We start from the raw sequence: 86,933 nt of genomic DNA, 5'->3' as shown, positions 1-86,933 counted from the left end.
AGGTGTCCGCCGCCGACAGGACTGAGATAGGCGCCCCGCCGTTCACTTGCCAATCACGAAATTGAGAAAATGCATGCTGCAAAACATTTCAGCGCAATCATAAATGCATAAGCGCACATACACAAGAAGGCGGCGATCCGTCACAAGGTGGTTTCGCGATGCCCAACCAGCGCAAAACATAGCGATGCCGTGAGCCGTCAGGCCTTGCTCACGCGACCTCGGTGATGGCCTCCCAGGCGGGTGGCGCAAAAATGAAAGTGACGCGTACGCGCTAGCGCGCGAGAGGGCCGTCCTGGTCGCCCGGATGATCCTGGGCGCAGAGCGCGTGGTTGCCGAGGACTTCGATAACCTGGCATGCGGCGACATTGCCGTGGCGACAGCTTCGGATCATTCGCTCCAGTTCGGTCTCAAGCGCCTGGAGCCGCAGGATCCTGCTGCGCACGCCGGCGAGCTGTTCGCTGGCGAGCCGGTCGGCGTCCTCGCAGGATCGGTCGGGCCGGTCCGACAAGGCCAGCAAGGAGCGTATCGCGTCGACCGGAAAGCCGAGTTCGCGCGCGTGGCGAATGAACATTAGCCGGTCTGCCTGGCCGGGATCGTAGAGCCGTTGATTGCCGTCCGACCGGAACGGCGCCGGCATCAAACCGATCGTCTCGTAATAACGGATCGTCGGCACCTTCGTCGCGGCGCGACGGGCCAAGCTGCCGATCGTCAGGCCGGCTCTTCGCTTTTTTTCGATCATGCTCAAAAAAACCACTTGAAGCTCTAGTCGCTAGAGCTTGCATAAAGCATGTCGGGCCGCCTTTCCACGGTGCGCGCGACCACGGCCGAGCTCTTCGCTTCAGCCCATCGCGCTCCGGCGATCGATCCGGTCCACCCGAAGTGACCCGGAACGGAGACAACCGATGAGCTTTTTCAAGGATCTGCTGGGCAACGGCCATCGCGGCCGGCAAGGTCATGGCCAGGGCGGCCATCATGGCGACGGCGCGCCCAACGGCCATCAATCTCGACCGTCGGCGCCGCCACCTTCCTGCCCGTCCTGCGCCGCGGCCAACCCAGCCGGCAGCCGCTTTTGCGGCCAATGCGGCACCGGGCTCGGCGCGCGCCTCTGCGTCTCCTGCTCGGCCGAGCGGCCTGCTTCCGCGAAATTCTGCCCGAATTGCGGAGCGGCGGGCTGAAGGCCCCCTGGCGACAATTTCCAACACGCGGCAATGTCACGTCGGTGCAGCCGCGTCTCGGTCATTCCCGATCGTTCGAGACTCGAGGAGACATTCCATGGGAACCGGCCACGACCACGGCGCCCGCACGCAGAACCAGACAAGGCTGACGGCCGCGCTGGCCCTCACCTCGACCTTTCTGGTCGCCGAGGTGGTCGGCGGCCTCCTGACCAACAGCCTGGCGCTGCTGTCGGATGCCGCGCACATGTTCACCGATGCCGTGGGGCTGACGATCGCACTGGTGGCGGTGCACATCGCCCGCCGGCCGCCGGACCTGCAGCGGACCTATGGCTATTACCGGTTCGAGATCCTGGCGGCGGCGTTCAACGCCATGCTGCTGTTCCTGGTCGCTCTCTATATTCTCTATGAAGCCTGGAAGCGCTTTGCCACCCCGCCCGAAGTCCAGTCCCTGCCCATGCTGGTCATCGCGGTGCTCGGCCTGATCGTCAACGTCATCAGCATGCGCCTGCTCGCCGGAGGCAAGGACGCGAGCCTGAACATCAAGGGCGCCTATCTGGAGGTGTGGAGCGACTTTCTCGGCTCGGTCGGTGTCATCCTGGGCGGATTGATCATCTGGCTGACCAACTGGACCTGGGTCGATACCGTCGTCGCGGTCCTGATCGGCCTGTGGGTGCTGCCGCGCACATGGATCCTGCTGCGCGAAAGCATCGACGTGCTGCTGCAGGCGGCTCCGGCCGGCATCGACGTGGCGGCGGTCGAGCAGGACCTCCTGGCGATCGAGGGCGTCGCCGGCGTCCATGACCTGCATGTCTGGTCGCTGACCAGCGACCGCAACGTCGTCACCGCCCATATCGTCACGCGAACGTCCCCGGACGGGATGGTGGCCTTGCGCAAGCGCGTCGAGGCGCTGCTCGAACAGCGCTACGACCTGCATCTTTCGACCATCCAGATCGAAGACGAGACCGGCCATGCCGATTGAGCTTCGAGCCGATCCGGCAAACCCGGCGGTTCCGGGTCGGGCGCGGCTTTCCGCCACGCCGGCCCTTGTCGCGGGGTGCCGTTTGCGCCACAACGCTCCTCCAGCAACTCCTGGATGTGCCGATATGACCAAGTCCTTCGTCGCTTTCGCCCTGACCGTTGCGACTGTTCTCGGCGCCGCTGCGCTCAATCCCCTCCCCGTCCTGGCACAGGCGGCGGCACCCGCGCCGGCGGCAACTCCCGCCCCGCCGGCCTCGACCTTGCCGGGCGGCGCTTCGTCGCTGCAGGAAACCTATCAGGACTGGCAGGTCGCCTGCCTGCAGCAGGGCGCCGGCAAGCGCTGCGCCCTGACCCAGCAGCAGGCCGACCCGCAAAGCCGGCAGCGCGTGATGGCGATCGAGCTGACGACGGTCGGCGACAAGGCGGAAGGCGTGCTCGTGCTGCCGTTCGGGCTGGCGCTGGACAAGGGCGTGACGCTGCAGGTCGACGACGGCCCGGTCGGCCAGCCGCTCAGGTTCCGCACCTGCCTGCCCGCCGGCTGCCTGGTGCCCTTGTCCTTCGACGCGCGGATGCTGGCGACACTTCGCCGCGGCACCGCCATCAAGGCGAAGGTCACCACCGATGACGGCCGTGAAACCGTCTTGTCGATCTCGCTGAAGGGCCTGGCCCCCGCCCTCGACAGGACCGCCGCCCTGCTGCGCTGACCGGCTGCACGGCGCCCCGCCCCCACCTCAGGACGCCTCATGTCGCATGGTCTGCACCACGTCACGCTGGTCACCGGCCAGGCCCAGGCCAACGTCGATTTTTATGCCGGCTTTCTCGGCCTCCGGCTGGTCAAGCGCACCGGCGGCTTCGAGGACGCCACCCAGCTGCACCTGCTCTACGGCGATCAGGCAGGCTCGCCCGGCTCGCTCGTCACCTTCCTGGTCTGGGAAGACGGCCAACGGGGCCGTGTCGGTCTCGGCCAGTTCACCGATCTCGCCCTGGCGATCCCATCGGCCAGCATCGGCTTCTGGCTGACGCGGGCCATGAGCCAGGGTGTCAAGGTCACCGGGCCCGCTCGCGAATTCGGCGAACCGGTCCTGCGCCTGACCGATCCGGACGGCGCCACGATCAAGCTCGTCGGGATCGACACGCTCGCCGCGGCAGCACCGCTGGCGGACGGGCCGGTGCCGGCGGAACATGCGATCCGCCGCCTGCGCGGCGCCACCGTGCTGTCGGACCAGGCAAGGGAAACCCAGGCCGCCCTGGCCGAGCATCTCGGCTATGTCGAAACCGCGCGCCAGGACGGCCTCATTCGCCTGACCTCGCCGGCCGGCGATACCATCGACCTGCGTGACGCGACCGGCTTCTGGCCCGGTGTCGGTGGCCCCGGCACGATCGACCACCTGGCGTTTCGCACGCCCGACCTGGACGGCTTGCGCCAGGCGCTTCGGCTGCTGCAGGACCAGGGCCGCGAGACGAGCCCGATCAAGGACCGGCGCTATTTCACCTCGATCTACTGGCGCGAGCCGGCCGGCGCCTTGTGCGAGCGGGCGACCGACGGGCCGGGCATGACCGTCGACGAAAGCCCGGACCATCTCGGCGAAATGCTGTTCGTGCCACCGGAGACGGCTGAAGCGGTCAAGCTGCAACTGCCGGATATCGCGCTGCCCGGCGAGCCGCGCGAACGGCGGCTCGAACTGGCCTTCGTGCACCGGCTGAAGCGGCCGGCCGATCCGGACGGCAGCACCATCGTCCTGCTACACGGCACCGGCGGCAACGAAACCGACCTCATGCCGCTCGCCCACCGGATCGCGCCGCGGGCAACGCTTCTCGGCTTTCGGGGCCGCAGCGCCGAGGAAGGCGTGCTCCGCTGGTTCCAGCGGTTCAGCCCGACGGCCTTCGACCAGGCCGACATCATCGCCGAGGCCGCAGCCTTCGCCGCCACCTTGCCCGAGGCCCTGGCGGGGCATGGTCTCGATCCCGAGCGGACGACCGTGCTCGGCTATTCCAACGGGGCCAATTTCGCGGTCGCCGTCATGCTGCTGCACCCGGGCGTCATCCGCGCCGCCGCCTTGCTGCGGCCGGTCCGCGTGCTGGAACAGCCACCGGAGGCGGACCTCTCGGGAACGCACGTCCTGACGGTCAGCGGCGCCAGCGATCCCTTCGCCGCTGAGGCCGATGGCCTGGACGACCTCCTGCGCGATGCCGGCGCGAGCCTCTCGCAACGCCGCCTGGCCGCCGGCCATCAACTGACCGATGATGACGAACGGACGGTCAGGGACTGGCTCACCGGTGAGCGATACGCGTCGCGGCAGGCCTGACCCGGCACCCTGCCCCGCCCTGCCCGCTGCCCCTGCCCTGCCCGCTGCCCCTGCCCGATCCTCTTTCCGCAATGTATCGGCACACGGGTAGTTGATGTCGTCACGGCGCCACGCTTCCCCCGTTCGGGGGAGGCAGATCCATCGCCGCCATGAAAGCCTTCGGCCCGTCTCTGACCAGAGAATCGCCGGAGCCTCTCATTGCGCCAGACCGTGCCGCCCGCCTCCCAGAATGAATTCCCCTCCAGGCCGGGTCCCGGCCGGTGGCACCGTCGGCAGCGGAGGGCGTCATGACCATCACGCTGGCCCTTCCGGAATGTCGCCATTCTGCCGCGGCCCTCGCCGTTTTCGACGAACTCGACAGCCGGGTAGTCGATGTCTTCGCCGATATCCATGGCTGGCGCGGCTGGAAGTTCATTTCCAACCGGCGCGCGCCGAAGCCACAGAGCCTGGCGCTGGCGCGCGAGATCATGCGCGCGATCGAATGGTATCAGGCCCATCGGGTCGAGACCGGTCTCAGGCTTGCCAACCGCCTGCCCGCCGACGAGGCGCAACTCCTCAGGTCGCTGTGGGACGGCGACGCGGATCGTCACCCCGATGCCGACAGCCACTACGCCCCCCTGACGCCGGCCTGTTTCGCGGTCGCGGCGGTGCGCAGCCGACTGGCCGAGACGGATAACGGCCTCGGCCTCATCGGCGCCGACTATCTGTTCGAGCAGCTGACCGCCCTGATCGCCCAGGCGGCGCTGCCGATGAGCGAGGAACGCGATGTCCAACATGACGGCATGCGTCTCGCGGTCATGCGGGCGGCCGCCAACACGTCACGCGTCGGCCACATCAAGCAACTGATCCTCGACATGGCGACACGCCAGCCGGAAAGCGCCAAAATCATGCTGCGCGGCTTCGACTGCTTCCGCGTGGTCTATCCGCTGCCGGTCTGGGACGAGGCCTATGAGCGCGCGCTGAAAAGCGACATGCCCGTCTGGGTTGGGGGCAATTCCAAGCGCTCCTAGACCGGCAAGCCAGCGGATCATTGGAGAATTCATCCCTGAAGGGGCCGGAGGTCTGCGCCACAAGACGGGTTGGCACGGAAAGCCGGCGATCGGTCATTCCAGCGCGTGACGCAAGGGAATAGTTGCCCTATCTAGGCCGAGCCTCGATGTGGGGAGGCTCGGGAAGGTGACCATGAATCGCATCGCTCCGTCGATGGCTTTGGCCTCGGCACTCATCGCTGGCTTGCTCGCCGTCAATGAAACCGCTTATGGGCAGGATCATGCGATCGACGCGAACGTCTATTACAAGTTGACGACGCAATTTCGTGGTCGAAACATGCCGCTGGACGTATTCAACGGCGGCCCCAGCAACAACAAGGTTCAATTGCGCCGCGCCGACAATGTCAGCGGACAATTCTGGCGTTTCGTGCGCGATGATGGCGGGTTTTACCGGCTCACGACCCAGTTTCGCGGACCGAATATGTGCCTTGATATCGATCCAGGACCAAACCAGCCGGAATTGCGCCCCTGTGGCAATTTCTCCGGACAGCTTTGGCGGCTCACCCGCGCTCAGGGTGGTTTTCGCTTGACCACACAGTTTCGCGGAACCGCGATGTGTCTGGATGTCGAGCCATCGACCAACCAGCCCGAGCTTCGTGCATGCGGCAATTTTACCGGCCAGTTCTGGAGCCTCGTTCCGACCGACAGCCCAGTGCGATGAGCACTGCGATCTTGGCGGCCTGACGGGCCTGAAGCCTCTCTCTCCACGTCAAAGGCCCCGTTCATGGCGGGGCCTTTATGTTGAGCCGGCCGGAGCGGCAAGGACAGTCCGACGCCTCCGTTGTCCCGCGATGTCTGCGGCCGAATGAGCCCGCGGCTCGGCCAAGCAGATCCTCAGCCGGTCACCGCGCGTGCCGTCGCCATGTAGATCTGGGCATAACCCTCCTTGATCGCCGAGGTGATCTGATCCAGCCGGCGGTCGATATGCTTTTCCAGGACCGAGACGCAGGCCGCCTCGTCGCGCGCCTTGACCGCGACCAGCACGGCGCGATGCTCGGCCTGGGTGTTCGAGCGGTTGATGCGGTCCATGTCGATCCAGCGAACGAAGCGGATGCGGGCATTGACGTTGCGCAGCACCCGCAACATCTCGGCATTGTTCGACATGGCCATCAGCCGCTCGTGAAAGGCCTCGTCGAGCTCGACCAGCTCGATCGCCGTGCGCTCGCCCGGATCCGGGCCGGTCGCATCGAGAAAGGCCAGCAGCGCATCGATATCGCTGTCCTTGGCCCGCCGGATCGCCAGCCGGGCCGACGCAAGCTCGATCGATTTGCGCAATTCGTAGAGATCGAAGATCTCATGGGCATCCAGTTCGCGGCAGAAAAAGCCCTTGCCCGGCGTGAAGCGCAGGAAACCCTCGGTGTTCAGCCGGTTCAGCGCCTCGCGCAGCGGCGTCCGGCTGACCCCGAGCCGCTTGGCGATATCGCCCTCGTTGAGCCGCTCGCCGGGCTTGAACTCATAGCTCACCGCCATGGCCTTGAGCTGCTCATAGACCCGATCGACAACGCTGTCGGAGATGATCTCCACGTGGCTTTCCTTAGCTGAATGCATTGCCGAACACACTTCAATATACGGGCCCCGACTGAACGCTGGCAATCGCGAAACCGGCTATTCCCGGCCTATTCGCGCGCCTGAAGCGGCCAATCGGCGACCATCAGGGGATCTCGAAAACCTTACCGGGATTCATCAGGCCGGCGGGATCGATCGCCGCCTTGATCCGTTGCATCAGCTCGAACTCAGGACCAGCGCGCCAATCGGCCAGCATGTCGGGTTTCAGCCGGCCGATGCCGTGTTCGGCCGAGAAGCTGCCGTCGAGCGAGCGCACCACTTCGTTGACGGCGTCCATCAGGTCATGGCTGCGCGCGAGGAATGCGGCGCCCGCCATCGCCTCGGGCTGGACGAAGTTCATGTGAATATTGCCGTCGCCCATATGGCCGAAGGGCACAGCGCGAATGCCGGGCATGAGCCGCTCGCCGGCCTCGGTCGCAAGCCTGATCAGCTCCGGCACGCGCGAGACCGGCACGGAGACGTCGTTCTTGACGCTGGCGCCGGCAAGCTTCTGCGATTCCGAATGTTCTTCGCGCAGCCGCCAGAGCGCCTGGGCCTGGGCCGCGCTTTCGGCGATCGCCGCATCGCTGACCTCGCCCGCTTCGAAGGCTTCGCCAAGGACCGCCTCGATGAGCGCGCGCAGGCCCGCATCCGGACGCGGCGAGGCAAGCTCGACCAGCACGTAATGATCGGCGGCTTCGGCCAAAGGCAAAGTCGCGCCGGGAATATGTTTCAGCACGAGGCCGACGCCCGTGCCCGACATATATTCGAAGGCCTGCAGGCTCGCCTCGTCGCGGTCGCGGAAACGACGGAACAGGGCGAGCGCCGCGGCGAGGTCGGGCACCGCGCAGAGAGCGACCTCCTGCGCCTTCGGCCGGGCGAACAGGCGCAGCACCGCGGCGGTAACGATGCCGAGCGTGCCCTCGGCGCCGACGAAAAGCTGACGCAGCGCGTAGCCGGTATTGTCCTTGCGCAACCGCCGGAGGCCGTTCCAGATCTGGCCGTCCGGCAGCACCACTTCGAGACCCAGCATCAGCTCGCGGGCATTGCCGTAGCGCACCGTGGTATTGCCGCCGGCATTGGTCGAGAGCACCCCGCCAATGGTGGCCGAGCCCTCGGCGCCGAGCGACAGCGGAAACAGGCAGCCGGCCTCGGCCGCCGCATCCTGCGCGGTCTTCAGGATGACGCCGGCCTCGGCGACCATGGTCATGTCGACCGGATCGATGTCGCGAATGCGGTTCATCCGGGCAAGCGACAGCACGACCTGACGGCCGCTCTCATCCGGCATGGCGCCACCGACCATCGAGGTGTTGCCGCCCTGAGGCACGACCGCGACGCCCCTGGACGACAGCAGCTTCATCGCATCGGCGAGCTGCCGCGTATCGGCCGGGCGCAGCACGCAAGGCGAACGGCCGTGATAGAGACCGCGCCAGTCGGACAGGTAGGGCTCGATATCCGGCGGGGCGGTGAGGACGCCGCGCTCGCCGAGCAGCGCGCGAAGATCGGCGATGAGGTTTTCTTGGGTCAGGTGATCTTGGGTCAGGGTGTCGCCAGTCACGTCGTCACCATGGGAGGCGGTCCCATGGTCCCGTTGCGGCCGAATGAGAGGATCAGGCAAACACGCGGGGGCGCAGGCCCGCGTGGAACCAGGTGATCATCGAATAGATGTCATAGACGGGAATGCCAACAGCCGCCTGAAGCGCCGCGGCATAAGGCGGCATATTGGTGCATTCCAGCACGATGGCACCGATATCCGGGTTTTGGGCGACCAGCGCCTTGCCGGCCTCGACGACGTCCTGTTCCGCCAGGGCCACGTCCATGTCCTCCTTCTCGGCCTTGATCAGCACGCGGAAGAATTCCTTGCCGTTTTCGGTGCCGACCATGGGCGTGTCGAGCGGCACGCCGGCGCCCTCAAGATGGGCAGGCGTCAGGGTCGAACCCGACACCGTGACCAGGCCGACGCGTTTCCCGGGCGGAAGCGTGGCCTGCACCCAAGGCACCTGCATCAACGACGAGGTCGCGACCGGCACCCCGACCGCCGCCGCGATTTCCTTCTGGAACAGCGACAGGAAACCGCAATTGGTGGTGATCGCCTCGGCGCCGAGCCGGACCAGGTCCTTGGCGGCGTCGATGAAGTCCGGCAACAGGCCGGCCGCGCCCTTCAGCACGACCTTTTCCGGGCTCGCGCCGGAAACCACCCGGTAGAGCACCGGGAAGGGCCAGGTCGTGCCATTGCCCATGTCGCCGGGAATGCGCGGAAACTTCGCCTCCAGCATCAGGATGCCGAGCGGCGCGCCATAGATGGCCTTGCCGCCGCGAGCGATGCGGGGCGCCGGAGCGGTCACGGAATGAACGGTCATGAGCCTGGTCCTTTCGAAGGCGGCAGGAGATCTTGAAGACGGCGGTCAGAGATAGCGGGCGGGATCGAAGGGGCCGACCGGGATCTCCGGTTCGCGGCCGCCGATGAGCTGGGCGACCACCCGCCCGGTCCGGGCCGAACCGACCAGGCCGACATGGCCGTGGCCGAAGGCGTAAACGACGTCGCGGCTGGCGCGCGAATAGCCGAGGCAAGGACGCCCGTCGGGCATGCTCGGGCGATGGCCGAGCCATGCCTTGACACGCGCGCCGGCCACGCTGGTGGCGAGTTCCCGAGGCAGTTTCGGAAACATGCCGATCAGGTGATCGCGCAGGATTTCGGCACGCCGCCAATTGGGTGCGGCATCGAGTCCGGCGATCTCCACCTGGCCGGCGGCGCGCAATCCCTTGTCGGTCCAGTTGATCACCATCTTGGCGTCGGAGGCCATGAAGGACGAGCGCGGGCCGGCCTCGGGGTTCTCGATCATGACGTGATAGCCGCGCTCGGTTTCGAGCGGCAGGCTGTCGCCGATCGAGGCGGCCAGCGGTTTGGAGCGGGCGCCGGCCGCGATCACCGCGGTATCGCAGGCGATCTCGCCGCCATCGGTGACGACGGCGACCAGCTTGCCGTCGGCGAGCCTGAGCCTCCTGGCCTTGGCCTGGACGAATTCGGCGCCGAGCGAACGGGCGTGCTCGGCGAGACCGGCGACATAGGCGCCGGGGTCGCGGCAGCGGCCGGCCTCCTCGACCAGCACGCCGAACTGATAGCGTGGATGCAGTTCCGGCTCGCGCTGGCGCAACTCGTCGGCCGAGAGCTCGAGCCATTCGATGCCGACACGCTTGCGAATGGACCAGGCGAGCTTGTCGGCGTCGAAGGGCGCACGCGAGGGGTAGACATGCATGACACCCTGGCGCTCGATCAGATGACCGAGGCCGGCCTCGTCGGCGAGCTTCTTGTGCAGGGCCGGTGCGTCCTTCAGGAGCGCACGCAGTGCTATCGCGGTTTCCTCGACCTTGGCCTCGGTCCAGCCCGACCAGAGATATTTGACCAGCCAGGGCAAGGCCCGGGGCAAATAGCTCCAGCGGATGGCCAGCGGGCCCAGCGGGTCCATCAGGAATTTCGGCACCTTCTTCCAGACGCCCGGCTCGGCCGGCGGGATCACCGAATGGGACGACAGCCAGCCGGCATTGCCATAACTCGCCGCCTGCACATCGCCCGGGGTCGCCGGCTCGATGATCGTGACGCGATGGCCGTCACGCAGCGCCTCGATGGCGCTGATGACGCCAATGGCGCCGGCTCCGATGATGGCGACGTGCCGGCCGGTCTGTTCGCTCATGCGGAAACCTTCTCGCTCGGGACGAAATCCTTGCCGTGCGACTGGGCGCGCGGATCAAGCAGGCAATGCAGGATGGCGGGCTTGCCGGAGGCGAGCGCCCGCTCGAAAGCCGGCGCGAAATCCTCGGTCCGTTCGACCCTTTCGCCATGGCCGCCGAAGGCCTTGGCATAAAGCGCGAAGTCAGGGTTCTGCAACTGGGTCGCCACCACCCGGCCGGGATAGTCGCGTTCCTGGTGCATGCGGATCGTGCCGTACTGGCCGTTGTCGATGACGATGGCGATGATGGCGGCGCCATATTGCACGGCGGTGGCGAATTCCTGGCCGTTCATCAGGAAGCAGCCGTCGCCGGCGAAGGCGACGACAGTGCGCTCGGGATGCTGGCGCTTGGCCAGCACCGCCGCCGGCACGCCATAACCCATCGAGCCGGAGGTCGGCGCGAGCTGGGTGGCGAAGGCATGGAAGCGAAGATGGCGGTGCAGCCAGCCGGCATAATTGCCGGCGCCGTTGCAGAGGATCGCATCCTTGGGCAGGCGGTCGCGCAGCCAGGCGACCACCTGGCCATATTGGAAGGCACCGGGCAGTTCGCGCGGCGTCTCGGTCCAGGCGAGATAGTCGGCATGGGCCTTGGCCGCCTCGCCCGCCCAGGCCGGCGCGGCCGCCGGCGTCAGTCCCTCGAGCGCCGCGGCGAAGCTTGCCGGTGCCGTCTGGATCGCGAGTTCCGGCTGGTAGACGCGGCCGAGCTCTTCCGCGCCCGGATGGACGTGGACGAGCTTTTGCTGCGGCACCGGCACGTCGATGAGCGTGTAGGACGATGACGGCATTTCCGACATGCGGCCGCCGATCAGCAGGATCAGGTCGGCACCGGTGACCCGCTGCTTCAGGCGGGCATCGGGCCCGATGCCGAGATCGCCGGCATAATTCGGGTGATCGGCCGGGAACAAGGCCGCGCGGCGGAACGAGGTCGCCACCGGCAGATCGAAGCGCTCGGCGAAGCGGGCGATCGCACCACAAGCCTCGGCGTCCCAGGCCGAGCCGCCCAGGATGACGATGGGGCGCTTGGCCTCGCCCAGCATGGCACCGAGGCGCGCGATATCGGTGGGTGCCGGCCAGCTCTTCGCCGGCTCGACGCGCGGCGCGTCGGCAACGGCCGCCACCTCGACCAGCATGTCTTCGGGCAGTGAAATCACCACCGGCCCGGGACGCCCCTGCATGGCGATCCGGAAGGCGCGCGCCACCAGTTCGGGGACCCGCTCTGGCCGGTCGATCTCGACCACCCACTTGGCCATGGTGCCGAACACCGCCTTGTAGTCGACCTCCTGAAAGGCCTCGCGCTCGCGCATGCCGGTGTCGACCTGGCCGATGAACAGGATCATCGGCGTCGAATCCTGCATGGCGATATGCACGCCGTGGCTGGCATTGGTGGCGCCGGGCCCACGGGTGACGAAGCAGATGCCGGGCCGGCCAGTCAGCTTGCCATAGGCTTCGGCCATCATGGCGGCGCCGCCTTCGGCACGGCAGACCACCACGTCGATGGCACTGTCATGCAGCGCGTCGAGCGCGGCGAGATAGCTTTCGCCCGGCACGCAGGTCACCCGCTCGACGCCCTGGGCGACCAGCTGGTCGACAAGGATCTGGCCGCCGGTGCGGGCGTTGGTCTGGATCTTGGTCATGACAGTTCCTTGCAGGCCTTGGCGATCCGGCCGGTGGCTTCCTGGAGGCTCGCCTCGGAAGCCGCGTAGGAGATGCGGAAATAGGGAGCGAGGCCGAAGCAACTGCCCGGCACCACGGCGACATCGTGCTGTTCCAGGAGATAGCGGCAGAAGGCGCTGTCGCTGTCGATCAGGGTGCCGTCAGGGGCGCGCCGGCCGATCAGACCGGCGCAGCTGGCAAAGGTATAAAAGGCGCCCTCCGGCCGGCGACAGGTGACGCCGTCGATCGCGTTCAGCGCATCGACCACCAGGTCGCGGCGGCGCTGGAAGGCGGCGCAGCGCTCGGCCAGCAGGTCCTGCGGTCCGGTCAGGGCTTCGACGGCGGCCGCCTGGCTCACCGAGGACGGATTGGTCGTGCTCTGGCTCTGCACCACCGCCATCGCGGCGATCAGTTCCTTCGGCCCGCCAGCGTAACCGACGCGCCAGCCGGTCATGGCATAGGCCTTGGACACACCGTTGACGGTGAGCGTGCGGCGCTTCAGGTCGGGCTCGATCTGGGCCGCGGTGACGAAGGGCAAGCCGTCATAGATCAGGTGCTCGTAGATATCGTCGGCGATCAGCCAGACATGGGGATGGCGCTTCAGCACCGCGAGGATCGGCCGGAGCTGCGCTTCCGAATAGGCCGAACCGGTCGGATTGGACGGCGAGTTCAGCAGCAGCCAGCGGGTGCGCGGCGTGATCGCCCGCTCGAGATCGGCGGCGTCGAGCCGGAAACCGTTCTCCTCGCGGCAGACGACATTGACCGGCCGGCCTTCGGCGATCTGCACCATGTCGGCATAGCTCGTCCAATAGGGTGCGGCCAGGATCACCTCATCGCCCGGGTTGAGCGTCGCCATGAAGGCATTGTGGATCACCTGCTTGGCGCCGGCCCCCACCGTGATCTCGTCGGCGGCATAGGTCAGGCCGTTCTCGCGGCGGAACTTGTCCGCGATCGCCGCCTTCAGCTCGGCGGTGCCGTCGAGCGTGGTATATTTGGTCTGCCCGGCACGGATCGCCTTTTCCGCCGCCGCCTTGACATGGTCGGGCGTATCGAAATCGGGCTCGCCGGCGCCCAGCACGATGACCGGACGGCCCTCGCGCTTCAGACGGGCGGCGGTGGCGCCGATCTTCAGGATCTCGGAGACGCCGATGGCGCTGATGCGCCCGGCGGAGCGAAAGCCGATCTCCGGCGAAGCCATTGACGTCATCATGTCCTCTTCAGCACCAAGGGGTCCTTGCGCGCGATCGGCTCAGCGGGCCGCGATCGCGATGATTTCGACGAGATAGCCGGGATCGGCGAGCTCGACCCGGCCGCAGGCGCGCGTCGGCGCATCGCCCGGGACGACCCAGGCATCATAGACGGCGTTCATCGCGTCGAAATCGGCCATCGACTTGAGCCAGATCTGCACGCTGAGCAGGCGTGATTTGTCGGTGCCGGCACGCGACAGCATGTCGTCGACCTTGGCCAGAGCCTGGCGGGTCTGGCTGGCGATATCGCCCGTCTTGTCATCGGCCACCTGGCCGGCAAGGAAGACCAGGTCGCCGAACACGGAAGCGCGGCTGCGCCGGGCATTCTGGTCGATGCGGGTAATCGCGGACATGAAGATTTCCTCCTGGAACGGATGATGGTGTCAGTGGCCGGTCGCGACGATGCGCCGGCAATGGTCGAGCGCGGCGCCGATCAGGTTGTCGCTCGCCTCGGGCGTGCGGAAGGCTGAATGGGCCGAAAGCGTGACATTGGGCAGCGTGGTCAGCACGTGGCCCGCCGGCAGCGGCTCGACGGTAAAGACGTCGAGGCCGGCATGGCCGATCTGGCCGGAACGCAGCGCCTCGACCATGGCATCCTCGTCGACGACCGCGCCGCGCGCCGTATTGATCAGGATGGCGCCCGGGCGAAGCTGCGCGATGCGCTCGCGCGACAGGAAGTTCTTGGTATCGTCGTTGAGCAGGAGATGCAGCGACACGACATGGCTTTCGGCCAGCACCCGCTCGAGCGGGACGAATTCGACGCCCGGATGCGATTTCGGCGAGCGGTTCCAGGCGATGACCTTCATGCCGGCGCCGGAAGCGAGCCTTGCCACTTCCGCGGCAATGCCGCCGAAACCGATCAGGCCGAGGGTCTTGCCGGTCAGCTGCACGCCATCGGTGCGCAGCCAGTTGCCGGCACGCATCGCGCCGTCCATGCGGGCAAAGCCTTTGGCGGAAGCCCACATCAGCGCGATGGCGCATTCGGCCACCGCGGTATCGCCATAACCCTTGATAATGTGCACGGAGATGCCGCGCTCCGCCAGTTCCTCCGGGTTCATGTAGCTGCGCGCGCCGGTGCCGAGGAACACGACGTGCTTCAGGCCCCGGCACTGCCCGGCGAGAGCGGTCGGCAGGTGGGTGTGGTCGACGATGGCGATCTCGGCGCCGCCGAGCACGCCGGGCAGCTCTTCCGACTTCACCTGAGGATTGCGGTTGATCGTCACTTCGAGGTCGCCGGGCCGGACCAGCCTCTCGGTCACGGCTGCCAAAGTGTCATTCGCATCGACGAAAACAGCACGCACCTGAAGTCTCCTCACATCTGAACGCGGCGCCGGGCCGAAGCCGGCACCAGACCTCGGCCTCAAGGCCGAGGCCGGCGGCTCTTGACCCGCCCAAAAACTGCGCCCAGAGTTGTATTCAGATTTGAATTCTGTTGGCAACCCCTTGTTTCGGGTCGCGCCACCGGCCCACCGCCTGGGGCCGCCAAGCGCTTGCCCAGGAAAGAGGCAAGCGGGCCAAATGATACCCAATCAGCCATTCTCGTAAAATACCATATTGCATTTCGATCTGAATACAGAAACAGTATCGCAAGCCTCGAGGAGCCGGGCGCCCCGGAGGCAGGGATCAGCAACAGAGGGTTTCGAGATGAATCGCAGGGACGCTTTCACCGCGGTCGCGCTTGCCGGCGCCGCCATCGCCGCCACTGCCGCGCCGGAACCGGCCACGGCGCAGAACGCCACCTCCACGCTCGACCGGATCAAGCGCACGGGCATTCTCAGGGTCGCGGTCATCGTCGGCCAGGAGCCCTATTTCCATAAGGATCTGCCGACCGGCGCGTGGTCGGGTGCCTGCATCGACATGGCCAATGACATCGCGTCCAAGCTCAGCGCCAAGGTGCAGACGGTCGAGTCGACCTGGGGCAACCAGATCCTCGACCTGCAGGGCGACAAGGTCGACCTCGCCTTCGCGGTCAACCCGACGCCGGAGCGCGCGCTGGTCATCGACTTCTCCACGCCGATCCTGGTCCACGCCTTCTCGATCATCACCAAAAAGGGCATGGCCAAGCCGCAGGCCTGGGAAGAGATCAACAAGCCGGAGGTCAAGATCGCGGTCGATATCGGCTCGACCCACGAGATGATCGCCCGGCGCTACTGCCCGAAGGCGACCATTCTCGGGTTCAAGAACCGCGACGAAGCGGTGCTGGCGGTCGCCACCGGGCGCGCCGACTGCACCTGCGTGCTGGCGGTGCTGGCGATCTCGACGCTCAAGAAGAACCCCAATCTCGGCGAATTCGTCATTCCCCGCCCGCTGCTCAGCCTGCCGACCAATATGGGCATCCGCGCCGAGACCGACCGGCGCTACAAGGACTTCCTCTCCGCCTGGGCCGACTATAACCGTTCGATGGGCCAGACCCGCGACTGGATGATCAAGGGCTTCGGCGCGGTTGGATTGACCATCGACGACATTCCCTCCGAAGTGCAGTTCTGAGGGAGCCCGCGCGATGCAATATGCGTGGGATTTCGGAGCGCTCAGACCCTATTGGGGCCTGATCGGCCAAGGCCTTCTCGTCACCATTCTCTATACCGTGACGACGGTCGCGGCCGGCGTCGTCATCGGCCTCGTCACCGGCATCCTGCGCACCAATGCCCCGCGATGGCTGTCAATTCCCTTGCGGGGCTATATCGAGGTGTTCCGCTGCACGCCGCTGCTGGTGCAGCTGGTCTGGGTCTATTACGCCCTGCCCGTGCTGATCGGCGTCGACATGTCGGCGGCCATGGCCTGTTTTCTCACGCTGTCGCTTTACGCCGGCTCGTTCTACGCGGAAATCTTCCGCGGCGGCATCGAGGCGATCGATCGCGGCCAGTGGGAAGCCGGCCGCGCGATCGGCATGCGCCGGGGCCGGATCTTCCGGCGCATCGTGCTGCCCCAGGCGATCCAGGTGATGATCCCCTCCTTCATCAACCAGACCATCCTGCAACTCAAGAACACCTCGCTGGTCTCGACCGTGGCGGTGGCCGACCTGCTCTATCAAGGCTCGGTCATCACCGCGGCGAGCTATCGGCCGCTGGAGGTCTATTCGCTGATCGCGCTGCTTTATTTCGTCGTGCTGTTTCCGCTCACCCTCGTCGCCGACCGGGTCGAACAACGCTTGGGAGCCCACCGGTGATCGAGGCCAGCCCCACCCTTTCCGCCCAAGGCATCCACAAGGCCTTCGGCAGCCACCAGGTGCTGAAGGGCGTATCGCTCGACGTCGCCCGCGGCGAGGTCGTCACACTGATCGGCGCCAGCGGCTCCGGCAAGTCGACCTTCCTGCGCTGCCTCAACCTCCTGGAGCTGCCGCAGGCCGGCAAGCTCGCCGCCGGTGACCACCGCTTCGAATTCGGCAAGGGGCGCAAGATGCCCGACGACGCGCAGCTGGCGCTGCTGCGCCGCGACGTCGGCATGGTGTTCCAGCACTTCAATCTGTTCCCGCATATGAGCGTGCTGGCCAATGTGACCGAGGGTCCGGTGCAGGTGAAGGGCATGGCCAAGGCCGAGGCCGACGAACTCGGCCGCGACCTGCTGGCCAAGGTCGGGCTCGCCGACAAGGCCGACGCCTTCCCGAGCCGGCTCTCGGGCGGCCAGAAGCAGCGTGTCGCCATTGCCCGGGCGCTCGCCATGAAACCCGACGTCATGCTGTTCGACGAGGTCACCTCGGCGCTCGACCCGGAACTGGTGTCCGAGGTGCTGGCGGTCATCCGCAACCTTGCCGCCGAAGGCATGACCATGATCCTGGTCACCCATGAAATGGCCTTCGCCGCCGACGTCTCCAACCGCGTCGGCTTCATGAACGAAGGGGTGATGGCCGAGATCGGCTCGCCCGACGCGGTCATCCGCAAGCCACAAAATCCGCGGCTCGCGAGCTTCCTGGAACGCTTCCACCAGGGGCACGGCTGAGAAGCCAAGGCCGCGCGGGCCGACGGTCGGATTCACACATCTCGCGAAGCCGTATTTTTCGGCGCGGCGCCCCAGTTTTGTTCCCTTTCGAAATCTCGCACCTGAACCGCCGCCCTCACCTCTCCCCGGCGGGGAGAGGTCGGCCGCGAGCGCAGCGAGCGGTCGGGAGAGGGGGCGAGGCGCGAGACGAGATTCACCATACGAAGCGCGCAAAGCGTTGTTCTGAAGCTACAATTCCCCCTCTCCCGGCGCCATAGCATCGAGCGAACGCGAGATGCGTTCGCACTCGCTACGGCGCCGACCTCTCCCCGCCGGGGAGAGGTGAGCGTGGAGGTTCCGACGCGAGATTTCGAAGGGCGACGCGTTCAGGCTCGTCTGAAAGATGCGTGCGAACGCCAGCGCTCCGGGCAGCGGTGAGGATGGTGGTTCTCGCGCGAAGCCTCAAAGGGCGACCGCCTTTCGCGCAAGCGACTGAACACTCGGGCATTTCGAATTCTTCCAAATCCGGTAGCCCTTGCAGGCGGGGCTGGCGCGACTAACGACGGCGACACCGGCGGTCCGCCACGCACCATCATCGGGCATCGAAGAGATCGACGACCGCCGCCATGTCGAGATGCCCGTCGCCCCTGCCCTCCATGGCCGACAGCGTCTGCCGGACGATCGCCGTCATCGGCATGAAGGCGCCGGAGGCCCGGCCGAGATCGAGCGCCAGGTCGGCGTCCTTGGCGATCAGGCTGATCGGCGCCGCGGCCGTCCAGTCGCGCTGCTTCAGCTTGTCGACCTTCGAGGCGATATAAGGCGAGGCCACGACGCTGTCGGCAATCGTGTCGATCATGGTCGCCCAGTCGAGGCCATTGCGCTGGCCGAAGTTCAACGCTTCCGCCAGCGCGCCATTGATCGAACCGACGATCAGGTTGATCATCAATTTGGTCACCCGCGCCTCCTCGCCTGCGCCGAGATAGGTGACCTTGCGGCCGAGCGCATCGAGGATCGGCCGGTGCCGGTCGAATGCCTCGCGGTCGCCGGACGCGAAGATCGCCAGCGTGCCGGCCGCGGCAAGCGCCGTCGAGCCGGACACCGGCGCACGCAGATAGGACAGGCCGTGGGCCGCGAGCCTCTCGGCGACCTGCTTCGACATGCCGGGCGAGACCGTGCTCATGTCGATGAAACAGGCCCCCGGCCGCAGCCCATGCTGCAATCCATCCGCTCCCGCGACGATGTCGAACAGCACCTTGTCGTTCGGAATCATCGAGACGACGACATCGCGGCCGGCGCCGAGTTCGCCCGGCGAGGCCGCCGTCTTGGCACCCGCTTCAACCAGCTCCGCCGTCCTGGCGGGATCGACGTCGAAGACCGTCACGTCATAGCCGGCCTTGATCAGATTGGGCGCCATCCGGCTGCCCATATTGCCGAGCCCGATCCAGCCGATCCGCGGACGCTCCGCCATGGCCTGCTCCTCTTCTGCCCGGGACTCAGGCACGGTTGTCGACACGCTTTTCGCAGCGATGGATATCGACCCTTTCCCAGACCCCGGCCTGGTAGAACGGATCGGCGCGGTTGAAAGCGACGACCTGATCCCGGCTCTCCGCTTCCATCAGGATGAAACTGCCGATCATGCGCGCGCCGTCGTCGGAGACCAGCGGGCCGGAGACGATGATCTTGACCGGGGCTGCCGCGAGATAGGTGCGATGGGCGTCGTAATGCGCCAGCCGCACCGGCAACGCGTCCGGCTTGTCGAGCCCGTGAAGCATGAAATGCATGGCGAAATTCCCCAGGATGGTCACAAGCCCAGATAGAACTGGCGGATCAGATGGTTGTCGTTGAGTTCGGCCGGGGAGTCGCCCTGAAAGGCGATCTCGCCGTGCACCATCACGTAGCCCCGGTCGGCGATGCGGATCGCCTGGGTGAAATTCTGCTCCGCCATCAGCACCGTCAGGCCGAGGCGGGTCTTCAGGGCGCCGATCTGGTCGATGGTCTGCTTGACCATGATCGGCGCGAGCCCGACCGAGGGTTCGTCGACCAGCAGGATGCGCGGGGCGGACATGATGGCGCGGGCGATCGCCACCATCTGCTGCTCGCCGCCGCTCATGCTGCCGACCCGCTGATGGCGACGCTCCAAGAGCCGCGGAAAGCTGTCGTAGCAGAAGGCCAGGTTCGCCTTGAGCGCGGCGCGCGCCTTCGGCCGATAGGCGCCGAGCACGAGATTGTCCTCGACCGAGAGCTGCGGAAACAGCCGCCGGCCCTCCGGCACCAGGACGATGCCGAGATCGACGATCTCTTCGGGAGAGCGGCCGGCAAGGTCGAAACGCTGGCCGTCGATCTCGGCGACGATGGAGCCCTGCGAGGGCTTGAGCAAACCGAGGATGCAGCGCATCAGGGTCGTCTTGCCATTGCCGTTGGTGCCGAGCAGCGCGACGATCTCACCTGGACGGACCTCGAGCGAAACATGCTCCAGCACGCGCACCGCGCCGTAGCCGGCCTGGAGATCCGCGACGACAAGGGAACTAGTTGCCAAGGTAGGCCGCCTCCACTTCCGGGGTCGCGAGCACGGCGCGCGGCTCGCCGTCGGCGATCTTGCGTCCCGCCACGAAGACGATCAGCCGCTCCGAAAAGGCCGTCACGGCGCGCATGATATGCTCGATCATGATGATCGCGGTGCCCGTCGCGTTGACCCGCATCAGGAGCTCGAGGATCTGATCGACCTCGGAGTTCGACAGGCCGGCCATGGCCTCGTCGGCGACCAGCAGTCGCGGACCGGGCGCCAGCGCGCGGGCCAGTTCCAGCTTGCGCAGGTCGACCTGGGTCAGGTCGCGCGGCGACGTCCGGGCTTTGCCGGCGAGACCGACGAGCTCGAGGCATTCCATAGCGCGCGCGCCGACCGCGCCCTGCCCCGCCGCGTTCCTGCCGGCGAAACGCAGGGGTACCGTGACGTTTTCAAAGACGCTGAGGCTGGCGAAGGGCCGTGGCAGCTGAAACGTGCGCGACAGGCCGCTCCAGGTCCGTCGATGCGGCGCCAGTCCCGCGAAGGCCTTGCCGGCGAAGGTCACGCTGCCGGAATGCCCGGTGATATCGCCAGCGAGACAATTGACGAAGGTGCTCTTGCCCGAGCCGTTCGGGCCGATCAAGCCGAGCCGTTCGCCGGCGCCCAGATCGATATCGATGCCGTCGAGCGCGGTGAAGCCGCCGAAACGCTTGCCGAGGCCTCTGACCGTCAGAAGGGGCTGGTGCGGCGTGGTCATGCCCCGACCCTCCGCCTGGCCGTCTTGAGCAGGCCGAGAATGCCGTTGGGCGCCATGGTGACGAAGCCGACCAGCACGAAACCGACGATCAGCAGGTTGATCGACGACGAGATGGTCACGGTGACGGCCTGCTGCAGCGTCCCCAGCAGCACGGCACCGATGACCGGCCCGATCCAGCTCTGCGTGCCGCCGATCAGCGGCATGGCCATCGCGTTGACGGTATAGCCGAGCGCGAAGGCCGATTCCGGATTGAGGTAGGAGGTGTAATAGGGCAGCGGCGCTCCGGCCATGCCCATCAGCGCGCCGCTGATGGTGGTCGCCACCAGCTTCAGCCGGAGGGTGGGTACGCCGGCCGCCTCCGCCGCCCGCTCGTCGTCGCGGATTGCCGCCAGGCCGAGGCCCAGCCGCGACCTTTCGATCGAACGGGCGACGACGACCGCGAAGGCCGCAATCAGCAGCATGAGCAGGAAGAGATATTCGCCATAGCTGGCGAACGGGGCGATGGTCCTGGGCTTGACCATATAGGCGCCGCGCGAGCCGCCGACATAGGGCCAGTTGACGATCAGCGTCTGCAGCACGACGGCGAGGCTGAGCGTGGCGATGGAGAAATAGACCCCGCGCAGCCGCAAGGTCAGGTAGCCCATCGCCAGGCCGAGAAGCCCGCTGACGACACCGCCGGCGACAATGCAGGAGATGAGATCCAGTCCCACCGCCTTGCGCAGCGCAACCGTCGTATAGGCGCCCGCCGCGAAAAAGGCGGCGGCACCGAAATTGACGTAGCCGGCATAACCGCCGAGGACATTCCAGCCGATGGCCAGGACGACGTATTGCAGCACGACATAACCGGCGAAATAGGCGTAATCGTTGCCGACCAGACGCAGCGCGATCATGACCATCACAAGCGTCGTGCAGGTGGCGAGCGCGAAGCGGCCAAGAGCGCGCGGCGCCGCGGCGTCGAGGACGAGGACCGTCATGACGCGCTCCCGAACAGGCCCTGGGGGCGGAAAGCCAGGACCAGAAGCAGCAGGCCGAAGGCCACCGCCGGCGACCAGGACGGGCCGTAGAGAGTCGCGGTGACATTCTCGATGACGCCGAACAGCAGGGCCGCGATCACGCAACCCGTCAGGCTGCCCATGCCGCCCATGATGACGATGGCGAAGACACGCCCGATGAAGACGTGGCCGGAGATGGCATCGACCGGCTGGACGACGACCAGCGCACCGCCGGCGACACCGGCAAAGACCGTCGAGAGGCCGAAAGCGATCCGCTTGATCCTGACCGGGTCGATCGCCAGGAAGCGCAGGGCTTCCTTGTCCTGCGCGACGGCGGCGATGGCGTGCCCGGTGAACGTCCGCTTCAGGAATATGATCAGGGCGCCGATCGCGGCGAGCGATACGAGCCCCGGGACCAGCATGCGCAAGGGCAGATCGACGATGCCGAGCCGCAACGTCTCGGAGGCATAGGGCACATCGACCCAATGCTGGTCCGGCCCGAAGGTCATGACCAGCCCGACTTCGATGATGAACATGATGCCGAAGAAGAAGGCGAGACCCTGGATCGCCTCGTCGCCGCGGCTCTCGAAGAAGCGGTGATAGCCGGCATAGAGCAGCGCCCCGCCGGCCCAGAACAGCGGCGCCATCAGCACAGAGAGAAGCAAGGGGTCCAGCCCGGTCAGGCGGGTCAGCACGACCACCGCGAAGGCGCCGAGGACCATGATGGCCGGCTGGGCGATATTGACCACATCCAGCATGCCGAACGAGATCGCAACGCCGACGGCGGCGATCGCGTAGAGGCAGCCGAGCAGCAGGCCGGATGTGACCCCGTTCAGGAGCAAGGCGAAGTCGAAGTCCATGAGGCTCCCCTCGATGCGCGGGCGCCGCGGTTCAAGTGAGTTCGAAACGTCCGGTGGCAAAGCCGAGGCGGATCGTCAGGCCGCCCTCGTTGACCAGCCAGGGCCGGACCCGGTAGCTGCGCGCGCCGCTCCGATGCATGGGGTCGGCGGCCGCGATCTCATTGGCCTCGGCGAGCGAGGCCGCCCTGACGACGACCATGCCCTCGCCTTCCCAGGACTGCTCGTCGTCGGTCCAGTGCGGCCCGGCGGCGAACATGATGCCGCGCTTTTCCAGGCTTTCCTGGTAGTCGAGATGAACGGGAAGATTGGCCATGACCGGCCCCATGCCGTCGGTCGGCCTGGTGAAGATCACGTAGAGCTGCTTGGCCAGGAAGCCCCGGGACTTGCTGACCTCGACGATATCCTGCGCGGAGACCTTGCCGGTGCTCATGGTCGATCCTTGACGTTTCGGTTGGCGGCCACGGTCGCCGGGGGAGCCGACGACCGTGCTGCTGGATTGACATCGTCGCGTCCGATGCCTCGGTCGACGCGGGACGCGGCTATGCGGGTGGCCGTCAGCCCGCCGGATAGGGCGTTCTCAGCGTGCCCGACCGGTACCGTTCGGGATGCAGGATGACCTGGGTGCCCGCCCGCTTGAACTGCTCGAGGTCGTTGCCCTGGATGCCCTGGTACTGGACATAGAGATTGCGCTCCTCAGTCCATTCGCCGAGCTTGTCGAAGCGGGTGTTGCCGATGATGGTCTGGAACTCGTTGGCGTGGAAATCCGCGCCGATCGCCGCCTGGTCGAGCTTGCCGACACGCCGGACAGCCTGTTCCAGCACCTGCATCTGGGCATAGGCGAGCGGCGGCGCATAGAGCCCGAGCGGATCGACCTTCTCGCGCTCGGCAACCTCGCGGTAACGCCGCAGGAAAGCCTTCACGCCGGGGAAGTCCATTGTCGGCTCAGGCGCATAGACATCCCAGCAGACCAGGTTGTTCAGCAACGGGCCGAGCTGCGCCTTGATGCCGGTGACCTGCGGCCCGATCATGCCGCCACCGAGCAAGGTGGCGCGCAACTTCAGTTCGGTCGCCGCGCGCAACAGCCCGGACGAATCGGGCGGATAGGACGCAAAGAAGACGAGGTCGGCTCGCGCCGACTGGATCGACCGGATGATCGGCGAGAAATCCACCGTGCTCGGCGGGTAAGCCCGGTCATAGACAATGCGAATGCCTGATTTCTTGGCCTGGCGGCGGGCGCTTTCCATCGCCCGCTGGGGGAAATCGGAATCGAGCCCGGCAATGGCGATGGTCTGCGGTTTCGGCTCGGCCTTGGCGGCGATCGCGAAGAAGCCCTTGGCGAAGTCTTCCTGCATGTCGCCGCCGGTCGGGCTGATATTGACGCAGCGGTCATATTGGAAGGCTTCGTTGGTCGCCGATCCCAGCAGCGTCACGAAAGCCATTTCCCGCTGCATGATGACCGGCATGGCGGGCGCAATGTTCGCCGTCGCATAGCTCGAGACGACCAGGTCGACCTTGTCGACCTCCAGGAGCTTGGTATAGATCGCCGGCACCTGCGAGGCGCTGCTCTGGTCGTCGTAATAGACCAGCTGGACCGGCCGCCCGAGCAGGCCGCCTGTCTCATTGACGCTCTGCGCCCAGATCTGATGCGCCAGTTGCGCCGGGCGGCCATTGCCGGCGAGGCCGCCGGTCATCGCCATGGAATAGCCGATGCGGATCGGATTGCCCGAAGGCGCCGCTGTCTGGCCACGCGCGCCCGGCGTGAAACCCGCGGCCGCCGCCGTCGCGGCAACCGCCATCGTGCCGATGGCTCTCCTGGTGACACCTGTCATGCCACGTCCTCCCGGTTTTTATGACGTTCAGCTTTTTGCTGCTTCGTAGTTGAAGGCGAAATCATCGGGCGGCGTCGGCCCCCAGACGTAGAAGGCGTCGTGGCCGGGGTGATCGCCGGCCTCCCAGTCGAAATTCGAGGGGATGTAGTCGATGTCGGAGGAATATTCGGAATAGCTGCCCCAGGGATCGCGCACATAGTGGAAGAAGTTCGATCCGAGCACGTGGCGGCCGAGCCCCCAGCCAGCCGAAAAGCCCTTGTCGGCCATCTGCATGGCGCCCAGCCCGATCTCGTGGATCGAGCCGACATCCCAGCTCAGGTGATGCAGTCCCGGCCCCTCGGATTTGGCGAGCGCGATCAAATGATGGTCGCTGCCGTGGATGCCGTGCATGAAGGCGATGCCGTCACCCGAGCGATCGGACAGCCGAAGACCCAGCACGCGCGAATAGAAGGCGATGGCGCGGGCGACATCGGCGGTGAAAATCAGGATATGGGCCAGCCGGCGCGGCCGTACCGCCGGCGCGGCGCTTCGATTGGGCGAAGTCTGCGTGCCCGGCGGTCCGGAAGCGTTGTTCGAGCCGGATTTTTCGTTCGGAGAGCTTTTCTCCGCCACCCGGATCTCGACCAGCGAACCATCGGGATCGCGGAACCACAGGCCGTTCGATTCAAAGCCGGGCGGCGGATCGAGCTGCGCGATGCCGAGTTCCTGCAGACGGTCGCGGAAGCGCGGCAGGTCGTCGTCGAAACAGCCGAAGGACAGATGCGAAAGCTGCTTGCGATCGCCTTCCGTCACGGTTCCCCAGCGATGCGCATGACCATCGGTATGAAAGCCGAGGCTGTTGCCGAAGGCGCGCATGTCGAGGCCGAAGGAGGTGTAGAAGGTTTCGGCGACCTTCAGGTCGGGCACCACCAGGTTGAAGTGATCGAGCGAATGGATGCCGAGTTCGCCCGGACGGCGCGTCGGGCCGACGTAACCTCTGATCTGCGTCATGGCAGTGTCCTCCATCGATGGATTTTTTTGAGCCCGGCTTATGCCGCCGGTGTCCGCCCCGTCATCCGTCGGCCGCCGGGAGGCGGCCGATCACCCCATCGGCTATGTCAGCAACTTCAGCTCCGCGACCAAGGGGCGGACCTTGCCGACCTGCTCGCTGACGACCTTGTCGAGATCGTCGGCGGACGATCCGACGGCCTCTGCACCGACCTCGCTCAGCCGGCGCTTGAGTTCCGGATCCGCGGCGGCGGCCTGGATCACGCTTTGCAGGCGCTGGATGATGGCGGCCGGCGTCGCCTTCGGGGCGAAGAAGCCGTTCCAGCCGCGCAGCTCCATATTGGGAAAGCCGAGCTCGCTGACCGTCGGCACATCCGGGAAGACCTGCATGCGGTCGGCCGCGAGCGTCGCCAGCGGCTTGACCGACCCGGCGCGAATGAATTCGAGCGAGGTCGACAACTGGTCGCCGCCGAACTGCACGCGGCCGGCGATCATCTCCTGCATCAAGGGCGCGGCGCCACGGAACGGCACATGCTCCATGCGGATGCCGGCATCGCGTTTCAGCACTTCCGAAACCAGATGCATCACGCTGCCCGGGCCGGTCGAACCATAGAACAGCGGCGCCGACGCGGCCTTGGCATAAGCGACGAATTCCCGCAGGTCCTTGGCCGGCACGACCGTGCCCGCCATGATCACCATCGGGACATTGGCGGCGAGCGATACGGCGGCGAAGTCCTTCTCGATATCATGCGGCGACCGCCCGGCGGCTTGCAGGGCCGAGGTGGTCGCCGAGAATGTCAGGTTGTGGAACAGCAGCGTATGACCGTCTGCCGGCGACCGGGCGACGCGCTCGGCGCCGATCGAGCCACCCGCACCGCCGATATTCTCGATGACGACAGGCTGGCCAAGGGCCTCCTGCATCCTTTGCCCGAATTGCCGCGCCAGCATGTCGGTCGTCCCGCCGGCCGCAAACGGCACGATGATGCGCAGTGGCTGGTTCGGAAAAGCAGGCTGGGCCCGGGCCCCGGGCAAATTGGAGAGAGCGCCGATGGCGGCCGCTCCCACGACAAATCGGCGGCGCGAAAAAAACATCCGGATCTTCCTTCAGGGTGGTGAGGAAGCGCCGGCCCGAGGTCCCCATGCCCGTCGGGCCGGCTACGCAAGTCGACAGCCGTTCAGCGCAGTTCGTTCGCCACCGGATTGCTCAGGATGCCGATGCCCTCGATCTCGACCTCGCAGATATCGCCATGTTTCATCCAGAGCGGCGGCTTGCGGGCAAGGCCGACGCCGGACGGCGTGCCGGTGACCAGAATGTCGCCTGGCGACAATGTGATCGCCTCGCTGATGATGGCGATCTGGGTCGCGACATCGAAGACCATGGCGTCGATCGAGGCACTCTGGACCGTCTGGCCGTTGAGCCGGGTCTCGAGCTTCAGGCCCTTGCAGCCGGGCGGCAATTCATCGGCCGTGACGAAGATCGGGCCGAAGGCGCCGGTATCGTCGAAATTCTTGCCGACCGTCCATTGCGGCGCCTTGAACTGATAGTCGCGGATCGAGGCATCGTTGAAGATCGAATAGCCGATGACGTGATCGAGCGCCTCGGCTTGCGGGATATGGCGACCGCCACGGCCGATCACCGCCACGAGCTCACCTTCGTAATCGAGTTGCTCGGAGACGGTGGGACGGATGATCGGCGCGCCCGACCCGATCAGGCTCGAGGCGAAACGCGAAAACAGCGTCGGATAGTCGGGCTGCTTGAAGCCGCTCTCGGCGGAATGGTCGACGTAGTTGAGCCCGACGCAGATGATCTTGCCGGGATTGGACAGCGGCGGCAGCAGCGCCACTGTGCCGAGGTCGATCGGCCGACCGGCCGACAGCGTCCGATGGGCACTGGCAAGTGCGCCCTCGCCCTTGACGATCAGTTCGTCGAGATCACCGGGATAGGCCGCGTCATTGCTTGTCAGGCCGACATAGCCGGCTGCGCCAGCCGCTACCGCGAGACCGCGCAAACCATCCTGGCGAAAAGCCGCAAACCGCATTTTCAGACGCTCCTCGATTGTTGTTGCGATAGATCAGACATCAGAAAATAGATATGTCAACGAAAATATATATTCTTGCGATCCGACGCATTTCGCCCTATTCGTTGGGGCTGAATCGTCGACAGGGGCCCGACCCGCCCGCACGGCACGCTCTGAGGAGAATTGTCTTGATCGGACATCGGGCGAGCACCAAAAGCCTGACGGAAGCGGCCTATCTGGCCTTGCGCGCCGATATCCTGGCCTGCCGTCTCGCGCCCGGCGAGAAGATCAAGATCAACGACATCTGCGCCTCCCGGGGCGTCAGTCTCGGTGCCATCAGGGAGGCCTTGTCGCGGCTCACCGCCGAAGGACTGGTGGTTGCCGAGGCCCAGCGGGGCTTCAACGTCGCGCCGGTGTCTCAGGACGATCTGATCGATCTCACCAGCACGCGCATCGAGCTCGAACTGGTTTGCCTGAAGCGGGCCATCGAGCAGGGCGACGTCGAATGGGAGACCGCCATCGTCGCCGCCTATCACCGCCTGTCGCGAACGCCGGAGCGGGTCGAAGGCGATCCGATGGCGGTCAGCGAAGACTGGGCCTCCGCGCACAAGGCATTTCATGCTGCGCTTGTCGCAGCCTGCGGCAGCCCGTGGCGCCTCAGGCTCAGGGCCATTCTCTACGACCAGAGCGAACGCTACCGGCGGCTCTCGGTGCCGGCGGTTCCCCAAGAGCGCGACCTGGACACGGAACACCGGGGCCTGATGGAGGCAGCGCTTGCGCGGGATGTGGCCGGCCTCGGCGCGCGCATGCGCGATCATCTGACCACGACGACCGACAGAGTCCTGCCGCTCGCCATGCCGGTCGCGCCCGCCAAGGCGTCACGCGGGCAGGCGCAGCGCGCCCGGCCGGACGTCGACGAGCCGATCGCCTCGTAGACCGCCGGACGAGACCGTGATCGCCGGCGCGACGCTCCGCCGCGATGACCTTGCAGGTAATTGGATCGGTTTGCCGAGCCGCCATGATCGCTCCGTCAAACACGCACGGAGACTGACATGACCAACCCGACCGAACTCGCCGACCGCTACATCGCCATGTGGAACGAAACCGATGCGGCCGCGCGCCGCAAGCTCGTCGGCGAGATCTGGGCCGCCGACGCCCATTTCGCCGATCCGGTGGCCGAGGGCCGCGGCCACGACCAGATCGACGCTGTCCTCGGCGGCGTCCAGAAGCAATTCGCCGGCCTCCGCTTCAGCCTCGTCGGCAAGCCCGACGGCTTCGGCAACCATGTCCGGCTGTCCTGGCAGCTCGCCGCGGGCGACGGCCCCGCGGTGGTCAAGGGCACCGATATCGGCCGCGTTTCGGCGGATGGCCGGCTTGCCTCGGTGGTCGGCTTCTTCGACCTCGTCCCGGGCTGAGATCGGATCGGCCGATACGTCGCCGCGACGTTCGCAGCGTCCCGGCGCTGCCCGTTGGCCCCCCGGGAGTTCGGCATTGCAGGCCCCCGCATCACAGAATTGACTCAATTCAGATCGGCCTCTAGTGAGGTCGGGACGGTTCCCTTCGGGGACGAACAGGGAATGCAGTGAGGGGCCTCCGCCCCGATGCTGCGGCTGCCCCCGCAACTGTAAGCGGATGGCACCCATCACATGCCACTGGGGGAAACCCTCGGGAAGGCGATGGGTGCCGATATCCGCGAGCCAGGAGACCTGCCGTCAGTCGTGGTCACACGCGAGTGCGTCGGGCGGGGTGTCCTGATCGTAGCCGAACAGCCGGGCCTTCCGTGAAGGTCGCTGGGAAGCCTCGTTCGCGGTGACGTGTCGCCACGCACCGAGGTCCAAGGTGAACCAGCCGTCGTCCCAACCGCGCCCGCCCAAGGCGCTGTCATTGTCCGTCATCGCCCTCGCGACCGCCCTGCCCGGCCTGGCACTGGCGCAGTCCGCGCCGCCGCCAGCCGCCGGCCAGCCCTTGCCGACGATCGAGGTGGCCACCGGCCAAGACGGTGGCCTCGGTCTTTCGACGCCGAGTTCGACCGCCAGCCGTCTCGGGCTTACGCCATTGCAGACGCCGGCAAGCGTCGAGATCATCCGCGGCGAGACCGCGCGGGAGCGCGGGCAGCAGAGCATCACGGAAGCCGTGACCCAGAACGCCACGGGCTTCTCGTCGGTCGCCCCGCCGGTCCTCGGCTCCGCTTTCGCGGTGCGCGGCTTCCAGGGCAATAATTCGGTCATGCAGCTCTATGACGGCTCGCGGCTGTTTCCGGGTCGCGGCAACGTCACCTTTCCTTTCGACACTTGGTCGGTCGAACGCATCGAGGTGCTGCGCGGACCGGCCTCTGTCCTCTATGGCGAAGGCGCCATCGGCGGCGTCATCAATGTCGTGCCGAAAAAGCCGATCACCACGGGCTTCCGCAACGAGGCCGAACTGTTCTTCGATTCCAATTTGACCCGGCGCATCGCGCTCGACAGCGGCGGGCCGATCTCACAGGCCCTGTCCTATCGCTTCAACATCGTCACCGATGCGTCGAACGGCTGGGTGGATCGCGGCAACTCGTCCAACTTCGCCGCATCCGGTGCCCTGCGACTGCAGGCCACCCCCGATCTCGCCTTCACGATTTCTACCGACTACGGCCACCAGAACCCCATGCGCTACTACGGCACGCCCTATCGGGACGGCGTGCTGGACACCAGCATCCGCCGGCGCAACTACAATGTCTCCGACAGCCTGGCGCGCTTCGAGGACAGCTGGAGCCAGTTCAAGACCGAGTGGACGCCGTCCGACGCATTGTCGTTGCGCAACGTCTTCTATTACCTCACAAGCCGGCGCGAATGGCGCAATGCCGAGACCTACTTCTGGAACACCGGCACCAATCAGGTCGAGCGCAGCAATTACAGCCACATCCTGCAACAGCAGAACCAAGTCGGTAACCGCGCCGACCTGACCTTCCGCACCCAGGTGTTCGGGCTGCGCAACGAGACCGTCGTGGGCTTCGACATCAACCGCGCCAATTTCGGTTATTCGAGTTATTTCCCGGCCGGCGCCTTGCCCTTCCTGCCCTATATGAGTTCGGTCAACCCCAACGTCTTCGATCCCGGCAGCTTCCCGGATCCGAACCGGCTCGACCCGAAATTCCGATCGACGATCAGCCAGCAATCGCTGTTCGCCGAAAACCGTCTGTCATTGCGTGACAATCTCACCATTGTCGGCGGCCTCCGCCTGGACCGGCCCACCATCAACCGCCAGGACCTGAGCACGCCGTCGGGCAGCTTCGAGCGAACCTTCTCCTCGGTCGGCTGGCGGGTCGGCGCCGTCTATAATCCCGTGCCGGATTTCGCCATCTACGGCCAATACGCGGTCGCCAGCGACCCGATCAACGTGCCGCTGCTCGACTACACCAAGAGCTTCCAGAATTTCGATCTGACCCGCGGCCGGCAGATCGAAGTCGGCGTCAAGCAGTCGTTCTGGGGCGGGCGCGGCCAATGGACCCTCGCGGCCTTCCAGATCGTCAAGAACAACCTCCTGGTCGTGAACCCCGCGGATTTCTCGCTGCAGCAGATCGGCCAGCAATCATCGCGCGGCATCGAAGCGGCGGTCTCACTGACATTGGATGGCGGCTGGCGAATCGATGCCAACGCAGCCGTGCTGAAGGCCCGCTATGACGACTTCCGCTATATCGATTTCGTCTCGTTCTCGGTGGTCGACTACACCAACAAGGTCCCGATCCTGGTGCCCCAGGCGACCGCCAATCTCTGGCTGTCCTGGGCGTTCCGGGAGAACTGGGAGGCCAGCGCCGGCCTGCAATTCGTCGGCCAGTCCTATGAGGACTTCGCCAACACCATTGTTCGCCCGGCCTATACCCTGGTCAATGTCGGGCTGAAATGGCAGCCGACCCCGAACACCACCTTCAACTTCCGGATCAAGAACCTGTTCGACAAGGTCTATTCGTCCTACCTGCGCTATGACCCGGACAATGGCTATCTGCAGGGGTTCCTCGGCCAGCCGAGAACCTTCCAGGCCTCGATGAACGTGAAGTTCTGAGAACCGGCGCGGACGCCCTCGCGGCGCCCGCGCCCGCCCTCTGCCCGGCGTGGAGACTGCCGCCCCATGGAGACCTTCGACTGGCTGGCCACGCAGATCGATACCGCCGCGGTCGAATGGAGCATGGGCGCCTTCGGAGCGATCGAAGGTTTTCGCAGGCGCCCGGACGAGGTCGTGACCGTCACGCGGGCCCCCGATGGCGTGACGGCCGTGACGCAGCGCGGCGGCATCCGATTGAACGCCGCCGGCGAAATGGTTCCGGTCGCCTTCGAGGTGCTCAGTTCGGACCCGCGCCTGTGGAACCACGCGGTCGCGCTGTGCCTGCCGCGCGAGGCCGGCCGCATGAACCGTCGCACAACCATCACCGAGCTCGGCCCCGATACCGGCGCCCTGCGCGTCCAAGACCGGGGCGGCATCCTCTTCGATATCGGCCTGGCCGTCGACCAGGCGGATATCTGCCTGCGCACCACCGACAGGTCCCTGATCGAGCGCCTGCGCGCGGCCGGCACCACGTCGCTGCTCACGGCGGAAAGCCCGGTCCTGGACATGCTGAGGCGCTCCACCCATCACCGGGTCGTGCTGACCCGGCTCGGGCGACTGGAAGTCTTTCCAGCCAGCGCCGCCTCGCCCGCCGCCGATCTGAGCGAGGTCCTGCCCGGCCTCATGCGGCAACTTCTCGGCCGGGGCATGACGCAGCCGAGGACCAGCCCGATCCCCGCCGGCCTGGTACCCTGCGCCTATCTGTTTCCGCCACACCCGGCCCGCCAGGCCCCGGGTGCGGCGAAAGCCTTCGACCTCGAACAGCACCTGGCGTTCCAGGCGACCCTTCATCGCTACGGCTTGCCCGCACTGAACGCGCTGAAGGCCGAGGTCAATGCCGCGCTCGATCGCGGCGACCCGCCGGACCGCTTCCTGCCGCCGCCCGGACGTTTCGCCAGAGCCTGTCTGCGCGTCGCCCTGCGCCAGCGGCGCATGATCGAGGGCTCCCGCAGTCTCGACGTCTGGCGCGCGGTCTTCGACCCGGTCGAACGCAACAACGATAGCACCGGTTGAGCGGCCGGCGGACATGATCACGCTCTCCAACCATGACGTGCGGCCGGGACGCCTGATGCTGCTCCTCGCCACTGCGGCGGGTCTTGCCGGAGCCATTATGGGCGTCGCGTGGCTCACGGGCCGGGCCGCGCCGTCGCCCGCCGTCTTCGCTCTCAGCCTCGCCGCGGCGGCGATCGCCTGGCGCGCCCGCGCAGCATCCAACCTGATCCGCGCCATCATCGGCTTCCTGATCGTCTGGCACCTGGCTTCGGTCGCGGTCCTGGTGGCCGCCGGGACGACCGCCTTCCCCGCGCAGTGGCGGCCGCATCTTGCGACGACCGCGACCGCCGCATGGCCGGTCATCTTCGCCGGACTGGTGTTCGCCGCCTCGTTCGTCCCGGTCATCGGCCAGATCACCCGGCTCGCCGACCCCTTCTTCGCGGCAACCGACAAGAGCCCTATCGCCTGGCCGGCCGGTCTTCGGCTGGCCGTTCAAGAGCGCGTCTTCGCCCACGCCCTGCTTTTCGGGCTCATGGCGATCAATATCGCCCAGGTCTTCCTGACGGTCCTGCTCAATCAATGGAACGGCCGCTTCTTCACCGCGCTCCAGCAGCGCGACGGCGCGGTCTTCTGGGTCGAGTTGCAGACCTGGGCGATCATCGCCGGCCTCATCGTGATCGGCCGCGTCTATGAGATCTATCTCACCCAATATGCGCAAATGCGCTGGCGGCGCTGGTCGACCGCGCATCTGGCGCAACAATGGTTCGAGGCCGGCATCCACTCCCTGCGCGTCCGGGGCGTCGCGCCCGACAATCCCGACCAGCGCATTGCCGAGGACATCCGGCTGTTCACCACGGCGACGCTCGAATTCTGGTCGCGGCTGTTCACGGCCGGCGTGTCGCTGCAGGCCTTCGTGATCATTCTGTGGACCCTCTCGGCCCAGGCAAGGCTGCCGGCCGGCGGGCTCCGGATCGATGCCGTCCCCGGCTATCTCGTCTGGGCCGCGCTCGCCTTCGCGATCGCCGGCACGCTGCTCGCCCATCTCACCGGGCGCCCGCTCATTCGCATCGGTTTCGACAAGCGGCGCTACGAGGCCGATTTTCGCTTCAGCCTGATGCGCGTTCGTGAAAACGACGAGCAGATCGCCTCGCTCAAGGGGGCCGCCGCGGAGCGGGCCCATCTGAGCCGCGGCTTCCTGCCCGTGCTGGCGAACTGGGCCGCCTATATGCGGCACACCAGGCGGCTCACCTTCGCCACCTCCACCCTTGGCCAGGCCGCGCTCGTCTTTCCGATCATCGTGCTGGCGCCGGCCTATTTTTCGGGCGCGGTCCAGCTGGGCGGCCTGACCCAGACCATGGGCGCCTTCTTCCGCGTCCAGGACGCCCTGTCGCTGTTCACCGAATTCTATCGGCCGCTGGCCGAATACAAGGCGGTGATCGACCGGCTGACCGGCTTTGGACAGGCGATGGCCCTCGCCCCGCGACGGTCGGCGCCCGAGATCGCACGTTCGTCCGCGGGGGATGACGTCGTCATCGCCAATGTCGTTCTGGCCCGCCCGGACGGGACGCCGATCACGGCCGTGCCGTCCCTGACGATCCGGCCGGGCGACAAAGTCCTCGTCACCGGCCTCTCGGGTGCGGGCAAGTCGACCCTCATGCGCGCCATGGCCGGCGTCTGGCCACACGGATCCGGGACGATCACGGTGCCCGCGAAGGCCCGCATGATGCTGCTCACGGCACAGCCCTACCTGCCGATCGGTCCCTTGCGCGACGCGATCGCCTATCCGGCCCCGGGCCATGCCTATGGCGACGAGGCACTTGCCGCGGCCCTGCTTGATGCCGGCCTGCCGACATTCGCCGCTCGCCTCGACGAACAGGACAGCTGGCACAAGATCCTTTCGGCCGGTCAGCAGCAGCGGCTTGCCGTGGCAAGGGCGCTGCTCGGCCGCCCCGACTGGCTTCTGCTCGACGAGGCAATGGCTGGCCTGGAGGAAGAGGCCGTTTGCACGCTCCACGCGGTCATCGACAGGCGATTGCCTGGCGCCACCGTGCTGTCGGCCGGTCACCAGTCCCAGCTCGCCCGCTTTCACGACCGAAGCCTTCATCTGGCGGCGCAGGCCAGGCCTCCTGGCTGAGGGCAAGGCCTCAAGGCCGGGAGCCTGACGACTGCCGCCGCAAGCGAGGGACGCGGCGGCGACGGGCCACCGCGTCCGACACCGGCCCGGCTCAGCGCGCCAGCAAGCGGATCTCCCTGGCCGCCTCGACCATGTTGATCAGCGCCGGACGCACCTCCTCCCACTTGCGCGTCTTCAGGCCGCAGTCGGGATTGATCCAGATCTGCTCCGGCGCAAGGTGCCGACGAGCCTTGCCCAGAAGCTCGATCATTTCGGCAACCGCCGGGATGCGCGGCGAATGAATGTCATAGACGCCGGGACCGATCTCGTTCGGGTAGCGATAGCCGACAAAGGCGTCGAGCAACTCCATCTTCGACCGCGACGTCTCGATCGAGATGACGTCGGCATCCATGGCGCCGATCGCGTCGATGATGTCGTTGAACTCGGCGTAACACATATGGGTGTGGATCTGCGTCCGGTCGGCGACGCCGGCCGCCGACAGCCTGAAGCACTCGACCGCCCAGGCGAGATAGGCCTTCCAGTCGCCCCGGCGCAGCGGCAGGCCTTCGCGGATCGCCGGCTCGTCGATCTGGATGATGCCGATGCCGGCCTGTTCGAGGTCGACGACCTCGTCGCGGATCGCCAGCGCGATCTGGCGGCAGACCTGGTCGCGGGCCAGATCGTCGCGGACAAACGACCATTGCAGCATGGTGACCGGCCCGGTCAGCATGCCCTTCATCGGCCGCGTCGTCAGCGACTGGGCGTAGGACGACCAGCCGACCGTCATCGGCCGCGGCCGTGACACGTCGCCGAAAATGATCGGTGGCCGCACATAACGCGAGCCGTAGCTCTGCACCCAGCCATGCCGGGTGAAAGCATAACCGGACAATTGCTCGCCGAAATATTGCACCATGTCATTGCGTTCGAACTCGCCGTGAACCAGCACGTCGATGCCGATATCCTCCTGCCAGCGGATGGCCGCCTGCGTCTCCTGGCGCAGGAACGCCTCATAGGCGGCGTCGCTGAGCGTGCCCTTGGCATGGGCCGAGCGCGCCTTGCGCACCGCCTCGGTCTGCGGAAACGAACCGATCGTGGTGGTCGGAAACGAGGGCAGCGCAAAATGCGCGTGCTGCAGCCTCTGCCGATCGGCGAAGGAATGCGCGCGGCTCGCCATGGCAGGCGTCACCACGGCAAGCCTTGCCGCGACCGCCGGGTCGTGGATCTTGGTGGAGCTGCGCCGCCGGGCGGATGCCTCGGCCGACGCCGCCAGCACTTCGGCCACGGTGCCACGACCACCGGCCAGCGCGCGGCCGAGCGTCGCGAGCTCGGCCATTTTCTGGGCCGCGAAGGCGAGCCAGTCCTTCAGGTCGGGATCGAGCCCGGTTTCCAGCGCAAGATCGACGGGCACGTGCAACAGGGAACAGGAGGTCGCGATCTCGATGTGATCGGTGCCCCGCCTGGCCACCACCGGCTCGAGCCGGTCGAGCAGACGCGGCAGGTCGGCGCGCCAGACATTGCGGCCGTCGATGATACCGAGCGACAGCACCAGCCCGCGCGGCGCCTTGGCCAGCACCCGGTCGAGTTGGTCGGGCGCGCGGACGAGATCGACATGGAGGCCGGCGACCGGCATGCCGAAGGCCGTATCGAGATTGTTGCCGAGAGCACCGAAATAGCTCGCCAGCATGATCTTCAGGTCGGGCAGCGCGCGTGCGAGAGTCTGGTAGCAGTTGCGCAACGCGAGGCGCGCGGCATCGTCGAGATCAAGCGCCAGGCAGGGTTCGTCGAGCTGTACCCATTCGGCGCCGTTGGCGGCGAGCCGGCGCAGGATGTCGATATAAACAGGCACCAGGTCGGGCAGCAGGGACAAGGGATCGAAGGCACCGTCCTTGGCCTTGCCAAGCTTCAGATAGGTCACCGGCCCGAGCAGCACCGGACGGGTCTGGATGCCCAGTGCCTGGGCCTCCAGGAATTCATCGAGCGGCTTGGTCGAGGCCAGCGAGAATTCCTGCCCGCGTTCGAATTCGGGCACCATGTAATGATAGTTGGTGTCGAACCATTTGGTCATTTCGAGCGCCGGAACACCTGTCGCCGCAGGGCCGCAGCCGCAGGCCGCCGCGTGGTCCGCGTGCCCGGCCGGTGCCTCGCTGCCGCGCGCCATGGCGAAATAGGTCGCGAGCGCCACCTTGCCGCCGCGCCAGCCGTAGATCTCAGGGATGGCGCCGACCATGACGCTGGTGTCGAGGACGTGGTCGTAAAGCGAGAAATCGTTCGACGGAATGACGGTGACACCTTGCGCCTGCTGCAGCGCCCAGTGGCGCGCGCGGAGATTGGCCGCCGCCGCCAGCAGTTGCGGCCCGTCGATCTTGCCGGACCAATAACCTTCCAGAGCTGATTTCAATTCGCGCCGGGCGCCGATGCGCGGCACGCCGAGAGTGGCAACAGGCAGAGACAGAGACGACATTGGCAAACCCCGTTTGCTGGGGCGAAGGCCAAGCGGCCGCAAGCAGGCTGTCGGGACGCATGGCGTCCCGCTTTGCAAGCGACACACCGGACACCCCGCCCGTGGACGTTATCAGGTCGAGGCAGGTCTCCTGGCTCGCGGGTCAATGCTGCTGTTCGGCCTTCCCGAGACCTTCAGGCCCCAGTGACGCGAGATGAACAGCGGCTCACCGCTTACAGTTGCGGGGGCAGCTCCGGCCTGGCCCTGGGGCGTACCGGATTCCCTCTTAGCTCCGGACCCGGACGGATCCGCAGAACCACGACACCTCCATTTGGCGGCAGCAGGCGAAAAAAGTCAAGAATACATAAGGATATCTTTATGTCGTTAAATGCCTGTGATACCCAGGTCATCGTGTCGGCAAGAACCGCCCGCCGCCAAAACACAATCCATTGACATTGAACGCGAGTCGGCCGCTATATGTAGCGGTCGAGGTTCTCCTGAGTCGCACCGGGAGCTAAGAGGGAATCCGGTGAGATGCCGTTCGCATCGAAGCCGGAGCTGCCCCCGCAACTGTAAACGGCGAGACGCTGTCGAGACGTGTCACTGAGGTCCAGGAGGGCTTCGGGAAGGCCAGACAGCCCGACGACCCGTGAGCCAGGAGACCTGCCCCGACATCTTGAACGTCCACGGGCGGGGTGTCCTGGTGGGTCGCTTGCATCAGCGGGAGGGCGATCGCGCCGTCCTGTTTCCGGCGGCGTCCTTTTGGCCCAAGCCCCCACACTCTCTGGGGTCTGCCGATGTCTCTGTTGATTGAATCCGAAGCCGCGCCGAGCGCTCTTCCGCACACGTCCCTCGCCGCCGCCAGGCCGGCGAGCGAACCGGGCTATCAGGTGATCCGCCGCAATGGCGGCGTCACCCCCTTCGACCCCGCCAAGATCGCGGTGGCGCTGACCAAGGCCTTCCTGGCCGTCGAGGGCACGGGCGCGGCCGCCTCTCGCCGCATCCACGACGTCGTCGGGACGCTGACCGATCAGATCGTCTCCGGCCTGACGCGGCGGGCGGATGCCGGCCGCACGTTCCATATCGAGGATGTCCAGGATCAGGTCGAGCTCGCCCTGATGCGCGGCGAGCATCACAAGGTGGCGCGCGCCTATGTTCTCTATCGCGACGAGCGCGCCCGGGAGCGTGCGCTGGCCGGTGCGCAGGTCGCGTCCGCGCCGGCCAGCGCGCTCAGCATGACCAATGCCGCGGGCGAGCGGGTGCCGCTCGATGCCGACAGGCTCGCCCGCATCGTCCGGGAGGCCGTTTCGGGCCTCGACGGCGTCGATGCCGACGCGGTGATCACGGAGGCCCATCGCAATCTCTATGACGGCATCTCGCTCGACGAGCTGGCGCAAGCGCCCATCCTGGCGGCGCGTACGCTGGTCGAGACCGAGCCGAATTATTCCAAGGTCAGCGCCCGCCTCCTGCTCGACAAATTGCGCCGCGAAGCCCTGAGCTTCGTGTTCAATCGACCGGGGCAGGCGACGCAGGCCGAAATGGCCGAGCGTTACGGCGAATACATGCAAGGTTATGTTCGCGTCGGCATCGCCAATGAACTGGTCGATGCCGAACTCACGCGCTTCGATCTCCCCCGGCTTGCCGCCGCCATCAAGCCCGAGCGCGACCTGCAGTTCGACTATCTCGGCCTGCAGACGCTCTATGATCGCTATTTTCTGCACGTGCGGGGCCATCGGTTCGAATTGCCCCAGGCCTTCTTCATGCGGGTCGCCATGGGGCTGGCGGTGCGCGAGATCGATCGCGAGGCCAAGGCGATCGAATTCTACAACCTCCTGTCGTCTTTCGACTTCATGGCCTCGACGCCGACCCTGTTCAATGCGGGCACGCCCCGGCCGCAGCTCTCATCCTGTTTCCTGACCACCGTATCCGACGATCTCGACGGCATCTTCAAGGCTGTGAAGGACAATGCCCTGCTCGCCAAATATTCCGGCGGCCTCGGCAATGACTGGACGCCGGTGCGTGGCCTGGGAGCCCATATCAAGGGCACCAATGGTGAAAGCCAGGGCGTGGTCCCCTTCCTGAAGGTTGCCAACGACACCGCGATCGCCGTCAACCAGGGCGGCAAGCGCAAGGGCGCGGTCTGCGCCTATCTCGAAACCTGGCACGTCGACATCGAGGAATTCCTCGATCTGCGCAAGAATACCGGTGACGATCGCCGCCGCACCCACGACATGAACACGGCCAACTGGATCCCGGACCTGTTCATGCAGCGCGTCCTGGCCGGCGGACGGTGGACGCTGTTTTCGCCGGACGAGGTTCCCGACCTGCACGATCTCTACGGCAAGCCCTTCAAGCTGGCCTACGAGACCTATGAGGCCAAGGCCGACCGAGGCGAGATCAAGGTGTTCAGGCGTGTCGCCGCCGTCGACCTTTGGCGCAAGATGCTGACCATGCTGTTTGAAACAGGCCATCCCTGGATCACCTTCAAGGATGCCTGCAATCTGCGCTCGCCGCAGCAGCATGCCGGTGTCGTCCACTCCTCGAACCTGTGCACCGAGATCACCCTCAACACCTCGGCGGACGAAGTCGCCGTCTGCAATCTCGGCTCGATCAACCTGGCGGCCCATGTCACCGCCAAGGGCCTCGACCTCGACCGGCTCGGCCGGACGGTGGCGACCGCGATGCGCATGCTCGACAATGTCGTCGACATCAATTTCTACACGATCCCGGAAGCCCGCCGATCGAACCTGCGCCATCGGCCCGTCGGCCTGGGGATCATGGGTTTCCAGGACGCCCTGCAACTGCTGCGGCTGCCCGCGGCGTCCGAAGGCGCCATTGCATTCGCCGACACGTCGATGGAGGCCATCAGCTGGCTTGCCATCTCGGCTTCGGTCGACCTTGCCGCCGAGCGCGGCCGCTATCCGAGCTTCGAGGGCTCGCTCTGGTCGAAAGGCATCCTGCCGATCGACTCTCTCGAACTGCTCAGCGAGGCGCGCGACGGCGACATCGAGCTCGATCGCTCATCGACCATGGACTGGGACGCGCTGCGCGCCCGCGTCGTCACCACCGGAATGCGCAATTCCAACTGCATGGCCATCGCGCCGACCGCCACCATCTCCAACATTGTCGGAGTGTCGCAGTCGATCGAGCCGTCCTACAGCCAGCTCTACGTCAAGGCGAACATGTCGGGCGACTTCACGGTGGTGAACGCCGACCTCGTCCATGACCTGAAAGCCCGCGGCCTGTGGGATGAGGTGATGGTTTCGGACCTCAAATATTATGACGGCAAGCTGACCCGGATCGATCGCATTCCCGACGATCTCAAGGCGCTCTATGCGACATCCTTCGAAATCGAACCCAGCTGGCTGATCCGGGCCGCCGCGCGCCGGCAGAAATGGATCGACCAGGGGCAGTCGCTCAACCTCTACATGGCCCAGCCATCGGGCAGGAAGCTCGATGAGGCCTATCGCCTGGCCTGGCGGCTCGGCCTGAAGACGACCTATTACCTGCGATCGCTGAGCGCGACCCATGTGGAGAAATCCACGCTCAAGGGCACCGACGGCAAACTCAATGCCGTGTCGTCGACCATCCCGACGGCCGCCGCCGCGATCATCGTGAGCGGCGCCGCAGGGGCAGCCTGGGGCCAGGCTTGCGCCATCGACGACCCGACCTGCGAAGCCTGCCAATAGGCCGGCAGCCACAGCATTCGCCCGGGTCTCGGCCCGGGCTCCCCCCTTTCCAGCCTCCGTCGCGCCACACCGGCGCGGAGGCCCCCTCGTCTCAAGGCCTCGCCATGCTCGACTGGTCCGAACCCAAAGCCACCCCTGCCCTCCATCCCAGCCTGCCAGCGACGGCATTGCCGGCGGCGGCCGACGCCACCGGCCTCGGCGTCATCGACCGCGGCGGCCAGCGCGTCTCGGTCGACGACAAGGCGATGATCAATGCCCGCGCCGACGTGAACCAGCTCCTGCCGCTGAAATATCGCTGGGCCTGGGAAAAATATCTCTCCGGCTGCAACAATCACTGGATGCCCACCGAAGTGTCGATGCAGGCCGATATCGCGCTGTGGAAGTCGAAAGACGGGCTGACCGAGGACGAGCGGCGCGCCATCAAGCGCAATCTCGGCTTCTTCGCGGCCTCCGAAAGCCTGGTCGCCAACAATATCGTGCTGGCGATCTATCGTCACCTGACCAACCCGGAATGCCGGCAATATCTCCTGCGCCAGGCCTTCGAGGAGGCGGTCCACACCCATACCTTCCAATATATCGTCGAGAGCCTCGGACTCGACGAGGGCGAATTGTTCAACATGTACCGGGAGGTGCCGTCGATCACCGACAAGGCCGCCTGGGCCTTGAAACATACCCAGAGCCTCGACGATCCCGACTTCAAGACGGGGACGCCGGCGGCCGACCAGGCCTTCCTGCGCGACCTCGTCGCCTTCTACGTCGTGTTCGAGGGCATGTGGTTCTACACCGGCTTCGCGCAGATCCTGTCGCTCGGCCGGCGCAACAAGATGGTCGGGATCGCCGAGCAATATCAATACATCCTGCGCGACGAGAGCATTCACCTGAATTTCGGCATCGACGTCATCAACCAGATCAAGGCGGAGAACCCGCATCTCTGGACCAAGGCATTCCAGGACGAGCTGCGGCAAATGCTGAAGGACGGCGCCGAGATCGAGGCCGCCTATGGCCGGGACACCATGCCGCGCGGCTTCCTCGGGCTGAATGCCGGACTGTGCGAGCAATATATGCATTTCATCGCCAACCGGCGCTGCGCCCAGCTCGGCCTCGCCCCGGTCTTCGCCGAGACCGACAATCCCTTCCCCTGGATGTCGGAAGCCATGGACCTGAAGAAGGAGAAGAACTTCTTCGAGACGCGGGTCATCGAATACCAGAACGGCGGTGCGCTGAGCTGGGAGTGAGGGGGTAAGGGGTGAGGCCCGCCAACGGGAAAAGCCCCGCTGAATCAACCCTCTCCCAAAGGGAGAGGGTGGCGCCGTCAGGCGCCGGGTGAGGGCCGTAAGCGTTCAGAACTGAGGTCGATGCTCGTTGCGCATGCCGCGTTATCCGGAGATGGACGGCCCCTCACCCGGCAGCTGACGTCAGGCAGAAGCAATTGCTTCTGCCGATGCCCCCCTCTCCCTTTGGGAGAGGCTTGATTTGGTTGCGCTTTTTCGCCCATTCACCCGCCACGCGCTCAAAGACTCGCGACCGAGCACCCTGCCCGAAAGCACGGCATCTTCCGACTTAAAAACAAACTTGCATGTTTGTTTGTGATGTGGCTTTCTCCGCCTCCATCATCATCCAGGTCGCGGGGGGCGGTCGGTTTTGGCGGAACGTCGCGAGAGACGATCACAGCAGGAGCGCAGCGCCGAGACCTCGGCGCGTCTGCTCGAAGCGGCCATCGACCTGTTGCACGACCGCGGCATCTCGCGCATGCCGACCCCTGAGATCGCGGCCTATGCGGGCGTGTCGCGCGGCGCGCTGACCCACCATTTTTCCAGCCGCGAAGATCTCGTCACCTCGGCCATCGCGCGCATGCTCGGCCTGGTCACCGAAGATCTCCACCGCTTCGCCGAGGACATCAATGCGCGCGGCGGGTCGAGCGACGAGATCGTCGACTATCTCTGGAAGATCATGTCGGACCGGCTGTTCTACGTGACCATGGAATATCTGCCGGAAGCCCGCCACAATGACGACTTCAGGGCACGCCTCGTACCCGTGGTGAAGGACTTCCATTCCGGCCTCGACGCCATCTGGATGGCCCTGGCGGCCAGCCGCGGCACCGACCCGGAGCGCACCCGCACCGTGATGAACGCCAGCATGTGCATGATCCGTGGCATGATCGCCCAGACGGTCTTGCGCGACGACCCCGCCTATTTCGCCGAGCTCCTGAATTTCTGGAAGGAGCAGGCCAGACAGCATTTCCCCGACAGGCCGGTCAAGGCCGTCACCCGTCGGCCAAAAGGAAAAGCCGCATGAGCGAACTTCTGTCGGTGCGCGGCCTCAAGCGCGGCTTTTATGGCGTCAGCGTGCTGCAGGGTGTCGATCTCGCCATCAAGGCCGGCAGTTTCACTGGATTGATCGGGCCGAACGGCGCCGGCAAGTCGACCCTGTTCAACGTCGTTTCGGGCCTCTATCGGCCGGATCAAGGCGAAATCAGGCTGAACGGCCAGGAGATCGGCGGTCTCGCCCCGGATCGGCTGGTCGAGCGCGGCCTGGTGCGCACCTTTCAGCTGGCCCGCGGCTTTCCCAAGCTCAGCGTGTTCCAGCACCTGATGCTTTATGGGCCGCGCCAGCAGGGCGAAGGCCTGATCGCCGCCATGCTCGGCGGCAAGGCGGCGCGCGACCGTGAGGCCGAGCTCGCCGAGAAGGCCTTCGGTATCGCCCGCCGGCTGCGCCTCGATCACGTCATCGACAATCCGGTCACCGCGCTCTCCGGCGGCCAGAAGAAGCTGGTCGAGATCGGCCGGGCGCTGATGGCCGATCCGAAGCTCATCCTGCTCGACGAGCCGATGGCCGGCGTCAATCCGAGCCTGACGGAAGAGATCGCCAGCCATCTGGTGGCGCTCAACCGCGACGGCATCACGATTTGCCTGATCGAGCACGACATGGGGCTGATCAGGAGGCTGTGCGACCCGATCATCGTGATGGCCGAAGGCCGCACGCTGGTCGAAGGCTCGTTCGAGACGGTCGCCGCCGACGCGCGGGTCCAGGAAGCCTATCTCGGGAGGCGGCATTGAGCATTCTGTCAGTCGACGGGATCGTCGCCGGCTATGGCGCGTCGGAAGAGATCCTCAAGGGCACCTCGATGCGTGTCGAGGCCAACGAGATCGTCACCATTATCGGGCCGAACGGCGCGGGCAAATCGACCTTCCTGAAGGCGGTCGCCGGCCTCGTCGCGACCAAGGCCGGCGCGATCCGGCTCGCCGAGGAAGACGTTACGGCACGGGATGCCCAGGGACGCGCGCGCGCCGGCATTTCCTTCGTGCCGCAGGAGCGCAATGTCTTCGGCAGCCTGACGGTCGCCGAGAATCTGGAAATCTCCGGCTATCTCGACCCGAAGGGCGCCGCCCGGCGGATCGAGGCGCTCTATGAGCGCTATCCCATGCTGGCCACCAAGCGCCGGGCGCTTGCCCGCACCCTGTCGGGCGGCCAGCGCCAGATCCTCGCCATGGCCATGGGCCTGATGACCGATCCGAAACTGATGCTGCTGGACGAGCCGACCGCCGGCCTGTCGCCCAAGGCGGCGGATGAATTGTTCGACGCCGTGGTGGAACTGAACCGCGGCGGATTGCCGATCCTGATGGTCGAGCAGCATGCCGTCGAGGCGCTGGCGATCTCGACGCGCGGTTACGTGCTCGTCTCCGGCCGCAACAGTGCCGAGGGCGCGGGCCCAAGCCTTGCCGCCGACCCCGAAATCCGCCGCCTGTTTCTCGGCGGCTGACCGACAAAGAAACCATCCAGAGGAGTATCACCGATGTCACAGCACGACACGACACGCCGCGACCTCATGGCGGGCGCCGCCGCGCTTGCCGGCCTCATGGCCGTGCCGAGCCTCGCACGCGCCCAGGGCGCGCCGATCAAGATCGGCTCGCTGACGCCGCTGACCGGCGCCGGCGGCCCCTATGGCCCGGTCATGGTCAAGGCCATTAAGGCCGTCGTCGACGAGGTCAATGCCGCCGGCGGCGTGCTCGGCCGGAAGGTCGAGCTGATCTCGGAAGACGACCAGACCAGCCCCGAGGCCGGTGTGCGCGCCGCCCGCAAGCTGATCGACGTCGACAAGGTCTCGGCCATTCTCGGCACCTGGGCCTCGTCGGTGACGACCGCGGTCGCGCCGCTCTGCTGGGAATCCAAGACCTTCCTCGCCACCGTCTCCGGCGCCGACCCGATCACCGCCCTGCCGCATCAGGGCTATCTCGTCCGCACCCAGCCCAACACCACCCTGCAGGGCCGGAAATTCGGCGAATTCGCCCTCGAACAGGGCGCCAAGCGGGTGTTCTTCGTCTCGCCCCAGACGCCGTTCCAGAAGAGCCAGTTCGACAATATCACGCTCGCCGTGAAGGCGGCCGGCGGCGAGACCGGCGCGCTGATCTATGACGACAAGAAGCCGTCCTATCGCTCCGAGGTCGACGAGATCGTCCGCTTCCGGCCGGACGCCCTGGTGCTCGGCGGCTATGCCCCGGACACGACCGTGCTGCTGCGCGATCTCTACCGCGCCAGCTTCACGGCCAAGAAGATCGCCTTCGGTTATTCGGTCAACCAGAAGCTGGTCGAAAGCCTGCCGGCCGACGTGGTCGAGGGCGTCTTCACCATCTCGCCGTCATCGGCCGAGGGTTCGAAAGCCTATGAGCGGCTCGTCAAGCTGATCGGCGTCACCAACCCGGATCCCTACACCACCCAGGTCTATGACCAGATCAACCTGGTCCTGATGGCGATCGCGCTCGCGGGCGAGGCCTCGGGCACGGCGATCAAGGACAATATCCGCAAGGTCAGCCAGGCTCCCGGTGGACTCAAGGTCGACAATGCGCTGGACGGCCTGAAGGCGATCGCCGCCAAGCAGGCGGTCGATTATGACGGCGCCAGCGGCCCCTGCGACTTCCTGGATACCGGCGACATCGCCGATTGCCGCTTCCGCTACGAGCAGGTGAAGGCCGGCAAGATCAACCTCCTGAAGATCGCCTGAGGCCCGCCATGTCGATCGTAGCGCAGGCCATTCTCAACGGGCTGATGACCGGCACGCTCATCGCGGTGCCGGCCATCGGTTTCACCGCCATCTTCGCCGTCCTGCGCTATCCGAGCTTCGGGGTCGCCGCCTATGTCACCATTGGCGGCTTCGCCGGCTGGTTCGCCAACACCATGTGGGGCGCCGGCGTGCTGCCGGCGCTGGTCATCGCCTTTCTGGTCGCCGGCGCGGTCGGCGTCGCCGGCGAGGAAGGCGCGCTGCGCAGGCTCCGGCCGGCCGGGGCGCTGACGGTGGCGATCGCCACCATCGCGCTCAACCTGATCCTGGAAAACGTCGTCCGCTTCCTGTTCGGCAACGACCTGCGCGGCTACGACCTGCCGCTCAAGCCCGACCTGCGCTTTCTCGACCTCAGGGTCGGCCCGCAGCAGATCGAGAATGTCGTGCTCGCCGGCCTGGTCATGCTCGCGGTCTTCGCCTTCCTGCGCTTCACCCGCTTCGGCAAGGCGATGCGGGCCGTCGCCGACAATGTCGACCTGGCGCGCCTGAAGGGTATCGACCCGCAGGTGGTGGCGGTCACCACCTTGTTTCTCGGCGCGGGGCTCGCCGGCGTCGGCGGCGTGCTGCTGGCGGTCGACACCTCGATCGACCCGTTGACCGGCGCGCGCATCCTCCTGTCGGTCTTCGCCGCCGCCGTGCTCGGCGGGCTCGGCTCGATCCCGGGCGCGGTGGTCGGCGCCTTCGCGGTCGGCATCGCCGAGGAGTTGTCGCTGCTGGTCGTGCCGGCGACCTATCGCACGGCGATCGGCTTTGCCGCGATCCTGATCATGCTCACCTTCCGCCCGCGTGGCATCTTCGGCGAAAGGGCAGCCTGATGCTCTCCTATCTCCTGTTCACCCTGACCATGGGCGGCATCTACGCGCTGCTGGCGCTCAGCCTCAACCTGATCTGGGGTGGCGCCGGCATGGTCAATCTCGGCCTGGCCGGCTTCTTCGCGGTCGGCGCTTATGCCTCGGCGATCGCGACCTCGGCCGGCGCCCCGGTGCCGGTCGGCCTGGTGGCTGCGCTCGGCGCTGGCGTCGTCGCAGGCCTCATCGTCACCTTCGGGACCTTGAAGCTCCGGGACGACTATCTCGCCATCGTCACGCTCGGTTTCGCCGAGGTGGTGCGGCTGGTGGCGCTCAACGAACGCTGGCTGACCAATGGCTCCGACGGCATGTCCGGCCTGAAGGCGCCGTTCAAGGCCGAGCTCGGCACCCAGGGCTTCAACCTGTTCTATCTCGCGCTCGTCAGCATCGTCGTGCTCGCTGTCTGGGCGCTGCTGCGCCGGCTCGACCTGTCGCCCTTCGGCCGCTCGCTGAAGGCGATCCGCGAGGACCAGGAGCTCGCGGCCTTCGCCGGCAAACGCGTGCTACGCTTCAAGTTCCAGGCCTTCGCGCTGTCGGCGGCGATCGCCGGGCTCGCCGGCGCGCTCTATGGCCACTATCAGACCTACATCTCGCCCGACCATTTCCAGCCGCTGATCACCATCTACATCTTCCTGGCGGTCTCGGCCGGCGGCGTCGGCCGCCCGACCGGCGCGGTCATCGGAGCCTATGCGGTGGTGTTCTTCCTGGAAGCCACCCGTTTCGTCGCCGATATCGCCCCCGGCCTGCAGCCGGTGCAGATCGCCGCCCTGCGCGAGATGCTGGTCGGCGTCGCCCTCATCCTTGTCTTCTATGTCCGGCCGCAGGGCATCCTGCCCGAACGCATTCCGCCTGCCCCGAGGACCGCATGACCGATCATTTGCCCCATCTCCTGACCACGCTGGCCGAGCCCGGCCAGCCCACGCGGCTCTACAAGGCCCTGGAACTGGCCACCGCCGAACTCGTCGGCCACAAGCTGTTCACCTTGCTTTATGTCGACGGCCAGGACGTCGCACGGGTCTATTCGAGCAAGCCGGCCGAATATCCGGTCTCCGGCCGCAAGACCATGGGCGAGACGCCCTGGGGCAATCTGGTGCTGAAGGGGCGCAAGCCCTATCTCGGCCGCGACCGCGAGGGCATTCGCTGGGCGTTCTTCGACCATGCCCTGATCGAGAGCATGGGTCTCGGCTCGGTGATCAATATCCCGATCCTCTATGACGGCGAAGCCATCGGCACGATGAACCTGCTCGATGTCGAGGAGCACTATCGCGAGGAGCATATCGCGCCGGTCGCAAGGCTCAGCCCCCTGCTCATCCCCGCCTTCCTCGAAGCCCGGGCCGCCGCCCGGGCCAAATCCTGACGTTCGACGCCTGGCGTCCTACGCGCTGACCGGAGACAGTCCCGTGGCTTCCATCCTCCTGACCAATGCCCGCATCGTCGACGGCACCGCGCCGGAACGCGGCGACCCCGTCCAGGTGCTCATCGAGAACGACCGCATTCGCGAGGTCGGCAAGTCCATCGCGCCCGGCAAAGCGAAAGTGATCGACCTCGGCGGGCGCACGCTGATGCCCGGCCTGATCGACGCGCATGTCCATGTCGTCGCCTGCCTCGCCGATCTCGGCCGCAACGCCATGCTGCCGGATGCGGTCACCACGGTGCGCGCCTTCAAGCTGATGCGCGAAATGCTGCTGCGCGGTTTCACCACCGTGCGCGACGTCGGCGGTGCCGATCACGGCCTGGTGGCCGCCGCAGCCGACGGCTACCTGCCGGCCCCGCGCCTGGTCATCTCCGGCAAGGCCTTGAGCCAGACCGGCGGCCATTGCGACTTCCGCGGCCGCTACGACGACCGCACCGTCGAGCAGACCAGCTTCCGGCTCGGCCAGCTCGGCCGCATCTGCGACGGCATCACCGAGGTGCGCCGGGCCGCGCGCGAGGAGATCAAGGGCGGCGCCGACTTCATCAAGATCATGGCCAATGGCGGCGTCGCCTCGCCGACCGATCCGATCCATTTCCTCGGCTTCTCCCGGGAAGAGATCATCGCCATCGTCGAGGAGGCCCAGAATGCCGGCACCTATGTCTCGGCGCATCTCTATACCGACGCGGCGATCCGCCGGGCGGTCGAATGCGGCGTCCACTCGCTCGAGCATTGCAACCTGATCAAGCCGGAGACGGCCAAGCTCGCGGCCAAGGCCGGCGCGGTCGCCGTGCCGACGCTGGTCACCTATGACAAGCTGTCGAGCGAAGGCGCCAAGCTCGGTCTGCCGGCGACCTCCGTCGCCAAGGTCGACGACGTGCGGCTGGCCGGACTGGAATCGCTCGACATCATGCGCAAGGCCGGCCTCGCCATGGCCTATGGCTCGGACCTGCTCGGCGAGATGCATCGCCACCAGTCCGAGGAATTCGTCATTCGCGGCCAGGTCCTGCCGGCGCACGAGGTGATCGGCTCGGCCACCCATGTCGCGGCGAAGCTGCTGCGCCTGGAGGGCAAGATCGGCGTGGTCGCGGCGGATGCCCATGCCGACCTGATCGTCGTCGACGGCGATCCCTTGAAGGACCTCGCGCTGCTCACCCGCCAGGGCAAGCACATGCCCCTGATCATGAAGGGCGGCGAGTTCATCAAGCGCTCCAGCCTGAGCTGAGCTTGACCGCGCGCCGCGCCCGGCCGGCTCGAAAGGGCCGGCCGGCTGTGCGCCGCGTCGTCATGGGTTAATCTCGACAGATGACCGATCCGATCATCGAGGCCGTGACGCGCGCCCTGACACCGGTTTCCGGCCTGACCGCGCTGGTGCTCGGCGGGTCGCGGGCGCGCGGTACCGCCGGACCCGGCTCCGACTATGACTTCGGCCTCTATTACGATCAGCAGGCGCCGCTCGATGTCGCGGCGCTGAAGACAGCGCTGGATCCTTTGGTTGATAGCGCGGACGGCGCGCAACTGACATCGCCCGGCGAATGGGGGCCCTGGATCAATGGTGGCGGCTGGCTGTCGATCGGAGGCCGCAAGGTCGATCTGCTCTATCGCGACCTTGGCCGCGTGCGCGCCGTCATAGCAGACTGTTGGGCCGGCCACGTGTCGATGGACTACCAGCCTGGCCATCCGCACGGCTTCTGCTCGGCGATCTGGATGGGCGAGGTAGCGCTGTGCCGGCCGCTATCCGATCCAACCGGTATCATCGCCGCGCTCAAGCCATCGACCGTCCCCTATCCAGAAGCGCTGCGGCAGGCTTTGATCGCGCGCTTCCAGTGGGAGGTGCGCTTTGCCATAGACGTCGCCGCCACCGCCATCGCACGCGGCGAACAAACGCATATTGCGGGGTCGACCTATCGGGCTCTCGCCTGCCTGGCCCAGGTTCTGTTCGCCGCCAACAGACGCTACCTGATCAACGAAAAGGGCGCGCTGGCGGAAGCCGCCATCCTGCCGGCGGCTATTCCGGCCCTTGCCGAAACCACCACGGCGATCTGGTCAGCCATCGGCGCGCGCGACTTCAAGACGGCTCTGGAAGAATTGCGCGGGATCGCCGGGGCCATGGACGCGACGGTAGCCCGGGCCTGATCCTACAGCTTGTAGGGCATGCGCAGCCCGCCCCAATGCTCGCCGAGAGTCGAGCTCTATTATCTAATCCTTATTCGCCTCCCATTCGAGATATCCAAGCGCAAGGCGATTGCGCCATTCTGCTAAGCGCCGCAATGGGGTCGTTTCTGCCGGCGCGACACAACCATCCACAGCCAACGTTTCGACGAGACGACTCGGGTTTGAGGCTGCAGAAGAGCTTTTTGGAAGCAATCTCTTGCCCAGCGCTTCGAACGTCGCCCAACCAACCAATAACCCCGGCGCGTCTCGGCCCCCCCTCAGCAATTTCCCGCGACGATAATCTTCCGCTAACGGAATACATTTCTGCCGTGAAACGGAGTACGATACGTTCAATCGCATGGAGCCTGTAACACAGGTATCGATCGGCCATATGCTCGACCTCGCAAGACGCACAAATGAACTCTGGAGAAAGCACCTAACTTCGGACCCGAAAGCTCGGGTTGGCGTTTGCATCGACGAAATAATTGCGCACCGCGAATCTCTATATCGTGACCGCGAGACACTGCCACCAGCCTTAATGGGTTGGCTTTTTATATTAGATGAATTCATTTCATTTTTTATTAGCACGACCAGCTGCTTCGAAATAGTTGCGGTAAAATCAGAAAAGGCAAATAATGAAGATCGCGCCTTCATGGCCCTACTGGGATGTATGACATCTCAACTCATAGGAATAAGACACCTAATACTGGCAGGCCTGGACATTCCGGCAAAGCAAATACTTAGATCGCTTATCGAATACATAGATCTTTCAATACTACTATCCCTGCGGCCGGACTTAATTGATGAGTTTGTGTCTACTAACGAATTTGAAAACTCAAATGTATTCTGGCACAAGCACATTTCAAAAAGAAAAGCTCGGAATAAATTCTACATGCTACTCGATAAAATAATTGGACCAAAAAATACAAAAGAATGGCAAGAATGGAAAAATCAAGAAGATACAATTCTTAGCATATCCGTCCATCCCAGCTACACGGCTGCGTGCATGTCGCTCATTCCGAATATCTCTGACGTCAATGAAAATATTTACCCGGGATATCTTGGAGCTCCCGGATCTTTTTCCGTGCGAACAATAAAATACTGCGTAATATCACTCTTTGAATACATATGCGTTGGAAAGAAACCGGAATTTGATCGAGCCGAAGCTGTTTTCGATGAACACGAAGCAGCAGGGGAATTCCGGATCCACACCCAAATAGGCAGACACGTCCTATCAGATCTAATTTGCTACACCTTGGAGGAAGGCAGTCTTTGGAAAGGACATGATGTTATAAATATCGATATTGGAAAATAAAACTATAATTTTTAAGACGCAAAAATTGATCATTTTAATTTAAGAAAATATTAACAGAAAACAAAAATATCAATTTCTACTAAAAATATAAATTCTTTTGTTTTCATTGCTGATGCTAGCCGCAATCACAGCTTGTAGGCCATGCGCAGGCCACCCCAATGCTTGCCGAAAATGCGGATCGGCGCGTCGATCTCCTTCATCATCACGACCGTGCCGTTGCCCATGTCCCGGGCATAGGACTGGATCAGGAAGGGCCGGACGCTGCGCGCCGCGGTAAGGCCGGCGCGATCGTCGAAGATGCGCTTGTTGCGGGCATTGACGGCGTTCCAGGCCGGATCATCCGGCCGCTGCGGCTGCGAGCAGACCCTGTTGTGCACCGGCAAATAGGCGTTGCGGTCGACCGCCGCGCAAAAGGCCATGCGTTTGTCGGCGCCCAGCCAGCGCTCCTGGATCGCCGGCAGGATCGCCTCGAAAACGCGGAGATAGCGCGTGGTGTATTGCGACGGATTGGAGCCGGCGACTTCGGCATAGGCGTTGTCGAAAGCGTCCTCGCGGGAGAGCCGGCCGGCTTCGATCGCGGCTTCGATCGCCGCGCTGATTTCGCCGGCCGCCTCGACGGCCCGGCTGATCCGCACGGCATCGGCGGCTCGCAGTTCGGCAAGCTTGCCGTCGAGTGCGGTCTTGACCTGCCCGTCCATCTTGACGAACTGGCCGTGCAGGCCGAGCGACGATCTGGCGACGACCCGCAAGGTGAGCCGGCCGATGCCGGCCACGGTGCAGTCATAGGGGCCACTGTCCTTGAGACGGCCGGGATCGGGCACGGCGAGCAGCATGCCGCCCTCGGAAATGTCGACGGTGCGCGCCTCGAGCGCGACACCCTGGCCGGACATCCTGACGCCGATATCCGCGGGCAGGCGGTCGGACCGGCGGCGATCGCCGATGTCGGACTGGCGCAAGAAAATGGTGAAGCGCGAAGACAGCTTTTCGGTCAGCACCTGGGCGCGCTTGCCGGCCGCATCGGCCGCCAGCGAGGTGTCTTCGGCCTCGCGCGCGGCCGCGTCGATGGCGCCGGCGCCGGACGAGACCGTCTCGACGAAACGCGCCGTCTCGCCGGCCGAACGCGACAATTCGCCAATTGTCGCGACCTGCCCTTCCACGGCATTGGCGACGGACGCGAAGACCGGGCGGATCGCCTCGACGGCGCCGGCGATCCTCTGGACGGCGGAGATCGACGACTGGCTGTCGGCCTGTAGCTGCGCGATGCGCCGGGCGATCTCGTCGGTCGCTTTCTGAGTCTCGTGCGACAGCATTTTCACTTCGGTCGCGACGACGGCGAAACCCTTGCCGAGTTCACCGGCGCGGGCCGCTTCGATGGTCGCATTGAGTGCCAGGAGATTGGTCTGGCGGGCGATCTTGGCGATCAGGCCGACCACCTGGTCGATCTCGGCCGAGGAGGCGCGCAGGCTGTCGACGCTCAGAGAGGCACTGCCCGCGGCTTCGATCGCCTGGTCGGTCAGCTGCGTCGCCTGGCGCACCTGGCCGCCGATCTCGCTGGCGCTCCGGGTGAACTTCTCGGTAGCCGAGGCGAGCTCACGGGAGTTCTCCGAAGCGCTGGCGGCGAGGCCGTTCAGCGCGCCCGAGCGCTCACGAATGGCGGCGAGCGCCCGGGCCGCGGCGGCGGTGCCGTCGTGAACCCGGTCGGCCGAGACCGAGACGTCCCGAATGACCGCCATCAGATCGGACTCGACGAGATCGATGGTGTCGCGCACCTGGGCGATCTCGGCCTTGAGCCGCGCGATCTCCATCTCGGCTGCGCCCGGTCCGGCGACGGGCGAAGGTCCGGCCTCATGCGCATGCGCGGCGTCGCTCTTGCGGCGCCCTTTGAGCAGGTGGCCGAAGTCCATGGCGGTCTCCCCCCGGGCCCGGCATCGAAACACCGCACCCTTTGACCGCCGACCCTAGAAAGCTGAGGTAAATGACCTCTTAATATTTCACCTTCCCCTAGGGAATTTGTTCAAAAATCAGCCCTTGCGGCCGGCATTCGCCGCCAGCAATCGCGCGACGGTCGCCGGCAGGTCGTCATAGTGGTCGAGAATGACATCGGGGTTGAGCTCAGGCAGCGGAATGGCGGTATAGCCGCCGGAATAGGCGATGACGGGCACCTTCGCCGCCTGCGCCGTGCGGATATCGGTTTCGGAATCGCCGATCATCACGGCCTTCGCCGGATCGCCGCCGGCATCCCTGATGGTGAAGAGCAGATGATCCGGATCGGGCTTCCTGACCGCATAGGTATCGAAGCCGGTGACGACGGTGAAGCGGCGGGTCAGATCCAGCGCATCCAGCAACTTTACCGCCAGGCGGTGCAGCTTGTTGGTGCAGACGGCAAGCACCATGCCTTCCGCCGCGAAACGATCGAGCGCGGCGACAATGCCGGGGTAGGGCCGGCTGCCGTCGGCGATGCGCTTCTCGTAGGCCTCGACATAGCGGCCATAGACCCGCTCGATCTCGTCCTGCGTGCCGCCCCTGCCCTGCAGCTTGAGCGCCTTCACGATCATCGGCTTCATGCCATGGCCGATCAGGTTCTTGGCCTGGTCGAGATCGACGGGATGGAGGCCTTCCGCCTCCAGGAGCCAGGACAAAGTACCGATCAGGTCGGGATGGGTATCGACGAGCGTGCCGTCGAGGTCGAAGACGATGGTCGGGACGGTCATGGTCACTCGGGTGGTGAGATTTGGAAAAGGCCGCCCCTCATGCCGGATCGAGCCTCGCCTGTCACGCGCATCGCGCCTGCCCTGCGCAAGGCGGGATGCACCCGCACGGGACCGATGCTAGAGGACTTGCGCCGTAATCCGCATCGCCCGAACTGACCGGAGCTCCCCATGAACGCGCCCCTCAAATCCTCGCCCTTGCCGCTGAAGGATCCCTCGCTCCTCAAGTCGCAGTGCTACGTCAACGGCGAATGGATCGGCGCCGGCACCGACCCCGTGATCAATCCGGCGACCGGCCAGACCATCGGCCATGTGCCGCGCTTCGGCGCCAAGGAGGCCGCCGAGGCGGTCGAACATGCCGACAAGGCGTTCAAGCTCTGGTCGAAGACGACGGCCAAGGAGCGTTCGAACATCCTGCGCAAATGGTTCGACCTGATCATTGCCAATACCGACGACCTCGGCCTGATCATGACCGCCGAGCAAGGCAAGCCGCTGTTCGAATCCAAGGGCGAGGTCGGTTATGCCGCGTCCTTCGTCGAGTTCTACGCAGAGGAAGCCCGCCGCATCTATGGCGAGATGATCCCGACCCACCGCAACGACGCGCGCATCCTGGTGCACAAGCAGCCGATCGGTGTCTGCGCCGCGATCACGCCGTGGAACTTCCCGGCCGCCATGATCACCCGCAAATGCGCCCCGGCGATCGCCGTCGGCTGCGCCACCGTGATCAAGCCGGCCCCGGAGACGCCCTTGACCGCCCTGGCGCTGGCCGAACTGGCCCACCGCGCCGGTATCCCGGCCGGCGTGTTCAACGTCATCACCGGCGACGCCGCGCCGATCGGCAAGGTCTGGTGCGAGCATCCGACCGTCCGCTTCATCGGCTTCACCGGCTCGACCCCGGTCGGCAAGCTGCTGATGCAGCAGGCAGCGTCCACCGTGAAGCGCGTCGGCCTGGAGCTCGGCGGCAATGCCCCCTTCATCGTGTTCGACGACGCCGATGTCGATGCCGCCGTCGAAGGCGCCATGCTGTCGAAATATCGCAACATGGGCCAGACCTGCGTCTGCGCCAACCGCATCTTCGTGCAGGACAAGGTGCATGACGAATTCGTCGCCAAGTTCACCGCCAAGGTCCGCGAACTGAAGGTCGGCAACGGCCTCGATGCCGGCGTCACCCAGGGCCCGCTGATCAAGGCCGCGGCGGTCGACAAGGTCGAGAACCACGTCCAGGACGCGCTGGCCAAAGGCGCCAAACTGGAAACCGGCGGCCATCGCCACCCTCTCGGCCACACGTTCTTCGAGCCGACCGTGCTGTCCGGCATGACCTCGGACATGATCGTCACCCGTGAGGAGACCTTCGGGCCGCTCGCGCCGGTCTACAAGTTCAAGACCGAGCAGGAAGCCGTCGACCTCGCCAATGCCAGCCAGTATGGCCTGGCGAGCTATTTCTACGGCCGCGACATCGGCCGGATCTTCCGCGTCGCCGAGGCACTCGAATACGGCATGGTCGGCATCAATACCGGCCTGATCGGCGTCGATGTCGCACCCTTCGGCGGTGTCAAGGAATCAGGCCTCGGCCGCGAAGGCTCGCATCACGGCACCGAGGAGTTCCTCGAGATCAAATACATGCTGCTGGCCGGCCTCGACAAATAAGGCGCCCTGCCCAGCGCGCACGGCATGGCGCCCGCCCGCGGGCGCCATGAACCGCCGGACATTTCAGCGGCAAAAGAGCTCTCAACGTCGTGGATTATTGCCCGCGGCGCGCAATTCAGCGGCGACCCGATCGGCAGGCACTCATAGTGTCTTTCCAGCAGAGGTCTACGTCAAGTCGTGATTTCAGATCGTCTACATTGGAATAAGTATAAATCTTCCGACATCAATAATTCGCGTTGCCATTTCCTTTCCCAGGGCGGATTGGTGCCCGCCCTGCACCGATTTGATTCCGAACGCGATATTGCTCCATGCCCCCGCACACCCGCATTGCCGGCTGGTTCTCCAGCATCCCTGAAAAACTTCGCACCTGGCGGCACCTGCCCCGCCTGCTCGCCGCCTTGTGGCGGGTGAACCCTGTTCTCGCCGGCACGATCCTCGCGTTGCGCCTGGCGCGCGCCTTTCAGCCGCCGCTGGCGCTCTATGTCGGCAAACTCATCGTCGATGAGATCATCCTGCAGACCCGCATGCCGGCCGACGGCGCGGAGCTTGCCGACTGGTGGGCGAGCGGCAGGCTGTCGGCGCTCGCCACCTGGATCGGGCTCGAGCTTCTGCTCACCGCCGGCGGCACCGTGCTTGGTCGCCTGAGCGTGCTTGCCGAAGGCATTCTCGCGGAACTGAACGGCAATGCCCTGGGCGCCCGGCTCATCGAGCATGCCGCGCGCCTCGACCTGCGGGATATCGAGGCCAGCGAGTTCCAGGACCGGCTTCAGCGCGCGCGCGTCCAGACGATGATCGGCGACGGCCTGCTGGCCCAGCTTCTCGGTCAGGCGCAGGACGCCATCACCGTCGCCGCCCTGGTGGCCGGATTGATCGCTTATGTGCCCGCTCTCGTGCTGCTGCTGCTCCTGGCCCTGATCCCGGCGCTGTTCGGCGAAGCTCATTTCAATGCCCAGGGCTATGGCCTCAACGCCATGGTGACGCCCGAGCGCCGGCAAATGGAATATGTCCGCCATGTCGGCTCGAGCGCCGAGACCGCCAAGGAGGTCAAGCTCTTTAGCCTCGGCCCCTTCCTGTCGGCACGGTTCACCGAACTGGCGACGGCGATCCACAGGGCCAATCGCCGGCTCGCCATCCGCAAGGCCGCCTGGGGCAGTCTCTTCGGCGCGGTCAGTTCACTGTCCTATTATGTCGCCTATGCCGTCATTGCCTGGCGAACGATGCAGGGACAATTGAGCATTGGCGAACTGACCTTTCTTGCCGGCTCGCTGTTGCGGCTGAACGGCCTGTTCGAGCGTTTGATGCTCGGTTTCACCCAGATCACGGCGAAGACCTATTATCTGGACGACCTCTTCTCCTTTCTGGATACCCGGCCCGCGATGAGCGCGCCGGCGCAGCCGCGCCCCATGCCCAAGCCGATGCGGCAGGGCATCACCTTCGATCGCGTCGGTTTTCGCTATCCGGGCAAGGACACCTGGGCGGTGCGCAATCTCAGCTTCACGCTGGCGGCCGGCGAAACCCTGGCCCTGGTCGGCGAAAACGGCGCCGGCAAGACCACCATCGTCAAGCTCATGACGCGGCTTTGCGATCCCGACGAGGGGCGTGTCCTGATCGACGGCGTCGATATCCGCGAGATCGACCTGGCGGAGCTGCGCGACCAGATCGGCACCATCTTTCAGGATTTCACACGCTACAACTGGACGGTGGCGGAGAATATCGGCATCGGCCGGGTCGCGGCGAGCAATGACCGGCCGCGCATCGTCGAGGCCGCGCGAAGCAGCCTCGCCGATCCGCTGATCGACCGGCTGCCCGCGGGATATGACCAGATGCTGGGCCGGGCCTTCGCGCGCGGGACCGACCTCTCGGGCGGGGAATGGCAGAAGCTTGCCATTGCGCGCGCTTATTTTCGCGACGCGGACCTGCTGATCCTCGACGAGCCGACCGCGGCGCTCGACGCCAGGGCGGAGGCCGAGGTGTTCGAGCGGTTCAAGAGCCTCAGCCGGTCAAGGACGGCCCTGCTGATCTCGCACCGCTTCTCGACCGTCCGGATGGCCGATCGCATCCTGGTCCTCGAAGGCGGCCAGATCCTGGAAAGCGGCAGCCACGATGAGCTGATGGCCCGTGACGGCCGCTATGCCGAACTGTTCAGGCTGCAGGCGGCCGGCTTCCTCTAGCGCGACAAGGCGCGCCATTGGAGGTCCGCACCCAGGGCGGCCAAGGCCCGCGGCGTCGCCGATTTCAATCCGCTCGCCCGGGCGATGACCAGATCGAGCTCGGGTCGGCCGAGCCGGCCGACGGTTGCCTTTTCCGGCTCGCCGAGCACGTCGAACTGGCTCGCCAGGGCCGCCTGCTGGCGGGCATAGGTGCCGGCCAGCGCCACGATGATCACCTGGCGACCGGCAAAAGCGCGCTGGTCCTGGCGGAAGGCGAAGCCGCGCGGATCCGGTCCCAGCACGATCACCGGCGCGATGTCGCCGATCGCCAGATCCACCTTGCCGCCTTCGTTCCAGGTGAGGCCGGCGACCACCGGGCCGTTCGGCTGGCCGACACCCCGCGCCAGGAGCAGCGGACGCAATTCACTCCAGTTCAGGGCATCGAGCGTCGGATCGGCCCTGACCGGGACGCCGGCACGGGTGAGCGCGCCGGTGGCGCCGATGACGCCGAGGCCGATCGACAGGCCGGCCGCAAGCCCCGCGCACCATTTGGCCCAGGCCTGCGGCGACGGCTTGGTCTCGGGGTTTTCGACCAGCCAAAGGCCGAGCAGCGGAAACACGAAGAACCAGCCGGGCATCGGCCAGTGCGGCAAGGCCCAGCCCGACCAGAGCGACTGGATGGTGAAATAGCCGATGCTCGGCAGCGCCAGGGCGATCAGGAACAGCCGGCGCGGATCCTTGATCCGGCCAAAGGCCGCGACGCCGGCATAAGCGAGCGGCACGGCGACCCAGGGCGCGAGCCAGACGAACTGGCCGACCACCATTTGCGCGAAGGCCGGGAAAGTCAGGCCGGTGCCGCCGCCCCTGCCCGCCTGGAATTTCAACGAAGCCCAGTCATGGCCCATGTTCCAGAAGATGACCGGACTGACCACGGCGGCAGCGACCAGCACGCCGAGCCAGGGCGCCGGATGCAGCAGCATGCGCCGATGCGGCGTCGCCAGCATGAAGATGGCGAGCCCGAGAATGACGAAGACGGCGGAATATTTGGACAGGCCGGCAAGCCCGAAACACAATCCGGCCATTGCCCAGGCCGTCCACATGGACGGCGCCTCACCTTCTCCGGGGAAGAACAGGCGCGCCAGCGCCAGCATGCCGGCGGCGAGCGCGAACAACAGCGTGCCGTCGGGCACCACCCAGGTGCCGGGCGCCGCCAGGAAAAACACCGAGACATTGAGCGAAAACGTCGCCCAGACACCAGCCCAGGCACCGAACAGCCGCTCGCCCAGGCGGAACATCAGCCAGGAGGTGACGGAGAACAGCGCGATGAAAGGCAGCCGGACCGCCCAGCTCGTGCCGAACAGCTTCATCGCGCCATGGGCGAGCCAGATATGCAGCGGCGGGTGATCGAAATAGGACAGGGCCAGGAAGCGCGCCTGGCCGAGCGTATAACTTTCGTCGACGCCGAAACCGAGCAGGCTGGCGAACACCACGCGCAGCGCGGTGAAGGCCAGGATGAGGATCAGCGCGGCGCGCGCGGGATCGGTCGAAAGACGGTCGAACGGTTTCATGCCGCGCCGCTTAGCCCGAATTTCCCGCGCGGGCTATCCGGGTCTCGGCGCTTTCCGGTTTCGAGCCAGCGAAACCGCCGGACCGATCATGCCCTGGCGCGATAACTCGTCACCGCATCCGAGATCGACTTGATGCCGAACAGCACGAAGGTGACGCCGACGATCCGCGTGACGATCAGGCCGTGACCGAGGAAGAAGCGGCGCACCGGCGCAAGGCCCGCGACCGAGACCAGGATCAGGTCGGCCATGACGAAGCCGAAAAAGGCCACCACCATGACCGAAGGCGCCATGTCCCAGGTCAGCAAGCCGGCATAGTGGCCGACCAGCACGGTGAACATGGCAACCGAGACCGGATAGGCCTTGGGATTGGTGACGCCGAACAGGAGACCGGCGACCAGCGGATGCCTGAGACCGATCACCGCGGTGCCCGAGGCCTCCTTGGCCATGATCGCCCTGACGCCAAGGAAGATCAGGTAGAGCCCGCAGAACAGTCCGAGTGCCTCGAACAGCATGGGCCCGACCTGGTTGACGCCGACGATAGCGGCCAGCGCCAGCGTGCCCCAGAGCACATCGCCGACGAGATGTCCGGTGACGAACCAGGCACCGGCGCCGCGGCCCTCCTTGGCCGAGAGCGCGAACAAAGCCAGGAAGGCCGGTCCGGGTGTCAGGACATAGATCATGGCAGCCGCGATGGTAGCGAAAAACAGACCGAAGGTCATGGCAAAGTCCGCACGAGGTGAGGCGTTGATCTGACCATTACCGGGGGCTCGAGCGCAATCCTGTCGCGCCGGGACGCTGCCACGCCACCCCGGGTGGCTTGCCGGGCAATGGCGCAGCGATCAAGATGGGGCTCCGGCATTGTCGAAGCGTCCTGGACCGGTCCGTCATGGCCATCGAGATCGAACGCAAGTTTCTGGTCGCCGGCGAGGCTTGGCGTCACGGCGCCGCGGTCCGGCAGATCGTCCAGGGCTACCTGTTTTCCTCGGCCATGGTCTCGGCGCGCATTCGGCTGGCCGACGGCGCCGGGACACTGACGATCAAGGGAGAACGCGCGGGCCTTGCCCGCGACGAGTTCGAATATGCCATTCCGGCGGCCGATGCCGAGGAGTTGCTGCGGCTCTCGCCGCATCCGCCGATCATCAAGACCCGCCACGAGGTGCTGTTCGCCGGCAAGCTCTGGGAGGTCGACGAGTTCGCCGGCCGGCTCGCCGGCCTGGTGATCGCCGAGATCGAGCTCGAACATGCCGACGAACCCTTCGAGAGGCCGCCCTGGCTCGGCCGCGAGGTGACCCAAGACCGGCGTTACCGCAACTCCGCCCTGATCGCTTCGGGCATCCCCGGCGACCAGGCGGCCTGACCGGGCAACCGTCACGGCCGCCCGGATTCGGGCGTCAGTTCTGCAGCGTGATGCCGGCCTTGGTGATGATCTCGTCGAACTTCGCCATCTCCGAGACCGATTTCGCCTTGAACGCCTCCGGCGTGGAGGGCGTGGAGGCCGCACCCATTTCCTCGAACCGACTGATCACCGAGGCTTCCGCGAGCGATTCGCGCAGCGCCTTGGTCAGTTGCTCGCAAATCTCCCTGGGCGTGCCCTTGGGCGCCAGGAAGCCGTTCCACGAGGTGATGTCGAAGCCCGGCAGGGTTTCGGCAAGGGGCGGGATCTCCGGCGCGATCTTGGCGCGTTCAGCCGACGTCACCGCGAGGCCATGGATCGAGCCGGCCTTGTAGTGCGGATAAGGCGAGGTGAAATTGTCGAAGGAAAGCTTCACCTCGCCATTGATCAAGGCCTGCACCAGCGCCGCCGAGGAGCGCATCGGGACATGGATCAGTTTGGTGCCGGTGAGCTGCATGAACAGCTCGGCCGACAGATGGATCGACGTGCCGATGCCCGATGAACCGAAGTTCTCCTTGCCCGGATTGGCCTTCAGGTAGGCGATGAATTCGGGCAGGGTCTTGGCCGGAATCGACGGGTGGATGCACATGAAGTTCGGCTGGGCCGACGACAGGCTGAGAAACTCGAAATCATCCAGCGGCTTGAACGGCAGGCGTTCGCGGTAGAGGATCGGATTGATCCCGTGGTTCGAGATCGTCGTCATGCCAATGGTATAGCCGTCATTGGCCGAACGGGCGAGCGCGGCGACGCCGACATTGCCGCCGGCACCCGCGCGGTTCTCGATGATGAAGCCCTGGCCGAGGCGATGCTGCAACCGCTCGCTGACGATGCGGCCGATGACATCGGTCGAGCCGCCGGCCCCGAACGGCACGATGACGGTGACCGGGCGATTGGGATAGGCCTGGGCGAAACCTTCGGCTGCCACGAAAGGCGACGCGATTGCCCCGACGCCAAAAGCGAGCACGGTTCTTCTGCTGATGCTGGTGGTCATGGTTCCTCCCTGGAAAGCTCGCGGCCTGCAGCCGTCTTTGCCGGGAAAGGTAGCACGGGACCTGACAGTTTCAATCGGGCACGGTCTGTCTCGCCGACGACCACCGGACGCAAAAAAGGGCCCGCGGCGAGGCGGGCCCTTTGAACATTCGGTGACAGGTCCGGCCTCAGGCCTCAGGCGGCAATGTCCTCAGTTGCTTCGGCAGAGCGGCGAGATCGGCTTCCAGCTCGCCGAGGCGCGCACGATGGGCGGCCTCCGCTTCGGTGCGGTTGGTATAGTCGATGCCGGCGACGACGAATTTCTCGCCACGCAGGAAACCCGATTTCTTGGCCACCACGCCGTTGGCCTTCAACTCCTCCAGAGCCTTCTGGGCGGCGGTGATCTTGGCGTTGACGATGCGGTTCTGCTCGAGGATCTGGCCGCGGTCGCGCAGCCGCGCCTCACCGTCGATCCGGTCCTGCCGCGCCTTGATGCGCGCCTTGTAGTCGGCCTGGTCGAGCCATTCGGTACGCTGGCAGACCACCAGCAGCGAGGCCGTGGTATTGGCCGCCCAGCCGAGACCGAAGGCCCCGAGCACGGCTTCCGGCTCGCGCCGATTGCCCTGGCGCAGGACCTTCTGATGCTCGTGATAGGTGAGGCTCTTGTCGAGCGGCACCACCAGCTTGATCTCCCACTGGTCCTCGTTGAGGGAGGCGATCAACTGGTCGAGCTTGGCGGTGATGTCCGGCACGTCGACCGTCACGGCACCAAGGCTCCACTCCTTGTCGCCTTCGGTCTTGGTCCAGGACGGGAACAGATCGACGGTGAACTGTTTTGTGGCGATCCACGGAATCATGGGTGCGGTCTCGGCGCTGGTCTGGGTGCTTGACGCTGGAAGGGATGCGGAAGGGACGGGAGCCGGCTCGGGCCCGGCAACCGGATGATGCGGCGCGGCAGGCATGGAGGGCGGTTCGGGGAACGGGTCGGCCGGGCCTGGATCGGGCTCGACCGGATCATCCGGGCTCGACGGCTCCGGGTCCGGAACCGGCTCACCGGGATCCTGCGCCCCGGGATGCCCAACCTTGGAGCCGGCAGCTTCGACCGCCGCGGTCACCGGCGCTTCCAAGACCGGCGCTTCCACAGCCGGCGCCTGCACGGCCGGCGCTTCCACAACGGGCGCCTCCTGGACCTTCGGGTGCTCGACCTTCAGCTCTTGCGTCGGCGGGACCGGGCCCTGCCCGTCTTGCTGCCGCGCGCCCGGCACCTGCGGTTCCGGCACGACCGGCGCCGCCAGAAGCGCGCTCAATTCGTCCAGAACCACCAGGTCCTTGTCGTCCAGCGTGTCAGCGCGGTCGGCGTTCCCTTGCGCCACCCGCTGCCGCGAGCCCTTCGAGGTACCGGTTCCAGATGACGGCGTGGTCGCGTCCGAGCTCATAAAGATAGTCCCATGAAAAGATCCCGGAGGAATGCAGATCGTCGAACGACAGCTTGACCGCATAGTGTCCGACGCGCTCGACGCCGATCAGCTGCACGTCCTTTTTGCCCGCAACGAATGTCCGCTCCGACGGAGAATGGCCTTGGACCTCCGCGGAAGGGCTCTCGACGCGCAGATATTCCGCATCCAGGGCGAAAATGTGCCCGTCATCGAAGCTCACGGTCAGCCGGCGCTTGTCGGCGGACAGTCTCAGCTCGACCGGCCAGGCATGGCCTCGGCCCGTCGCGCTCTCAACGGCGCTGACTTCGGCCATCGCGGCGTCTCCCCGATTCCCGTTATTGCCTCTGTTTGGACAGGTAGACGTTTCGTCGGCGATCTTCAACGGCGGTGGGCGTGACGAAGCCACAAAGCTCGCCTAAATATAAGGAGAAATCGGCGGGCGCCCCGGGGGCGCCGGCCGTGAGGTAAGCCATGTTCGACCATGCCGCATCCGTAAGGCCTGCCCCGCTGATCGACCCCTTCGGGCGGGGCATCGACTATCTGCGCGTCTCGGTGACCGACCGCTGCGATTTTCGCTGCGTCTATTGCATGGCCGAGAACATGACTTTCCTGCCCAAGAAGGACCTGCTGACGCTGGAGGAGCTCGACCGGCTGTGCTCCGCCTTCGTCGACAAGGGGGTCAGGAAGCTGCGGCTGACCGGCGGCGAGCCGCTGGTGCGCAAGGACGTCATGACCTTGTTCCGCTCGCTGTCGCGCCACCTGGACCGCGGCACGCTGGACGAGTTGACCGTGACGACCAACGGATCGCAGCTTGCCAAATATGCGACCGAACTCGCCGCGCTCGGCGTCAGGCGCATCAATGTCTCGCTCGATACGCTGAACCCCGCGCTGTTCCGCACGATCACCCGCTGGGGCGACCTCGACGACGTGCTCGGCGGCATCGACGCGGCGCTCGCCGCCGGCATCCACGTCAAGATCAATACCGTGGCGCTGAAGGGCGTCAACGAGGCGGAGATCGAGGACCTGATCGTCTGGGCCCACGGCAAGGGCATGGACATCTCGTTCATCGAGGTCATGCCGCTCGGCGATATCGAGCCGTCGCGCCTCGACCAGTACCTGCCGCTCTCCATGGTTCGGGCACGCCTGATGGACCGCTGGACGCTTGCCGAGAGCGACCATCGCACCGGCGGCCCGGCCCGTTATGTCACGGTGAACGAGACCGGCGGGCGCATCGGCTTCATCACTCCGATGACCCATAACTTCTGCGAGAGCTGCAACCGGGTGCGGGTAACTTGTACCGGCACGCTGTTCATGTGCCTCGGCCAGGAGGACGCCGCGGACCTGCGCGCGCCGCTGCGCGCTTCGGAAGCCAACGACCTTCTCTACGAGGCAATCGACCGCGCCATCGCGCGCAAGCCCAAGGGCCACGACTTCATCATCGACCGGCGCACCAAGCGGCCCTCGGTCACACGTCACATGAGCATGACCGGCGGCTGAACCCCGCCGTTACATAACAGTGACCCGGGCGCGGCGCCCGGCAACCGATTGCACATCGAAATGACCGGCAGGCCTGCGCAATGGACCGGTTTCGGCCCCGTTTTGGCCGCATTTTGACGGCGTATGGCGCCATCAAGACGCTAATGGTCTTTTGCCCCTGCGCGTAAGTTTCGCGGGGCGGATCGGCGTTACGCATTCAAAAATGAACCCGGCCGGAGCAAAGACGCTTGCGGCCTTAGGGTGAGGCGACCGCGATGACCCAATCATCCCTGTCGCGGCCCGATCCTGCCGCCGTGCAGGATGAGCTGCGGCGTCTTCTGCAATCGTCCTTCATTCCGGAGGGATCGCTGCTGGCGAAAGTCCTGACCTATGTGGTCGAGCGGACGCTGGCCGGCGACGATCGGTCCATCAAGGCCTATACGATCGCTGTGGAAGCGCTCGGGCGGCCGGCCAATTTCGAGCCCGACCGCGATTCGACCGTGAGGGTCGCCGCCATGCGGCTGCGCGGGGCGCTCGACCTCTATTACAGCGGCCCCGGCGCCAATGCCGCGACGCGGATCAAGATGGTGCCGGGGTCCTACCGGCCGATTTTCGAGGCGGTGCCCGTCGAGACGGTCGCCGCCGGCCCTTCGATGCTGTTCCAGCTGGGGCGCAGCCTCGTCTCGACCCGCGGCCTGCTGGTGGTGTTGACGGTGATGATGGCCGTCAACTTCGCCATGACCATCTCGCTGATGCAGATGCAGGCCCAGGCCAAGGACGGCCAGCAGGAGAAGACCGCCGTCTACGAATTGATCCAGAACGACATCCAGCGGAGCTTCGGCCAGCTCCAGAACTAGGACCGGGCCGGCCCCACCTCCACCCGGCCCCATGAATTGCTCTTCGTCCGATGGGCGGCTGATCTTCGCAACCGGCGCTCGACGCCGGCGGCCCGTGCGGGTTAGCTGGGCGCAGGGAAGAAACGACCGGAGCACAGACGTGCCCACCTATGATGTGATCGTTGCCGGCGTCGGCGCCATGGGCTCCGCCGCATGCTGGCAGCTCGCCCGCCGCGGCCAGCGCGTGCTCGGCCTGGAGCGCTTCGATATCCCGCATGCGATGGGCTCGTCGCACGGCGTCAACCGCATCATCCGGCTGGCCTATTTCGAACATCCCTCCTACGTGCCGCTGCTCCGGCGCGCCTACCAGCTCTGGCGCGAGACCGAACAGCTGTTCGGCGAGCAATTGCTGCATGTCACCGGCGGCCTCGACGTCGGCGCGCCCGACGGGCGCCTGGTCAGCGGCTCGCTCGCCGCCTGCCGCGAGCATGATCTCGACCACGAGGTGATCGAGGCCCGGGACCTGATGCGCCGGTTCCCCGCCTATCGGGTGCCCTCCGACTATGTCGCCAACTACCAGGCGGATGCCGGCTTCGTCATGAGCGAGCGTGCGCTGATCGCCCAGGCCACCATGGCGATCGCGGCGGGCGCCGAGATCCGGGCGCGCGAGCCGATCACCGGCTGGGAGCCGACATCCGGCGGCGGGGTCAGGGTGACCACGCCGAAGGGCGTCTACGAGGCTGGCCGGCTGATCCTGTCGACGGGCGCCTGGATCGGCGACCACGCCCCCGCGCTCGCGGGCCTCGCCGTGCCCGAGCGGCAGGTGCTCGGCTGGTTCCAGCCGCACCAGCCCGAGCATTTCAAGCTCGGCGCCTTTCCCGTCTCGATCGTCCAGACGGCGGAGACCAATTGCTATCAGTTCCCGGTCTTCGGCGTGCCCGGCTTCAAGATCGGCATTTTTCATCACCGCCGGCAGAGCGGCCATGCCGACAGCCTGTCGCGCGAGCCGGATGCCGCGGACGAAGCGGCGCTGCGCGCCGTCGTCCGGGAGGTCTTCCCGGGCGCCGAAGGCACGACGCTGGCCCTGCGGGCCTGCATGTTCACCAATACGCCGGACGAGCATTTCATCGTCGACCTCCTGCCCGGGCACCCACAGGTGGTGGTGGCCTCGCCCTGCTCCGGCCACGGCTTCAAATTCGCCAGCGTCATGGGCGAAATCCTGGCCGATCTCACGACCAGCGGCAGTACCCGCCACGACCTGTCGCTGTTTCGCCTGGACCGTTTCCCATGACGCCGCTGACGCTGGCCGCCGCCACGCCCGACGCCAATCGCCGCGGCATTCTCGCGATGCTCGGCGCCATGGCCTTCTTCGTCACCAACGACACCCTGGTGAAGATCGTCGCCGCCGACCTGCCGTCCGGCCAATTGATCGCCATTCGCGGTGCTTTCGCCACCACGCTGGTGCTGGCCTGGATTGCCGCGTCAGGCCATCTGCCGGCGATCGGGCGGATCCTGTCGCCCCTGGTGCTCGGCCGGGCCGTGAGCGAGGCGACGGTCGCCTTCCTGTTCATTACCGCGTTGAAGAGCATGCCGATCGGCGACATCACGGCGATCTCGCTGATCACGCCGCTCGTCATCACCGCCCTGTCGGTGCCTTTGCTCGGCGAAACGGTCGGCTGGCGGCGCGGACTGGCCGTCGTCGCCGGCTTCATCGGCATGCTGTTCGTCGTCAGGCCGACCGGCGCCGGCTTCACCGCCGGCTTCGCCACCGCCCTGGCGCTCACCAGCGTCCTGTTCTGCGCATTGCGCGATCTGGTCACCCGCTTCATCGACCCGACCATTCCCACCCTCATCATCACGCTCTCGACCTGCATCGCGGTCGGGCTGTTCGGCGCGGCCGTCGTGCCGTTCCAGGGCTGGGTCACCCCGAGCTGGCAGCATGTCGGCCTGCTCGGCGCGGCCTCCGTCGTCCTGGTAATCGGCAATTTCTGCATGATCCAGGCGTTCCGCGGCGTCGAAGTCTCGCTGGTCTCGCCGTTCCGCTACAGCGTGATGATCTGGGCATTGCTGTCGGGCATCGTCGTGTTCGGCGACTGGCCGAGCTGGGCGAGCTGGGTCGGCATGGCGATCATCATCACCTCCGGCCTCTACACCCTGCACCGTGAAACGATAAGGCTCAGCCGGCCGATCAGCGCGGCAGAGGCAACCGTGCGCACGCCGCCGTCCTGACCGGCGGCACCTTATCCAAGCCGACGAACGTAATCAGGCCGGCCGTGCCGGGCGCTTCGGGCCCTTGGCCACGATCAGCACCAGCGTACCGACCAGCGCCGAGAGCAACGAGCCCATCAGCACACCGATCTTGACCTCGCTTTGCAGGAGCTCCGACGTCGGGAAGGCCAGAAGCCCGATGAACAGGCTCATGGTGAAGCCGATACCGCACAACAGCGACACGCCATAGACCTGGGCCCAGGAGGCGTTTTCCGGGCAATCCGCCCAATCGAGCTTCACCGCGATCCAGGTGGTCAGGAAAACGCCGATCTGCTTGCCGAGGAACAGGCCGGCGGCGATGCCGAGCGGCACCGGCGCAAGCAGCGCGGCGACATTGATGCCCGACAGCGACACCCCGGCATTGGCGAAACCGAAGACCGGCACGATGAGATAGGCGACCCATGGGTGCAGCGCATGTTCGAGCACATGCAGCGGCGAATGCGGATCGTCCGGGCGGCCCGGAGACGTCCGCAACGGAATGGTCAGCGCCAGCGCCACGCCGGCAAGCGTCGCGTGAACGCCGGACTTCAGCACGAAGAACCAGAGCGCGGCGCCGAGAACGAGATAGACCGGCAGCTTTTCGACCCCCATCCGGTTCAGCACCGCCAGCCCCGCCAAGGTCGCAAGCCCCGCGGCGAGCCAGACCAGCGACAGGTCGGTGGTGTAGAAGGCGGCGATGATGGCGATCGCGCCGAGGTCGTCGATGATGGCGAGCGCGGTGAGGAAGATCTTCAGCGACACCGGAACCCGGGGCCCCAGCAATGCCAGCACGCCGAGGGCGAAGGCGATGTCGGTGGCGGTCGGAATGGCCCAGCCGCGCAGCGTTTCCGGCGTCCCGGCATTGAGCAGGAAGTAGATGAGCGCCGGTGCGACCATGCCGCCGGCCGCCGCGATGCCGGGCAATACGCGCCGCGGCCAGGTCGACAGCTGGCCGTCGACGAATTCACGCTTGATCTCCAGCCCGACCAGCAAAAAGAACAGCGCCATCAGGGCGTCGTTGACCCAATGCAGCACGCTGAGCGGGCCGAGATAGATCTTCAGGACGGCGAAATAGCCGGGCGCCAGCGGCGAGTTGGCCAGCACCATGGCGACCGCCGCGGCGGCCATCAGGATGATGCCGCCGCTGGCTTCGCTCGCCATGAAGGCGCGCAGGGCGGAGAGCGGGCGGTGCGATGAGGTCTCTGGTGGCTGGATCATGCCTATTCCTACCGATTTCCGGCGAATTCAGCCACCCGCTTCGCGGTCGCACCTCGCCGGGACACGCCGGGTTCAGCCCACTTCCGCCATGGCCTGGCGGATCGCGGCGGCGGAAGCGCGCAGCTCGTCGGCATTCGCCAACGGCATATCGCGATAAGTCACCTCGTCCTGCACGATATAGCGCCGCGAGGTGATGTCGTCGCCCTTCACCATCGGCACCACATGGGCATGAGCATGGGCGATGTCGCCGCCGGTGAACAGGAATGCCACCCGCTCGACGCCGTGGATGCGCTTGAGCGCCACTGCCAGCCGTTGGCCGAGCTGAACGATCTCGGCGGCGAGGTCCGGCGGCAGGTCGTCGAAATAGGGATGGTGGCGGCGCGGGATGATCTGGATATGGCCGGTGCGAATCGGCCCGCGGTCCAGGAACGCCACGAGGTTGTCGTCCTCATGAACACGATGGGCCGGGATCTCGCCTGCGGCGATGGCGCAGAACGGGCAGGCCCGGGCGGATAGCGCATGTTTCATGAGTGGAGCTCGCCGGTGAACAGGACAGTGTGACCCGATAGGAATGCCCGGCCGTCGGCCGGGAGGCAGGGTCGATGTTCACACGTGACGACGCGCGCTCAGCCCCTCCGGCCAGTCTGGTGACGGCGCGGGCAACGCATTCGTGCGGCGAGATGAGCGGCGGTCATGATGGTGATCCAGATCACCGCGAACCTAGACGCCCGGCGCATGCCGGCGCAAGGCGGGACCGATGCCCATGATCCACAGCGGCGCGACCATCGAACGCGCCCCTCTTCTGCGACTTCCGTCGTAAGTCGTTCTCCGCATGCGGCGTTGACGTTCCAGGGCTTTTTCCGAGAATTCGCGGCCATGCGGACCATAACAAGACCCAAATCCGGTGGAACAGCCCTGCAACAATCTGTTGTGCGGATTGCAACCGTGGCATAGACAAACCGCGACGTTTCGGCGTCGCAAGACTGGGTACCTGCAAAAAACAACGCAGGGTCCGACAGACGGGAAGGATTTGGGGGATGGGCTGTCGCAGGTGATGCCGTGGCGCGCTGAGGTGCAGCCGGGCGATCCCGTCACAGACATTCCCAAGGTTCCGCGTGCTCCAATCGTTGCGGGGTGCGTCGGCGCAAGACGGCGCAGGCTTGCGCCGGCTTCGTGCGGCCCGTTTCCTGAATGGTTCAAGGGAGACAGCCCCGCATGAACGGACTTCTGGCCCTCAGCCGCGCCATCGACGCGGTGAACGAGAAGATCGGTCGGATCGCCGACTGGAGCGTTCTGCTCGCCTGTCTCATCAGCGCCGGCAATGCCTCATTTCGTTATCTTTTCAGCTTGTCGTCGAACTCGCTGCTGGAGATCCAGTGGTACCTGTTCGGGGTGACGGTGCTGCTCGGCGCCTCCTATACGCTGAAGATGAACGAGCATGTCCGGGTCGACCTGGTCTATGGCTCGCTGACGGATCGCGGCAGGCTCTGGGTCGACACGATCGGCATCATCCTGTTCCTGCTGCCGACCACCATCTTCCTGACCTGGCTGTCATGGCCGTTCTTCATGGTTTCCTATCGCCAGCACGAATGGTCGCAGAATGCCGGCGGCCTGCTGGTCTGGCCGATCAAGCTCGTGCTGCCGCTGGGCTTCGCGCTGCTGACGATCCAGGGCATTTCCGAACTGATCAAGCGGGTCGGCGGCCTCACCGGCGCCATCGCGATCGACACCAAATACGAAAAACCGCTGCAGTAAGCCGCGCGACGACCACTCAGGAGTAGAGCGATGTTCTCGCACGGCATCATGCCCCCGCTCATGTTCGGCGGAATGATCTGTTTCATGCTGATCGGCTTTCCGGTCGCCTTCTCGCTTGCCGCCGTCGGCCTGTTCTTCGGCGGCCTCGGCATTCTCACCGGCCATTTCGAACCGGGCTTCCTGCAGGCGCTGCCGCTGCGCTTTCACGGCATCATTTCCAACGACCTGCTGCTGGCCATTCCGTTCTTCACCTTCATGGGCGCCATCCTCGAGCGCTGCGGCCTGGCGGAAGACCTGCTCGAAGGCACTGGCAAGCTGTTCGGCTCGCTGCCCGGCGGCCTCGCCTACGCGGTCATCGTGGTCGGCGCCATTCTCGGCGCCATCACCGGAACGGTCGCGGCCTCCGTCATTGCCATGGGCGTCATCTCGCTGCCGATCATGCAGCGCTATGGCTACGACATGAAGCTGGCGACCGGCGTGATCGCCGCATCCGGCACGATCACGCAGCTGATCCCGCCGTCGCTCGTGCTGGTCGTGCTCGCCGACCAGCTCGGCCGCTCGGTCGGCGACATGTATCTCGGCGCCATCGGCCCGTCGCTGCTGCAGGTCGGCATCTTCCTGGCCTATGTGATCGTGCTGTCGATCTTCAAGCCGAAACTGATGCCGCCGCTGCCGCCGGAAGCGCGCGGCGAGATCGGCTGGGAGCTGATCTCCAAGGTGCTCTGGGGCATGGTGCCCTCGATCGTGCTGATCTTCCTGGTGCTCGGCACCATTTTCATGGGCCTGGCGACGCCGACCGAAGCCGGCGCCATGGGCGCGGTCGGTGCGCTGGTGCTGGCCGCCATGCATGGCCGGCTGACCTGGCCGCTGGTCGACCAGGGCATGAAATCGACCATGCGCATCACCTCCATGGTGGTGTTCATCCTGATCGGCTCGACCGTGTTCAGCCTGGTGTTCCAGGGCATGGACGGGTCGCGCTGGATCGAGCACATGCTGGTCAGCCTGCCCGGCGGCCAGACCGGCTTCCTGATCTTCGTCAATATCTTCGTGTTCTTCCTGGCGTTCTTCCTCGACTTCTTCGAGATCGCCTTCATCGTCGTGCCGCTGCTCGCCCCGGTCGCGGCCAAGCTCGGCATCGACCTGATCTGGTTCGGCGTGCTGCTCTGCGTCAACATGCAGACCAGCTTCATGCATCCGCCCTTCGGCTTCGCGCTGTTCTACCTGCGCGGTATCGCGCCGCCCACGGTCAAGTCGAACGATATCTATCTCGGCGCCCTGCCCTGGGTCGGCCTGCAGCTGGTGCTGGTGGTGATCGTCATCTGGTGGCCGGGATCGGTAACCTACTGGCTCGACAAGACGCCCGGCCTCGACCCTTCCAAGGTGGAAATCCGCATCGACATGCCGAGCCTGCCTGGCGGCGGCGGTCTGCCGGGCTTCGAGCCACCGCCGGGCCTGGCTCCGCCCGGATCGCCGCCACCGGCCCGCAATTGAACGATGGAAACGACGGGCGGGATACCCAAAGCGTTTGCCATCCGGATTGAATTCAAGGCTCAATCCGGAGGGGAATCACGGAAGTCGCGCGCCGTGGCTTTTCTGCCCTAGACGAAAATTGCTCCGCGCCGGTATGTTGGCCGCGGAGTTTTTCGTATGGCGTTATCAATTTCGAGCCTGTTTCGTCCTCTCGCCCTGGCACTTGCGCTCGGGCTGGCGGCCGGCTGTGCGACGCGCGAGCGGCTTCCGGCCGTGCCGCCGAACGAGACACGGACGGCGACCTTCCTCGAGCTGACAAACGCCCGCTTCTACCTGTGGGGCGATGTCGGGCCGCTCGCGGCCGAATGGCTGGCGGCGCAGCGCCGGCGCAATGCGCTCGGCCTGCGCGGGGTCGACAATATGCTGGCGATTTCCGGGGGCGGCGACAACGGCGCCTTCGGCTCCGGCGTTCTCTATGGCTGGACCGAGCGCGGCACCCGCCCCGAATTCCGCCTGGTGACCGGTGTTTCGACCGGCTCGCTGATCGCCCCCTTCGCCTTTCTCGGCAGCCGCTACGACGACCAGCTGAAGGCGGTCTACACCACGGTCCAGCGCGACAATATTGCCGTGCTGCTGCCGATCGCGTCGATCCTGACCGGCGATTCCGTCGCGTCCAGCGATCCTCTCGCCCAGCTGATCGCGACCTACGTGACCCCCGAAATGGTCGACGAGATCGCCACCGAATACCGCAAGGGCCGCATCCTGCTGATCGGCACCACCGATCTCGACCTGGCCCAGCCGGTGGCCTGGAATATCGGCGCCATCGCCGCCAGCAGCCATCCTTACCGGGTCCAGGCGATCCGCAATATCCTGCTGGCCTCGGCCTCGATTCCCGGCGCCTTCCCGCCCGTCATGATGGACGTGGTCGCCGGTGGCCGGCGGCGGCAGGAGCTTCATGTCGACGGCGGCGCGACCAACCAGGTGTTCCTGTATCCTTCCAACGTACCGATGCGCGACGTGCCGGCCAATCTGCGCCCGACGCGCGCGGTCGCCTGGATCATCCGCAACGGCCGGACCCAGGAACAACCGTCGGAGACGCCGCGCGGCCTGATCCAGGTCACGGCCCGGTCGATCTCGACGATGATCGCGGCCAATGGCATGGGCGACATCTACCGGATGTATCTGGTGACCCGGCGCGATCACGTCGATTTCAATCTGGCCTATATCTCGAACCGCTTCACGGTGCCCTACGACAAGCCGTTCGACCCGGTCTACATGAACGCGCTGTTCGAGTTCGGCCGCAACGAAGGGCGCAGCGGGGCCGCATGGCTCAAGAAGCCGCCGGGCTTCGCCCCCTGATGCCGGAGCCCCTTCCAGCCTGACGGAAAGGGGCCCGGGCCCGGCACATGACGGCGAGCGCTCAGTTGGAGCGCGCCCGCATGCGGATCATGAAGCTGTCGAAGCTGAATTCGGCCACCTGGAACCACAGATATTCCTCGTTGCGGAAGGCGAGCGTGTGGTCCAGCGCGCGCTTGAACCAGGGGTTCTGGGCCGCCACTTCGGCATAGAGTTCATGGGCCTGCTTGTAGCAGGCTTCCATCACCTCGAGCGTGAAGGGACGAAGCTGGGTCCCCTGGGCCACCAGCCGACGCAGGGCCGCCGGGTTGGACGCGTCGTAGCGTGCCTGCATCCAGGTGCCGGCCTGATAGGCGGCCGCCTCATAGGCCGCCTTATAGTGCTTCGGCAGGGTTTCCCATTTGGGGATATTGGTGAAGGTCTGGACCTGCGCGCCGCCTTCCCACCAGCCGGGATAATAATAATAGGGCGCGACCTTGGCGAAGCCGAGCTTCTCGTCATCGTGCGGGCCGACCCATTCAGCGGCATCGATCGTGCCCTTTTCCAGCGCCGGATAGATGTCGCCCCCGGCAATCTGCTGTGGCACCACGCCGAGCCGGGTGAGAATGCGCCCGGCAAAACCGCCGACCCGGAATTTCAGGCCGCGCAGATCCTCGACCGTGCGGATCTCCTTGCGAAACCAGCCGCCCATCTGCGTGCCGGTATTGCCACAGGAGACCGCGGTGAGGTTGTAGGTCTTGTAGAATTCGTTGAGCAGGTCGGTGCCGCCGCCATCGATGAACCAGGCATTCTGCTGGCGTGGATTCATGCCGAACGGCAGGGCCGTGCCGAAGGTGAAGGTCGGATCCTTGCCGACGTAATAATAGGAGGCGGTGTGACAGGCCTCCACGGTGCCGTTCGACACCGCATCCAGCGCCTGCAGGCCCGGCACGATTTCGCCGGCGGCGAAAGTCTGGATGACGAAGCGGTTGTCGGTGATCTCGGCCAGCCGCTTGGCAAAGACTTCCGAGACGCCGTAGAGCGTGTCGAGCGATTTCGGAAAGCTCGACGTCAGGCGCCAGCGGACCTCCGGCATGGACTGGGCGACGGCGGGCGAGGCCACCGCCACCGCGGCGAGCCCGGCGCCGGCGGATTTGACGAAGTTTCGGCGTTGCATGGGAATTCCCTCCGGTTGCGAGAAAGCCGGACTTCGGCGGGTCGTTGTCGACGCCCGCCTTTCAACTGGTGCCGGCCATGCCCTGGAAACGGCGACGGTCGGACCCACGCCTTGCCGCCGCATGCCACGAGACCCGGCGGACAGCACCGCCGGGCCCGGGTTCGCCAATGCCTGGCCGGTTCAACCGCGCGCGCGGGACCGGACCATGAAGCTGTCGAAGGTATATTCGGCCACCTGCCACCACAGATATTGCTCACCCCGGAAGGCGACCGTGGAATCGAGCAGCTTCTTGAAATCGGCGTTGCCGGCCGCCGTTTCCGCGTTGACCTCGTTGGCCGCCTTCAGACAGCCCTCCAGAATTTCCAGCGAGAACGGCCTGAGCTGCGTGCCGGCCGCGACCAGTTGGCGCAACGCCGCCGGATTCTGAGCGTCGTAGCGGGCCTGCATCCAGGTATGGGCGTGATGCGAGGCACTCAGCACGATCGCCTGATAGGTCTTCGGCAGCGCGTTCCATTTGGCGGTGTTGATGAAGTTGTGGAGCATGGCGCCCCCTTCCCACCAGCCCGGGTAGTAATAGAAGGGAGCGACCTTGTTGAAGCCGAGCTTCTGGTCGTCATAGGGACCGACCCATTCGGCGGCGTCGATCGTACCCTTTTCCAGGGCCGGGTAGATATCGCCGCCGGCCACTTGCTGAGGCACCACGCCGAGCTTCTGCATGGCCCGCCCGGCAAAGCCGCCAATGCGCATCTTCAGGCCGCTGAGATCGGCCAGCGTGCGGATCTCCTTGCGGAACCAGCCGCCCATCTGGCACCCGGTATTGCCACAGGGAATGGCATGGATGTTGTGCTTGCCATAGAACTCATTCATCAGTTCCATGCCGCCGTTCTGGAACTGCCAGGCGTTCTGCATGCGCGAATTGAGCCCGAAGGGCAGCGCGGTACCGAAGCAGAAGCTCGGATCGATGCCGACATAATAATAGGACGCGGTATGGCAGGCCTCGACCGTGCCGTCACGCACCGCCTGCATCGCCTGCAGGCCCGGGACGATTTCGCCGGCCGCGAAAACCTGCACCTGGAACTTGTTGTCGGTCATGTCGGCGACCGCCTTGGCGAAGACCTCGGCGGCACCGAAGATCGTGTCGAGCGACTTCGGAAAACTCGACGTCATGCGCCATTTGATGTCCGGCGCCGACTGGGCCACGGCAGGTGCTGCGATGGCGGTGGCTGCGGCCGCCCCCGAGGCGGTCTTGATGAATGTCCGGCGCTCCATGAGCGTTCCCTCCTGAACCCGACAAGTTGTCGAACGGCCCGTTTCCCGGACTCGCGCAGCGACGACAACACACTTCATCGTTGCATGCCAGCATTGCTGGATGGCTCAGTCTCATTTTTCGCATGGCTAAGTATTGCCACTTAACTGCGCCCATGCAGGACAGGCGGCAGGTTCGGAGGCTTGACCTCGCCCCGATGGCGAGGCTGTTAGGCATTCTCACGGTTTCCTGCCGCATCGGAGCTTCAGCCATGGCGAAAGTCGCGTTCCTCGGTCTCGGCGTCATGGGCTACCCCATGGCCGGCCATCTCAAAGCCAAGGGCGGCCATGAGCTGACCGTCTACAACCGGACCTTCGCCAAGGCCGAAGCCTGGGTGAAGCAGCATGGCGGCCGCGCGGCGAAGACTCCGAAAGAGGCCGCAGAGGGTCAGGACTTCGTGTTCTGCTGCGTCGGCAATGACGACGACCTGAGGCAGGTGACGATCGGCCCCGACGGCGCATTCCAGGCCATGGGCCGCGGCACGACCTTCGTCGACAACACGACGGCGTCGGCCGATGTTGCGCGCGAACTGCAGGCCAAGGCCAAGGCCCTCGGCATCGGTTTCGTCGACGCGCCGGTGTCGGGCGGCCAGGCCGGCGCGGAAAACGGCGTGCTCACCGTCATGTGCGGCGGCGAGGCCGGCGACTATGCCCGAGCAGAGCCGGTGATCGCCGCCTATGCCCGCGCCTGCAAGCGCCTGGGCGATCCCGGCGCCGGCCAGCTCGCCAAGATGGTCAACCAGATCTGCATCGCCGGCCTGGTCCAGGGCCTTGCCGAAGGCCTGCATTTCGCCCGCAAGTCCGGCCTCGACATCGAGCAATTGGTCGAGGTCATCTCGAAGGGGGCCGCCGGATCCTGGCAGATGGAAAACCGCCACAAGACCATCAACCAGGACAAGTTCGATTTTGGCTTCGCCGTCGACTGGATGCGCAAGGACCTCGGCATCTGCCTCGCCGAATCCCGCCGCAACGGCGCGCATCTGCCGGTCACCGCCCTGGTCGATCAGTTCTATGGCGAAGTGCAGACCATGGGCGGCGGCCGCTGGGACACCTCCAGTCTGTTCGCCCGGCTGGAGAAGAAGTGACCTGACCACGATCCATCCGGCAGCGACGGCAAACAGAAAGGGCCGCGAGAGATCACCTCGCGGCCCTTGCCTATTCATCGGCGGGCCAGGATGAACCTGGCCCGGCCGGATCAGTGACGGCGGCGCACGTTGGGCGCCGACATGCGCGGGGCCGACATGCGCGGTGCTGCCATGCGGGGCGCCGCCATACGCGGGGCCGACATCCGGGGCGCCGACATGCGCGGGGCCGACATCCGGGGCTGGACGTTCATCCGCGGCTGGATGTTGGCGCGCTGCACATTCAAGCGGGGCTGCACCTGGCGACGATTGCCCTGATTGCCGATGCGCGGCACGCCGGCATTGGGGTTGATGCCCTGATTGCGCAGCCCTTGCGGGCCTCGCAGGTTCGGGTTCATGGCGGCGCCCTGCGGGCCCCGACCGGTCGTGCCGATCTGGTTGAGCGGCTTGCCGCCCGTCTGGGGCAGCCCCTGTGCACCGGGACGCAGAGCCGGATTGAGCACTGCCGGGCCACCCGGCTGGTTCAACCGCGCACCGGGAAGCGGCGCGCCACCGGGACCGCCCGGCAAGGGCCTAAGGCCCGGTCCGCCCGGGGCGCCGGGCAGAGGCCGGAAGCCCGGACCACCCGGACGCGGACCGCCGGGCGGAACACCCCAGCGCGGCCCGCCCATCGGCGGACGCAAGACGACCGGCGCCAGCGGCGGACGCACGATGCGCGGCAGGATGAAGGGTACAGCGGCGATGGCGGCAACACCGGCAACCACCGGCAGCACGCCCCAGGAATAGGCCGGCGGCGGCGGCAGAGCCCAGATCGGGCCGACCGGGGGCCCGAGATAGACCGGCGCGAGCACGACGCTGTCATAGAAGACCGCCGGAGCCGGCGCCCAGTAGACCGGATCGTCGATCACCTCGATCACCGGCAGGGGCGGCGGGATATCCTCATAGACAACCTCATCGAAAGCCGGCGGCGGAGCGAGCGGCGCCGACAGTCGCTCGAGACGCCAGCGCGCCTCCTCGACATGGGGACCGTTCGGATAACGCCTGAGATAGGTCCAGTAGCCCTGGGCGGAGCCGAAACGCACCGTCTGGCGCCAGACCAGTGCCTCGCGCTTGGCGGCGAGCAGCCGCTTGATGCGCGGCGACAGCGCGTCGTTCGGATAGAGGCGCAGGAAGGCCTGGTAGCCGACAATGGTGTCCTGCTCGATGGCCAGCGCATAGGCTTCCTGCGACGGCAGGCCGTCCATCGGCCGCTCGGCCAGCGGGACCTGGGGCGGCGGCGGCGTGCTGCCGGTCGGCGCGGGATCGGCCGGCAGCGTCAGCACGGGCGCCGGCTGGACCAGTGCGGAAACCTCCCAGGGCGTGTCGCGGCCATTGGTCTGCTGGTGCACGCGCAGACGGGCGCGAGCGATGATCTGGTCGACCGGAACACCGGGCTCGCGCAATTGCTCGGCCAGCGCCAGGGCGAAACGGCTATAGGCCGCGTCGTCGAAGCTGACGACCTGGCCCGGAGCGGCGGCCGAGGCGATCAGCAGCCCCGGTGCACCGTCGAGAACCCCGAGGCCCGGCCGGACCGGCGGGCCGACATTGGCATAGGGATGCGCGCTGGACAGATCGAGCAACACCACCTTGGCCTTGCTGGGCAGGCCGGCGAGCGCCCGGGTAATGTCCATCAGCCTGACGCCGCCGATCGGCACATCCGATTCCCGCTCGATCGCGGTATCCGAGGGGATCAGGTAGCTGTCGCTGTCGTGCTGCAGGCCGAGGCCCGAGAGGTAGACGAAGATGATCGAATCGGGCCCGGCCTCACGCACCTTGGTCATGAAATTGGCGACCGCGCCGCGCAGTTCCGCCTGCGGCAGATCAGCGCCTTCGACCGTCGAGAAGCCGAGATCACGCAGGGTTTGCGCGATCAGGCCGGCATTGTTGAGGGCGTTGGGCAAAGGATTGGTCTGGTAGGTCCCGGAGCCGAGAACCAGCGCGACGCGGGTCTCGGCAAGGGCGGGCGTTGCCGCGACGACCGCGACGAACGCGGCCGCGAGCAGCCCGAAAATGCGACGGACCATGGAGGTCTCCCTTGATGTCTTGTTGCGGACAGACCGCGCCCCCGGATTCCGCAGTTGCAATGTTGCGCGCGAATGTCGCGCAAACACAAGGCACATAAGGAAAAGACCCTAGACGGTGCAGACCGGTCAGAGCCTGGCGGCGATCTCGGTGCGCAGCACGGGCAAGAGCTCCTGCTCGAACCAGGCATGACGGCGGAGCCAGCCGGTATTGCGCCAGGACGGATGGGGCAGGACGATCACCGCCGGTCGGTCGCCGGCCCGGCGAATGGCCCGCCAGTTCTCGACCGTGGCTGTGAGCGTCGGCGCACGCAGATGCCTCAGGCCGAGCCTGTCCAGGTGATAGGCCTGGGCCGTCGCGCCGACCGCCAGCACCAGGCTGACCTGCGGCATGGCGGCCATCAGCCGGTCGTGCCAGGCGGCCCGGCATTCGGGCCGTGGCGGCAGGTCGCCGCCCTTGGCGTCATAGCCGGGGAAACAGAAACCCATGGGCACGATGGCCAGCCGCGAGCGATCGTAGAAGACCGGCCGGTCGACGCCCATCCAGTCGCGCAGCCGGTCGCCGGAACGGTCGTCGAAGGGCAATCCGGACGCATGGACGCGCGCGCCGGGGGCCTGGCCCGCGATCAGGATGCGGGCGGTCGCCGAAGGCCAGGCCACCGGCCTGGGCTGGTGCGGCAGCGGCCGGCCGCGCGGCTGATCGACACAGATGCGGCAACCGCGGATCTCGGCGGCGAGCGCCTCGATCCGGTCGCCGTTGCCATGCGTGGCCACGGGCCGATCCGACCTTGCCGTCACGGGCCGGCACGCCGTGACGAAATACCGGTTGCCGGCTCGATGCCGCCACGGCCCTCCTGCGGAGTTCTGGAACAGATCGGCGATGCGGTCATGCCCGGACGCTATCAGCTCCCGTCCGGGGGCGACAATGGCTGCGCTTCCGCCGCGCCGTCAGGCCTGCGCGCTCGGCCGCGCCGCGATGGCCGCGCGCCAGCGGGCGACATTGCTCAGCGCCTCCGGGATCGGAACACGCGTCGGCCTGACGAAGTCGACCGCGACCAGGCCGGTGATGTCGGCCACCGTGAAGCGGCCGGCGGCGACGTAGTCCCTGCCCGCGAGGTGGCGGTCGAGCACGGTCAGCTCGTCGACGATGCGCGCCTTGTTGAGCTCGCCCCATTCCTTCACCTGCGGCACCTCCATCTGCGCCATGGCCGGATGCAGGTGCCGAAAGGCGGAGGCGACGGTGAACAGGAGATGGAGTTCCAGCCGGCGCGACCACATCTCGATCTCGCCGATCTCCACCGGCGTCCGGCCGAACAGGTTGGGGGCGGGATGCAGGGCCTCGACATAACGGCAGATCGCCATGGACTCACACAGCACGCTGCCGTCGTCGAGTTCGAGCGCCGGCGTGCGCTGGCGTGGATTGACCGCGGTATAGGCCTCGCTCTTCTGCTCGAGCTTGCCGAGGTCGATGGCGACGCTTGGAATGGAGATGCCCTTTTCGGCCAGGAACATCCGGACCCGGCGCGGATTTGGCGCTCCCGGCGTATCGTAGAATTTCATGGTCGTTTCCCCGTCCTGATTATCGTGTAACCGCACCACGCGGCCGGACGGGGGTCAAGCCGGTTAATCCAGGCAAAGGACAGAGGCGAGCGGGGCCCCAGCGGCTTATCGGCCGCCGAAGAGGGCGCGCCGCAGGGCGCCGGCATTGGCCGCTTCCGGCATGGCCATCACTGGCTCGGGTGCCAGCATGTAATTCGGCTCGACCGGCGGGCTCTCGATCGCCGGCAAGGCTTCCATGACCCGCTCGGCCGGGAAGGTGGCGATCACCTCGGTGCCCTCGCGCAAGGTCGACTTCAGCTTGAACGAACCGCCATGCATGGTGGCCAAGCCCTGGACGATGGGCAAGCCGAGGCCCGTGCCCTGCTCGGCGCTCTTGATGGCATTCGACCCCTGGCCGAAATTCGACAGGACGATCGGGATCTCATCCTCCGGAATGCCCGGACCGGTGTCGCGCACGGAGATGTACTGGCCGCCGGACGCAGTCCAGCCGACTTTCAGGACGATTTCGCCACCGGCCGGCGTGAACTTGATCGCGTTGGACATCAGGTTCAGCACGATCTGCCGGATGGCGCGCTCGTCGGCCCATAGCTTCGGCATGTTCGGCTCGAAGCGCTGGATGATGGTGACGCCCTTGTTCTTGGCGCGCACCTTCAGCAGGTGGTGGCATTCCTCCACCACATGGGCCAGGACCAGCGCTTCCTCGTTCAGCTCATAGCGGCCGGCCTCGATGCGGGAAAGGTCCAGGATCTCGTTGATCAACGACAGGAGATGTTGCCCGGAGGAGTGAATGTCCTTGGCATATTCGGCATATTGGGGTGCCGCATGCGGGCCGAACATTTCCTCCTTCATCACTTCGGAAAAGCCGAGAATGGCGTTGAGTGGCGTGCGCAGTTCGTGGCTCATCTGGGCGAGGAAGCGCGACTTGGCGATATTGGCCATCTCGGCATTGCGCCGCGCCTCGTCGGAATTGGCCTTGGCGGTTTCGAGCTCGCCGAACACCGCGTCCTTTTCGGCACGCGCCTCGAGCGTTGCCAGATTGGCCTGGTAGAGCCTGGTCGAGATGATGCCGAAGAAGACCAGGGCGCCACCCGCCATGGTCGCCAGCATGGCGCCGTGCAGGCCGTCGACCAGCAGGAAATGAGCGATCACCAGGATGCCGACCGGCAAGGTCGCGGCCAGCACCGCGCCCGGCAGCGTCGCACCGATCATGGCGGAGACCGCCACCACGATCAGCATGCCGACCAGCAGGAAGGTGTTGGATTCCGGCACATTGGTCTGCATGACCACGGTCAGGGCCAGAACCCAGGCGAGCGCCAGGACCGTCTCGGCGAGAATGAAACGCAGGCGCCAGTTGCGCAGGTCCGCCTTGTCCGACTGAACCTTGAGGAAGGAGCGAGCCAGCACGATCACCAGGCCGTGGGCGATGAGCACGGCGACCGCGCCGATGGCGCCGGTCAGGGGATCGGTGATCCAGCCGGCGACACCGCCGGTCGCGAGCGCCAGCAGCAGCACGGCCAGCGCCGCCGACAACTTGTTCTGTGCATAAAGGCGCATCAGTTCGAAATCGAACGAACGCCTGGTGCCGGTGGTCGAGGTCAGCTTTTCGCGCGCATCGCGGACCTGGCGGACGACACGCTTCCGGCTCTGGGCGTGCTTTTGCGCACGCTCAGCCGCCCGGTCGCTCAACCGCTCCGCCGCAACCTCGACGCTCATGCGAGCGGACCTCTCCCGACGCGACACAACACTTATCGAAATGTTGCAGACGTTGATTAACGCCCGGTCGAGAGGCATGGTGAACGAAAGGTGAAAGGGGTGTCCTGGATCCATTGATGGACTGCCATGACACGCTGGAGGAGCTACCGCAGACCGCCCCGAAACCGGGCGTTCACGACCTTCGCCCTCGCCGCCTTCGTCATCGCGGCCGGCGCCGGCGCCTATGCGCTCAGGAACGTCCCGGCGCGTGCCATCGTCAGCGGACACGCCCGCATCATCGACGGCGACAGCCTGATGGTCGCCGGCACCGAGGTGCGCATCTACGGCATCGACGCGCCGGAACTGTTCCAGCGCTGTACCCGGGACGGCCGGGAGGTGCTGTGCGGACGCGAGGCGGCGCGCCAGTTGATCGCGCTGATCGCCGGCCAGGTCGTCACCTGCGAACGGCGCGACATCGATCGTTACGGCCGCACCGTCGCCCTGTGCCGGGTCGACGGCGTCGATCTCGGCCGCGCCCTGGTGGCGAGCGGCCACGCGGTCGCCTACGGCTCCTACCTGCAGGAAGAGGCCGGCGCCCGGGCTGAACGCAAGGGGCTCTGGGCCGGCCAGTTCATCCGGCCGCGGGAATGGCGCGACCGGGAACGCGGACGGTTCGCGCCGGGCGCCTGAGCGCAAGGGCCCCGACGGTTTCGGCCTCGCTATGGCTAACGCGACATTAACCACGGCAATCCAAGATCGCCGTCACGCGCACCGCCTTGGCTGATTGGACAGCTCGATGGACGTTCAGCATGCCAACGACGCCTGGCTCGTCGCCGCGACGCTCTGCGCCTTCCTGGTCCTCGCCGGCCAGGTGACGCTCGAAAGCGGCCTGGTCCGCGCCAAGCACAGCGTCAACGCGGCCGCCAAGGCTCTGGTCCAGGCCGGCCTCAGCGTTCTCATCATCTGGGCCTTCGGCGAAGGCCTGATGGCGACCGGCGACGGCCATCGCCTGATCGGCCAGGGCCCGTTCATGCCGGATGCCGAGACGGTCGGCCCGATCCTGCTGTTCCATATCGCGCTGGCCGCGGGCGCCGCCACCATCCTGTCCGGCCCGCTGGCCGAACGCGCGACATTGCGCGGCTATGCCCTGGTGGTGGCGATCTTCACCGCGACGATCCTGCCGCCCGTCGTCCACTGGGCCTGGGCGAGCGCGGCCAATGGCGCCGGCTGGCTGAAGGCGATCGGCTTCATCGATCTCGCCGGCGGCACGGTGATCCATGTCGCCGCCGCGGCAGCAGCGCTCGCCGCGGCCCGCGCCGTCGGGCCGCGCAGCGGCCGGTTCGGCGGGCTCAAACGTTTCCCCGTCATTCAAAGCCAGAGTTTTCCCTTCGCCGCGCTCGGTGTCCTCCTGCTCTGGCTCGGCTGGTTCGGGATCGCCGCGGGCCAGGCCATGGCGGCCGGTGTGCCGCTTGCCCCGGTCGTGCTCAATCTGGTGCTGGCCGGCGCCGCCGGGATCACCATCACCTTTCTCTTGACCCAGCTTCGCCCGGCCGACGTCACCATCATCCACCTGGTGCAGGCCGCCCTCGCCGGCGTGATCGCCGCCAGCGCCGGTCCGCAACTGTTCAGCCCGCTCGGCGCCATCGCGGTCGGCGCCGCCGGGGCCGTCGCGGCCCTGATCGGCGCCCGCTTGATCGAGGCGGCGCGGATCGACGACGCCCTCGGCATGGCCTCGGTGCACCTGTTCGGCGGGACGCTCGGCACGCTGGCGCTGGCCGCGACCAACGCGCAGGCACCGTTCACGCAACTGGCGGCCCAGACATTGGGGGTCATGGCGATCGCCGGCTTTGCCTGGGGCGTCATGGCGCTGGCCTTGATCGGGGGTCGGGCCATTCTCAAATTGCGAGTCGACGCCGACCAGGAGCGCATCGGCCTCAACGTCGCCGAGCATGGCATGACCACCGATGTCGCCTTGCTGGTCGGCCAGATGAACGCCGTGAACCGTCACTCCAGCAGCTTTGCCTATCTCGACGCCGATGCCGACAGCGAAATCGGCCAGGTGGCGCGCGAATATAACCGCGCCATCGACATCTTCCGGGCCCAGGTCACCGGCGTGAAGGCCCAGCTCGATGATGCCGAGGCGATCATCGGCGAGACCAGCGCCGCCCATGCCAAGCTGCAGGCCGATCTCGCCTTCCGTGACGAGAAACTGGAGGAGGCGACGCGCGAAGTGGCGTTGCTGACCGATCAATTGACCCGATCGCTGGTGACGGTGCAGGGCCTGAAGACCCTGCGCATCGGCATCGTCAAGCTGGTCGGCCGCACCTTCCGGGCACCGATCGAGCGCTTGCATGGCCTGGCCAAGCGCGCCGAGACGACGCGCGAGCCCGCCGATATCGACGCCTTGATCGAGGCAGCCCGGGAGGAAACGGCACGGCTCGCCCGCCGCCTCGCCGATGTCATCGATTATGCCCAGGTCTCGACCTTCGAGACGCCTCCGGTCGCCGACCGGGTGGCGGTCGAGAAACTGATCGCCGAGATCAATCTGCTCTACCGGCCGCGCGCCGCCGCCAAGGGCCTGAAGCTGCGCGTGGTCTGGGGGCCGGACATCATCGGCATGGCGGCGAGCGGCACGGCGCTGCGCCGGATCATGGGCGAACTGATCGGCAACGCCATCGAGACGACCTTGACCGGTGGATTGGTCAGCCTGTCGGCACAACGCGGCAGGGACGACCAATTGATCCTGGATGTGGTCGATTCCGGCGGCGGCGTCAGCCCGGGCGAGATCGCCGCCGCCCTCGACCCTCTCGCCGAGCGGATCTATGGCGCGGGCGAGGAGCCGGCCGGCCTCGGCCTGGCCCTCGTCAAGAAACTGGTCGACCTGCACGGCGGAACCTTCACGATCCGCTCCAAGCCCGGCATCGGCACGCAGGTGCGCGTGACCATCCGCGCCGCCCAACTGGCCGAACCGCTCGCCAGGACTGCGTGAGCCCGCTCTCGACCTCGCAGCTCTAATGCGGCATGGTCCGGCCCTTCCCACGCACCCTCGCTCAGATCGCCATGGCCAATCACCTGTTCGACCTCGTCCGCGCCAATGCGACGGACCTGACCAAGACCTTCATCGAGACCGAAACCGGGCTGAAACTCAGCTACGACAACCTGCTGACCGGTACGGCGCGCTACGCCAACGTGCTGGTGGGGCTCGGTGTGAAACCCGGCGACAGGGTCGCGGTCCAGGTCGAGAAGTCGGCCGGCGCGATCTTCCTCTATCTCGCCTGCGTGCGGGCAGGCGCGGTGTTCCTGCCGCTCAACACCGCCTATACGCTGACCGAGATCGAATATTTCCTGGGCGATGCGGAACCCGCGCTCGTCGTCTGTGACCCTACGCGACGCGACGGCATAGCCGAAGTCGCAAAGAAGACGGGCGTTCCGGCGGTCGAGACGCTGGGCAAGGGCCAGGACGGCAGCCTGTTCGACAAGGCAGCCACGGCCTCGGAAGCCTTCACCGACGTCGCTCGCGGCCCGGACGACCTTGCCGCCATCCTCTACACGTCAGGCACGACCGGGCGGTCCAAGGGTGCCATGCTCAGCCATGACAACCTCGCCTCCAACGCCCTGACGCTGAAGGATTACTGGCGCTTCAGCGCCGACGACGTGCTGCTGCATGCCCTGCCGATCTTCCACACCCATGGGCTATTCGTCGCCACCAACACCATCCTGGTGGCCGGCGCGAGCATGCTGTTCCTGCCGAAATTCGACGCCGACAAGGTGTTCGCGCTGATGCCGCGCGCCACCACCATGATGGGCGTGCCGACCTTCTATGTCCGCCTGGTGCAGGACCATCGCCTGACCCGCGAGGCGACCAAGCATATGCGGCTGTTCATTTCGGGATCGGCACCGCTGCTCGCCGAGACCCACAAGCTGTTCCGCGAGAAGACCGGCGTCTCGATCCTCGAGCGCTACGGCATGACCGAAACCAATATGAACACCTCGAACCCCTATGACGGCGACCGGGTCGCCGGCACGGTCGGCTTCCCGTTGCCGGGCGTCGCCCTGCGGGTCACCGATCCCGAGACGGGCGCCGCCATCCCGCAGGGCGAGATCGGGGTCATCGAGGTCAAGGGCCCGAACGTGTTCTCCGGCTATTGGCGCATGCCGGAGAAGACCGCGGCGGAATTCCGCCAGGACGGCTTCTTCATCACCGGCGATCTCGG

The 86,933-nt window shown here is 66.1% G+C and carries 76 protein-coding genes and 3 riboswitches (1 of these 79 running past the window's edge); of the genes, 40 read left to right on the top strand and 36 right to left on the bottom strand.

Features of this window, described 5'->3' with window-relative positions; genetic code table 11:
- Nucleotides 1-271: 271 nt before the first annotated feature.
- Nucleotides 272-739 (bottom strand): MerR family transcriptional regulator, encoded by a 468-nt coding sequence (locus AC07WJ_RS30560; RefSeq protein WP_494938486.1) that lies wholly within the window; start codon nucleotides 737-739, stop codon nucleotides 272-274.
- A gap of 163 nt (nucleotides 740-902) precedes the next feature.
- Here AC07WJ_RS30560 and AC07WJ_RS30555 point away from each other — a divergent pair, with 163 nt between their 5' ends.
- The 6 genes from AC07WJ_RS30555 to AC07WJ_RS30530 all read left to right on the top strand — a co-directional run bounded on the left by AC07WJ_RS30555 (nucleotide 903) and on the right by AC07WJ_RS30530 (nucleotide 6,169).
- Nucleotides 903-1,175: a zinc-ribbon domain-containing protein gene (locus tag AC07WJ_RS30555; protein ID WP_494938485.1), complete on the top strand. Its 273-nt coding sequence runs from the start codon at nucleotides 903-905 to the stop codon at nucleotides 1,173-1,175.
- A gap of 97 nt (nucleotides 1,176-1,272) precedes the next feature.
- A complete protein-coding gene (locus AC07WJ_RS30550) occupies nucleotides 1,273-2,154 on the top strand; it encodes a cation diffusion facilitator family transporter (protein ID WP_494938484.1) in 882 nt (293 codons plus the stop codon).
- A 124-nt stretch (nucleotides 2,155-2,278) separates the two neighbouring features.
- Nucleotides 2,279-2,857, top strand: coding sequence for an invasion associated locus B family protein (locus AC07WJ_RS30545; RefSeq protein WP_494938483.1), 579 nt, complete (start codon nucleotides 2,279-2,281; stop codon nucleotides 2,855-2,857).
- A gap of 39 nt (nucleotides 2,858-2,896) precedes the next feature.
- Complete coding sequence (locus tag AC07WJ_RS30540; protein WP_494938482.1) at nucleotides 2,897-4,459, top strand: VOC family protein; 1,563 nt, start codon at nucleotides 2,897-2,899, stop codon at nucleotides 4,457-4,459.
- A 287-nt stretch (nucleotides 4,460-4,746) separates the two neighbouring features.
- Nucleotides 4,747-5,469 carry a hypothetical protein gene (locus AC07WJ_RS30535; RefSeq protein ID WP_494938481.1) on the top strand — a complete coding sequence of 241 codons (723 nt, stop codon included), beginning with the start codon at nucleotides 4,747-4,749 and terminating at the stop codon, nucleotides 5,467-5,469.
- Between the two features lie 172 nt (nucleotides 5,470-5,641).
- Nucleotides 5,642-6,169 carry an RICIN domain-containing protein gene (locus tag AC07WJ_RS30530; protein WP_494938480.1) on the top strand — a complete coding sequence of 176 codons (528 nt, stop codon included), beginning with the start codon at nucleotides 5,642-5,644 and terminating at the stop codon, nucleotides 6,167-6,169.
- Nucleotides 6,170-6,342: 173 nt separating this feature from the next.
- Here the strand turns inward: AC07WJ_RS30530 and AC07WJ_RS30525 are convergent, their stop codons facing one another.
- The 8 genes from AC07WJ_RS30525 to AC07WJ_RS30490 form a co-directional block, all read right to left on the bottom strand.
- Nucleotides 6,343-7,032, bottom strand: coding sequence for a GntR family transcriptional regulator (locus tag AC07WJ_RS30525; RefSeq protein WP_494938479.1), 690 nt, complete (start codon nucleotides 7,030-7,032; stop codon nucleotides 6,343-6,345).
- 127 nt (nucleotides 7,033-7,159) lie between these two features.
- The gene (locus tag AC07WJ_RS30520) at nucleotides 7,160-8,581 is read right to left on the bottom strand and encodes an FAD-binding oxidoreductase (RefSeq protein WP_494938496.1); all 1,422 of its coding nucleotides are present in this window, start codon (nucleotides 8,579-8,581) and stop codon (nucleotides 7,160-7,162) included.
- A gap of 82 nt (nucleotides 8,582-8,663) precedes the next feature.
- Nucleotides 8,664-9,413: an aspartate/glutamate racemase family protein gene (locus AC07WJ_RS30515; RefSeq protein ID WP_494938478.1), complete on the bottom strand. Its 750-nt coding sequence runs from the start codon at nucleotides 9,411-9,413 to the stop codon at nucleotides 8,664-8,666.
- 45 nt (nucleotides 9,414-9,458) lie between these two features.
- The gene (locus AC07WJ_RS30510) at nucleotides 9,459-10,745 is read right to left on the bottom strand and encodes an NAD(P)/FAD-dependent oxidoreductase (RefSeq protein WP_494938477.1); all 1,287 of its coding nucleotides are present in this window, start codon (nucleotides 10,743-10,745) and stop codon (nucleotides 9,459-9,461) included.
- A complete protein-coding gene (locus AC07WJ_RS30505) occupies nucleotides 10,742-12,415 on the bottom strand; it encodes a thiamine pyrophosphate-binding protein (protein ID WP_494938476.1) in 1,674 nt (557 codons plus the stop codon). The genes AC07WJ_RS30510 and AC07WJ_RS30505 overlap by 4 nt, the downstream gene beginning before the upstream one ends.
- On the bottom strand, nucleotides 12,412-13,644 hold the full coding sequence (locus tag AC07WJ_RS30500) for a pyridoxal phosphate-dependent aminotransferase (RefSeq protein ID WP_494938475.1): 1,233 nt from the start codon (nucleotides 13,642-13,644) through the stop codon (nucleotides 12,412-12,414). The genes AC07WJ_RS30505 and AC07WJ_RS30500 overlap by 4 nt, the downstream gene beginning before the upstream one ends.
- 39 nt (nucleotides 13,645-13,683) lie before the next feature.
- Entirely contained in the window at nucleotides 13,684-14,034 is a 351-nt protein-coding gene (locus AC07WJ_RS30495) for a RidA family protein (protein ID WP_494938474.1), read from the bottom strand.
- Between the two features lie 30 nt (nucleotides 14,035-14,064).
- Entirely contained in the window at nucleotides 14,065-14,982 is a 918-nt protein-coding gene (locus AC07WJ_RS30490) for an NAD(P)-dependent oxidoreductase (RefSeq protein ID WP_494938473.1), read from the bottom strand.
- 343 nt (nucleotides 14,983-15,325) lie between these two features.
- Here AC07WJ_RS30490 and AC07WJ_RS30485 point away from each other — a divergent pair, with 343 nt between their 5' ends.
- Genes AC07WJ_RS30485 through AC07WJ_RS30475 form a run of 3 tightly spaced genes read left to right on the top strand, consistent with a single transcriptional unit; the run spans nucleotide 15,326 to nucleotide 17,617 of the window.
- A complete protein-coding gene (locus AC07WJ_RS30485; RefSeq protein ID WP_494938472.1) occupies nucleotides 15,326-16,168 on the top strand; it encodes a transporter substrate-binding domain-containing protein in 843 nt (280 codons plus the stop codon).
- A gap of 13 nt (nucleotides 16,169-16,181) precedes the next feature.
- Nucleotides 16,182-16,847 (top strand): amino acid ABC transporter permease, encoded by a 666-nt coding sequence (locus tag AC07WJ_RS30480; RefSeq protein WP_494938471.1) that lies wholly within the window; start codon nucleotides 16,182-16,184, stop codon nucleotides 16,845-16,847.
- Complete coding sequence (locus tag AC07WJ_RS30475; RefSeq protein WP_494938495.1) at nucleotides 16,847-17,617, top strand: amino acid ABC transporter ATP-binding protein; 771 nt, start codon at nucleotides 16,847-16,849, stop codon at nucleotides 17,615-17,617. The genes AC07WJ_RS30480 and AC07WJ_RS30475 overlap by 1 nt, the downstream gene beginning before the upstream one ends.
- Before the next feature lie 571 nt (nucleotides 17,618-18,188).
- Here AC07WJ_RS30475 and AC07WJ_RS30470 read toward each other — a convergent pair.
- The 11 genes from AC07WJ_RS30470 to AC07WJ_RS30420 all read right to left on the bottom strand — a co-directional run bounded on the left by AC07WJ_RS30470 (nucleotide 18,189) and on the right by AC07WJ_RS30420 (nucleotide 27,563).
- The gene (locus tag AC07WJ_RS30470; RefSeq protein ID WP_494938470.1) at nucleotides 18,189-19,064 is read right to left on the bottom strand and encodes an NAD(P)-dependent oxidoreductase; all 876 of its coding nucleotides are present in this window, start codon (nucleotides 19,062-19,064) and stop codon (nucleotides 18,189-18,191) included.
- A 25-nt stretch (nucleotides 19,065-19,089) separates the two neighbouring features.
- Complete coding sequence (locus AC07WJ_RS30465) at nucleotides 19,090-19,377, bottom strand: YciI family protein (protein ID WP_494938469.1); 288 nt, start codon at nucleotides 19,375-19,377, stop codon at nucleotides 19,090-19,092.
- A gap of 20 nt (nucleotides 19,378-19,397) precedes the next feature.
- Complete coding sequence (locus tag AC07WJ_RS30460) at nucleotides 19,398-20,132, bottom strand: ABC transporter ATP-binding protein (protein ID WP_494938468.1); 735 nt, start codon at nucleotides 20,130-20,132, stop codon at nucleotides 19,398-19,400.
- Complete coding sequence (locus tag AC07WJ_RS30455) at nucleotides 20,122-20,856, bottom strand: ABC transporter ATP-binding protein (RefSeq protein WP_494938467.1); 735 nt, start codon at nucleotides 20,854-20,856, stop codon at nucleotides 20,122-20,124. The genes AC07WJ_RS30460 and AC07WJ_RS30455 overlap by 11 nt, the downstream gene beginning before the upstream one ends.
- On the bottom strand, nucleotides 20,853-21,830 hold the full coding sequence (locus tag AC07WJ_RS30450; protein ID WP_494938466.1) for a branched-chain amino acid ABC transporter permease: 978 nt from the start codon (nucleotides 21,828-21,830) through the stop codon (nucleotides 20,853-20,855). Before AC07WJ_RS30450 ends, AC07WJ_RS30455 begins: the two co-directional genes overlap by 4 nt.
- The gene (locus AC07WJ_RS30445) at nucleotides 21,827-22,708 is read right to left on the bottom strand and encodes a branched-chain amino acid ABC transporter permease (RefSeq protein WP_494938465.1); all 882 of its coding nucleotides are present in this window, start codon (nucleotides 22,706-22,708) and stop codon (nucleotides 21,827-21,829) included. The genes AC07WJ_RS30450 and AC07WJ_RS30445 overlap by 4 nt, the downstream gene beginning before the upstream one ends.
- A 31-nt stretch (nucleotides 22,709-22,739) precedes the next feature.
- The gene (locus AC07WJ_RS30440) at nucleotides 22,740-23,138 is read right to left on the bottom strand and encodes a YciI family protein (protein WP_494938464.1); all 399 of its coding nucleotides are present in this window, start codon (nucleotides 23,136-23,138) and stop codon (nucleotides 22,740-22,742) included.
- A gap of 124 nt (nucleotides 23,139-23,262) precedes the next feature.
- Nucleotides 23,263-24,537: an amino acid ABC transporter substrate-binding protein gene (locus tag AC07WJ_RS30435; RefSeq protein ID WP_494938463.1), complete on the bottom strand. Its 1,275-nt coding sequence runs from the start codon at nucleotides 24,535-24,537 to the stop codon at nucleotides 23,263-23,265.
- A gap of 27 nt (nucleotides 24,538-24,564) precedes the next feature.
- Nucleotides 24,565-25,527, bottom strand: a complete 963-nt coding sequence (locus AC07WJ_RS30430) for a VOC family protein (RefSeq protein ID WP_494938462.1) — start codon at nucleotides 25,525-25,527, stop codon at nucleotides 24,565-24,567.
- 102 nt (nucleotides 25,528-25,629) lie between these two features.
- Nucleotides 25,630-26,616 (bottom strand): Bug family tripartite tricarboxylate transporter substrate binding protein, encoded by a 987-nt coding sequence (locus AC07WJ_RS30425; RefSeq protein WP_494938461.1) that lies wholly within the window; start codon nucleotides 26,614-26,616, stop codon nucleotides 25,630-25,632.
- An 83-nt stretch (nucleotides 26,617-26,699) separates the two neighbouring features.
- The gene (locus AC07WJ_RS30420; protein WP_494938460.1) at nucleotides 26,700-27,563 is read right to left on the bottom strand and encodes a fumarylacetoacetate hydrolase family protein; all 864 of its coding nucleotides are present in this window, start codon (nucleotides 27,561-27,563) and stop codon (nucleotides 26,700-26,702) included.
- A gap of 167 nt (nucleotides 27,564-27,730) precedes the next feature.
- Between AC07WJ_RS30420 and AC07WJ_RS30415 the strand changes: the two genes are divergently transcribed.
- The 5 genes from AC07WJ_RS30415 to AC07WJ_RS30395 all read left to right on the top strand — a co-directional run bounded on the left by AC07WJ_RS30415 (nucleotide 27,731) and on the right by AC07WJ_RS30395 (nucleotide 34,743).
- Nucleotides 27,731-28,477 (top strand): GntR family transcriptional regulator, encoded by a 747-nt coding sequence (locus AC07WJ_RS30415; protein WP_494938459.1) that lies wholly within the window; start codon nucleotides 27,731-27,733, stop codon nucleotides 28,475-28,477.
- Between the two features lie 117 nt (nucleotides 28,478-28,594).
- The gene (locus tag AC07WJ_RS30410; protein WP_494938458.1) at nucleotides 28,595-28,957 is read left to right on the top strand and encodes a nuclear transport factor 2 family protein; all 363 of its coding nucleotides are present in this window, start codon (nucleotides 28,595-28,597) and stop codon (nucleotides 28,955-28,957) included.
- A gap of 119 nt (nucleotides 28,958-29,076) precedes the next feature.
- Nucleotides 29,077-29,270: riboswitch (cobalamin riboswitch) on the top strand.
- 156 nt (nucleotides 29,271-29,426) lie between these two features.
- On the top strand, nucleotides 29,427-31,577 hold the full coding sequence (locus tag AC07WJ_RS30405; protein WP_494938457.1) for a TonB-dependent receptor: 2,151 nt from the start codon (nucleotides 29,427-29,429) through the stop codon (nucleotides 31,575-31,577).
- A gap of 66 nt (nucleotides 31,578-31,643) precedes the next feature.
- Nucleotides 31,644-32,630, top strand: coding sequence for a DUF6925 family protein (locus AC07WJ_RS30400; protein ID WP_494938456.1), 987 nt, complete (start codon nucleotides 31,644-31,646; stop codon nucleotides 32,628-32,630).
- A gap of 13 nt (nucleotides 32,631-32,643) precedes the next feature.
- On the top strand, nucleotides 32,644-34,743 hold the full coding sequence (locus AC07WJ_RS30395) for an ABC transporter ATP-binding protein/permease (RefSeq protein WP_494938455.1): 2,100 nt from the start codon (nucleotides 32,644-32,646) through the stop codon (nucleotides 34,741-34,743).
- Between the two features lie 91 nt (nucleotides 34,744-34,834).
- Here AC07WJ_RS30395 and metE read toward each other — a convergent pair whose 3' ends face one another.
- A complete protein-coding gene (gene metE, locus AC07WJ_RS30390; RefSeq protein WP_494938454.1) occupies nucleotides 34,835-37,183 on the bottom strand; it encodes a 5-methyltetrahydropteroyltriglutamate--homocysteine S-methyltransferase in 2,349 nt (782 codons plus the stop codon).
- 103 nt (nucleotides 37,184-37,286) lie between these two features.
- Nucleotides 37,287-37,498: riboswitch (cobalamin riboswitch) on the bottom strand.
- A 136-nt stretch (nucleotides 37,499-37,634) separates the two neighbouring features.
- A riboswitch (cobalamin riboswitch) is annotated at nucleotides 37,635-37,847 on the top strand.
- Between the two features lie 112 nt (nucleotides 37,848-37,959).
- On the opposite strand from metE, the gene AC07WJ_RS30385 reads away from it, so the two are divergent.
- The 12 genes from AC07WJ_RS30385 to AC07WJ_RS30330 all read left to right on the top strand — a co-directional run bounded on the left by AC07WJ_RS30385 (nucleotide 37,960) and on the right by AC07WJ_RS30330 (nucleotide 51,635).
- On the top strand, nucleotides 37,960-40,851 hold the full coding sequence (locus tag AC07WJ_RS30385; protein WP_494938453.1) for a ribonucleoside-diphosphate reductase subunit alpha: 2,892 nt from the start codon (nucleotides 37,960-37,962) through the stop codon (nucleotides 40,849-40,851).
- Nucleotides 40,852-40,955: 104 nt separating this feature from the next.
- Nucleotides 40,956-42,086, top strand: coding sequence for a ribonucleotide-diphosphate reductase subunit beta (locus tag AC07WJ_RS30380; RefSeq protein WP_494938452.1), 1,131 nt, complete (start codon nucleotides 40,956-40,958; stop codon nucleotides 42,084-42,086).
- A gap of 406 nt (nucleotides 42,087-42,492) precedes the next feature.
- Complete coding sequence (locus AC07WJ_RS30375) at nucleotides 42,493-43,146, top strand: TetR/AcrR family transcriptional regulator (protein WP_494938451.1); 654 nt, start codon at nucleotides 42,493-42,495, stop codon at nucleotides 43,144-43,146.
- Nucleotides 43,143-43,907 (top strand): ABC transporter ATP-binding protein, encoded by a 765-nt coding sequence (locus AC07WJ_RS30370; RefSeq protein ID WP_494938450.1) that lies wholly within the window; start codon nucleotides 43,143-43,145, stop codon nucleotides 43,905-43,907. The genes AC07WJ_RS30375 and AC07WJ_RS30370 overlap by 4 nt, the downstream gene beginning before the upstream one ends.
- Nucleotides 43,904-44,611: an ABC transporter ATP-binding protein gene (locus tag AC07WJ_RS30365; RefSeq protein WP_494938449.1), complete on the top strand. Its 708-nt coding sequence runs from the start codon at nucleotides 43,904-43,906 to the stop codon at nucleotides 44,609-44,611. Before AC07WJ_RS30370 ends, AC07WJ_RS30365 begins: the two co-directional genes overlap by 4 nt.
- A gap of 33 nt (nucleotides 44,612-44,644) precedes the next feature.
- Entirely contained in the window at nucleotides 44,645-45,850 is a 1,206-nt protein-coding gene (locus AC07WJ_RS30360) for an ABC transporter substrate-binding protein (protein ID WP_494938448.1), read from the top strand.
- Between the two features lie 8 nt (nucleotides 45,851-45,858).
- Nucleotides 45,859-46,722 (top strand): branched-chain amino acid ABC transporter permease, encoded by an 864-nt coding sequence (locus AC07WJ_RS30355; protein ID WP_494938447.1) that lies wholly within the window; start codon nucleotides 45,859-45,861, stop codon nucleotides 46,720-46,722.
- The gene (locus AC07WJ_RS30350; protein WP_494938446.1) at nucleotides 46,722-47,624 is read left to right on the top strand and encodes a branched-chain amino acid ABC transporter permease; all 903 of its coding nucleotides are present in this window, start codon (nucleotides 46,722-46,724) and stop codon (nucleotides 47,622-47,624) included. Before AC07WJ_RS30355 ends, AC07WJ_RS30350 begins: the two co-directional genes overlap by 1 nt.
- The gene (locus AC07WJ_RS30345; protein WP_494938445.1) at nucleotides 47,621-48,112 is read left to right on the top strand and encodes a GAF domain-containing protein; all 492 of its coding nucleotides are present in this window, start codon (nucleotides 47,621-47,623) and stop codon (nucleotides 48,110-48,112) included. Before AC07WJ_RS30350 ends, AC07WJ_RS30345 begins: the two co-directional genes overlap by 4 nt.
- 43 nt (nucleotides 48,113-48,155) lie before the next feature.
- Nucleotides 48,156-49,391, top strand: a complete 1,236-nt coding sequence (locus tag AC07WJ_RS30340) for a metal-dependent hydrolase family protein (RefSeq protein WP_494938444.1) — start codon at nucleotides 48,156-48,158, stop codon at nucleotides 49,389-49,391.
- A gap of 80 nt (nucleotides 49,392-49,471) precedes the next feature.
- Nucleotides 49,472-50,302 (top strand): nucleotidyltransferase domain-containing protein, encoded by an 831-nt coding sequence (locus AC07WJ_RS30335; protein WP_494938443.1) that lies wholly within the window; start codon nucleotides 49,472-49,474, stop codon nucleotides 50,300-50,302.
- Nucleotides 50,303-50,711: 409 nt separating this feature from the next.
- Complete coding sequence (locus AC07WJ_RS30330; protein ID WP_494938442.1) at nucleotides 50,712-51,635, top strand: hypothetical protein; 924 nt, start codon at nucleotides 50,712-50,714, stop codon at nucleotides 51,633-51,635.
- Nucleotides 51,636-51,760: 125 nt separating this feature from the next.
- Here AC07WJ_RS30330 and AC07WJ_RS30325 read toward each other — a convergent pair whose 3' ends face one another.
- Nucleotides 51,761-53,539 carry a methyl-accepting chemotaxis protein gene (locus tag AC07WJ_RS30325; protein WP_494938441.1) on the bottom strand — a complete coding sequence of 593 codons (1,779 nt, stop codon included), beginning with the start codon at nucleotides 53,537-53,539 and terminating at the stop codon, nucleotides 51,761-51,763.
- Between the two features lie 117 nt (nucleotides 53,540-53,656).
- Complete coding sequence (locus tag AC07WJ_RS30320; protein ID WP_494938440.1) at nucleotides 53,657-54,346, bottom strand: HAD-IA family hydrolase; 690 nt, start codon at nucleotides 54,344-54,346, stop codon at nucleotides 53,657-53,659.
- Nucleotides 54,347-54,514: 168 nt separating this feature from the next.
- Here AC07WJ_RS30320 and AC07WJ_RS30315 point away from each other — a divergent pair, with 168 nt between their 5' ends.
- Both AC07WJ_RS30315 and AC07WJ_RS30310 read left to right on the top strand, forming a co-directional pair.
- On the top strand, nucleotides 54,515-55,990 hold the full coding sequence (locus AC07WJ_RS30315; protein WP_494938439.1) for an NAD-dependent succinate-semialdehyde dehydrogenase: 1,476 nt from the start codon (nucleotides 54,515-54,517) through the stop codon (nucleotides 55,988-55,990).
- 308 nt (nucleotides 55,991-56,298) lie between these two features.
- Nucleotides 56,299-58,161, top strand: coding sequence for an ABC transporter ATP-binding protein (locus AC07WJ_RS30310; protein WP_494938438.1), 1,863 nt, complete (start codon nucleotides 56,299-56,301; stop codon nucleotides 58,159-58,161).
- Here AC07WJ_RS30310 and AC07WJ_RS30305 read toward each other — a convergent pair.
- The gene (locus AC07WJ_RS30305) at nucleotides 58,158-59,708 is read right to left on the bottom strand and encodes a glycosyltransferase family 39 protein (protein WP_494938437.1); all 1,551 of its coding nucleotides are present in this window, start codon (nucleotides 59,706-59,708) and stop codon (nucleotides 58,158-58,160) included. The two genes, AC07WJ_RS30310 and AC07WJ_RS30305, sit on opposite strands and share 4 nt — an antisense overlap.
- 86 nt (nucleotides 59,709-59,794) lie before the next feature.
- Nucleotides 59,795-60,427 carry a LysE family translocator gene (locus AC07WJ_RS30300; RefSeq protein WP_494938436.1) on the bottom strand — a complete coding sequence of 211 codons (633 nt, stop codon included), beginning with the start codon at nucleotides 60,425-60,427 and terminating at the stop codon, nucleotides 59,795-59,797.
- Between the two features lie 167 nt (nucleotides 60,428-60,594).
- On the opposite strand from AC07WJ_RS30300, the gene AC07WJ_RS30295 reads away from it, so the two are divergent.
- Nucleotides 60,595-61,065 carry a CYTH domain-containing protein gene (locus AC07WJ_RS30295; RefSeq protein WP_494938435.1) on the top strand — a complete coding sequence of 157 codons (471 nt, stop codon included), beginning with the start codon at nucleotides 60,595-60,597 and terminating at the stop codon, nucleotides 61,063-61,065.
- A 34-nt stretch (nucleotides 61,066-61,099) separates the two neighbouring features.
- Here the strand turns inward: AC07WJ_RS30295 and AC07WJ_RS30290 are convergent, their stop codons facing one another.
- From AC07WJ_RS30290 to AC07WJ_RS30280, 3 genes are all read right to left on the bottom strand, one after another.
- Nucleotides 61,100-62,092 (bottom strand): Bug family tripartite tricarboxylate transporter substrate binding protein, encoded by a 993-nt coding sequence (locus tag AC07WJ_RS30290; protein WP_494938434.1) that lies wholly within the window; start codon nucleotides 62,090-62,092, stop codon nucleotides 61,100-61,102.
- A gap of 166 nt (nucleotides 62,093-62,258) precedes the next feature.
- Complete coding sequence (locus tag AC07WJ_RS30285) at nucleotides 62,259-62,927, bottom strand: hypothetical protein (protein ID WP_494938433.1); 669 nt, start codon at nucleotides 62,925-62,927, stop codon at nucleotides 62,259-62,261.
- 487 nt (nucleotides 62,928-63,414) lie between these two features.
- Entirely contained in the window at nucleotides 63,415-63,819 is a 405-nt protein-coding gene (locus tag AC07WJ_RS30280; protein ID WP_494938432.1) for a gamma-butyrobetaine hydroxylase family protein, read from the bottom strand.
- Nucleotides 63,820-63,977: 158 nt separating this feature from the next.
- Here AC07WJ_RS30280 and moaA point away from each other — a divergent pair, with 158 nt between their 5' ends.
- The 4 genes from moaA (at nucleotide 63,978) to AC07WJ_RS30260 (ending at nucleotide 68,047) form a co-directional block, all read left to right on the top strand.
- Nucleotides 63,978-65,003, top strand: a complete 1,026-nt coding sequence (moaA, locus tag AC07WJ_RS30275; RefSeq protein ID WP_494938431.1) for a GTP 3',8-cyclase MoaA — start codon at nucleotides 63,978-63,980, stop codon at nucleotides 65,001-65,003.
- Nucleotides 65,004-65,257: 254 nt separating this feature from the next.
- Nucleotides 65,258-65,839, top strand: coding sequence for a hypothetical protein (locus AC07WJ_RS30270; RefSeq protein WP_494938430.1), 582 nt, complete (start codon nucleotides 65,258-65,260; stop codon nucleotides 65,837-65,839).
- A 139-nt stretch (nucleotides 65,840-65,978) separates the two neighbouring features.
- Nucleotides 65,979-67,109 (top strand): N-methyl-L-tryptophan oxidase, encoded by a 1,131-nt coding sequence (solA, locus tag AC07WJ_RS30265; RefSeq protein ID WP_494938429.1) that lies wholly within the window; start codon nucleotides 65,979-65,981, stop codon nucleotides 67,107-67,109.
- Complete coding sequence (locus AC07WJ_RS30260; RefSeq protein ID WP_494938428.1) at nucleotides 67,106-68,047, top strand: DMT family transporter; 942 nt, start codon at nucleotides 67,106-67,108, stop codon at nucleotides 68,045-68,047. Before solA ends, AC07WJ_RS30260 begins: the two co-directional genes overlap by 4 nt.
- 33 nt (nucleotides 68,048-68,080) lie before the next feature.
- Here the strand turns inward: AC07WJ_RS30260 and nhaA are convergent, their stop codons facing one another.
- Together nhaA and AC07WJ_RS30250 are read right to left on the bottom strand one after the other, a co-directional pair.
- Entirely contained in the window at nucleotides 68,081-69,283 is a 1,203-nt protein-coding gene (gene nhaA, locus AC07WJ_RS30255) for a Na+/H+ antiporter NhaA (RefSeq protein ID WP_494938427.1), read from the bottom strand.
- 72 nt (nucleotides 69,284-69,355) lie between these two features.
- Entirely contained in the window at nucleotides 69,356-69,811 is a 456-nt protein-coding gene (locus AC07WJ_RS30250; protein WP_494938426.1) for an HIT family protein, read from the bottom strand.
- Nucleotides 69,812-70,498: 687 nt separating this feature from the next.
- Here AC07WJ_RS30250 and AC07WJ_RS30245 point away from each other — a divergent pair.
- The 3 genes from AC07WJ_RS30245 to AC07WJ_RS30235 all read left to right on the top strand — a co-directional run bounded on the left by AC07WJ_RS30245 (nucleotide 70,499) and on the right by AC07WJ_RS30235 (nucleotide 73,867).
- Entirely contained in the window at nucleotides 70,499-71,038 is a 540-nt protein-coding gene (locus AC07WJ_RS30245; RefSeq protein WP_494938425.1) for a TRAP transporter small permease subunit, read from the top strand.
- 30 nt (nucleotides 71,039-71,068) lie between these two features.
- Nucleotides 71,069-72,529 (top strand): TRAP transporter large permease, encoded by a 1,461-nt coding sequence (locus AC07WJ_RS30240; RefSeq protein WP_494938424.1) that lies wholly within the window; start codon nucleotides 71,069-71,071, stop codon nucleotides 72,527-72,529.
- Nucleotides 72,530-72,685: 156 nt separating this feature from the next.
- Nucleotides 72,686-73,867 (top strand): patatin-like phospholipase family protein, encoded by a 1,182-nt coding sequence (locus AC07WJ_RS30235; RefSeq protein WP_494938423.1) that lies wholly within the window; start codon nucleotides 72,686-72,688, stop codon nucleotides 73,865-73,867.
- A 61-nt stretch (nucleotides 73,868-73,928) separates the two neighbouring features.
- Here the strand turns inward: AC07WJ_RS30235 and AC07WJ_RS30230 are convergent, their stop codons facing one another.
- On the bottom strand, nucleotides 73,929-75,020 hold the full coding sequence (locus tag AC07WJ_RS30230; RefSeq protein WP_494938422.1) for a TRAP transporter substrate-binding protein: 1,092 nt from the start codon (nucleotides 75,018-75,020) through the stop codon (nucleotides 73,929-73,931).
- Between the two features lie 180 nt (nucleotides 75,021-75,200).
- Nucleotides 75,201-76,289 (bottom strand): TRAP transporter substrate-binding protein, encoded by a 1,089-nt coding sequence (locus AC07WJ_RS30225; protein WP_494938421.1) that lies wholly within the window; start codon nucleotides 76,287-76,289, stop codon nucleotides 75,201-75,203.
- Nucleotides 76,290-76,537: 248 nt separating this feature from the next.
- Here AC07WJ_RS30225 and AC07WJ_RS30220 point away from each other — a divergent pair, with 248 nt between their 5' ends.
- Nucleotides 76,538-77,410 (top strand): NAD(P)-dependent oxidoreductase, encoded by an 873-nt coding sequence (locus tag AC07WJ_RS30220; RefSeq protein ID WP_494938420.1) that lies wholly within the window; start codon nucleotides 76,538-76,540, stop codon nucleotides 77,408-77,410.
- 110 nt (nucleotides 77,411-77,520) lie between these two features.
- Here the strand turns inward: AC07WJ_RS30220 and AC07WJ_RS30215 are convergent, their stop codons facing one another.
- The 4 genes from AC07WJ_RS30215 to AC07WJ_RS30200 form a co-directional block, all read right to left on the bottom strand.
- Entirely contained in the window at nucleotides 77,521-79,470 is a 1,950-nt protein-coding gene (locus AC07WJ_RS30215) for a caspase family protein (protein WP_494938419.1), read from the bottom strand.
- 126 nt (nucleotides 79,471-79,596) lie between these two features.
- Nucleotides 79,597-80,241 (bottom strand): uracil-DNA glycosylase family protein, encoded by a 645-nt coding sequence (locus AC07WJ_RS30210; protein WP_494938418.1) that lies wholly within the window; start codon nucleotides 80,239-80,241, stop codon nucleotides 79,597-79,599.
- A gap of 174 nt (nucleotides 80,242-80,415) precedes the next feature.
- Nucleotides 80,416-81,027, bottom strand: a complete 612-nt coding sequence (locus tag AC07WJ_RS30205) for a glutathione S-transferase family protein (RefSeq protein ID WP_494938417.1) — start codon at nucleotides 81,025-81,027, stop codon at nucleotides 80,416-80,418.
- A gap of 105 nt (nucleotides 81,028-81,132) precedes the next feature.
- The gene (locus tag AC07WJ_RS30200; protein ID WP_494938416.1) at nucleotides 81,133-82,740 is read right to left on the bottom strand and encodes a sensor histidine kinase; all 1,608 of its coding nucleotides are present in this window, start codon (nucleotides 82,738-82,740) and stop codon (nucleotides 81,133-81,135) included.
- Nucleotides 82,741-82,866: 126 nt separating this feature from the next.
- On the opposite strand from AC07WJ_RS30200, the gene AC07WJ_RS30195 reads away from it, so the two are divergent.
- The 3 genes from AC07WJ_RS30195 to AC07WJ_RS30185 form a co-directional block, all read left to right on the top strand.
- The gene (locus AC07WJ_RS30195; RefSeq protein WP_494938415.1) at nucleotides 82,867-83,409 is read left to right on the top strand and encodes a thermonuclease family protein; all 543 of its coding nucleotides are present in this window, start codon (nucleotides 82,867-82,869) and stop codon (nucleotides 83,407-83,409) included.
- A 106-nt stretch (nucleotides 83,410-83,515) separates the two neighbouring features.
- A complete protein-coding gene (locus AC07WJ_RS30190) occupies nucleotides 83,516-85,708 on the top strand; it encodes an ATP-binding protein (protein WP_494938414.1) in 2,193 nt (730 codons plus the stop codon).
- 71 nt (nucleotides 85,709-85,779) lie between these two features.
- Nucleotides 85,780-86,933, top strand: the 5' portion of a protein-coding gene (locus tag AC07WJ_RS30185; protein ID WP_494938494.1) for a malonate--CoA ligase. Its footprint extends 364 nt past the window's final position; only the first 1,154 of its 1,518 coding nucleotides appear in the window; the start codon lies at nucleotides 85,780-85,782; the stop codon falls past the right edge of the window.

Source organism: Phreatobacter sp. GW821-FHT04C01, from assembly GCF_059420385.1.
Note: the sequence above shows the minus strand (reverse complement) of the source record. Positions and strands in the feature narration are given on the sequence as shown.

Excerpts from the sequence above, each read along its gene's own strand:
- AC07WJ_RS30560 (WP_494938486.1), bottom strand. The coding sequence starts at position 739 with ATGATCGAAAAAAAGCGAAGAGCCGGCCTGACGATCGGCAGCTTGGCC.
- AC07WJ_RS30555 (WP_494938485.1), top strand. The coding sequence starts at position 903 with ATGAGCTTTTTCAAGGATCTGCTGGGCAACGGCCATCGCGGCCGGCAA.
- AC07WJ_RS30550 (WP_494938484.1), top strand. The coding sequence starts at position 1,273 with ATGGGAACCGGCCACGACCACGGCGCCCGCACGCAGAACCAGACAAGG.
- AC07WJ_RS30545 (WP_494938483.1), top strand. The coding sequence starts at position 2,279 with ATGACCAAGTCCTTCGTCGCTTTCGCCCTGACCGTTGCGACTGTTCTC.
- AC07WJ_RS30540 (WP_494938482.1), top strand. The coding sequence starts at position 2,897 with ATGTCGCATGGTCTGCACCACGTCACGCTGGTCACCGGCCAGGCCCAG.
- AC07WJ_RS30535 (WP_494938481.1), top strand. The coding sequence starts at position 4,747 with ATGACCATCACGCTGGCCCTTCCGGAATGTCGCCATTCTGCCGCGGCC.
- AC07WJ_RS30530 (WP_494938480.1), top strand. The coding sequence starts at position 5,642 with ATGAATCGCATCGCTCCGTCGATGGCTTTGGCCTCGGCACTCATCGCT.
- AC07WJ_RS30515 (WP_494938478.1), bottom strand. The coding sequence starts at position 9,413 with ATGACCGTTCATTCCGTGACCGCTCCGGCGCCCCGCATCGCTCGCGGC.
- AC07WJ_RS30510 (WP_494938477.1), bottom strand. The coding sequence starts at position 10,745 with ATGAGCGAACAGACCGGCCGGCACGTCGCCATCATCGGAGCCGGCGCC.
- AC07WJ_RS30505 (WP_494938476.1), bottom strand. The coding sequence starts at position 12,415 with ATGACCAAGATCCAGACCAACGCCCGCACCGGCGGCCAGATCCTTGTC.
- AC07WJ_RS30500 (WP_494938475.1), bottom strand. The coding sequence starts at position 13,644 with ATGATGACGTCAATGGCTTCGCCGGAGATCGGCTTTCGCTCCGCCGGG.
- AC07WJ_RS30495 (WP_494938474.1), bottom strand. The coding sequence starts at position 14,034 with ATGTCCGCGATTACCCGCATCGACCAGAATGCCCGGCGCAGCCGCGCT.
- AC07WJ_RS30485 (WP_494938472.1), top strand. The coding sequence starts at position 15,326 with ATGAATCGCAGGGACGCTTTCACCGCGGTCGCGCTTGCCGGCGCCGCC.
- AC07WJ_RS30480 (WP_494938471.1), top strand. The coding sequence starts at position 16,182 with ATGCAATATGCGTGGGATTTCGGAGCGCTCAGACCCTATTGGGGCCTG.
- AC07WJ_RS30470 (WP_494938470.1), bottom strand. The coding sequence starts at position 19,064 with ATGGCGGAGCGTCCGCGGATCGGCTGGATCGGGCTCGGCAATATGGGC.
- AC07WJ_RS30465 (WP_494938469.1), bottom strand. The coding sequence starts at position 19,377 with ATGCATTTCATGCTTCACGGGCTCGACAAGCCGGACGCGTTGCCGGTG.
- AC07WJ_RS30455 (WP_494938467.1), bottom strand. The coding sequence starts at position 20,856 with ATGACCACGCCGCACCAGCCCCTTCTGACGGTCAGAGGCCTCGGCAAG.
- AC07WJ_RS30450 (WP_494938466.1), bottom strand. The coding sequence starts at position 21,830 with ATGACGGTCCTCGTCCTCGACGCCGCGGCGCCGCGCGCTCTTGGCCGC.
- AC07WJ_RS30445 (WP_494938465.1), bottom strand. The coding sequence starts at position 22,708 with ATGGACTTCGACTTCGCCTTGCTCCTGAACGGGGTCACATCCGGCCTG.
- AC07WJ_RS30440 (WP_494938464.1), bottom strand. The coding sequence starts at position 23,138 with ATGAGCACCGGCAAGGTCTCCGCGCAGGATATCGTCGAGGTCAGCAAG.
- AC07WJ_RS30435 (WP_494938463.1), bottom strand. The coding sequence starts at position 24,537 with ATGACAGGTGTCACCAGGAGAGCCATCGGCACGATGGCGGTTGCCGCG.
- AC07WJ_RS30430 (WP_494938462.1), bottom strand. The coding sequence starts at position 25,527 with ATGACGCAGATCAGAGGTTACGTCGGCCCGACGCGCCGTCCGGGCGAA.
- AC07WJ_RS30425 (WP_494938461.1), bottom strand. The coding sequence starts at position 26,616 with ATGTTTTTTTCGCGCCGCCGATTTGTCGTGGGAGCGGCCGCCATCGGC.
- AC07WJ_RS30420 (WP_494938460.1), bottom strand. The coding sequence starts at position 27,563 with ATGCGGTTTGCGGCTTTTCGCCAGGATGGTTTGCGCGGTCTCGCGGTA.
- AC07WJ_RS30410 (WP_494938458.1), top strand. The coding sequence starts at position 28,595 with ATGACCAACCCGACCGAACTCGCCGACCGCTACATCGCCATGTGGAAC.
- AC07WJ_RS30400 (WP_494938456.1), top strand. The coding sequence starts at position 31,644 with ATGGAGACCTTCGACTGGCTGGCCACGCAGATCGATACCGCCGCGGTC.
- AC07WJ_RS30395 (WP_494938455.1), top strand. The coding sequence starts at position 32,644 with ATGATCACGCTCTCCAACCATGACGTGCGGCCGGGACGCCTGATGCTG.
- metE (WP_494938454.1), bottom strand. The coding sequence starts at position 37,183 with ATGTCGTCTCTGTCTCTGCCTGTTGCCACTCTCGGCGTGCCGCGCATC.
- AC07WJ_RS30385 (WP_494938453.1), top strand. The coding sequence starts at position 37,960 with ATGTCTCTGTTGATTGAATCCGAAGCCGCGCCGAGCGCTCTTCCGCAC.
- AC07WJ_RS30380 (WP_494938452.1), top strand. The coding sequence starts at position 40,956 with ATGCTCGACTGGTCCGAACCCAAAGCCACCCCTGCCCTCCATCCCAGC.
- AC07WJ_RS30370 (WP_494938450.1), top strand. The coding sequence starts at position 43,143 with ATGAGCGAACTTCTGTCGGTGCGCGGCCTCAAGCGCGGCTTTTATGGC.
- AC07WJ_RS30360 (WP_494938448.1), top strand. The coding sequence starts at position 44,645 with ATGTCACAGCACGACACGACACGCCGCGACCTCATGGCGGGCGCCGCC.
- AC07WJ_RS30355 (WP_494938447.1), top strand. The coding sequence starts at position 45,859 with ATGTCGATCGTAGCGCAGGCCATTCTCAACGGGCTGATGACCGGCACG.
- AC07WJ_RS30350 (WP_494938446.1), top strand. The coding sequence starts at position 46,722 with ATGCTCTCCTATCTCCTGTTCACCCTGACCATGGGCGGCATCTACGCG.
- AC07WJ_RS30345 (WP_494938445.1), top strand. The coding sequence starts at position 47,621 with ATGACCGATCATTTGCCCCATCTCCTGACCACGCTGGCCGAGCCCGGC.
- AC07WJ_RS30335 (WP_494938443.1), top strand. The coding sequence starts at position 49,472 with ATGACCGATCCGATCATCGAGGCCGTGACGCGCGCCCTGACACCGGTT.
- AC07WJ_RS30330 (WP_494938442.1), top strand. The coding sequence starts at position 50,712 with ATGCTCGACCTCGCAAGACGCACAAATGAACTCTGGAGAAAGCACCTA.
- AC07WJ_RS30325 (WP_494938441.1), bottom strand. The coding sequence starts at position 53,539 with ATGGACTTCGGCCACCTGCTCAAAGGGCGCCGCAAGAGCGACGCCGCG.
- AC07WJ_RS30320 (WP_494938440.1), bottom strand. The coding sequence starts at position 54,346 with ATGACCGTCCCGACCATCGTCTTCGACCTCGACGGCACGCTCGTCGAT.
- AC07WJ_RS30315 (WP_494938439.1), top strand. The coding sequence starts at position 54,515 with ATGAACGCGCCCCTCAAATCCTCGCCCTTGCCGCTGAAGGATCCCTCG.
- AC07WJ_RS30310 (WP_494938438.1), top strand. The coding sequence starts at position 56,299 with ATGCCCCCGCACACCCGCATTGCCGGCTGGTTCTCCAGCATCCCTGAA.
- AC07WJ_RS30305 (WP_494938437.1), bottom strand. The coding sequence starts at position 59,708 with ATGAAACCGTTCGACCGTCTTTCGACCGATCCCGCGCGCGCCGCGCTG.
- AC07WJ_RS30300 (WP_494938436.1), bottom strand. The coding sequence starts at position 60,427 with ATGACCTTCGGTCTGTTTTTCGCTACCATCGCGGCTGCCATGATCTAT.
- AC07WJ_RS30295 (WP_494938435.1), top strand. The coding sequence starts at position 60,595 with ATGGCCATCGAGATCGAACGCAAGTTTCTGGTCGCCGGCGAGGCTTGG.
- AC07WJ_RS30290 (WP_494938434.1), bottom strand. The coding sequence starts at position 62,092 with ATGACCACCAGCATCAGCAGAAGAACCGTGCTCGCTTTTGGCGTCGGG.
- AC07WJ_RS30285 (WP_494938433.1), bottom strand. The coding sequence starts at position 62,927 with ATGATTCCGTGGATCGCCACAAAACAGTTCACCGTCGATCTGTTCCCG.
- AC07WJ_RS30280 (WP_494938432.1), bottom strand. The coding sequence starts at position 63,819 with ATGGCCGAAGTCAGCGCCGTTGAGAGCGCGACGGGCCGAGGCCATGCC.
- moaA (WP_494938431.1), top strand. The coding sequence starts at position 63,978 with ATGTTCGACCATGCCGCATCCGTAAGGCCTGCCCCGCTGATCGACCCC.
- AC07WJ_RS30270 (WP_494938430.1), top strand. The coding sequence starts at position 65,258 with ATGACCCAATCATCCCTGTCGCGGCCCGATCCTGCCGCCGTGCAGGAT.
- AC07WJ_RS30260 (WP_494938428.1), top strand. The coding sequence starts at position 67,106 with ATGACGCCGCTGACGCTGGCCGCCGCCACGCCCGACGCCAATCGCCGC.
- nhaA (WP_494938427.1), bottom strand. The coding sequence starts at position 69,283 with ATGATCCAGCCACCAGAGACCTCATCGCACCGCCCGCTCTCCGCCCTG.
- AC07WJ_RS30250 (WP_494938426.1), bottom strand. The coding sequence starts at position 69,811 with ATGAAACATGCGCTATCCGCCCGGGCCTGCCCGTTCTGCGCCATCGCC.
- AC07WJ_RS30245 (WP_494938425.1), top strand. The coding sequence starts at position 70,499 with ATGAACGGACTTCTGGCCCTCAGCCGCGCCATCGACGCGGTGAACGAG.
- AC07WJ_RS30240 (WP_494938424.1), top strand. The coding sequence starts at position 71,069 with ATGTTCTCGCACGGCATCATGCCCCCGCTCATGTTCGGCGGAATGATC.
- AC07WJ_RS30235 (WP_494938423.1), top strand. The coding sequence starts at position 72,686 with ATGGCGTTATCAATTTCGAGCCTGTTTCGTCCTCTCGCCCTGGCACTT.
- AC07WJ_RS30230 (WP_494938422.1), bottom strand. The coding sequence starts at position 75,020 with ATGCAACGCCGAAACTTCGTCAAATCCGCCGGCGCCGGGCTCGCCGCG.
- AC07WJ_RS30225 (WP_494938421.1), bottom strand. The coding sequence starts at position 76,289 with ATGGAGCGCCGGACATTCATCAAGACCGCCTCGGGGGCGGCCGCAGCC.
- AC07WJ_RS30220 (WP_494938420.1), top strand. The coding sequence starts at position 76,538 with ATGGCGAAAGTCGCGTTCCTCGGTCTCGGCGTCATGGGCTACCCCATG.
- AC07WJ_RS30215 (WP_494938419.1), bottom strand. The coding sequence starts at position 79,470 with ATGGTCCGTCGCATTTTCGGGCTGCTCGCGGCCGCGTTCGTCGCGGTC.
- AC07WJ_RS30205 (WP_494938417.1), bottom strand. The coding sequence starts at position 81,027 with ATGAAATTCTACGATACGCCGGGAGCGCCAAATCCGCGCCGGGTCCGG.
- AC07WJ_RS30200 (WP_494938416.1), bottom strand. The coding sequence starts at position 82,740 with ATGAGCGTCGAGGTTGCGGCGGAGCGGTTGAGCGACCGGGCGGCTGAG.
- AC07WJ_RS30195 (WP_494938415.1), top strand. The coding sequence starts at position 82,867 with ATGACACGCTGGAGGAGCTACCGCAGACCGCCCCGAAACCGGGCGTTC.
- AC07WJ_RS30190 (WP_494938414.1), top strand. The coding sequence starts at position 83,516 with ATGGACGTTCAGCATGCCAACGACGCCTGGCTCGTCGCCGCGACGCTC.